The following is a 115,343-nucleotide window of genomic DNA, read 5'->3' on the forward strand; positions in this document are numbered from 1 at the left end:
AGGCTGACGAGAACGGCCGGCACGACGCCGAACAGCATTCGGAAGAAGGTCACTTCGTTAGCGGGATAGTCGAGCGCTACCGCTTTGCCCAGTGCATCGACGACCGCAAAACAAAACATCGAGATCAGAACCAGTGCGATTGTTTGATACTGGGCGGTGCGATCGGGGACTGAGACGTTGACGGGCATATCATTTCGGCAGCGGGTGGTCCAATTCAAGAAAGAAAATTTTCAACCCTTTGGTGTTGCTTGTCGAAGGACCCCCGGGGGCGCCCGAAAATTGACGGCAATCCATCAGGCCCTGCCGATTGGCGATTATCGGTTGACATCCGTCATGCTCACCGCGCAAGAGCGGGATCGATCTCGTTGGATGCCAAGCCGAAGGCCGCCATTCTGGCCCGATGGTCCGGCGAGCCCAAATATGAACGTAGTTGCGTGTTTACTGCATTGAGCAACGCGTTGTTTTGCTGGTTAAACGAGAATGCTCCGAGCGGGAGCCTCTGTTGCTTGCCATCCGCCTCCGGCTCGTGCGGCACGGCCTCAAGCGCTGAGTCTCCCATCCGATCCGCAACAATGCGATTGCCCAGCGCCGTGCTCGCATATGCGTCGATCGCGCCGGAGAGAACCGCATCAATCGCATCACCTTGTTGCGCGAAGATGGCTATCTGGTTCTCGTTTACGCCTGCCTTTTTTGCTGCGTCGTGCTGAACTTGTCCGGCAATGATGCCAAGGCGGACGTCGGAGCGTTTGGCGAGTGACGCGTAGTTGCTGAGACCCTTCGGATTTCCGGCTCGAACCAGAAAGCCGTCGCCGATCCCCCATACGGGTACGCTGAACGCGACCGATCTGGCGCGTTCAGGCGTAGTGAAGAGCGGAACGTTCATATCCCAGCGACCGGTTGCAACGCCGGGCAGCAGTTCACTGAATGTCGTCAGGCGATGCTCGATCTGGGTGACGCCAATCGCCCGAAGAACTACACCGGCCAATTCAATGTCGGCGCCCGATGCAGTTCCTCCGGGTTCCGTCCATCCAAATGGGGGTTCGTCGATGTATGCAATCGTTACCTTCATCGCCATGTCTCGCGGAATGGGGAGGCGGCCACCGCATCTGGTGCCGATTGGCCATGATTCTACCCATACGCACGGATGTCCGTTCCTGGCTGAATCTGCCGCCCTCCGGCAATGCATCCGGTGACTCAGTCTTGCGGCGAACGCATCGACACGTCGCCGATGCGCACTTCTCTCAACCCTTCTCGCAACGCCGTAACATTGTCCGCGCCGTTCAGTCGCTCGAACTCCCGTTGCGCTTCCTGCCAGAGCGGTGATGCTCTTTCGTGCAGGCGCCGTCCCTCCTCGGTGAGTTCGACGAGGCGGCTTCGGCCGTCGGTGGGCGAGGGCTTGATCGTGACGAAGCCGTCGCGCTCCAGGAAGCCGACCATTTTCCCCATCGCCGTTCGTTCGATGTCGAGCCGTTCGGCAAGGGCGTTGACCGGGGTACTTCCCACTTCGTGCAGGGCGGCCAGCGTCAGGAACTGCGTGATGCGCAGACCCGAGGGCTCGAGATGGCTATCGTAGAGTCGGGAGATCTGCCTGCTCGCCTTCCTGACGGCGAAGCAGTTGCATTGATCGATTCCGAGCGGCTGGTTGACGGGCAACATCTGTTGCACTCCTGATTTCGGTTAATTGCGCGAACGCTACGCACGCTTCGCGCGAAGGCAGGGTGGATTCTATCGATGAAAGCCGGGAGCGACAGCGCTGGCGTACGATCTGCGCACCCCGTGGCTCGCCGCCGAATCCGGCCCGTGTCGACTGCGATGTTCAAAACCCCGCCGGCGGCGTGATGTAGCCGGGTATCTCCGCCGCGAGCGTGCTCTTCAGCACCGCTGTCCCCTCGTCGGCCATGACCTCGCTCTTGCCGGCGGCGAGCGCGTCGTAGGTCCGTCGCACGACGTCCTCGGGACGGGCTTTGGGCACGTCGATGCCGCTGGTCAGATCGGTATCCACGAACCCGACGTGCAGGCCGAGAACCTGGATGCCACGCTCGCGCAGGTGAAAGCGAAGCTGGTTCGTGTAGCTCCAGGCGGCGGCTTTCGACGCGGCATACGGTGTCAGATAGGGGCGCGGGAGCCACACGATGTCGGAAAGCACGTTGATGATCGCGGCATGCGGCCGCGCCGCCAGGATCGGCTCGAAGGCCTGCGTGACGCGCACCACGCCGTAGTAGTTGGTATCGAACAAGCGGGCGGACTGCGCTTGCACGTCGGCCGCCAAAGGCCCGTCGATCAGGGCGGCAATGCCCGCGTTATTGATCAGCAGAGTCGTGTCGGCCGCCAGTTGGGCCGCCTCGGCGATCGACGCCGGATCCGTGACGTCGATCCTGACCGGCACGATGCCCGGCTCGTCGAAGCCGCTCGTGTTGCGCATGCCCGCGTACACTTTCGCGGCCCCGCGCCGAAGCGCCTCGCGTGCAAAAGCGAGGCCCAGGCCGCGATTGGCACCGGTGACGAAGACGGTGGCGTTCTTGATATCCATGACAAGCTCCTTTTTCAAAAGCCGCGTGCCGGGGGAGTGCCGATGCCATCCACGAGCGCGCGGGTGCCCGGTTCAAAGAAAGACGTGTTCCGGCAACTGCTTCGAAAGCGACTCCCGCAGATGGGCCGCGAGAGTCAGTACGGCGCCAAGCGGGCTCATCCGCACGCTGACTCGCGGCACCGAGCCGTCGGCGTTGCGATCGACGACCACGACCGCGCTCAACGTCTCGTCGCTCGCCAGAACGGCCTCGTATTCGAGAAATAGCCGCGAGCCGACGGCTTGAACGAACGTTGGCGTCTGCGAGACGTAAAAGGTCCCGACGGCGTCGACGGCGAGCCGGATTTCGTCGCGCCCGATTACGGGGGCGCGCAACACCGAGCTGACCAGCTCGGCGTCGGCCGTCAGATCATCGAGAAACGGGTGATGACCTGGTTGGATGGATGACATTTTCAAACCTCCCGATTCGTTTCAAGGACGTGTTCACACGAATGCGGCCCGATATTTCGCGACGAACTGCTGGACCGACAGCGGCGGCTTTCCGGTGATCTGCTCGACGGCCTCGTTGGTGCCCGAGAAGATGCCGTCGCGGTAGTTCTGCGCGACTTCGACCAGATGCTGCGTGAGGAACGGCGGAAACTTGTAAAGGGTTTCCATCTTGATTCGGAATTCCTCGATGGAAGTCGGCGCGTATTCGATCCGGGTGCCGAGAATCTCGCTCATCGCGGCTGCGATCTCGACGTGGTCCATCTCGACGGGGCCGTGGAGCGTGTAGGTCTTGCCCTCGTGGCCTGCGGGGTTGGCGAGGAGGTGGGCGATCACGCGTCCCTGATCGTCGCTGGCGATGGGCGCATGTCGGCCGTTGCCGAACGGGAATTCGATCTTCTTCGTGGCCCATATCTCCCGCGCAAAGTGCGGATAGACGAGCCAATCGGCAAAGAAGGTCGGACGCAAATGCGTCGTCGCGACACCCGACCAGTCGAAGACCTGCTCGGAGACCCAGTGATCCTGTGCCGCGTGGCTCATCGACTCCCGGCGCGCGGAAATCTGCGACATGTTGACGATCGCCGTGAGGCCCGCTTCCTTTGCTGCCTGCGCGAAATACGCCGCGGCCCCGATGATTCCCGGCGCGATCGGATGAAGGAAATACGCCGACCGGATGCCTTCCATCGCTGCCCGAATGTCGTCGATGTCGGTGAAGTCCCCGACCGCGACATCGACCCCGCGCTGCCTCAGGGCTGCCGCCCGATCGTCGTCCGTGCGCACATAGGCGCGCACGCGCTTGCCCATCTCGAGCAGTTCGTCAATGGCAATACCGCCGGTGCGTCCGGTTGCACCGCTCACAAGAATCTCAGGCTCGTTCATCGCTACGCTCCGTTCGAAAATGAGAGCATATGCTCTCTTGAGGTGAAGGGTAGGAGCATATGCTCTCATCGTCAAGTTTTTTTGTTGGTGCCCCGGATAACATCCCGCCCGGTTCGGCAGGCGGCATGGCGGGCGAGCATCGGCAGGATGCCGCGTATGTGTCATGCAATCGAAAGCACCGGACGCGTCGATGTCGTCCCTGCTTACCTCGATGGCGGGGTGTCCGGTGTCTGCTCACCTTGGGAAGAGACAGGGCCGTGCGAATCGACGAAGCGATTTTCAGCGGCGTGGCGCGGGCGCTGGAAATCATCGCCAACAATTCATCGATCGACGATGCGACTGCATGGGCGGGTTTCGACTTGGGAAGCTTCTCCGCTATCCGGCGACGTCAGCCTCCACTCAGCTGTGCAGAGGAAAATCGCCGTCACTGTACATTTCGTTCCGTCATTACATAAAACACACTTCCCATCGAGACCGGGGCCGGGAATGCCGAAACGATCTTCGTCCCGCCATACGCAGTCAAGAAAATCGCTGCCGGAAAGTAGCCCTGCTCGAGGCATCACGGCGGCGATAAGTAACCGGACGCCCATCCCATGAACACACCCGCTGACCCGCTGCCGTCGTCGCTTGGTGCTGCCACTTTCATTCCATTTCTCGGCGCGAGCATCGCGCTTGCCGCCGCATACGGTGCGAGCTTCCTGCTTGCCGAGCATTTGCGTCATTGCGGGCTCGATGCGTCAATGGCAGGGGCAGTCATCTCGACCGGCATCCTGACCATGATCGTCAGTTCCCTGCTCGCCGGATGGATCGCACAGCGAATCGGGCTGATGCGGACGATCGTTGCCGCTGCCGTCGTGATGTCCGTTGCCATGCTCGCGTTCAGCCTGGCCGCGATCGATCCGGCGATCGCGTTTATCGGTGGCTTGCTGCTCGGCATGGGATGGTCGGCGTTCTACATCCTCGCGCCGCTTCAGATCATTCATCATCTGAGGCCCGACGCGCGAATCAAATACCTGACCTTGCTGTCGGGCGGTCAAATGGTTGGACTCGGTCTTGCGTCGCCGGTCGGTCATTTCGTCGCCAGCCGAGCCGGGTCGTATTCCATCGTCTATGGCAGCCTGGCGTGCATCTGCCTGATTGCCGCCGCCGCATTCTCCGCGGTCGGAAAACGGGCGGCACACACGCTGACTCCGCAGCTGGCCGCAACCGGCCTGACGCCTGCACGGATCGCCGAGATCCTGCGCAACGTGACGCGGCTGCCGATCATCATGATTGCGCTGGCCGCTTGCGTCTTTTCCGCGTTGTCGAATTTTCAGTCGGCCTATGCGGAATCGCGACACCTGTCGCCGGACCTGTTTTTCGTGACCTTCACGCTGACGACCGTTGCGTGCCGTTTCACGCTGGCGCAAACGATCAGCCGGTTGCCCGTTCGAAAGCTCGCCTGCGCGCTGTTCAGCGCGACGCTGTTGGCGCTGCTACTGTTCGTTTCCAATCCGGGCAGCGAAATGCTGTACGTGATCGGCTCGGTCATCTTTGCAATCGGCTACGGGCTCAGCTATTCCACGCTGAACGGCATGGCCGTCAATCTGGCCGGCGAAAGGGGGTTGTCCGCATCGGCGAGTTCCCAGGTCTTCACGATTGCCTACTTCATCGGCTTGTTCGGGTTTCCATACATCGCGGGCGTATTGGTCACGCGCGGCGGCGTGAATCTGATGATCGACGCGACCATCGCCGTTGTCGTCGTCAACCTGCTGATGCTCACGCACGCCAGCCTGCGAACCGGCAACGCGCAGATCGCGGCGCGCTGACGGGCGCAAGCGTCAGGTCGGCACGAAGATAGAAATCGAAGCCATCGCGTGCAGGCCTTGAATGCCGCCAGCGGCGTGGCAAAGGCTGGACGACAATAAGCATTCCCCGGCGTCTTTAAACGCGCTTCCTTCATCGGAAGGTCAATGAAAAGGTCGAGCAATGCAACTTCAAACCGGTAACCTGTTCAGCGTCGAAGGGCAACGTGGCGGCGACGAGCGAATCGATCTCCTCGTCACGGGGCAGCGCCTGAATGTCGAACGGATCGTATCGATGGGACACGCGAGCGCGGATGGATTCTGGTATGACGACTCGCGCGCGGAATGGGTCGTATTGCTGTCGGGCGCGGCCGTGCTCGAATTCGAAGAGGGTCCGGCGCGGCACGAGATGCGCCCGGGCGACTACGTGCTGATCGAGCCGCATTGCCGCCATCGCGTTGCGTGGACGCATGAAGAAACGCAAACCGTGTGGCTTGCGATTTATTACGAATGATGAGGAAAGAATGGGCGTGCGACGCGTCGAATGAGACAAATCGGCATTAACCCGGAGCGGTCTTTGAATCCCGCCGGTGTCAATGCCCGACTTGCCGGACAGCGCGCTGAACCGCGCGCCGGTACGCGTCGAAAATCTTATTCCTGAATCAGGAATCGATTGCGGTTCTTCGCATCCTTGATCCATGCCGGCGCACGACCGCGTCCCGACCAGGTTGCGCCGGTCTTCGGATCGCGATACTTCGCCTGCACGGGTGCCGCTGCCTGCTTGGCCGGCCGACCACGACGCGTGCCGAAAATGTCCTTTTCGGTAATGCCGTATTCCGCGACCTTGGCGCGGATGTCGTCGACGATCGCCTGGAATTCCGCGACGCGTGCCGCTTCGGCTTTCTCGGCCAAAGCATCCATTTGGGCTTTCAGTTCCTTGTAAGTTGCCATATATCGCTCATCAGGTTGTGTACTCACATGATAGCGGTTTCAATCGGAAATGATGAAGAAAATCTCGCCGACTACGAATTACGGTGTCGATATGGCATGCAGGACTGCTTCGAACACCTGAAAAGTGGGTCAATTTTGTCATTTTTTGCAAATCGGCTCCCTCGGGACAAGAATCGGCGACTCAATTATTCTTTGTCTTTTTTATGAAGGATTGGGGAATTCACTGATGAACAGAGACGATAAGCTGAAACAGATCGCGGCCGATTTCGGATTCGATCCGGACGAGGAAATCAGGATCGGCGGAAAGTACACGCCCATTCTGGTCGATGGAACGACGGCCTATCTGTCCGGTCAGATTCCGCGAATCGGGGAAACCGTGCACTTCGTCGGCGTCGTCGGCGAATCCGTTTCGCTGGAGGACGGCCGCCGTGCGGCCGGCATATCGACGCTGCGCGCGCTGTCGCTGATTCGCAAGCATTGCGGCACGCTCGATGCGGTCGCGACGGTGCCGCGCATGACGGTCTATGTGCGGAGCGCGCCCGGCTTCACGATGCAAAGCGAAGTGGCCGACGGTGCCTCCGACGTTTTGTACGCAGTGCTCGGCGATGCCGGCGTCCATACGCGTTCGTCGGTCGGCGTGCTGCAGTTGCCCAAAGGCGCGGCAGTGGAAGCCGATTTCATTTTCGGGCTGAACCGCAACGACGCCGCGCGCTGATGCCGCATCGGCTCGGCGATGGGGCGACCGTGCGCGTCAGCGTGGCGTCGTCCGCGAGCGTGCGGCGTCGGGTGTCATGCCGGTCCATTCATTGAATGCGCGGAAGAACGAGTTCGGATCCTGGTAGCCGAGCAGGAACGCGATCTGGCTGTAGGGAAGGTCCGAGCGATCGAGGTAGTGCCACGCGAGCTTTTCGCGGACCTCGGCCAGGATGGTCTTGAAGTTCGCGCCGTCGTCACCGAGACGGCGCTGCAGCGTGCGCTTGCTGATGGCGAGCGTTCGTGCAACGTCGTCCGTGGTGGCGAGGCCGCCCGGGATCAATTCCAGCAGCGCCGCGCGCACGCGCTCGACGATGCCCGCGCCGGCCGACAACGCGTCGAGGCGGCGGCGCAGATCGGGTTCGAAGATCTGCCACATCGCATGGTTGGCCGTCACGAACGGACGTCGCGCATCCTGCAGCGCCACGCTGACGCAGGGCGTATCGCCATACTGCGGCGTCACGCCGAAGAACCGCGCATAGCCGGGATGCGGCTCGACCTCGCGCGGCAGCGTGACGGCGCGGGCAGGCACGTCGGTGCGGGTCGCGAGCCGTGCCAACTTCACGAAGAAGCCGAGTTCGGCCGTGAGCAGCATGCCGGGTGGCGGCTCCTCGCGTTCCAGGAAGTCGACGGCCAGGGTCAGCACGTCGGCCTCGTGGGCCACGCGCAAGCGCACCGGGCCGATCAGCGGCTTGAACTGGCTGATGCGCCGAATCGCAATTTCCAGGTTCGGGCTGCACAGCGCGGCAAACAGCGGCGGATCGAACGCCTCGACCGAGACGAGATCGAGGATGCGCAGCGCGACGGCCGGCACGTTTGCCATCTCTTCCGTCGCGCGCCACAAGCGGAAGTATTCGCGGGTCGTGAGCCCGCCTTCCGGCCGCGTGAACAGGTCGGCGGGCAGTTGCGCGCGCCGCAGCAGTTCGTCGACGCGCAGGCCCAGGTCGACCATCACGACCTGCCAGCCAGGTGAGATCGCGAAGCGGTTCATCGCCGCAATTGCCCGGTTTCGACGAGCTGCTGAAAGAAGTCGTTCATCGACTCGGCGAGCGGGCGATAGCGGATGCCGAGTTCGTTGCGGCTGCGGCTGTTGTCGCCGCGCCAGGGAAGCCCGACGTTGCGCGCGATCATGCGGCGCGTCACGGCTTTGTTCGCGAGCGGGCCGACCAGCCACACGAGCCATTTCGGCAGGATGCGCCGCGGAATCGGGTAGTCGGCACCGTATCGCTCGAGCAGCGTGGCGGCCATCGCCGGCAGGTTGGTATCGTGACCCGACACGATGTAGCGGCCGTTGGCGCTTGGCAGAAACGCGGCACGGAGGTGGGCGTCGGCCACGTCGCGCACGTCGACCGCGCCCAGGCCGAGATTCGGCACGCCCATTTTCATCGTGCCGTTGCCCATCTGCCGTACGATCTCGAAGCTTTCCGACGTGGCATGCGGATTGATGCCGGGGCCGATCACGAGCGTCGGGTTGATCGTCACGAGATCCCAGCGTTGTTGCGCGCGGGCGATTTTCCACGCTTCGCGTTCTGCGACAGTCTTCGAATACGAATACGGCTGATGGGCGAGCGACGAGCTGGTGTTCCAGATCGCCTCGGTGAACACGCCGTTCGGCGTCGCGGCGAGATCGGCATTGTCGCCGTAGATCGCCGCGCAGCTGCTGGTCAGCACGACGCGCCGCACCGACGGTGTGCGGTTGGCCGTCTCGAGCACGTTGCGCGTGCCGAGCAGCGCCGGATCGACGAGTTCCTTCTGCGGGTCGCGAACCGTGACCGTGAACGGCGACGCGGTGTGGAACACGATGCCGCAACCGGCCATCGCGTCCGCGTACGAGCCGGGGTCGAGCAGGTCGGCGCGGAAAAAGCGGATCGTGCCGGGCTTGCCGGCCGCGATGCGCTGGAGGTGCTTCAGCTTGTCCGGGCTGTCGGGGTCGCGGACGGCCGCGTGGACCGTCAGGCCGGCCTCGAGAAGACGTTGCACGAGCCAGCCCGCGACGTATCCGGTTGCGCCGGTCACCATGACAGGGAGGTCGGTATCGATATTCATGGGCGTGGGTTCCGTTGCAGAGGTGATGCGCCATGATGCCGTCTTTTACGCGCCAGTTCACTCGCAAAGCGCGCCAATCGACATGCAAGGAGCGACAGGCGGCGCGACGGCGGCTGCGCGTGCCGATGCTCGCGCCAATGCCCGGTTTTCCTGTCGAATGGATGACGACCGGGATGACGTCGCGCGCTGGAACATCACGAAGCGGGATGGCGCGTCCGGCCGACCGGACGGTCTGGAACTGCCGGAGCCGCTGGACTGACTGGCGCGCCAGGATGCACTGCGTGCCCGCAGCGGATGCCAGGCCGGCGATCCGGCGCAATTGTGCCGGCTTGCGGTTGCGTGGGTGCGCCTGAACCCCGATCCGCTCGAACTCGCGCCGCCGCCGTATCGGCGGTAGGCCGTCCAGCCCCGTCGTTTCCGGAAACCAGCCCTTTCCCGATATCCGCCGATATCCCCACTTTTGGGGATGCCGGCGCGGGCCGGTGCGCCTACGATGGGCAGCAGGATACGGGGGATCGCGTGTAACGAACACAAACGAACGGGCCTGCCATTCAATGTCGATTGCCGCGACCGTCCGCGCAGTTGACCGACACAGTCGCTGCGTACGATGACGCACGGCGTGAACGGTGCGTCGTTGGCACCGCGACACGATGGCGTGTTGATGATGGAAGGCCTGGTGTCGTATTTCGGGGAATCTCAATCAATATGCTGGCAAGAGACTATGTGGAACGAGAGCTCTCTCACATCCAGAGAATGGTGGCTCTCCTGGACAGCGACACGGTCGCTGACGACGTATCGATGTCGGGTGCTGGGCGCGTCAGGCATCCGAGTTACTGGCGAAGGCGCATCGAGGAACTGATGTCGGCGCCCGATGTGCCGCATCATGTCAGGAAGCTCAGCAATGCCGTGCTCGCGAAGATCGACGAACTGGAATCGCGTCTCGCGACGATGAAGTAAGTACACCGTCCGATCTTGCGTCGACGCGCATTCCGTTGCGTCGTCGATCGTTCCTGTCTTGCCCGCCGCTCACTCACCTGAGCGCCATCACGTCAAGCAGCGCCGCGCGAAACGCGGCCATCTCTGCCGTCGTGCCGATCGACACGCGAAGGTACTCGGGCGGCCCGGATTCGCGAATCAGGACACCGTGGCGCAGGAGCCCGCTCCAGATCCGGTGGCGATCCTCGAACTTGCCGAACATCACGAAGTTGGCGTCGGAATCGGCCACCGCGAGGCCCAGGCCGCGCAGCCAGCAAACGGTTGCGTCGCGCTCGACCTTGATCGCGTCGACCTGCGACAGCATCTCGTCACGTGCGACCAGCGCCGCGCAGGCCGCCGCCTGCGTAAAGGCGGACAGGTGATACGGCAGGCGAACCAGCTTCAGTGCGTCCACGATCGCGGGCGCGCATGCGCAATACCCGACACGGCCGCCCGCGAACTTGAACGCCTTGCTCAACGTGCGCGTCACGATCAGCCGCGGATGGTCGGGCAGCAGCGTCGCCGCGCTGCGGACGCCGTGACGCCGGAACTCCGCATAGGCTTCGTCGACGACGACCACGCCCGGCGCGAGGTCGAGGATCGCGCGGATGTTGTCGAGCGGCAGCGCGGTTCCCGTCGGGTTGTTCGGTGACGTCAGCAGGATCACGCTCGGCCGGTGCGCGCGGATGCTGTCGAGCGCCTGGTCCAGGTCCAGCGCGAAATCGTCGGTGCGCGGCAACGTATGCAGGCGCGTGAAGGTCGTCCGGCAGTATTCGTCATACATCGGATACGCGGGCGTGAAGGCCAGCGCCGAGCGCCCCGGGCCGCCGAACGCCTGCAGGATCTGCTGGATCACTTCGTTCGAACCGTTGGCTGCCCAGACGCTCGTCGCGTCGACCGGCACGCCGGTGTCGTGTGTCAGGTAGGCGGCCAGATGCGATCGCAGTTCGGCGAAGTCGCGGTCGGGATAGCGGTTCGCGTCGCGCGCGGCATCGGCCACCGCGGTCGCGATGCGCTCGACGAGCGCCGGCGACGGCGGATACGGATTCTCGTTGACGTTCAGGCGGACCGGCACGTCGAGCTGCGGCGCTCCGTACGCGTGCTGCAACTTCAAGTCTTCCCGGAGCGGCAAATCCGACAGGGCAATTTCTTTCCACGGCTGTTGCATTGAAAACACTCCGTACGTGATCGATGGGGCGGCGCGGCAGGCTTGTTCAGGCGGCGGAAAACAAAAAAGGCGCCGGAGGCGCCTTGGTCGTCGTCTTGATCGGGGCCAGCCCGATGCAATGACTAGATGCGAAACGAACCACGGCGCAATGGAGGGCGGCCGTGGTGATGGTGCAGCGAGGGCGTGGCGTTTCGGATCGTCATGCGCCGCATCATGGCATACCCTGATCGGGACGAAAAGCGGGCCGCGCGCCGGTGCGTGCCGAAGGCGATTGCGCTTTCGTGTCGGAAATGGCCCATACGTCAGACGAGAAACGGTAATAAACGTAGTATTTCGAACCAAACGCACATGCATTATTTGAACGATCTCGTTCATTGAGTAAGATGGGCTGAGGACGTTCGACAGAAACGCACGGCGCGGGGTAGCCAGATGCCACTGAACGGATTGATTCCATCGGCGTGGGTCGACGACATCTACGCTGCGGCACTGGGCGATCAACGATGGGAAGCGGTGCTGGACGGGCTGCGATCGTCGGTCGGCGTGCGCATGGTCACGCTGCTGTCATTCGACGAAGCGGCGCGGGTGCCGGCGATCGAGCGGGCGGCGGGCGACGACGAATCATGGGTCGCCGCGTGCTACGGCACCTACAACACCGAGTTCTACCGGTACGATCCGGTCGTGCCGGTCGCCGGCAACTGGCCGGCGGGCCGCTGGTTCGAGGACGTCAAGCACCTGTCCGCGCGCGAGCGCGCACACGGCGTGTTCTATCAGGAATTCCTGCGCCCGTTCGGGCTCGGCAGCATCTCGGGCCTGTACATCCATCGCGGCGAGGGCACCGGCGCGTTCCTCAGCGTGCAGGGCGGCCCCGACTCGCAAGGCCTTTCCGGCGATCAGCGCCACACCATCGAAATCATGGGCACGCATATCAGCCGCGCGCTGCGGATCCAGGCGCGCATCGGCGAGCTCGAGGCGCGCGTGGCCGCGGCGGAATCGGCGCTCGATGCGATTCCGGTGCCGGTATTTCTGCTCGGCGCGCAACGCGAGCTGCGCTACACCAATCGCGCGGCCGATCAACTGATCGCGGCGGAGCCGGCGCTGCGGGTCGTGAACGGGCGTTTTGCGCCGGAAGGCTGCGTCGACGATGCGCAATGGCGGCACGCGTTCGCGCGCGGCGGGCTGTTGTTGCGGCGTGCGACGGGCGAACCGCTGTCGCTCGCGCTGATGCCGGTGCCCGAACAGTCGCGCCTCGTGCGCGAACGGCCCGGCGTCACGGCCTTGATGACGGCTGCCGACCTGCGCTCGCCAGCGGCGCGCGCGCAGCGGCTGCGCGTGTTCTACGGCCTGTCGTCGGCCGAAGCCGATCTCGCCGTGCTGCTGTGCTGCGACGGGCACTCGCCGCAGGAATGCGCGGCACTGCGCGGCGTGTCGATCGGCACGATCCGCACGCAGATCAAGGCGATCTACGCGAAGACCGACGTCACGCGCGCGACGCAGCTGACGTCGCTGGTCATGCAGACGTAACGGCGCGGCAAGCACCCGCGCCCGGACGAATTCCCTCTCGACCGTTGCCGGAACCGACGCATGTGCGTTGCGTCGACGATTCCGGATTGTGGTCAGTCATCCTATGACAAAATCAAGCGACACGAAAGCCGGCCGTTCGGCTTAGCCGAAGATGGCTGCGCGATCGGCCAAACCGGATAGAGCTGTGCGTACGGAAAACGTTTCGCTAAGAATCGCATAAAAAGAGAACGAGATTCCCTGATACTCGCCTAAAACCCATTATGGAGGCGGTTATAGGGGTATGCACCAAGTGAGTTAAACGATTAACCGCCGTACATTCGGTCGACACGTCATACGACGTATGACTCTGCGATTCAGGAAAGGGCTTCGCCGACGCACGCGCCTGCCCACGGATCGCCGCACAACAACGATCGACCATCAAGGAGACTCACCATGAAGCACCGATTCACCGGCTCCCGTACCGCCCTGGCCGTCGCGCTGATGGCCGGCCTTGCGATGTCCGCGCAGGCGCGCGTGTTTCGCTCGGCGGACGTGCACGGCGACAATTTCCCGACCAACATGGCCGTGAAGTTCATGGGCGACGAACTGTCGAAGCAGACGGGCGGCAAGGATTCGATCAAGGTGTTCGGCAACAGCGCGCTGGGCTCCGAGAAGGACACCGTCGACCAGGTGCGGATCGGCGCGATCGACATGGCGCGCGTGAACGGTGCGTCGTTCAACGAGATCGTGCCGGAATCGCTGATCCCGTCGTTCCCGTTCCTGTTCCGCGACGTCGACCATTTCCGCAAGGCGATGTACGGCCCGGCCGGGCAGAAGATCCTCGATGCGTTTACCGCGAAGGGGATGATCGCGCTGACGTTCTACGAGAGCGGCGCGCGCTCGATCTATGCGAAGCGCCCGGTGCGCTCGCCCGCCGACATGAAGGGGCTGAAGGTGCGCGTGCAGCCGTCCGACCTGATGGTCGACGAGATCAAGGCGATGGGCGGCACGCCGACGCCGATGCCGTTCGCGGAGGTGTACACGGGCCTGAAGACGGGCCTCGTCGACGCGGCGGAAAACAACCTGCCGTCGTACGAGGAAACCAAGCACTACGAAGTGGCGCCCGATTACTCGGAGACGCAGCACGCGATGACGCCGGAAGTGCTCGTGTTCTCGAAGAAGATCTGGGACACGCTGTCGCCGCAGGAGCAGGCCGCCATCAGGAAGGCGGCGGCTGATTCGGTGCCGTACTACCAGAAGCTGTGGACCGCACGCGAGGCATCCGCGCAGCAACTGGTGACGAAGGGCGGCGCGAAGATCCTGCCGGCCGCGCAGATCGACCGCGCGGCGTTCGTGAAGGCGATGCAGCCGCTGTGGACGAAGTATGAAAAGACGCCGCAGATGAAGCAGATCGTCGACGAGATCGAGGCCACCAAGTGACGCGTCGCACTTCCCTGAACAGCGCGGCCGCCGCGGGTTCGTCGGCCGCCGCCCCGGACGGCGTGATGCCAGCGCAGCCGCACGCCGCGCCGTTCCTGCGCTGCGTGAACGACGTGCTGTTCCGCGTGCTGGCCGTGACCGCATCGGCGTGTCTCGCGGTGCTCACGGCGCTGGTGTTCTATGCGGTCGTGATGCGCTACGTGTTCGAGAACGCGCCGGATTTCGTCGAGCCGATCGCGCTGCTGCTCGTGATCGTGATCGCGATGTTCGGCGCGGCGATGAAGGTGCGCGACGGCGGCCATATCGGCCTCGACTCGCTCGTGCGCCGGCTGCCGCCGAAATCGCGCACCGTGGTCATCGCGATCCAGCACCTGAGCCTGATCGCCTTCGCGGTCATGATCATGGCCGGCTGCGGCAGCATGGCCGCCGAGACGATGGGCGACCGCATCCCGATCATCGGGCTGCCCGAAGGCGTGCGCTACTTGATCACGATGCCCGCGGCGGTCGCGATCATCCTCTTCTCGCTCGAGCACCTGCTCGCGCTTCGTCGTTCTTCGTCGGGACAATAACGCCATGGAACTCGCGATCCTGTCCGTCAGTTTTCTGATTTTTCTCGTACTCGGCGTACCCGTGTCGTTCGCGCTCGGGATAGCCTGCGTGCTGACCTACATGGTCGAAGGCCTGCCGATCGCGACCGCGATGCAGGCGATGATCTCGGGGATGAACGCGTTCTCGTTCCTCGCGGTGCCGTTCTTCATCTTCTCCGGCGAACTGATGCTGCACGGCGGCATCGCGGACCGGATCCTGCGTTTCGCGCAGGCGACCGTCGGCCACTTCCGCGGCGGCCTCGGGATGGCGAACGTCGTCGCCTGTACGCTGTTCGGCGGCGTGTCGGGTTCGCCGACGGCCGATACGTCGGCGATGGGCGGCGTGGTGATTCCGCTGATGAAGCGCGAAGGCTACAGCGCCGCGTACGCGGTCAACGTGACGACGCATGCGTCGCTCGCCGGCGCACTGATGCCGACGTCGACCAACATGATCATCTACGCGTTCGCCGCGCAGGGCATCACCGGGATGCTGCACGGCCAGCCGGTGAGCGGCGTGTCGATCGGCGACCTGCTGTTCTCGGGCCTCTTGCCGGTGTTGTGGGTGATGGGCTTCGTGCTCGCCGCCGCATACTGGCAGGCCGTGCGTCACGGCTATCCGCGCCGCGAAGACGGTTCGTCCGCGCTGCCTGCGTTCCCCGGCTGGTATGCGGTGCTGCGCAGCTTCGTCGGCGCGGTGCCCGGGCTGATGGTGATCGCGATCATCCTCGTGTGCGTCGCGAAGGGGATCGCCACCGCGACCGAAGCCGCCGCGATTGCCGTCGTGTACTCGCTCGTGCTCACCGCGGTCGTCTACCGGACGCTGACGGCCGAAAAGCTGCGCCGCGCGCTGTCGCATGCGGCGCGCACGACGGGCGTCGTGCTGCTGCTGATCGCCGTGTCCAACATGCTGCGCTTCCAGATGTCGTACCTGGAAATTCCGGATGCGATCGAAGGGCTGCTGAAGCAGTCGACCGCCGCGCCGTGGCTGATGCTGCTGTACATCAACATCATCCAGGTGTTCCTCGGCACGTTCGTCGACATGGCCGCGCACATCCTGATCACGACGCCGCTGTTCCTGCCGATCGCGATGGCGTGCGGCGTCGGGCCGGTGCAGTTCGGGATCATGCTGCTGCTGAACTGCTCGCTCGGCCTCGTGCATCCGCCGATCGGATCGGTGCAGTTCGTCGGCTGCGCGATCGGCAACGTGTCGATCGGCGAGACCACGAAGATGGCGTGGCCGTACTACCTCGCGATCTTCAGCGCGATCAACATCGTCACGTACCTGCCGTTCTTCTCGACCTGGCTGCCGAGCCTGATCAGCGGGCACGCGGTATTCTGATCGCAAGTGTCGCCCGGCCCGGCGTCAAGCTCGCTCAACCCGCCTTCGGCAATGCCGCCGGCGCGGCGCCGGCCATGCTCTCCGCGACCCGCCGGCCGGTCGCGATCATCGGCCGCTCGACGCAGCGATACAGCAGCTCCGTCGCACCGGCGACGAGCAGCGCCATCAGCAGCGTGTACTGCGGCCACAGTCGTGCCGTGATCGCGATGTCGTGGGCGCGCGTGTACCGGAACATCAGCTCGTTCGTCAGGAAGAACATCGGCAGATGCACGAGATACAGCGAGTAGGAGCGCCGGCCGATGCAGTCGAATGCCCATTGCAGCGGCTGCGGGAACGACACGACGCCGCCTTCGCATGCGGCCAGGAACACGAGCGCGGCCGACAGCATGCAGACCACCGGCACCGCGACGACGTTGTCGAATCCGATCGCGGTGATCGAGCCCAGCACCAGCGCGAGCAGGAGCACCACCGCGCCGCCGAGGTAACCGCTTCCGCGGGCGTTCACGCGGATCGCGGCGAACCACGGCCGGGTGGTCGCGAGATACAGCAGGCAGCCATAGAGCATGCCGTCGCAGCGGGTCTGCGTATAGAAGAACACCTTGAGCGGATCGGCCAGCAGGTACGGACGAATCGCGACCGAGATGACCACGAGCGTGAGCGTGAGCCACAGTACGCGCTGCCGGGTCGTGCGCGTCAGCATCAGGAATACCGGGAACACGAGATAGAACTGCTCCTCGACCGACAGGCTCCAGTACTGCGCGAGCGGCACACCCGGCGCGATCTTGTGATCGGGCAGCCAGAAGTTGAACGTGTACGTGAAGATGGAGAGCGCCGCCTGCAGGTTGTAGACGGTGTCGGCGAAGTAGCCGCCGGCGTTCAGGAACGCGCCGCAGACGATCACGATCAGGATCACGCACCATGCGACCGGCAGGATCCGGAACGCACGGCGGACGTAGAACGCCTTCACGTGCGCCGCGAGCGCGCCCGGGTCGCCGCGCAGCGCATCGAATTCGCTCACGATCGTGCGCGAAATGATGTAGCCGGAGATCACGAAGAACAGATCGACGCCGGCCCACGCGTTGCCCAGCAGGTCCAGCGGCGTCGCGGGCCCGGCGAAGTGCATCGTGAAGGTCCACGGATAGAACACCTGGCGCCAATGCACGTAGCAGGTCAGCAGCACGGCGATCGCCCTCAGGCGATCCAGCTCCAGGTTGCGCGGTGCCCGCTGCACGATGTGCGCGAGCGCCGGATTGTCCGGCAATGCCTTCATGGTTTCCTCCGTCCGGAAGGGCGGCGTCGGGACACGGAATACGGCCCGGCATGCCGGGCCGCGCGTTCACAGCTTGGTGCCACCGTCCACCTGCACGATGTCGCCGGTGATCCAGCGCGCGCCGTCCGAGGCCAGGAATGCGATCACGTCGGCGATGTCCTCGGGCCGCGCGACCCGCTGCAGCGCCTGGAGCGCGAGGACCTGTTCGCGGCCCGCATCGCTGCGAACGAACGCCGACATGTCGGTGTCGACGACGCCGGGCGCCACGCCGTTCACACGGATGCCGCGGCTGCCGAGCGCCTGTGCGAAGTGCTTGACGAGCGTGTCGATCGCGCCCTTGGTCGCCGCGTATGCGGAGATCTCGCCCACCGGCGAACGCGCGCCGAGCGATGACAGCAGGACGATGCTCGCGCCGTCGCCCATCACCGGCAGCAACTGCTGGGTGAGGAAGTACGGCGCGCGCACGTTGATGGCGAACAGCCGGTCGAAATCGTCGACCGGCATCGTGTCGATCGGTGCACTCATCGCGATGCCCGCGTTCGCGACCAGAATATCGAGCCGGCCGTCGAGGGCCTCGCGCGTCGCGGCGGCCAGCGCGTGCGGGCCGTGTGCCGTCCCGAGATCGGCTGCGAGCGAATCGGCGGTCCCGCCGGCGGCACGGATTTCGGCCACCACGGCTTCCGCCTCCGCCGCCGCGGTCGAGTAATGCACGAGCACGTACGCGCCCTGGCGCGCGAGCGCGAGCGCCGTCGCGCGCCCGATGCCGCGCGATGCGCCGGTGACGAGCGCGGTCTTGTTGCCCAGATGGGATTTCATCGGCGATTCCTTCATCAATGAACAGGAAAAGAGGGAGGCGTATCGCGTAACAGCCACGCGGTACGCCACGTCCGGCGCAGGCTCAGCAGGCTGCGGCAGATACCGCCATGCCGCTGGCCCGTGCTTCGGCGAGAAGCTGGTTCGCGGCCAGTTGCGCGACGGTCAATACGGATGGCTGAATGTTGACCGCGGGCACTTCGGGGATCACCGACGCGTCCACGACGCGCAGGTTCTGGATGCCCCACACGCGGAAACGCGCATCGACCACGCTCGTCGCCGGGTCGCGGCCGGCGGCGCAACTGCCGACGAAATGCAGGCCGGGCGCGGCGTTCTGGCGAATGAACGCGAGCTTGTCCGCGCGCGTCGCGAGCGGCGCGCCCGACTGCAGTCCGCCGTTGTAAGGCGCGAGCGCGCGCGCCGCGCCGAGTTCCAGCGCGCGATCGAGCGCCGCGATCATCGTGTCGCGGTCGACCGCGTCGGCCAGGTAATTCGGATCGAGCGCGAGCGGCTGGCGCGGATCGGCGCTGACGAGCCGGGCGGTGCCCCGGCTGCGCGGTTTCGCGAGGAACGGGATCAGCGTGTAGCCTTCTCCCGCAGCCAGCGGGCCGCCGAACGGGTACTGCATGCCGGCCACCTGGATGGTCGGCGCGCTGGCCGCCGTGCCGCCGTAGTACGCCATCGTCGAGACGCCGTTCGACACCTGCGGTGCAATCGCCGTGCGCGCCTTGTACGTGACGCTCAGCAGCAGGTGGTCGTGGAAGTTGCGGCCGACGGCCGGCATGTCCTGCCGCACCTGGATATTGAGCGGCGCGAGCTGGTCGAGCGGCCCGAGGCCGGACAGCATCAGCAGTTGCGGCGACGCGGCGGTCCCGGCCGACACGATGGTCTCGCGGGTCGCGTGGATCGTCAGCGCGGACGAGCCGAGCCGCACCTCGACGCCCCGGCAGACCGTCCCTTGCAGGACCAGCTTCGAGACCACGACGTTCGACAGGATTTTCAGGTTCGGCCGGCTCAGCGCAGGCGCCAGGAAGGCCTGCGCGGGCCCGACGCGCCGCCCGTCGGCGGTCGCGTTCACGTCGGTCACGCCGGTGCCGTCGAGCCGCCGCCCGGCGTTCAGCTCGATTTGCCCGAGGCCCGTCGAGACGCCGGCCGCGAGATACGCGGCGGTGAGCGGATGCTGGTCGGCATACCGGCCGACCGTGATGCGGCCGCCGGCCGCACCGCAGGTATGCGATGCCTGCGTCACCTGCAGGTACGCACGGTTCAGCTCGGCCGGGTTCCATTCGGGCCCGACGAGCTGCTGCCACGCGCGATAGTCGCGCGGGTCGCCGCGCAGCCAGATCATCGCGTTGATGCTGCCCGAGCCGCCCCAGGTCCTGCCGGCCGGCGACGCCTGCGAGCGGCCGTCCAGTTGCGTCTGCGGCACGCTCGTGCGCGCCCAGTCGGTATCGCTGCCCAGATTGCGCAGCCAGTCGGCGACGAGCGCGACCTTCGACTGGCCGAGCTGGTTGCTGCCTGCCTCGATCAGCAGGACCGACGCCCCCGACGCGGACAGCCGGTCGGCCAGCAGGCTCCCGGCCGACCCAGCGCCGACGATCACGTAGTCGTAGCTGTCGCGCAGTGCCCCGGCCTGGCCGGCTTCGGCCGTGTCGATGAAGCGGCTGAATTGGCCGACGCCGGCCGCGCCCGCGCCCAGCGCCGCCAGTTTGCCGAGAAAGGCGCGCCGGCTTCGCGGCCGGCCATGGTCCAGATCGTTCGGTTGCGGATACTGCTCAGCCTCGTGACTCATGATGGTCCCGGCAATGGGTGAAAGGAATGGAAGGAGCGGGCGGCGCCGGCGCGCCGCCCGGTGAGCGAACGCTCAGGTGCGCGTGATCGACACGCCGCCTTCGACGAGCAGCGTCGTGCCCGTGACGAAGCTGGACAGGTCAGACGCGAGGTACAGCGCCGACTTCGCGATCTCTTCCGGATGGGCCATCCGCTTCAGCGCGTGAATGCTCTCGACGAACGCCTTCTGCTCCGGCGTGCTGGCCGCTTCGCGGCCCATCTCGGTGTCGGTCCCGCCCGGCATCAGCACGTTGACGCGCACGCCCGACGGGCCGTATTCGGCGGCGAGCGTCTTGGCCAGGCCGACGAGCCCGGCCTTGCTGGCGGCATACGCGGCCATCCCCGGAAAGCCGACCGTGTGACCGACGAACGACGACGTGAAGATCAGCGAGCCGCGCTTGCGCGCGAGCATGGCGGGAAGTTGATACTTCGCGCCGAGGAATGCGCTCGTCAGGTTGGTTTCGAGCGTGTCGCGCCAGCCTTCCGGCGTGATGTCGGTGACGCTGCCGAGCGCGCCCATCGTCGCCGCGTTGTTGAACGCCACGTCGAGCCCGCCGAACCGGCCGACGGCCAGCTCGACAGCTTCCTTCGCGCAGCGCTCGTCCTTCACGTCGCCGGCCAGCGCGATCGCCTTGCCGCCGAAGCTCGCGATTTCGTCGACCAGTGCATTGAGCTGTGCCGCACGGCGCGCCACCAGGACGACGCTCGCGCCTTCCTTCGCAAACAGCTTCGCGGCCTCGCGGCCGATACCCGAGCTGGCGCCGGTCACGATGGCGGTCTTGTCAGCGAGAAGATTCATGTTCTTTACCTTGATAAGCATGACGAATTGACAAGCCGTGCCGGGAAGCCCGGCGCGGCACTTTCCACTTACGAACCTTCGGCCGATTTGAACAGCTTGATCAGGCCCGGCAGGTTCTTGCCGAATGGAGCGGCACCTTCCTCGACTTTCTCGGCGTAGCTCCAGAAATCGGTGCTGAACATCATTCCGTACTCGCGCGCTTCGCTCACGGCCTTCAGCTGCACGATCGGATTGTTCAGTGCGCCCTTCACGCCGGGCAGGATCGGCTTCGCGATCGACGTGAAGTAATCGAGCAGCGATTCGCCCGGTACGTCGGGCGTCCACACCAGCTGCACGACGACGGTCTTGTCCGTTACGTTCAGGAAGCCGTGGATGTGATTGCGCGGACCGAACACGAGGCTGCCCTTCTTCATGGGAATCATCCGGATCGTGTCGCGCCCTGAGACGTCGGGCGGTTGATCCAGATCCCGGTATTTCTTCGTGCCCATCAGCATCACGATGCCGCCTTCCGGCGCGTAGAACCACTCGTCGGTCAGCGTATGCAGGTGCAGCGGCGGCCCCGATCCCGGCGGAATCTCGACCTTCGCCATCAGATACCGCTGGCCCGTGGTTGCGCCGGTGCGGACGAACTTGATCGACGCGCCCTCCGGCTCGCCGTTGACGACCAGCGGCTCGGGGTCGTCGTCGACCAGCGCGAACGCGGCCGCGTTGTCCTGTGCGTCGTCCGCCCAGTCCGATTCGACGTCGTGCTCCGCCCGGTGCTGCGGCAAGCCGGCGTGATCGGCCGGCTCGGTCGACGTTTGCGTTTCCTCCAGCATGTCACTCATGGTCGCTCCTCAGTTGAACTGCCGTGTTGAATCAGCGCGCTGCATCGGCTACCGGATGGCGGGTCGCGTGATCCGCGCCCGGCGCCCGCTGCAGGTTGCCGGCCGGTGAATCCGTCGTGCGCCCGGTCACGCGGTCGAGCAGCGCGCCTGCGTCACGCGGTACGACATCGCCGCGCCACGCGACATGCTGGTCGGGCCGGACCAGCACCAGGCGGCGCTCGTACAACGCCGGTGCCGCGTCCGACTCGATCTCGACGATCGACAGCGGAATGGCCCGCACGCGTGCTGCCTCGGCGAGCCGCTCGGCATCGTCGCCAGGGGAGGGCGGCTCGGCCGCGCTCCGCACCTGCAACAACGTGAACCCGACGCCCAGCCGGTCGAAGACCGACCGGCGCACGCCGTCCGCGCCGGTCAGCCACAGATGCGGCAGGCGGCCGCCCGGCACGCTGCTCGGCCGGTAGATCAGCGGGTCGTCTTCCGGCGCCGCGCCGTCGGGCCAGACGATCGCCGAGCCGTCGTAGCGTGCGCCCAGCTCGACGCCGATCGCGTCGAACTGCGCGCGAAATGCCTGCAGTGCGTCGCCGAGCCGGGCGCGCGCCGCGTCGCCGCACGCGCCCGGCGTCTCGACGTCCACCGGCACCTGCACCTCGCCCACGCGCTGCGTCAGACGGCGCGCGGCCGCCGTGTTGCGCAGCGCGATCGGCCGGCGTTCGGCTTCATAGCTCGCGAGCAATGAAGCGCCGGCCCAGCCCTGCACCGCGCCGGCCAGCTTCCACGCGAGGTTCGCCGCATCGTCGATGCCGGTGTTCATGCCGAAGCCGCCGGTCGGCGAGAACAGGTGAATGGCGTCGCCGCACAGGAACACGCGGCCGGCCGAATAACGCTCGGCCACCAGCGCGACACCGCCTTGCCAGGACGCGTGGGCGAGCACGTCCACGTCGACCGGCCGGCCCACGCCTTCGCGGATCCGGCCGATGACCGTCGCGTCGTCCGGCAGCGCCTCCCTGTCGTCCGCTTTCGACATCAGCAGGAACTCGTCCGCACCGTCGAGGCTGATCAGCAGCATCCGCGAGCCGGGTGCCATCACGTTGTACATCCACGACTCGCGCCCCTTCAGCAACTCGCCGTGCAGCGCGGGAATCCGCACGTGGCTCGAGATCATCCGGCCGCTGAGGAAGCCGTCGCTCGCGCCGCCCGGGCCGAGATAGCGGATGCCGAGCGCACGCCGCACGAAGCTCTGCCCGCCGTCGCAGCCGACCAGGTAAGCGGCCCGCCACTGCTCGGCCGTCGCTGGGTCGTCCACGGCCTGGGCGTCGAGCGTGACGCCTGTTTCATCCTGTTCGAACCCGGTCACGCACCAGCCGAACCGCACATCGATGTTGGGCCGCGTGCGCGCATGGGCGAGCAGGAACCGCTCCACGTACATCTGGTTCGTGCGCAGCAGCGGTTCGGGTACCTGATCGATATCGTCGGCGGCGCGTGCCGCCCGCATCCGCTGGCACTCGGAACCCATGGCGAGCCGCGCCAGCTCCCAGTCGGCGAGCCGCGTGAAATACGCGATGTCGCGCGGATGAGTGGACGGCAAGCCCTGCGCGCGCACCGCATCCGAGATGCCCAGGCGGCGGTAGTGCTCCATCGTTCGCGCGTTGTGCGTGCTGCCTTTCGGATGCCAGCGGCTGTCCGGCTCGCGGTTGAACACGATCGACGCAACGCCGTGACGATCGAGGAACAGCGCGAGCAGCAGCCCCACCGGGCCGCCGCCCACGATGGCCACTGGCCGCTCGTGCGCCGTGCCGGACCGGCGGCCCGCATCGGAGGCTACGTTCGACATGCGGGCTCCGGCGTCACGCCGCGCCGGCCGCGGACAACTGCCGGCCTGGCAACAGCCGCAGGATGTCGTAGCGGTGCGCGCCGGCGCCTTCGCCAAAGGCGGACGCCACGATCGTCGACGAGTAGTCGTGTTCGGCGAGCAGTTCCGTCAGCGCCCGTTCGTCGCCGAGACTGCTGAAGCCGATCAGCAGTTCGCCGCCGGGCATCAGGTGCTGTGTCGCTTCGCGCAGGAACCGGCGGTGCGCGAGGTAGCCCGCGTCGCAGAACGCCTGCAGGATCGGCTGCTCGAACACGTAGTCCTCCGGAACGAAGACGAAGTTCGAATTCCAGAAGATCTGGTCGAATCGCTCGCCGGGCTGCAGGACGTCGAACAGGTCGCCGTGCCGCGTCGACACTTGCTCCGCCACGCCGTGCAGCAGCACGTTGGCCCGCGTGTTGAGCACGGCCGCCTCGCTGATGTCCGCCGCGACGACCCGCGCGCAGCCGGCGAGGGCGGCCGTCACCGCCGTCACGCCCGCGCCACACCCGATCTCGAGGAAACTGCCGCCGCGGCGGTACGGCAGGTGCCGGGTGAAGATGCCGGTCGACTGGAAATGCGTCGGCGGAAACACCCCCGCATGCACGTCGAAGCTGCGGCCTTCGCATTCATAGCGGACGATGCCGTCCGCCTCGGCGGCGGCCAGCCTGCGCCGCACCGATGCGAACGCGTCGGATTGATAGTCTTGTTCGTTCATGACTCGCGTTGTCTCCGGTTCAAACGCGCGCGGCAGATCCGCGCGCCACATACAGGACGTCGCGCGCGCCGGGGGCATCGTCGGCTGCACGACGCAGCAATGCTCCCGCCGAATCGCGCAACAGTCGCTTCAGCACCTTGCCGGTCGCGCCCACCGGCAGGAACGCCAGGCTGCGCACGATCGCCACGGCCACGCCGCGCTCCGGCAGCACGGCCCCGCATTCGGCGAGCAGCGCCTCGAGCACGCCTTCCGCGACGGCCGCCGGATCGGCGACGTGCCGGTCGGGCAGCACCAGTGCCAGCAGTGCCGGATCGTCGGCCGTGTCGCCGTCCACGCCGACCACGGCCACGTCGCACACGCCCGGCACCTGCTGGGCCACTTCCTCCAGCTGCAGCGTGTAGAGCCGGCCCGCGGGCGTTTCGACCACGTCGACTTCACGGTCGATCTGATAGAAGATGCCGTCCTCGCAGTACGCGACGTCGCCCGTCAGGAAATAGCCGCCTTGCCATGCGCCGGCCGTGCGTGCCGGCTGCTGCCAGTAGCCGGACGTGATCGTCGGCGCGCGCACCGCGAGCAGGCCGCGCTGCCCCGGCGCGACTTCGTGGCCCGTCACCGGATCGAGGATCTTCGCGACAGCGATATCCACCGGCCGGCCGATCGCGCGCTGCGGTGCCAGCTCGGCCGCGGTCGATTCGCAGCGGAACAGCGCCATGCCCAGTTCGGAACTGCCGAACGCGTCGATGAAGCGCGATTCCGGCGCACCGGCCAGCAGCCGGCGCGTATGGCTCTGGTGCGCCGCGTCGCCCATGCTGAACCAGCGCCGCACCGAATCGAATTCGCGCTCGCCGACGCCGCCCTCGACCAACTGCATGTAGCTCTTCGGGAACGCGACGACCGTGGTCGGGCGAAACGCGCGGATCGCCGCTCGCACCGCGTCGCCTTCCTGCGTGCCCATCACATAGGTCGGAATGGCGTGCAGCACCGCGGTTTCGAGATGGCTGATCGCCGCCGAATGCGACTGGGGCAGCGCCGTCAGCAGGCGTTCGTCCGGGCCCTCGGCAAAGCGCCCGATGCGGGCGCGCTTGCCCATGAAGAACTGCCGGTGCTCGAAGCGCACCGCTTTCGGGATCCCGGTCGTGCCCGACGTATGGCTCAGCATCACCAGCGTCGAATCCTCCGGCGCCACCGGCCACCCGACCGGCATGCGCGCGTCGGGCCGCAGCACCGCGCGCGATACGTCCACCAGCCGGTCGGGATGCGACGCGCCCCAGTGCCGCACGAACGCGCTCGCCGCCAGCGTATGCGTATCCGCCACCAGCCGGTCGAATCCGTTCTCGCTCATGTACGCCGCGCCCACTTCGGCCGGCATCGCGGGGTTGATCAGCGCGATCGCGGCGCCGAGGCTCGTCAGCGCCAGGTAATGGAGAAACGGCGCGATGCCGTCTTCCACGCACACGGCCACCACATCGCCGCGGCCCACGCCCTGGCCCAGGTACCAGTCCGCCAGCGCCGCGCGATACTGCTGCAGCGTCGCGAGGCTGAAGGCCCGCACCGGCGTGCCGTCGACGCCGGTCACCGGCTTGTCCAGCTGGAGGAATTCGACGTCCTTCGCCGGGTTCAGCGCGAGGCACAGATCGATGAAATTGCCGCTGCCGAGCGAGGCATCCGCACGCAGTGCAGCCAGCCCGGCCTCCGGCAGTCGCGCCTCCGCCTCCGGCGCGTCGTTGCCCGGATACGCGAGCAGGTCGCTCAGCATCGCCATCCGGCGCCGCACCATCTCCTCGCCGACCGCGATCACGCGCGCCCGCCGGTACGGCTTCTCGGCCAGCATCCGGTCGATGATCTCGCGCATCACGATCGCGTGCTGCTCGTCTTCCTCGACATGGATCTTGAAGAACCGCGTTGCCTGCTCCGGCGCATCGCGATGACGCATGGCGGCCAGGATCGGACCGTAGACGATCGGCACGATCGCCTCGGCGCCGAGGCACAACGCGGCCAGGCCGTCCAGCGGATCGGCGCCGCGGCAGTAATGGAACATGACGTCGATCAGCGCGCGCGTGCTCGACAGCATCGGCAGGCTGCGCGGCAACGCCGACATCGCCTCCATCGACTGCAGATACAGTTCCGCGTGCGAGACCTGGTCCGTTCCGTCGCCGTGCAGCTCCTCGGTCAGGTTGTGCGACAGCGCCTTGAATTCTCCGGGCTCGGCCAGTCCGCCCATCATCGAGCACAGGTAACGTGTAAAGTACTGCGAATAATATTGGTGCTGAATGAGAAAGCCGCGCAGCTGCGCATCGCTGACCGTACCGTCGCGGCAGGCCGCGAGAAACGGGTTCGCGTTCAATTCCTCGAGCAGCCCGGCCGGAAACATGTCCGACCAAAGCTGCGACAGCTGCATGTGTCCGGGCAAGACGTGTCCCGCCACCGGTTGATGGTTCATTGCATTCATCGAATGGGTTCTCCACGGCCGCGCCCCCATGGCGCGGCGAACGGCATCACACGAGGTCGAGTTCGACCAGCTGCTCGGTCCGGCCTTTCACGCTGTCCGCCAACCTTCGGAGCAGGGCCCGCGGCCGCGCGTGCTGGAACACGTTGCGGCCGACGCAGAGGCCGGTCGCGCCATGCCGGATCGCAGCCTGCGACATCGCCACCAGTACCTCTTCGTCGGCCTTTTCGCCGCCCGCGAAGAAGATCCGGATGTCGCGCCCATGAACGGAAGCCAGCTGCTCGACTTCGTCCACCGACGCGTACGCGAGCTTCACGGCGTCCGAACCCAGCTCGGTCACCACCCGCACGAGATGGTGCAGGCGTGCCAGACGTTCCGCGGCGTTGGGCGTCTGCACCTTGTCGTACAGCATCGTCAGCAGCGGCAGCCCGGCGGCGTGCGCGGCGTCCGTCACCGCGCCGAGCATCGCGAAGTTGTGCGCGAAATTGCCGGCCGTGAAGTTCACCTGAATCGACACCGCGTCCGCGCCGAGCCGCAACGCCGTATCGATGTCGGCCACCATGACCTTCGTGTCCGCATCGGACGACAGGCTCGCCATGCCGTTCAGGTGCACGATCACGCCCGTCGCCGGGTGCAGGCACTGCCGCACGATCAGGCGCTCGATCAGCCCCTTGTGACCGAGCACCGCGCTGAGGTCGGGGCTCCCGACCCAGCTTTCCAGTGCCTCCGTCGCCTGGATGCCGGCGATCGGGCCGAGCGTCAGCCCGTGATCGACCGGCACGATCAGCCCGCGCTGCGAATCCGGGAACAGGATCCGGCGCTCTCTCAGTTTTCTACCGACGTAGCCCATCGACGTCTCCTACTTTTCGATGATCGTCTCGTTGATCTTGATGCCCACGTGACGCCCCGGCTCCGTCACGTAGCCCAGTACCTTGTCGCCCGGCTTCAGCTCGGAAATGTTGAGCGGCTTGGCCGCGTCGGAGAACACGCGCACGTGCCAGTCGTCCTGCATCAGGATGTTGACGCGCTCCTTGCCGGGGAACTCCACTTCGATCAGTCGCAGCGGACGCTGCTCGATCTTCATCCGGCCCACCGCCGCGCGCCGCACGCGGCCTTTCGCGTTCACGATCATCACCGGCGAGCCGGCCTTGAGCTCGCTCATGTAGTCGGTGCGGTTGCCGGTATTGAAGACATAGGAGTGCACGGCCCCGGCGTTGACGCGGAACGGGCGCAGCTCCATGTACGGCAGGAAGAACACTTCCGGGCAGGCCAGCAGGCCGCCCTGCGACGTGCTGCCGATCAGCATCCCTTCGTCCGGCGCGAACAGCGTCGACGTGTCGATGCAGGCGCGGTAGCCCATGCCCACCGGGCGGCTCTCGATCACCGTGCCGGTCTGGATCTGCAGGTTCTCGTGTTCCGCGTCCGACATCTGGTCGAGGAACGACGACATCACCCCGTGGTCGCGCGGCGAGAAGATCACGCCTTCCGCGCCGTACTCCATCACGCCGTACGACACGATCGCGTCGTCGACGTTGGTCGGCTCGTTGATCTCCTTCATCAGGATCGTGCCCGTCGACTGCAGCGACGCGATCACCAGCTCCAGCGGAATGTTGGTCGGGTCGCGGAAGCGGATCCACAGATAGTCGAACGCGAGCCCGTCGTTGATGGCGCCGAGCAGGCTCTCGCGATCGTCCACATAGCTCGTGTAGCAGGTCGTGATGCCGTCCGAGCCGAGCTGCCGCAGCGCTGCGAGATCCCGGCACGCGACGGTGCGCCGGCGCTTGCCGTCACTCTTGAACTCGGCGTACAGCGGCCCTTCTCGGAACGCCTTGACATCGGCTGCATTGCCCAGGCGCAGCACGACCTGCATCCGGTCCGGAATCGCCGGCAGCAGGTTGGCCGCGTTGTCCGGGTAGACCACCACACCGCTGTATAGCGAATTGACGACCCGCACGAACATGCTGTCGTCCGGATGCGGCCTGGCCAGTTGCGCCGTGTCGTACCACACCAGTTGCCCGTCCAGCGCCGTGCGTTTCGACTGGCCGCTCGCCGACACGTTGGTCAGCTTCACCGACGTCCGCCTGGCGACCGTCTCCTGGCTCTCGAACGGGGCCGGTGCTGCCGTCGCCGGCTCCTTCGGCGCAGGCGTTTCCTTGATCTTTGCTGTCACACTCGCGTTGCTCATGCACATCCTCTTCAGGTGGATAAACAAAGGACATGGCGCGCCTGTACGCGCCATGCAGCGGACTGTCGACGCTCAAGCCCGAATCGGCTCGCGACGCATCCCCGACGGTGATACACGGTCAATCTTGATATCTGAAATCAGTATTTCTTTCGGGGGCTCCTGTTTCAGGAAGTGACGCAGCGCAGTGATTGCCGCGGCCATGCGTTCGGGAGTAAAACCAATCGGTTCACCTGGATAGCAGATGTAACTTTTACAGCAACTGAAAAATACGTACCCGTAATTCGGAATATTCGACGAATCAAAAGATTCAACCACCCAGCGGATTTGCGGTGATTCATTCATCATTGACTCGCCAGAAAACGTATTCAATCGATACGGCGACCGAAGATTGTCCATTCGCAGTCGTCAATCCGGAGTGAACCGGATGATTCAACTGCAAGCGATTCCGCGGTGATTAATTCCGCGGCAATGCCCATCCTGGCGCGGCGCCAGCGCCGCCCAGACAGGCCTGCCTTTCTCGTCTCACCATGCCGGCTCTCCCCGGCAGGTCGTCGTCATTCGTCAAATCCTGCATGCACACATCGCTTCACGTAATGAAACAATGAATATTACCGGTTACTATTCGCGTGATAATCCGATTGATTCATGAAACCGGTTTTAATCAGGCGCTCCATCGGCATTGCATAATGAAAATGCACCATTCGCATCGGTTGGTGACATTTTCAGGTTATCTGATCCGGCAAATTATTTACATTTCTTAAGCTTCGGTGGCATCGCGTCGCTAGTGTAAAGGCAAGTTGCCTCGTAGTTGAATATCAGAGCAAAAAAAATATCCGAATAAGAGAGCAAGAATGGTATTGACGCAAGGCCGGATTATCTGTTTTTGAAAATCGCCGGTTTCGGGCGCCGCAAACCGTGCGCGGACGGGGGCCGGCCCGCGGCGAAACTCGAAGACAAAAGCGTCGAAGTGCGGGGGCGTGGGAACGGAATGCAGGGGGGCGCGCAGGCGACGTGGGGTAAAACACCCTGGATATAACGCATTCCTAAACGAATTGGGAAGGCGCCCCGGACGGGGCGTCACTCGACGCTTGGCTCGCTCGCGTCATCACGCATATCTTGCTGGCCGCGATGAGGCGTGTGGCCGGCAAGCAGCAGGCACTGTTCAAGACGCCGGAACAGGGCACCACGACGCTGCGTTGCGCGACCAGCCCGATGCTGGACGGGATGCATGGCGTGTATTGCGAGGACGTCGACGTTGACGTCGCGCAAGCGGCGCCGGCCGATCGCCAGCCGCGGGACGGCGTGTTGCCGTGGGCGACCGATGCCGCGGCGGCCGAGCGGCCGTGGGCACTGGGCGAGCCGCTTACGGATAGTCGCTGAAGCGCGACGTCGGCGGGGGCGGCGCCGGCGATCGCGCCATGCGGGCCGGCCGTGGCGTCAATTTTCGGTCGACGCTGTTGCGACCGGCGCCGCTTCGGGATGCTGGAGCGCGAAAAGCTGGCGGTTGCGTGCGATCTCCGCGTGCGATGGCGGATAGTCGTTCCGGTTCGACGGCAGCAGGCCGTCGGCTTCGGCGTCGATCAGCTGCTGGCGCACTTCCGCGCGCGTGATCGGCGCCTGCGTGGACTGGGCGAAGGCCTGCGTGCCGAACGGCAGGCTCAAGGTGGCAACGACGAAAGCGGCGACGAGTTTCATGGCGGACTCCTGGTTGATTGAACGAACGGGCAAGTGGGGTAGGCCCACATGTCCCATTCTGGTTTCCGCAGCCGTCACCACACTGACCCGCCGATTACAGTCTCGTAATCAGGCCGCCTCGCGCGGGCGCCGAGCGGCTGGCCCGGCCCGTTTCCCGGTAACATCGGCGCATGTCATCACCGAATGCGGCGGAACCGATCATGCACATCCTGATAGTCGAAGACGAACCGAAGACGGGCGCGTACCTGAAGAAGGGGCTCGAGGAATCCGGCTTCAGCGTCGACCTCGCGAAGGACGGCGGCGAAGGGCTGACGCTCGCGCAGGAGGAAAACTACGACGTGATCGTGCTCGACGTGATGCTGCCCGTGCTCGACGGCTGGAGCGTGCTGAAGCGGCTGCGCGATACGCATGAGACGCCCGTGCTGTTCCTGACCGCGCGCGACGACGTGCAGGATCGCGTGCACGGGCTCGAACTCGGCGCAGACGACTACCTCGTGAAGCCGTTCGCGTTCGTCGAGCTGCTCGCGCGAATCCGCACGCTCGCGCGCCGCGGGCCGCCGCGCGAAACGGAGCGCATCGTCGTGGGCGACCTGGAGATCGACGTCGTGCGCCGCCGCGTGAAGCGCGGCACCGTGCGGATCGACCTGACGCCGCGCGAATTCTCGCTGCTTCAGCTGCTCGCGCGCCGGCAGGGCGAGGTGCTGAGCCGCACGCAGATCGCGTCGTACGTGTGGGACATGAATTTCGACAGCGATACCAATGTCGTCGAAGTCGCGATCCGGCGGCTGCGCGCGAAGATCGACGACGATTTCGCGGTCAAGCTGATTCATACGGTGCGCGGCGTCGGCTACGTGCTCGAATTGAAGGACGGCGCATGACGCTCGGCCGCTCGCTCGGCGCGACGCTCGCGCTCGCGTTCGGCGCGACCACTTTCGCCGCCTTTGCGCTCGTCGGCACGTATGTGTATACCGGCCTTGAACGGCAGGTCAGCACGCAGGACGACCTCGACATCGTGCTCGCCGCGCGGCACACGCGCCGGCTGGCGGGCGAGCTCGATTCGCTCGACGCGGTGCGCGCGCACGCGGACCGGCTGACGAGCCAGGTGCTCGGCAACGAAGCACTGTCGATGGCCGTCGTCGACGCGCAGGGCAAGGTGCTCGCACGCAAGAACGTCGAGCGGACCGGCGTCGAGGATCCGCCGGATGCCGCATCGGCTACGGCGTCGCCCGCGCTACCGGATGTCGACCTGTTGCCGCCGCACGCTGTGGCCGTGCCGGCGAGCGAACGGATCACGGCCGATCGGATCGCGACGTGGACCGCCGACGGCGGCACGCCCGTGCGCGGCGTCGTCACCGAGGGCGAGTTGCGCGACCACGCGAAGATCCGGATCGCGGTCGCGCGCAACATGAGCGATCGCACCGCCTTGCTCGACGGCTACCGCGACAGGCTGAAGATCGCCGGCGGCGTCGGTGCGCTGTTCGCGATGCTGCTCAGCTACTGGCTGATCCGCCGGTCGCTCGCGCCGCTGCGCGAGATCGTCGCGAACACGGGCCGCATTACGGTCGACAAGCTCGATACGCGGCTCGACGCGTCGCGCGCGCCGCGCGAGCTGACGGCGCTCGTCGACGCGCAGAACGCGATGCTCGGCCGCCTGCAGCAGGCGTTCGGGCACCTGTCGCAATTCAGCGCGGATCTGGCGCACGACCTGCGCACGCCGCTGAACAACATGCGCGGTGCGACCGAGGTGGCGCTCGCGCGGCCGCGCTCCGTCGACGAATACCAGGCACTGCTCGAATCGAATCTCGAGGAATACGACCGTCTCGCGCGGATGATCGAGAACGTGCTGTTTCTCGCGCGCGCCGAGCACCCGGGTTTCGTCACGCGGCAGCGCGCGTTCGACGTGCATGACGAGCTGGAGCGCATCGCCGGCTATTTCGAAGGGCTGGCCGACGAAGCCGGGTCGACGCTGCGGGTCGACGGGCACGGCCAGCTGACCGCCGATCTCGAGCTATTTCGCCGCGCGGTCAGCAACCTGCTTGCCAACGCGCTGCGCTACACGCCGGCAGGCGGCGTCATCGCACTGACAGTCGACGAAACGGCGGACGCGGTACGCGTCGTCGTCGCGAACCCGGGCGAGCCGATCGATCCTGCATTGCTGCCGCGGATCTTCGACCGCTTCGTCCGCGGCGATCCCGCGCGCAGCGGCGGCGTGCCGGGCGGCACGGCCGGGCTCGGCCTCGCGATCGTGCGCTCGGTCATGGAACTCCACGGCGGCACCGCCCGTGTCGAAAGCGACGCGGCCGGTACGCGCTTCATCCTCACGTTCATCAGGACGCCGGCGGTGTAGCGGTTGCGTCCGCGTGCGTGGATTGATCCCAGCCGCCGCCGAGCGCCGTCAGCAACCCGACCGCCGCCTCCATCCGGCGGGCGGCGATCTGGTCGGCGAGGCGCCGGTTCGTCAGCGCGATCGTCTGCGCGGTCACGACATCGAGGTAGCTGACCGCGCCCGCGTTGAAGCGATTGGTTGTCAGCCGCAGCGACAGGTCGGCTGCATCGGTGGCGCGCTGCTGGCTGCCGGCTTCCGACGCGAGCGCAGCGAGCGTCGACAACTGGTCCTCGACCTGCTGGAACGCGACCAGCACCGTTTGCCGGTAGTCGGCGACCGCGCCGTCGTATTGCGCATGTGCACCACGCAGCGACGCGCTGCGGCGGCCGCCGTCGAACAACGTGCCGACCAGTTGCGGGCCGATCGACCAGAACAGGCTCGGCGCGGTGAGCCATGGCGCGAAGAACGCGCTTTCGAGCCCCGCGCTCGCCGACAGCACGAGATTGGGAAAGAACGCGGCGCGCGCTTCACCGATCCGCGCGTTCGCGGCCGCGACGCGGCGCTCGGCCGCCGCGATGTCGGGCCGCCGTTCGAGCAGTTGCGACGGCACGCCGGCCGGGATCGTCGGCACGTCGAACGCCTGCACGCGCGGCGCCAGCGTGAAGGTCGACGCGCTTTCGCCGACGAGCGTCGCGAGCGCATGCCGGAGCTGCGCGCGCGACGCGTCGATGTCGGTGTCCTGCGTCTGCGTCGCTTCGAGCTGCGTCTCGGCCTGCGCGACGGCCGATGCGTCGATCGCGCCGGCCGCGAGCTGCTGTTTCAGCAGCTTCAATGCATCTGCGTACGCGTGCACGGTGTCGTCGAGCAGCTGCTTCTGCGTATCGAGCGAGCGCAGCGCGAAATAGTCGGTCGCGAGCTCGGCCGTCACCGACAGCTTCACGGCCTGCAGGTCGGCCGCGCTCGCGTCGGCGTTCGCCTGCGCGCCCGTCACGGCATCGCGCACGCGGCCGAACAGGTCGGGCTCCCAGCTGGCGGCCACGCCGGCCTGGTAGTCGGGCGTCGTCTTGCCGGCGAGCGATGAACCGAGCTTGTTCTGCGACACGCGCGAGCGGCTCTGCGCGACGCCGGCCGTGACGGTCGGCAGGAACCCGGCATGCTGGTAGTCGACCATCGCGCGTGCCTGCTGGAGATCGGCGACGGCTTTCTTCACGGTCTGGTTCGAGATGTCGACCCGTGCTTCGAGCGCGTTTAGCGTGGCGTCGCCGAAGACGGTCCACCATGGGCCACGCGATGCGGCATCGGCGGGCGCCGCAACGTTCCAGCCGGAGCGCGATGTGGGGGCACCCGATGCCGGTATGCCCGCTGCCGGTACGCCCGCATAATGCGCGGGCACCGCGACGGCGGGCGGCGAGTAGGCGGGCAGCGTCGAGCACGCGGCCAGCGCGGCGGCGACGCCGAGCGCGACGATGCGGCGGGCGAACGGAAGCGGACGGGGGAAGCGCATGGCAGGTATCTCGTGAGGGTTCGTGCGTGTGTGGATCAACCGCGGGCAGGCGTCGAGGCCGACGCCGGCGTGGCGACCGCGGCAGGCGCTGAGGCTGCTGCGGGGCGCGCGGCCGGAGCAGCCCCGCGTGCAATCGAGATAATTTTCACGGCCTCGCCGGCGGCGATCGAATCGCCCGGGTTGTCGATCACGCGGTCGCCCGCTGCGAGCCCCGACACGATCTCGACGCGCGTGCCGAAATCGCGCCCGATCTGCACGGTCTTCAGTGCGGTGGTGCCGTTCGCGGCGACGGTCGCGACCGTCACGCCGTTCGGCCGGAACAGCAGCGCGCTGACGGGCAACTCGAACGCCGGCGCCGCGCTCGGCACGAGCAGGTGCGCCTGCGCATACGCGCCGGGCATCAGCGCGCCGTCGCCGTTGTCGACGTCGATCTCGACGCGCAGCGTGCGCGTGACGGGATCGATCGCGCCCGCGCTGCGTGCGACGCGCGCGGCGAAGCGCCGGCCCGGATATTGCTGCGTGGTGAGGAACACCGACGTGCCGGTTGTCACGCCTGCCGCACTGTCCTGCGGCACGTCGACGAACACGCGCAGCGTGCCGGTCTGTTCGAGATGGAACAGCTCGCCGGACAGCCCGGGGCTGCCCGGCGTGCCGCCGGCGGTGACGAGCGTGCCGACGTCGACGTTGCGCGCGGTGATCACGCCGTCGAACGGTGCGGCGACCGATTCGTACGACACCAGCTCGGTCAGGTGCGCGACGTTCGCCTGCGCGGACGCCAGCATCGCGCGTTTCGCGTTCATGTCGGCGACCTTCGTGTCGGTGTCCTGCTGCGATACCGATTGTGTCTTCAGCATGTCCTGCCAGCGCTGCGCGGTCGATTTCGCGTAGTCGTAGTTCGCCTGCGCGGTGGCCGCGTCGGCGCGCGCCTGCCGCAACTGCGCGTCGAGGTCGGGCGCCGTGATTTGCGCGAGCGTCTGCCCGGCCTTCACATGCGCACCGATGTCGGCGCTCCAGTGCGCGATATAGCCGCTGGTGCGCGCATAGATCGACGCCTCCGCGTACGGCATCACGGCGCCCGGCAGCGTCAAGGTCTGGTCGGCAGGCGCGGTACCCGGCAGGATCACCGATACCGGCAGCGCCTGCTGTGCGGCCACCTGCACGCGCTGTGCGGCACGCGCGTCGATGCGCGGCACGATGCCGATGGCCAGCAGCGCGGCCGCCGCCGCGATCGCGACGAGCGGCACGGCCAGCTTGCGGCGTCGTCGGGGCGGTGCGGCGGCGGGCGTCGCGTCGCGTGCGATGGGCGGCACGGGAGCCGCTTCGGCGGCTGGCGGCGGGGCGAGGGGTTCGGTCGTGTCGTTCATGATCGGGTCGAGGTCGGGCGAGTCGAAGGGAGTCGGGAGGGTGCTGCGCTCAGGGCAACGTCGGCGTGTCCTGCGCGCGGCGCGCGGCGGCCGCGTCGCGGCGCCGGTCGAGCCATGCATGGACGAAGCCGAACACGACGGGCACGAACAGCAGCGTCGACAGCGTGCCGAACGCGAGGCCGCCGATCACCGCGCGGCCGAGCGGCGCATTCTGCTCGCCGCCGTCGCCGAGGCCGAGCGCCATCGGCAGCATGCCGATCAGCATCGCGAGCGCGGTCATCACGACCGGGCGGAAGCGGCCGAACCCGGCATCGAGCGCGGCCTGCCACGGTGGCGCACCGCCCGCGATCAGCTCGCGCGCCGCGTTGACGACGAGAATGCTGTTCGCGGTCGCGATGCCGATGCACAGGATCGTGCCGGTCAGCGCGGGCACCGACAGTGTCGTGCGCGTGACGAACAGCATCCACGCGATGCCGGCGAGCGACGCCGGCAGGCCACCGACGATCACGAGCGGGTCGAGCCACGACTGGAAGTTCACGACCATCAGCAGGTAGACGAGCGCGATCGCGAGCGCGAGGCCGCCGAGCAGGCCGGCAAACGATTCGTGCATCGCCTGCACCTGGCCGCGCAGCACGATCGACGAGCCGGGCGGCAACTGCGCGCGCGCATCGTCGACGAGCTTCGTCACGTCGGCCGTCACGCCGCCGAGATCGCGCCCCTGCACCGACGCGAAGATGTCGAGCACCGGCTGGACGTTGTAGTGCGATACGACGGCCTGCTGCGTCGCGCGCGAGAAGCTGCCGAGCGCGCCGAGCAGGTTCTGCGCGGGCGCACCGGCTGCCGGGCCGCCGGCCGGCGTCTGCGGCGAACGTGCGGTGCCGGCCGGCAGCGGCACGTTCGCGAGCGCCTGCAGCGAATCGACCGCGTACTGCGGCGTCTGCACCAGCAGCGGATAGCTGACGCCGTTGCGCGGGTCGAGCCAGAAGTTCGGCGTGGTCTGCGAACTGCCCGACAACGCGATCAACAGGTTCTGCGCGACGTCGCGTTGCTGGAGGCCCGCCTGGATCGCCTTGGTGCGGTCCACGTTCACGTTGATCGCCGGCTCGTCGCCGGGCTGCTGGATGCGTGCGTCGACGAGGCCGCGCACGCCGCGCAGTTTCGCGAGCAGCGCGTTGGCCACCGCGCGGTTCTGGTCGAGCTTGTTGCCGACGATCTGGATGTCGATCGGCGCGGGCAGCCCGAAGTTGAGGATCTGGCTGACGATGTCGGCCGGCAGGAACGCGAACGTCACGCCGGGGAACGACTGCGCGAGCAGGTTGCGCAGCTTCGCGACGTATGCGGCCGTCGGCGCATGGTTCGGCTTCAGCGTGATCATCACGTCCGCATCCTCGGTGCCGATCGGGTCGGACGAGTCGTACGTGAGGTTGATCCCGCTCACCGGCACGCCGATGTTGTCGAGCACGCCGGCGATGTCGCTTGCCGGAATCACGTCGTGGATGCGCGCCTCCACTTCGTCGGTCAGGCGCGCGGTTTCCTCGATCCGCGTGCCGGTCGGCGCGCGCAGGTGCAGGCGGATCTCGCCGGTATCGACCGCGGGGAAGAAGTCCTGGCCGGCGAACGCGAACAGCGCGGTCGATGCGGCGCACGCGAGCAGGAACGCCGCCGCGAACCGGCGCCGGCGCGCGATCGCCGCGGCAAGCAGCGCGCGATAGCGCAGCCGCACGGCTTCGAAGCGATGCTCGAATGCGGCCTGGAACCGTGCGATCGATGCGAACACGCCGCGCGGCGGCCGGCCCTGGCCTTTCGCCCGCATCAGCACCATTGCAAGCGTCGGCACCAGCGTGCGCGAGAAGAAATACGACGCGACCATCGCGAAGATCACCGCTTCGGCCATCGGCACGAACAGGTAGCGCGCGACGCCCGTCAGCATGAACATCGGCACGAACACGATGCAGATCGACAGCGTCGACACGAAGGTCGGCGCCGCGATCTCGCCCGAGCCGGTCAGGATCGCGTCCTCCAGCGGCGCGCCGCGCTCGAGATGGTGCGTGATGTTCTCGATCGCGACGGTCGCGTCGTCGACGAGAATGCCGACCGCGAGCGCGAGCCCGCCGAGCGTCATGATGTTGATGGTCTGGCCGAGCACCGACAGCGCGAGCAGCGACGTGAGCACCGCGAGCGGGATCGTGATCGCGATGATCAGCGTCGCGCGCCAGCTGCCGAGGAACAGCAGGATCATCAGCGCGGTCAGGCACGCGGCGATCAGCGCCTCGCGCACGACACCCTGGATCGCCGCTTTCACGAACACCGACTGATCGCCGAGCGCCGCGATGTGCAGCGCCTTCGGCAGGCCGGCCGCGATCTTCGGCAGCATCGCCTTGACCTGGTCGATGATCGTCAGCGTCGACGCGCTGCCGGTCTTCTCGACGGTCAGCAGCGCCGCGCGCTTGCCGTTGGCGCGCACGATGTTGGTCTGCGGCGCATAGCCGTCGCGAACGTGCGCGACGTCGCGCACATAGACGACGCTGCCGCCGATCGTCTTCACCGGCAGGTTGTTCAGCGCGGCGACCGTCTGCGTGCTGCCGTTCATCTGCACGTTGTATTCGCGCGTGCCGATCTTCGCGGTGCCGCCCGGCAGGATCAGGTTCTGCGCGTTGATCGCGTTCACGACGTCGATCGGCGCGAGCCCCTTCGCCTGCAGCGCGCGCGTGTCGAGATCGACGACGATCTGGCGGATCTTGCCGCCGAACGGCAGCGGCACGGCCGCACCCTGGACGGTGGCGAGCTGCGTGCGGATGAAGCTGTTGCCGAGGTCGTACAGCTGCTGCTCGGCAAGCGTGTCGCTCGACAGCCCGAGTTGCAGGATCGGCACCGTCGACGCGTTGTACGTGATGATGTTCGGCGGCAGCGTGCCGGGCGGCAGGATCCGCAGGATCGACGCCGAGTTGCTCGCCGCTTCCGCGATCGCGCGATTGATGTCCGCGCCGGGATGGAAGAAGATCTTCACCACCGACACGCCGTTCAGCGACTGCGATTCGATGTGCTCGATGTCGTCGACGTCGGACGTCAGCGCGCGCTCGTAGTTCGACGTGATCCGCTTGGCCATGTCCTCGGCCGAGAAGCCGTTGTACGACCACACGATGCTGACGACGGGGATGTCGATGTTCGGAAAGATGTCGGTCGGCGTGCGCAGGATCGCGAGCGGTCCCGCGATGAAGATCAGCAGCGCGAGCACGACGAACGTATAAGGCCTGCGCAACGCCAGCCGGACGATCCACATGATGTTTTCCTCGAAGCAGGGCAGGGACGCCGCATGCGATGCGACGAGGCTGCAGTCTGCCGGCGCGGCGTTGACCCGGCCCTGACTCGAAGATTACGAAGCTGTTATCTGCGCGCGAGGCGGCAGATTTCAGGATTGTCATCCGGGCGTCAGCGCCGTGCCGGGCGCGATGACCAGAATGAATGCGTCAGGCGGCGAATCGCATCCGCGGTTCCGCCGGCGGCGCATCGACGATGCGTCTTCATCGAACCGTTCTGGGGAGTTTCATCATGAATCGCAGACTGATCGCAGCGACCGCGCTGCTCGCCCTCGCCATCGGCACGCCGGTTGCCGCTTTCGCCCAGTCGACGTCGGGCCCGACCCGCGCCGACGTGATTGCCGATCTCGTCCAGGCGCAGCGCGACGGCACCGTGCCGACGTCGAACTGGGACTATCCGCCGAGCACGCAGACGATTGCACGCAATCGCGAGCTCTATGCGATCGCGCACGGCGAGACGGGTACGGCGACCGCGTCGGTATCCGTACCTGCCGCCAGCGCGCAGTAAGCGGGAGCCGGGCGATGAAAAGCCTTTCCCGGCTGGCGATCGCCGCGCTGCTCGCGGCGGCGGTCGCGCCCGCGTTTGCACGCGGGCAGCCGCAATTGCCCAATGACGACGGCAGCCGCGCCAGCGTGCTGCAGGAGCTGAACCCGACGCTTGCGAACGGCGACGCCCGGACGCACACGGCCGGCGTCGCGCCGAAGCAGGGCCGCGAAACCGACAGGCAGGCGGCGACTTGCCGGAGCTGAGTGTGGTCGAGTGCGGTCGCGGCCGGGGTCGCCGGTGCGAACCGCCGCGGAGCGATCGCTTTCCCTCAGCCCGCCGAAACCCGACGCGGCCGGCGCATTCCCGCATGCGCCGGCCTTTGCGCGTTTAGGTGTTTATACGTATGCCGATTACGATATCGCCCCAATCCAATATTTCATTGGAAGGTTATCGGGCTTGTTCTTAGACTGATGCGGGGCAGGCAGACCGGGCCGGCCGCACGCGCCGGCCGGCGCAGCCCCGATCCGCGCCAGCGCCACGCAGAAACAGAACAGCGCCGCGGCACACAACGACATCATCGGAGACGGACCATGACATTCATCAGGAAGCTGGCGGCCGGCGCGATCGTCGCCGCGGCGACGGTGCTGGCAGGCGGCGCGCACGCGCAGCAAAAGCCGATCACGCTCGGGTTTTCGCAGGTCGGCGCGGAAAGCGCGTGGCGCACCGCGAACACCGTCTCGGTGAAGGGCGCGGCAAAGGACGCCGGCATCAATCTGAAGTTCTCCGATGCACAGCAGAAGCAGGAGAACCAGATCCGCGCGATCCGCTCGTTCATCGCGCAGAAGGTCGACGTGATCGCATTCTCGCCGGTCGTCGAATCGGGCTGGGAGCCGGTGCTGACCGAAGCGAAGGCCGCGCACATTCCGGTGATCCTGACCGACCGCGGCGTCGACGTGAAGGACCCGTCGCTGTACGTGACGATGATCGGCTCCGACTTCCTCGAGGAAGGACGGCGCGCTGGCCACTGGCTCGAAGAGCGCTACAAGAATGACGCAGGCCCGATCAACATCGTCGAGCTGCAGGGCACGGTCGGTTCCGCGCCGGCCAATGATCGCCGCGCAGGCCTGCTCGAAGTGATCAAGAACAATCCGAAATTCAAGGTGATCGCGTCGCAGAGCGGCGACTTCACGCTCGCCGGCGGCAAGCAGGTGATGGAAGCGTTCGCGAAGACCTACGGCAAGCAGATCAACGTCGTCTACGCGCACAACGACGACATGGCGCTCGGCGCGATCCAGGCGATGGAGGAAGCCGGGATCAAGCCCGGCAAGGACGTGAGCGTCGTGTCGTTCGACGCGACGAAGGGCGGCTTCCAGGCGATGGTCGCCGGCAAGATCAACGTCGATGTCGAATGCAGCCCGCTGCTCGGCCCGCAGCTGATGAGCGCGGTGAAGGATGTCGTCGCCGGCAAGCAGTTGCCCAAGCGCATCGTGACCAACGAGACGGTGTTCCCGATGAACGTCGCGGCGCAGGTGCTGCCGACCCGGAAGTACTGACCTGTCCGCACGGGCGGCGGCCGGGCGGCGGCCGTCCGGCGACGCTTCGAGGGAGGATGCATGGAGAGTCCGCCGGTGGTCGAGATGATCGGCATCGACAAGTCGTTTCCGGGCGTGAGCGCGCTGCAGCGCGTGAACTTCCGGCTGTTTCCGGGTGAGATCCACGCGCTGATGGGCCAGAACGGCGCGGGCAAGTCGACGCTGATCAACGTGCTCACCGGCGTGCATGCGCACGACGCGGGCGAGATTCGCGTCGGCGGCGCGCCGGTGAATTTCGCCGCGCCGCGCGAGGCCGAGGCGGCCGGTATCCAGACGCTCTACCAGGAAGTGAACCTGTGCGCGAACCTGTCGGTCGCCGAGAACATCTTCGCGGGCCGGCAGCCGATGCGGCGCGGCGCGATCGACTGGAACGCGATCCATGCGCGCTCGCGCGCGGCGCTGGCCGAACTCGACCTGTCGCTCGACGTCACGCGCTCGCTCGATGCTTATCCGATCGCGATCCAGCAGATGGTCGCGATCGCGCGTGCGGTGTCCGTCGACGCGCGCGTGCTGATTCTCGACGAGCCGACCTCGAGCCTTGACGACGGCGAGGTCGCACGGCTGTTCGACGTGCTGCGCCGGCTGAAGGCGTCGGGCATCGCGATCCTGTTCGTCACCCACTTTCTCGAGCAGACCTACGCGGTGTCCGACCGGATCACCGTGATGCGCAACGGCGAGCGAGAGGGCGAATACCTCGCGCGCGACCTGCCGGTCGATGCGCTGGTCGCGAAGATGACCGGCCGCGAGCGCATGTCCGACACGCTGCAGGCCGGCGCCGCGGCGGTCGAGCATGACACCGCGACCACTGCGCCGTTCCTGTCGATGCAGCAGGTCGGCCGGCGCGGAATGATGAGCGCGCTGGATCTCGACGTGCGCCCCGGCGAGATCGTCGGGCTGGCCGGGCTGCTCGGCTCGGGCCGCACCGAAACCGCGCAACTGGCGTTCGCCGCGGCGCGCCCCGATAGCGGCGCGATCGAGATCGATGGCGCGCGCACGCGGCTCGCGTCGCCGCACGATGCGGTGCGGCACGGCATCGCGTATTGCCCGGAGGACCGCAAGAAGGAGGGCATCGTCGCGGCACTGTCGATCCGCGAGAACATCATCCTCGCGCTGCAGGCGCGACGCGGCTGGTGGCGGCTGATCGGGCGCGCACGCCAGCGCGAGATCGCCGAGACGTACATCGCGCGGCTCGGCATCAAGGCGCGCGACGCGGAGCAGCCGATCGGGCTGCTGTCGGGCGGCAACCAGCAGAAGGTGCTGCTCGCGCGCTGGCTCGCGACGGACCCGAAGCTGCTGATTCTCGACGAGCCGACACGCGGCATCGACGTCGCCGCGAAGTTCGACATCATGGAGCGCGTGCTGGCGCTGTGCGCGCAGGGGCTCGCGATCCTGTTCATCTCGTCGGAGATCGGCGAGGTCGTGCGCGTGAGCCACCGGATCGCGGTGCTGCGCGACCGGCGCAAGGTCGCGGAACTGACGGGCGCCGATGCGTCCGAGGAGCAGGTTTACCGGTTGATCGCGGGAGGCCAGTCATGACGCGCTTGCGCACGCTGTTTCGTCATCCGCTTGCGTGGCCGGTGCTGACGCTCGCGCTGCTGTTCGCGCTGGATGTCGCGCATCGTCCGGGTTTCCTGTCGATCGCGCTGCTCGACGGCCACCTGTTCGGCGCGCCGATCGACATCCTGAACCGCGCGGCGCCGCTCGTGATCGTGTCGCTCGGGATGACGCTCGTGATCGCGACGCGCGGGATCGACATCTCGGTCGGCGCGATCGTCGCGATCGCCGGCGCGGCGGCCGCGATCGTGCTCGAGGCGGACCCGTCGCGGGTCGGCATGGCGCTGGCCGCCGCGCTCGGTGTCGGGCTGCTGGCCGGCGCCTGGAACGGGCTGCTCGTCGCGTTCGTCGGGATGCAGCCGATCATCGCGACGCTGATCCTGATGGTGGCCGGGCGCGGTGTCGCGCAACTGCTGACGGGCGGCCAGATCATCCCGATCGGCGCGCCTGGCTACCTCGTGCTCGGCGGCGGCTATCTCGCGACCGTACCGTGCGCCGTGTGGAGCGCGATCGCGACGATCGCCGCGCTCGCGCTGCTGGTGAACCGCACGGCGCTCGGGCTGTTCATCCGCGCGATCGGCGTGAACCCGGTCGCGACGCGGCTCGTCGGGCTGCGCTCGGGCGCGGTCGTGTTCGGCGTGTATCTGTGTTCGGGCGTGATGTCGGCGCTGGCCGGCATCCTCGCGAGCTCGAACGTGCGCAGCGCCGACGGCAACAACGCGGGGCTGCTGCTCGAACTCGACGCGATCCTCGCGGTGACGCTCGGCGGCACGTCGCTGCTCGGCGGCCGCTTCAGCCTCGCCGGTTCGGTGCTCGGTGCGCTGATCATCCAGACGCTCACCTACACGACCTATTCGATCGGCGTGCCGCCGGAGGCGACGCTCGTCGTCAAGGCGGTCGTCGTGATCGTCGTGACGCTGATCCAGTCGGACGCGGCGCGCGCGCTGGTCGTCCGCCATGCGTCGCGACTGCTGCCTGCCGCGCGCTCGCGCGCCACCCCCGGAGCGACCCCGCGATGACCCGATTCCCTGGCTGGCTCACCGACCCGCGTACGCTGCCGATCGTCGTGACGATCGTGCTGTTCGCCGCGCTGTTCGGCTTCGGGTCCGTGATGTACACGGGCTTCTTCTCGATGCAGGTGCTGACCGGGCTGCTCGTCGACAACGCATTCCTGCTGATCGTCGCGATCGGGATGACGTTCGTGATCGTGTCGGGCGGCATCGACCTGTCGGTCGGCTCGGTCGTGGCGCTGACGACGATCTTCTGCGCGGTCGGCGCCGAGCGGCTGCACTGGCCCGTGTGGGTGATCGTGCCGCTCGTGCTCGCGTTCGGCGCGCTGTACGGCGCGGCGATGGGCGCGCTGATCCATTATTTCCGGCTGCAGCCGTTCATCGTCACGCTGGCGGGGATGTTTCTCGCGCGTGGCGCGTGCTTCCTGATCACGACGCAGTCGATCACGATCAACGATCCGGCGTTCCATGCGATCGCGGGCATCAGCGTTCCGGTCGGCGGCGGGACGTTGAGCGCGGGCGCGCTGATCGCGCTCGCGACGCTGGCCGTCGCGATCTACGTCGCGCATTTCACGCGGTTCGGCCGCAACGTGTATGCGATCGGCGGCAACGAGCGCTCGGCGCTGCTGATGGGGCTGCCGGTCGCGCGCACGAAGGTCGGCGTCTACGCGCTGAGCGGGCTGTGCTCGGCGCTCGGCGGCGTGGTGTTCACGCTGTACGTGCTGTCGGGTTACGGGTTGCAGGCGCAGGGGATGGAACTCGACGCGATCGCCGCGACCGTGATCGGCGGCACGCTGCTGACGGGCGGCGTCGGCTACGTGGTCGGCTCGGTGTTCGGCGTCGGCATCCTCGGCACGATCCAGGTGCTGATCACGTTCGACGGCACGTTGAGCTCGTGGTGGACACGGATCGTGATCGGCGCGCTGCTGTGCGTGTTCTGCGTGCTGCAGCGGGTGATCGAGCGGCACGCGACGCGGCGCCGCACCGGCGGCACCGGGCTCGGCGCGCAGCGGCCGACGCAGGCTGCCGCGCCCGCGCGGCCGGCGCCGCCCAAGGAGGACATCGGGCTGGTATCGACGATGCGGCGATCGTAGTGCGACCGACTACCCTGGCGCGAGGAGAACGAGATGAAGCGCGATGACATGACAGCGGGTGTGGCCGATGCGCTGGCCGTCGAGCATGGCCGTCGGCCGCTGCTCGATCTCGGCGACGCGCGCGACTGCCGGATCGTGGCCGATGCGCTGCGCGTGTTGCTGCGCGAGCGCTCGGAAGCGCTGGCGTTCGCGATGCGCGTGGCCGACGAGCATGGCCGCCCGCGCCCGGATGCCGGCGAATTCGGGCTGACCGACATCATTCGTCTCGCGCGTGTCGTCGAGCGGGCCGATCGTCGGCGCTAGCGAATTTCGGTTGAAAGGCGAGTACGTCGCTGCGCCGTCAGGCCGGGCCGGCCGCGCCCGTCGCGGTATCGATCGACGCATCGGCGACGCGTGCGCGCTTCAGCGAACCGGCCAGTTTCTCGATCGCGTGCAGGTCGAGCGCATCGAGCTGTTCGCGCACGTGCTGCACGAACACGGCGTAATCCGGCACGTCGGCAACCGGACCGAGCCAGTCCTCGATATCGGTGAGCCGCCCGTCGCGGGCGAGCAGGATCAGTTCGTCGAGCGCATCGTCGGGCGGGCCGTCCATCGCGGGCGCGACGCGTTCCGGTTCGGCCTCGTCGTCCGGATGAAACCGCCGGACGAGTTCCGACACCGGCACGAGCGCATGTCCGACGGCCGGCGCGACGACCGGGAACGAGAACGCGGTGCCGACACCCGGCTGGCTCGCGACGGCCAGTTCGCCGCCCATCGCGCCGACGATGCGCTGCGCGATGAACAGGCCGAGCCCGGTTCCGCCGTTGACGGCCTGCACCTGCTGGTACGCACGGAAGATGTCGCGGGTGCCGCTGATGTCGATCCCGATGCCCGTATCGGCGACCTCGAACAGCAGGCGCCACGCATCGCCTTCGCGCGCCGCGTGCACCGACAGCGTGACCGTGCCGTCGCGCGTGAATTTCGACGCGTTCGACAGCAGGTTCAGCAGCACCTGCTGCAGCCGCATCCCGTCGATCGACACCGTGCGCGGCAGCGCCGTGGCCGGCCGGTATACGAACCGGTTGTCCTGCTGCGCGCACAGCGCGAGTGCGTAGTGGCCGATATCGTCGAGCAGGCCGGGCAGGTCGGTCGTGTCCGGCGTCACGCCGAGCGGCTGCAGCTCGGCTTTCGTGAACGCGAGCAGTTCGTCGATCAGCGCGAGCTGGTAGCGGATGCTGCGGTCGATCGAGCGGATCAGCCGCGCCTGGCTGCGTGTCGCGCTTTGCAGCAGCAGCTTCGCATAGCCGTTGATCGTCGACAGCGGCGCGCGCAGGTCGTGGCTGACATAGCCGAGCGTCTCGACCTTCTGCTGCATGTGGGTCGTTACCTGTTGCAGCGCGTCGTTGAGCGCGACCGTGCGTCTCGCGACTTCGTCGCGCAGGCGATCCTGTTCGGTGAGCTGCCAGTGTTCGAGCCGCTTCCTCGCCTCGGTGCGCTGGCGGCCCACATGGTGGATCCACGCGGCGAGCACCAGCAGGTGCGTGGCGAGCCCGATGATCGCGATGACGGGGTTCGGAAATATATCGGACTTGAGCCAGGACAGCACCGGCGGCAGCGCGTTCGTGCCGTCGAGCACGCGGATCAGCATGTTGACGGTGGCGAACGCGACGGCAATCAGCATCACGCGGCCGGTCGGCGTCCGGCGGATCGCGAGCATCAGCGCGAGGCTGATGTTGACGATTCCCAGCACCGCGTTCAGCCGCAGGCAGAACCACGTGAAGGTCAGCAGGTCGCCGCCTGCGGCGCCGGCCATGCCGACGCATTCGAGCGCGAGGAAGGCCATGTAGACCGCGCGCATCGGCAGCCTGGCCTGCTCGCGCCGCGCGACCATCAGGATGAAGACGATGAAGCAGGCGATCGCCACGTACGCGGAGATCACCTCGCCGCGCGCCGACCACTCGCGTAGTGCGGGCGGCAAGGCCATGGCCGTATAGCCGCGGTAAGCCGCCTCGAACAGCGTCGTGCCCAGCGCCAGCGCGGCCAGGACATGGAACACGCCGCTGCGCGAAAAGAACCCGATCAGCAGCGCGCACCATACGAGTGCAAGCAGGCCGCCGAAGAAACCGAAGTCCCACATCGTCGCGCGCCGCTCCAGCGCATCCCATGCCGCGCGCGTGAACGCGGCCGGCGCGAGCCGCATTTCCTTGCGCGACGTGACGCGGATCAGCACGGGAACGCTTGCGCCGGCGGGCAGCGTGACGTCGAGTACCGCGTAGCGCGACGGCGGCCGGGCCGCGTCGGCGCCGGTGTCGGCGGCCGGGAAGCGGCTTTCGGGCGTCCACCGGCCGTCGTGGCCGACATAGAAGTCGGCATGGTCGATGCGCGCGTCGCGAATCACCAGCACCAGCGGACGGGCGGCGTTGCCGCGGTTGGTCAGCGTCGCACGGACCCACCATGCCGACCGCGAGAATTCGACGTTGAACGTCGACGGGCCTGCCGCAGGCGCGCGCTGACCGGCCCCGGCGAGCCGTGCGGCGACCTGTTCGGCGGTCATCGTCGCGCTGGCGTCCTCGAACACCGACACTGCGTCCAGTTGCGCGGGGTTCGGCGCCGCCGCCGCGCGGGCCGTTGCGCAGGTGACGGCCAGTGCGATCAGAAGCAGCAGCACCGCGCGCCATCCGGCTGCCCACGCCGCGTCGCGCCTAGGCATCGTGACGGTGCCCGCCGGGCGTGAGCGGCGCGTGGACCTGACGCTGGCGCCGCCAGTCGGACGGCGTGATGCCGAAGCGCTCGCGGAACGCTGTCGCGAAGTTGCCGGGCGTGGAGAAACCGATCTCCTCGGCGATGTCGCCGATCCCCATCGATGTTTCGGCGAGGAAGTGCATCGCGGCGCGCAGGCGCGTATCGCGCAGGTACTCGAACACGGTCTGGCCGAGATGATCGCGGAAGATGCGGGACAGGCGCTTTTCGTGCGTGCCGACCTGCCGCGCGAGATCCTCGAGCGCGGGCGGATGGCGCAGGTCGCGCAGCAGCACGTCGCTGGCCGCACGCACGAGGGCCGCGTCGGGGTTGTCGGGCAGTTCGGGCAGACGGGCGAACGGCTGGCTGCGGCGCGCCCGCTTCAGGTGATTGCGGATCCGCGCAATCACTTCGGCCGGTTCGAACGGCTTGACGATGTAGTCGATCGCGCCGGTTTCGAGCCCCGCGATGCGGTCCTCGAGATCGCCCGCGGCCGTCAGGATGATGACCGGGATCGATTGCGTGGACGGTGTCGACGCCAGCAGCCGGCACGCGGCGAAGCCGTCCATGCGCGGCATGCGGACGTCCATCAGGATCAGGTCGGGCGCGATCGCCTGCGCGCGATGGTAGGCCTGCAGCCCGTCGAACGCGACGCTGATCCGGCAGCGCGCGGCACGCAGGATTTCGGTCAGGAGCCGCAGGTCGTTCGGGCGATCATCGACGATAAGAATATGTGCGTCACCGAGATCCGGCGTGGTACGAGGCGGCGCCGAACTGGACGAGCGGGATGACATGGTTGCGGATGCGATGGAAGGGTGGCCTGTCAGGTTGAAAGCGTCGCTATCTGCGCGATTGTTGCGAAAAATTATATGTCGACAACACGGCTGATAGTGAGGATTCCGTGCCGCTCGTGGGGGCTTGTGCGGCAGGAGCGGCGCGTGTGCGGCAGGCGGCTCCGGCCGGAAACGCGAAAATGGAAAAATATGCCGAACTCATTGTGGAAATGTCGGTCTTTATTTCCGCATTTATAATCATTTAATCGGAATGGCCCGGATGATGAATTTATTCTTGGGGTGTCGAATGCCTGATTCACATTCCGTGTAAATGGCATTCGCAGATTCGCGGTCGGCACGATCGATATCGAGGTGATGGTCGGTCAGAATTCCTCTCATTCATCAATGGTATTTCGATCGGAAATGTATGAATGTGAATGTCGTCCGCTCCAGAAAAGTATTTTTCCGCTCGGGAAAAGGTTTGTTTGGACGAATGCCAGCACACTAGCCTTGGAGCGGCTGGAATCGGTTCTGCGGAGGTGAGCGGTTCCGGGCTGATTGATAGCCGCTGCTGCATCCCGATGCTCGCTACATTCAATGTGACATTGAATGATGGCATTCTCAAAATATGAACATGCGGCAGCGGGTGAATGACTGGCACGAGGGTAATGCAAACTTCATAATTCGTCGAATACGTTGATATATAAGATAAGCCGACGCATTGCGAGGATTGCTCGGGTGTGAAGCACCGGACGAGAAAAAATCGTCAAGAAAATTCGATCGATTAATTCGGTGCAGGGGTCGTTCGGCGTGTCGGCGCTCTTCCGGAAATCCGGAAAGCGTTTGACGGCCGGACGGAAAGGGTAAGTGGCTTCGCGTTGGCAGCCTGGCGGTTCGATCCATCCGGGGGCAGTCGCGTGCGGTGCGCTATCGAATCAGGCGGGCATGAAAACCATGAAATCAACAGGCGTGGCAGATCACAGCACCGGTTCGCCCGAACCGGAGTCGGCTGTCGGCGACCGCATTCCGGCGGCGCACGCTTCCATCCCGGGGACCATACGGCGTCATCCGCCTCCCGAATGACGTGACGGATGACGGGTTGCCGGCCAGCACCCGTCCATCCCGCGTCTGAACGACGCATTTCCGTGAAATACGATGTCGCCCCTGGCACGGGGCGCCGGTGCCCGCACGCGCGCTTTCGCGGTGTGGCTGGCATCGTGCGGCCGTCTGGCCGGCGACGTCGGCTTCCTTGATTCGATCACCGGCGAGCGCCGTTGCACGTCGCGTCGGCAGGCGCGCGCAAACGGCGACCGCGTGTTCACGCGCTGTTCCGTGAGAGTCGTACAGCACCATTCCGTTATTTAGTTAGATATCCGAAGTGGTAGAGGGGCGGCGCAAGGCAACCCGTCGTCGGCGGCCAACGCGCGCGCTGTTGCGTCATCCAGCACATGAGAACCGAGGGAATACAAGATGAACAAGTCGTTCAAGTCGATCTGGAACGAAGCACTGGGGGCCTGGGTTGCGGCTTCGGAACTCGATCGGGCACGCGGCAAGCGTGTCGCGTCGTCGCGCCGCGCATCGGAGCATGCAGCGAGCGCGGGCGGGTCGGCGCTCGCGGGCATGCCGGCGCCACGGCGGTTGACCACGCTGATGGCGGCCACGTATCTCGCGTTGTTCCATGTGGGCGCACATGCGCAGTACGCGCCGGACGGCGGTACCGCGAACGGCGGCGTGACGTCGATCTCGATCGGCGTCGGTTCGACTGCCGCGCAGCAGAATTCCACCGCGCTGGGCAATCTCTCGACGGCACAGGGCGTGTCGGCCACGGCGCTGGGCCCGGGCGCGCATGCGATGGGCGACGCGTCGACGGCCATCGGCATCAACGCGCAGGCGACCGGCGTCAACAGCGCGTCGCTCGGCGTGCAGGCAATCGGTTCGGGCGACTACTCGGTTGCCATCGGCAACCTGTCGAGCGCGACGCAGAGCGGTGCGGTAGCGATGGGCAGCGGCGCGGCGGCGACCGGTGTTTCCGCCGTCGGGTTGGGCAACAACGCGCTGGCGTCCGGCCAGTACGCGGCGGCGGTGGGGCTCGGTGCGAGTGCGGCAGGCGCGCAGAGCGTCTCGCTCGGCTATGCGTCGCATGCCACGAACACGGGCTCCGTCGCGCTCGGCAACCAGTCGACCAGTTCGGGCGCGGCAGGCGTGGCCGTCGGCAGCGGCGCGCTGACGACCGGTAATTCAGGCGTTGCGATGGGCGTGAACAGCGGCGCGAAGGGCACGGCGTCGATTGCGATCGGCTGGGGCGGCACCGCGGGCGTACCAGGCTCGGGCACGCAGTCGCTCGGCCAGAGTTCGATCGCGATGGGCTCGAACACGACGGCCGGCGCGGACAACGCGATGGCATTCGGCGTGAACGCCAATGCGTCGGGCGTCAGTTCGGTCGCGATGGGTGTGCAGTCGACCGCGACGCAGCAGTTCGCGGTTGCGCTTGGCAATCTCTCGCTCGCGACGGGCACGTCGGCAACCGCACTGGGCGCCGGCGCGACCGCGGCGGGCGTCGGGGCGACCTCGGTCGGCATCAACAGCGTGGCGGCGGCGGACTGGACCGTCGCGATCGGCGCGAGCAACTCGGTCGCAGCCACTGCCGGCGCAGGCTCGATCGCGGGTGGCAACAACTCGAAGGTGCTGGGCGGCACGGGCGCCGTCGCGCTCGGCCTGGGGCAGACGGTGAGCGGCAACGGCGCGGTCGCGATCGGCGATCCGAGCACCGCGATCGGCACCGGCGCGGTCACGATGGGCTCGAACAACACCGCGAACGGCAACGGCGCGGTGGCGATCGGCAATACCAACAACGCGCAGGGCACGGGTTCGCTCGCGCTCGGCAATACGTCGACGGCGGCGGCGGCGGGGGCTGTCGCGTTCGGCGCGTCGGCCGTGGCCAACAACGCAAACGATGTCGCGCTCGGCTCGGGATCGACCACGGCCGCGCCGAATCCGACGGCCAGCGCGGTGATCGGCGGCGTCACGTACAACTTCAACGGTACGACGCCGACCAGCGTCGTCAGCGTCGGCGCAGCGGGCACCGAGCGCCAGATCACCAACGTCGCGGCCGGGCGCATCAGTTCGGCGAGTACGGACGCGATCAACGGCTCGCAGCTTGCCGCGACGAACACGGCGCTCGATTCGCTGTCGACGTCGACGGCGTCGAGCATCACGTCGCTGTCGACCGGGGTTTCGTCGTTGTCAACCGGTCTGAGTTCGACCAATAGTGCGGTGACGTCGCTGTCGACTTCGACGTCGACGGGCATCAGTTCGTTGTCGACCGGCTTGAGCTCGACCAATAGCGCGGTGACGTCGTTGTCCACATCGACGTCGACCGGCATCAGTTCGCTGTCGACCGGCTTGAGTTCGACCAACAGCGCGGTGACGTCGCTGTCGACCTCCACGTCGACGGGCATCAGTTCGCTGTCGACCGGCTTGAGCTCGACCAACAGCGCGGTGACGTCGCTGTCCACGTCCACGTCGACGGGCATCAGCTCGCTGTCGACCGGTCTGAGTTCGACCAATAGCGCGGTGACTTCGTTGTCGACGTCGACGTCGACCGGATTGTCGTCGGCGAACAGCGCGATCACGTCGCTGTCCACGTCGACGTCGACGGGCATCACCTCGTTGTCGACCGGTCTGAGTTCGACCAATAGCGCGGTGACTTCGTTGTCGACGTCGACGTCGACCGGATTGTCGTCGGCGAACAGCGCGATCACGTCATTGTCCACGTCGACGTCCACCGGCCTGAGTTCTACGAACAGCTCGGTCGCGTCGCTGTCGACCTCGACGTCGACGGGCATCAGCTCGTTGTCGACCGGCTTGAGTTCGACCAACAGTTCGGTGACGTCGTTGTCCACCTCGACGTCGACGGTCGTCGGTTCGCTGTCCACCGGCCTGAGCTCGACCAACAGTTCGGTGACGTCGTTGTCCACCTCGACGTCGACCGTCGTCGGCTCGTTGTCGACCGGCCTGAGTTCGACCAACAGCGCGGTGACGTCGCTGTCGACGTCAACCTCGACGGGCATCAGTTCGTTGTCGACAGGCCTGAGTTCGACCAACAGCACGGTGACGTCGCTGTCGACGTCGACCTCGACGGGCATCAGCTCGTTGTCGACCGGCCTGAGTTCGACGAACAGCAACCTGACGTCGCTGTCCACGTCGACATCGACCGTCGTCGGCTCGTTGTCGACCGGCCTGAGCTCGACTAACAGCAACCTGACGTCGCTGTCCACGTCGACATCGACCGTCGTCGGTTCGCTGTCCACCGGCTTGAGCTCGACCAACAGCTCGATCACTTCGCTGTCGACGTCGACCTCGACGGTCGTCGGCTCGCTGTCCACCGGCCTGAGTTCGACGAACAGCAACCTGACTTCGCTGTCGACCGCCACGTCGACCGGGATCGGTTCACTGTCGACGGGCCTGAGCTCGATCGCAAACAACAACACGAACCTCGGCAACAGCACGGCCGGCGCGATCGGCGGCGGGGCCACCTACGATCCGACCACCGGCACGATCTCGGCGCCGTCGTACGTGACGTACAACAGCGACGGGTCGACGACGATCAACAACAACGTCGGCTCGGCGATCGACAACATCAACGCGCACGGCATCAAGTATTTCCATGCGAACTCGACCGCGCCGGACAGCCAGGCGGTGGGCGTCGACAGCGTCGCGATCGGCCCGAACGCGATCTCGAAGGTCGATGGCAGCATCGCGCTCGGCTCGGGTTCGGTGGCCGACCGCGCGGTGGTGCCGTCGTCGGGCGTCATCCGCAACGGCACCGCGTCGATCCCGTTCAACACGACGGACCAGACGCTGCTCGGCGCGGTATCGGTGGGCGATGCAACGAACAAGACGTATCGCCAGATCACCAACGTCGCCGACGGCACCGGCCAGCAGGATGCGGTGACGGTGCGGCAGTTGACCGGCGCGCTGCAGTCGTTCGCGGTCACGGGCCAGAAGTACTTCCACGCGAATTCGACCGCGGGGGATTCGCTCGCGGTCGGCGCGGAATCGGTGGCGGTGGGACCGACGACGGTCGTCAACGGCGACAACGGCGTGGGGATCGGCAACGGCGCGATCGTCGACCAGACGGCACCGGGCGGGATCGCGATCGGGCAGGCAGCGAGTTCCGCGCAGGCCGACGCGATCGCACTCGGCAGCGGCGCGACGGCGACCGGTGCGCAGTCGGTCGCGCAGGGCGCCAACGCGGTGGCGGTCAGTGTGGGCGGCGTCGCGCTCGGTTCGGGGGCGCGCAGCAATGCGACCGACGCACTTGCACTCGGCGCCGGCGCATCGGCGACGTTCGCGAACAGCGTGGCGCTCGGCGCCGGTTCGTTGACCACGGTCGGCGCGCTGACGAACTATGTCGCTTACGGCCTGAGCAGTCCGCAATCGTCGGCCGGTGAAGTGAACATCGGCAACCGGCAGATCACCGGCCTCGCGGCCGGCAAGAGCGGCACGGACGCGGTGAACGTGTCGCAGCTCGATTCGGTCGCGAACCAGTTGACGACGCTGATCGACCAGCGCACGACCAACCTCGGCGGGCAGTACACGACGAACCCGACCGGCGCGAACGTGCCGCCGGGATCGACCGGCGCGAATTCGTCGGCGGGCGGTTCGGGGGCCGTGGCATCGGGTTCGAACAGCACGGCGGTCGGCAACAATGCGCTCGCATCGGGTAACGGCTCTTCCGCGATCGGTGTGGGCGCGACGGCAGCGGGCAACAATTCGACCGCGATCGGTACGGGCAGCAACGACGGCGGGCGCTCGAACGTCGTCGCGGTCGGCTCGGCGGATTCGGCGCGCCAGGTCGTGAACGTCGCGGCCGGCACGCAGGGCACCGATGCCGTGAACGTGAACCAGCTGAATGCGGTATCGAACCAGTTCACGCAGTCGCTGAACACGGTCAACAACCAGCTCACGCAGATGCAGCAGCAGATCCAGCAGACCGATTCGATGGCCCGCGAGGGGATCGCCGCGACCGCCGCGATGGCGTCGATCCCGCACATGGACCGCGATTCGAACTTCGCGATGGGGGTCGGCACGGCGACGTTCCAGGGCCAGAAGGCCATGGCGGTCGGCGTGCAGGCGCGCGTCACGGAGAACCTGAAGGCGACGCTGAACGGCGGTTTCGCCGGCAGCCAGCGCGTGGTCGGCGCGGGCATGCTGTATCAGTGGAAGTGATCGCGCGCAGCGGTTCGTTTCGGCACACGTTGCCGGAGCGGACCGCGCCGAACGCAAACGCATGCGCGTGCGGCCGCGCCGCACGCTGCGCCCATCGCATTCTCGGAGTAATCAAGTGAAAAACATCCATCTTGCACTGCTGGCGTCCGTCGTTTCCCTCGCGGCCTGTTCGAGTGCGTCGGGGCCGACGTACAACGCATACGAGCTGCAGTCGCGAAACGGCGTCCGCACGTTCCAGGTCGACTGCCACGGCATCCTGTCGACCGCGAAGACCTGCATGAAGGTCGCGACGCGCATGTGCGGCAACGAGCCCGTGCGCCTGGTCGACACCACCACGCCGTACCGCGACGGCGCCGATCCGCATTCGATCGTGTTCCAGTGCGGTGCGGCGCCCGCGCCGGCCGCCGCGGCCGTAGCACCCGCACCCGCACCCGCACCGGTCGAGAAGGTGAGCCTGAACGGAGATGCGTATTTCGCGACCGACTCGGCCGTGCTGACGACGGAGGCCACCACCGCGCTCGATACGCTGCTGAACCAGCAGGCTGACCGGCATTTCACCCGCGTGGAGGTGGACGGTTATACCGACGCGACGGGCTCGAACGCGCACAACCAGGCACTGTCGAAGCGCCGGGCGGACGCCGTCGCGGGGTATCTGCGCGAGCATGGGCTGCAGGCGGATTCGTTTGCCGCGACCGGTCACGGGGAAGCCAATCCGGCGGCATCGAACGATACCGCCGAAGGGCGAGCACGCAATCGTCGCGTGGAAATCTCGCTGCGGAAGTAGGACGTTTCGGCCAGGTTGCCGCAAGCGTGGCCGTCGAAGTCGGGCGGCTCCCTTGCGGCAATGACGCTCGACGCAGACAACCGCGGCGGGAACGGCCCGTCGCTGCGTGCGCATGCGGTGTCCGTCGCATGCGCGCCGCCGCACGGCGATTCACGTGCCGCGATCGGTCACGGGGAAGGCAACTCGGCAGCGTTCCGCACCGCGACGCAGCGGGGCTTCAGCCGCCGCATCCGGTCGCGCCGCGGCATGCCGGCAACAGCTGAATCCGACACGCCGGACCCGTACGATCGTCAGGCTTCCTGATCTCGTGCGGTCGATGCTTCTTGCGACCGCGCTGCCGCGTTGGTGGGCATGACCACCGCCGTGCCTTCCACGACCACGTGCCCGTTCACGTGGCAGCAGGTTTCCAGCACGACCCGACGCCGGCTCGCGAGTATCTCCTTGACTGTCACGGTCGCGCAAACCGTTTCACCGAGCTTGACCGGGCGGCGGAACTGCAGGTCCTGCGACAGATAGATCGAGCCGGGCCCCGGCAGATGCGTTGCGATCGCCGCCGAGATCACCGACGCGGACAGCATGCCGTGCGCGATGCGACCGCCGAAGCGCGTTTGCTGTGCATAGGTTTCGTCGAGGTGCACGGGATTCCGGTCGCCGGACGCGCTTGCAAACAGGAGCACGTCGTGCTCGGACAGGGTTTTCGAGAAACATGCGTTCATGCCGGGCATCAGGTCCTCGAGGTCGTATCCGCCTTCGTCGTTCATCGTTTGCTCCTGTGTCGTTCGTGCAGCATGGTGTGGGTGGAGGGTTCGAGCGTCGTCATCCCGATGCCTCCACGTTGTCGCGCTCGCGCGCCGCATGCGGATCTGTCGATGCAAACGATCGGCTTGCCACAGCCAGCGCCCATTGCACGGCGAGCACGCCGGCATGAGGCAGTGCGCCGACGATGGCGTCGACGATCTCGTGCTGCGACGTGCCCGACAAGCGCGCGTCGACGATATGCGTGGCGAGCGCGTCGGCATCTGCATTTCGGGCAAGGCAGGTCAGGCACGCGATCGCCGTCAGGTGCCGTGCCTTCACGTGTTCGACCGATTCGACGCGTGACGCAGCGTCGGCCATCCGATCGAGACAACCTGCGATCGCCGCCGGCATCTCGGGCCGGCCGGCCGACGCTTCCGGCATACACAGATCGCACTCCGGCGCATTCCGTCCGGTCGATGCGTCCGCTTGTCCGACCGTTGCGCCGCCCTGTGTCGCGGCGAACTCGTCGAATACGTCGAGCGCAATGCGCGACACGGGCAGGATGAGCGGCCAGCCGATATAGCCGGTGAGTTGAATCAGCACTTCAGTCAGTTCGCTGCGCGTCCAGCCGGCATGCAGACACGCGTTCAAGTGGGATCGAACCTCGTCGTGACGATTTTCGCGAGCGATGACGATGGCGAGTGTGGAGAGCTTGCGCTCCTTCTGCGTCAGCGCGTCGAATGGCCGTTGCCGCCGCTCGAGCATGTGTGCGGTTGCCGATTCGTATCGTCCGAGACGATCGACGTCGCGACCGATATCGATGTCACGCTCGCGTAATAACGCCACGAGATGACGGATGCCGGCCGTGGCCACCGGCACGCCTGCATAGTAGAGCGTATCGAAGACCGTTTCGAGCACCGCTTGCGGTGCCCAGCCGGTATTCAGCATGCCGCCCGCATGGTATTTCAGCGCCGAATCGGCATTGCCCATCGTTGCGAGAACCGCGACCGTCACGAGTTCCCGATATTTCAGCGAGAGATTGGGCCGGGCAATGATGTCGGCATACGCGCCCTCGACGAGCAAGCGTTTGAAATCGGGGTCGAGGCGGTCGAGCGCCGCGCTGAGGCTGTTGAAACCTTCGTCGCCGATCGCGTGGATGACGGACATGCCAAGTTCATGCCGAGTGATCGTATTCGCACGCATAGTGAGCCCGTGGATTGGACGCGAAATGGAGTGACGTGAGCGATGATATTCGTCCGGCCGAAAATCAAATTTGAACTTTTTTCACTTTTCATCGGTACGTGCTTTTCGCCATCTAGAATCATTTCCGTTGCAAGCCGGAAATTACATTTTCCATCTGAAAAACGGTATTGCCGGACAGCGGCAACGATGCATGCATCTCAGTGCAACCGGGAGAGCACAGTGAAAAAGCTTCTTGAAAAGGTTGCCCTCGTGACCGGGGGGAGTTCCGGGATTGGACGGACGACGGCATTGCTGTTTGCCGGCGAAGGTGCGCGGGTTGCCATCGCATCGCGCCGTATCGACGAAGGTCTGGCGGTGGTCGAGGAAATCCACAAGGCCGGCGGCGAAGCGCTGTTCGTGAGGACCGATGTGTCCAGGGCCGAAGACTGCGCCCGCATGGTCGAGGAGACCATGCGTGAATTCGGCCGGCTCGATGTCGCCTTCAATAACGCCGGCGTGGAGGCATTCGGCAAAACCGTAGCCGATACCGACGTGGAGAGCTGGGACCATGTCGTCGATATCAACCTGAAGGGCATGTTCCTTTCGATGAAGTACGAAATTCCGGCAATGCTGAAAACGGGCGGCGGTTCCATCGTCAATATGTCGTCCACTTACGGCCTCGTCGCATCGGCATTCGGCGGCTGCGGATATCACGCGTCGAAGGCGGGCATCATCGGGCTGACGAAAGCGGCTGCGCTCGAATATGCGAAGCAGAATATCCGCGTCAATGCGATTTGCCCTGCGTTCGTTGCAACCGCGATGGTGGAAAAGTTTCTCGACGAGACCCGCATGACCGATCAGATCAAGCGTTTTCATCCGATCGGTCGCTTGGGGACGGAAACGGAAATTGCGGAGGCTGTCACGTTCCTCGCATGCGACGCCTCCTCTTTCATGACCGGTACCGCGTTGTCGGTGGACGGCGGAATGGCCGCGGCGTGATGCGGATGGCGTCGTCACGGGCGCCCTAGCACGAGTGCACTGTTTATCGAATCAACTCTTACAGGAATATTGATATGGATACCAAAATACTTGACTTGGTTGTCGAGGCGAGAAGCAACCAGCCGGAGTTGTTCGAGATCGGTGAGCCGATTCCGTTGGGTGTGGTGCCGAAGCGAATGCACGCGTGGACGATTCGCCGCGAGAACCATGGGGAGCCGCAGCGGGCATTCACAAACGAGATCGTCGACGTGCCGTCACTCGGCCCCGACGACGTTCTGGTCCTCGTGATGGCAGCCGGCGTCAACTACAACGGCGTGTGGGCCGCCCTCGGTCAGCCGTTCTCGGTGCTGGACCTGCATGACGATCCCTATCACATCACGGGCTCGGACGCCGCGGGCATCGTCTGGGCCGTCGGGTCGAACGTGAAGAAGTGGAGAGTCGGCGACGAGGTGGTCGCGCACTGTTCGCAGGTCGACGGCGACGACGAGGAATGCAACGGCGGCGATCCGATGTTGTCGCCGTCGCAACGGATCTGGGGTTACGAAACGTCTCATGGCTCGTTCGCGCAGTTCGCGCGCGTCCAGTCGACTCAACTGATGCCGCGCCCGAAACACCTCACATGGGCTGCCAGCGCCTGCTATACGCTCACGCTCGCTACCGCGTATCGGATGCTGTTCGGCCACAAGCCGCACGTGCTTTCGGCGGGGCAATCGGTACTCGTATGGGGGGCGGCGGGCGGGCTCGGAACGATGGCGATCCAGCTCGCGGCGCTGGTTGGGGCGCGCCCCGTCGCCGTGGTCTCCGACGATTCGAAGATCGAGTTCGTCAAGCGTCTCGGCGCGGTGGGCGCGATCAATCGCTCGAATTTTTCGTGCTGGGGCGCGCCACCGCCGGTCGATGCGCAGACCGCGTACGCGGCCTATGTCGATGCGGTCAAGAAGTTCGGAAAAGCGATCTGGGACGCGCTCGGCGAGAAGCGCGACGTCGACATGGTGTTCGAACATCCGGGCCGGAATACGTTCGCACCGTCCTGCTATGTCGTGAAGCGCGGAGGCATGGTCGTGTTCTGCGCGGCGACGAGCGGCTACGACCTGACCTGCGATGCGCGCTACGTGTGGATGCGACAGAAGCGCATCCAGGGCAGTCACTTCGCGAGCCTCAAGGAAGCCGCACAGGCGAACCGTCTCGTGATGAGCGGCAAGATCGATCCGTGCCTGTCGGAAGTGTTTCCGTGGAGCCGCTTGCCGGAGGCGCACGCGAAGATTCGCGCGAACCGGCACCTGCCGGGCAACATGGCCGTGCTCGTCCAGGCGAGCAGCAGCGACGATCTCGCCGCGGCAACGCGCCACTAGACCCGATGAACGCCTCTGGCCGAGAAAATGCGATGGACCAATCGAACCCACATCCGCAACGCGTCGCCGTCATCGGCATGTCATGCCGCTTCCCCGGCGGGGCATCCAGTGCATCGAGCTATTGGGCACTGCTGAATTCAGGGCAGACGGCCATTTGCGAAACACCGCGCGAACGCTTCGATATCGACGCGTTTTATTCGCCGGATACGGACGAGCCCGGCACCACGTATTCACGCGTGGCCGGCTATGTCGACGATCCGTTCCGCTTCGATCGCAAGCTGTTCCGTACTTCGGCGGCCGAGGCCATGGAGATGGATCCGCAACAGCGCTGGATGCTCGAGCTGACCTGGGGCGCGCTCGAGAACGCAGGCGTCGCACCCGGCGGGCTGCGCGGCACGAACGTCGGGGTATTCATGACGATCGGCGAGGCGGACTATGGCCGGCGCACGGTCTGGTCCGGCGATCCCGCCCGCATCACCACCTATTCGAAGCTCGGCAACCTGCGCGCGATGGCGCCCGGGCGAGTCGCGCACATACTGGGATTGAACGGACCGGCGATCTTCGTCGATACGACCTGTTCGTCTTCGCTGGTCGCGATCCATCTTGCCGCGCAGAGCCTGCAGGCCGGCGAGTGCGACGTGGCGATCGCAGGCGGGGTGAACCTGATCCTGGGGCCGGAGGAAACGATCGGCATTGCGCGGCTCCAGGCGATGTCCCCCTCCGGCCGGTGCCGTCCCTTCGACGCGAACGCCGACGGCTACATTCGTGGCGAAGGCGGCGGCGTGATCGTGATGAAGCGGCTTGCCGACGCGCTATCGCATGGCGACCGTGTCGATGCGGTGCTGGCCGGTTCGGCAGTGAACAGCGACGGCGCGAGCAACGGCCTGACCGCGCCCAACGGTGCGGCTCAGGAAGCCGTCATTCGCCGGGCGATGACGCGCGCGGGCGTTCGTCCGGAAGCGGTCGCCTACGTGGAAGCGCATGGGACGGGCACGGCGCTCGGCGATCCGATCGAGCTTTCCGCGTTGCGCAACGTCTATGCTCGCGCCGTCGTGCGCGACAAGCCGATCCTCGTCGGCTCGGTGAAGTCCCAGCTGGGGCATCTGGAGGGAGCCGCGGGCATGGCCGGCTTCATCAAGGCGATGCTGATCCTGCGGCACCGCCATGTACCCGCGCAGGTGAACTTCGAGACACCGAACCCGCGTTTTCACTGGGAAGGTTCGCAGCTCGAGATTCCGCGCGAGGGAGCGCCGCTCGCCGAGGGCGATACGGTCGTCGGCGTGAGCGGTTTCGGCATCACCGGGACCAATGTCCACCTGATTCTGGTCGCGCCGGAGCGCGTAGCAGACCTCGGCGCTCCGATTGCCCGCGAACGCGTGCTGACGCTTTCCGGGCGTTCGCCCGACGCACGCCGGCGTGTCGCGTCGGCATGGCGGGCCTGGCTCGCGGACATGTCCGCACCACTGCGCGATGCGTGTCACACGTCGAACGTACGACGCGATCATTTCGACCATCGCGTTGCGCTGGTCGGCACGACGAAAGCGGACTTCGTTGCCGCGCTCGACGACTTTCTCGCGGAGAATCCGTCCGGGGGATGGCACGCCGGCGAACACCCGCGCAAGCCCCGCCTCGCGTTTCTGGTGCCAGGCCAGGGAGCCTGGCAGCCAGGCGTCGGAGGGAACCTCTACAACGGCAACGGATTGTTCCGCAAACATGCGGACGTGTGCCTGCGCGCGCTCGACGGCGAGACGGCGCGCGACGTGCTCGATGCGATTCTCGGCCACAGCGCGCAACCGGTGCGCCATCATCCGGGGCAACTTGCCCATTTCGTCGTGTGCTACGCGCTGGCGCGGACATGGATGGAGCTGGGCGTACAGCCCGACCTGCTGATCGGGCATTCGCTCGGCGAGCACGTGGCCGCGGTGATCGGCGGCGTGATGTCGCTTGGCGATGGCCTCAAGGCAGTGGAGGCGCGTGGTCGCCTGTTCGATACCGAGACGCCGCGCGGCGCGATGCTCGCCGTCGCCGTCAGCGTCGACGAATTCGCGGGGCGGTTCGCGTTCGGTACGGATCTGTTCGTCGCCGGCATCAACGGGCCGGGGCAGACGGTCGTGAGCGGCACGCCGGAAGCGGTCGGGCGGGTGCATGACGCGATGGTCGCCGCGGGCAAGCGGGTGTCGCTGCTCAAGACCTACGGTACGCCGGGCCATTCGCCGATGTTGCGTTCGATGCGCGAAGCGTTCCGGCGAGCGCTCGAACCGCTGACGTTTGCGCCGCCGTCGATTCCGATCGTCTCCACGCTCACGGGCGACATCGCGACCGACGCGATCGCCGGCGTCGAGCACTGGCTCGATCTTGTCGAGCAACCGGTGCGTTTTCACGACGCGCTGCTGGCCGCGTCGGACGGCAGGACGATCTTCGTCGAAGTGGGCCCCGGCGCGGCACTGGCCAAGCTCGCACGCGCCGCGGCGGGGGGCGACTGGCACTGTGCGATCGCGTCGCTCGCGGACGGTCCGGAGGGAGACGAGGAAGCCGAGGCGACCGGCTTCGCGCATGGCTGCGCACGCCTTTACAGCGAAGGGCAGAAGATCGCATGGAGCAAGCTGTACGGCAAGGCGCCGCGACCGGCCGATGCGCCGGGTTACTCGTTCGATCCGGAGCGCTTCGAGCTGCCGTTCCCGGACCTTGCGGAGGCCGCGCGCGGCGCGGTGCGACGACAAGGCGGCAACGCGTCGAACGACGGGACCGGGGTGCCGGGACCGGGAGCGGCGGATCGCGTCGAGGCCGCACCGGCGGATGCCGCGCAGACGCTCGCGATGCTGCGTGCGGTCGCGGCGACGGTCGCACCGGATACCGTCGTGCTCGACGACGGTCTTTCGCTCGTCAGCCAGGGCTTCGACTCGCTTGCATTGACGGAACTGCGCGTTCGCCTGCATCAACAGCTCGGCACGATGCCGCCGATCTCCATGCTTGTGCGCGGGGCATCGCTCCGGACGCTGGCGACGTGGTTCGGCACGACGAACGGCGCCATGCCGGCGCGCGAAGCGGTGTCGAACGACATGCGGAAATCCGCCGGGACGGACGATGACCGCGAGCTGGTCGTGACGCTGCGCGACGGGGCCGGGCCGCTCGTCGCGCTCGTCCACCCGGTCGGCGGAAACGTGCTCTGTTATCAGGAACTGGCTTCGTCATGGCCCGGCGATCCGACGGTCGTCGCGATCCGCCATCCGTACGCGGACCAGGGCCACGCACCCGAGTATCTTTCGATCGCGCAACTGGCGTCGCGCTATCGCGCGGCCTTGCTCGCAATACACGGCAGACAGCCCGATCTGCTCGGCGGCTGGTCGTTCGGCGGGATCGTCGCGCATGAAATGGCCGCGCAATGGGAGGCGGAGGGCGAAACTGCGCCGCCGCTGATGATCGTCGACAGCCCGCTCCACGACGGCGAATTCACCCTGCGGTTGCGTGCACTGGCCGATGATCTCGCGTCCGGCGACGGCAGGCAAACGGTCGATCGATGGCTCGCCGATCCGCGTTTCGACGCCATGCTCGACCAGGACTTCTACCTCGCCGACGTGCGGCGCCGTGCCCACCCCGCGACGTTCGACCATATCGCGCGTCTGCACGCCGCGAGCGCGGCGGCGCTCGCCTGTCATCAACCCCGACAGGTGCATACGCGCATCGGATACGCGCTTGCCGCACGCGACAAGCGGGGAGTGTCGAGCACCCAGGTGGAACAGCATCTGGGCCGCCTCGCGCGCGGCGGCGTGGCGGTGGGTGTGTTCGATGACGATCACAACTCCATCGTGCGCGAGCCTTCCGTGCAGCGTCTGGCTCGCTTTCTCGGTGGAGGCTGCGCCGACAACGAACCGCGTGTGCATGCGACGCCCGCATAGGCACTGCGTTTCGGTTTCCCGGGCGCGGCGTTGCCGCCGTGCCTTCATCGTTCTCAATCCGACTTCAAGGAATCGATACCATGAGCGATCAAATTCAAGCCGCGGCCGTCAACGGGTCGAACGTGACTGCCGAAGCCATTCTTGCGTGGATTCAAGAGTGGACCGAAGCAAACAATCTTCAGGTGCCGACCGATCTCGAGCAGACCTTCGCCGACGCCGGATTCGATTCGATGCATTCCGTCGAACTCGCGTTCTTCCTCGAAGAGCGGCTCGGAATCAAGATCGACGATACGGTCCTTTACGACTATCCGACCTTCAATTCGCTGGCGGCGCATCTCGTCTCGCTGCAACGGAAGGACACGATCCCGGCCGCGGAGCCGGGTGAAGACGCGAACGTTGGAAGCTGGTAATACGTGTACGCCGGCAGCGAGCGTTCAGGCGGCCGGCGCCTCATCGACTTCAATCGGAGTACGGAAGATGGTGCAAATCAATCGCGCGGACGCATGGACGTCGCGCGTCGTCGGCTGCGGTTCCGCGTTGCCCGAGCACCGCATGACGAATGATGACATCGCGCGCATGGTCGACACCACGGACGAGTGGATCACGCAGCGCACGGGCATCCGTGAGCGCAGAATCGCGGCGCACGGCGAGAACACGTCCGATCTCGCGATCGGCGCCGCCAGGGCCGCACTGAATCGCGCCGGCATCGACGCAGCCGAGGTCGATCTCATCGTGCTCGCGACCTGCACGCCCGATCGCACGATGCCCGCGACGGCCGTCCGTGTTCAGGAAGCGCTCGGCGTGCGGCGCGGTGCTGCGTTCGACGTGCAGGCAGTCTGTTCGGGCTTCGTCTTCGCGCTGTCGGTCGCCGACAACATGATCCGTCTGGGCCAGGCCCGCACCGCGCTGGTGATCGGGGCGGAAACGATGTCACGTATCGTGGACTGGCAGGACCGCAATAGCTGTGTGCTGTTCGGCGACGGTGCGGGTGCGCTGGTGTTGCGCGGCGAACGCAACGAAGGCGACAAGCCGCGCGGCGTGCTCTCCACGCATCTGCATTCGGACGGACGGTACTGGGACAAGATTCACACGGACGGCGGGGTGTCATCGACGCAGAGCGCCGGCAAGATGCATCTCGAGGGTCGCGATGTATTTCTGCATGCCGTCGTCAACCTCGCCGACGCGTCGCAGGAAGCGCTCGCGGCACACGGCCTGACCCAGGACGACCTCGACTGGATCGTCCCGCATCAGGCAAACCAGCGGATCGTGCTAACGCTCGGCGGAAAACTGAACCTCCCGATGGAGAAGGTCGTCCTCACCGTCAGCAAGCACGGCAACACATCGGCAGCGTCGATTCCGCTCGCGCTCTGCGAAGCCGTATCCGACGGGCGCATCAAGGAGAACGATCTCGTTCTGACGCCTGCAATGGGCTCGGGATTCACGTGGGGCGCGGCGTTGATCCGGTGGTAGTCGACGCGCACCGTATCGGCGTGCGCGTCGGTACGGTGCGACGTGGGCGCGGATCGCGGCTGTCTCGGGTACGCCGAACCGGCGTTGTCCTGATATGTGGGAATCCTGCGGATTTGCTCGAGAAAGTGACAAAAGTTCACTTTGCGTCCTCGGAACGCCGTCTTATGCTGGCTGCATGTCGCAAGCAGCGGCTCGAAAGAACCGCCTGATCGGAGCGTAAACGGTGCCCCGCGTTCTGAAGGCGTCGTTGCATGTCGCATCGTTCGCCGTGTTGCGGCACCCGGTGCTCCGACGATGGGGCGAGATCGGCCTGCAGGCGCGTGGATGCTAGGAGAAACGGATCCGGCGATGATGCTCGGCAATGAAAGCGTCGACATCGGTTTCGTGAAGCGGCTCGCCGAGGTAGAAACCCTGGCCGTCGACGTCCGGCAGTGTGCTTGCCCATTCGAACTGTTCGGCGGTTTCGATGCCCGTCATTACAACGTGTTTGCCATGACTTTTCGCAAGCTGCACAAGGGTTTCGACAATCCGCATGGACTCGCCGTTTTGCAGCACCTCGCGAATCAGCGATCGATCGAACTTGACGATATCCACCGGCAACTGCTGCAGGAGCGTCAGCGAGTTGAAGCCGGCTCCGAAGTCATCCAGTGCGATGCGCACGCCGATCGCCTGCGCCGCATGGATGGCTTCCACCAGCCAATCGAGCCGGGCGGGGGGGACGACGTCGGTCAGTTCGATTTCGACACGGCCTGGCTCGAGCCCAAGCGACGCCAGCCGTGCGGAAAGTTGCGCGGGAAAATCCGCGTGCCCGAGCTCGGACGGCGACAAATTGATCGCGAGCGACAACTCGCCGTACCCCGCCGCCTTCCACTGCGCCAGCCTGCACGCCGCGCGCCGGGTGAGCAGGTCCGTGAATCCGGTGGCAAGGCATGAATCCTCGATCATGCTGATGAACGACGCGGGTTCCAGGACCCCACGCTCCGGATGATGCCAGCGCATCAGGTATTCGAAGCCCGCCAGGCGAACCCCGTGGAGTGCAAATTTGGGTTGGAGGAGGAAAAAGAACTCGTCCTGACGAAGTCCTCGCGCGGCATCGTCGAGTGGATCAGTTGACGCGAATGGGTGACTCATGAAGTAGGGTAGGCCGATTGAAATATGGGGAAGATGTTTTCGGTTGATTCATTCTATGGAGTGAGTTGAAAATTTTCAACTTGTGAAAAACGAACAAATGTAAATTCAGTTACCAATAGTCGTATCGTTGGCTTGGTTTTTATTGAATTATAATTGTGAGTGCAAATATCTTTTTGCATTGATGCTTGTGTTTGATTAATTGATATTGATTGTGATGGCGTGTTGGTTTTTTGGGATTCGGATTGGCGCAATTTTTACCGGTATTGCGCTTGAATATACCGAAATTCAGTAGTTCGTGCTGGCTGATGAGGGTGGGGTAGAGCTTTCATTGAATGTAAATTTAATTGTAATTAAATATTAAATTTAATTGAGAAAATAAATAACGTATAATAATTGCATGTTAATTGCGAAATGTATTGGGCCGAGTCAGAATGGCAGGGCGTGTCGGCGAGGCTCGTGCAGGGTGGAGAGCGGTGGATAAGTCGTAATGCACGTTCGGTTTGCATCGTTTGTCAATGCTTTTTGAAATGAGTTCTTGGCGTTGGATAGGGTTATTTCAAACGTCGATCAATGCAATATCGATGGGGCGTCATCTAATCGACATGTTCGGAAGATTTTTGGGGCCGGGGCGGCGCCGTTCATGTGATGAGGGAAAACGGGCGACCGGGCATGCGTCCTCGCCACGCTCGATGGAATGGATGCGCCTGACGTCTGCGCTTGTTCTGGTATGCGTGGTGCTGACAGCGACGTCCGCGTTGCATCACATCGACCGGGCGTGGTTCGGGTTCGTGTCGCAGTCCGTCCAACACGGAGCCATCAAGCCGCTCGCGGTGATCATGGTCGACGATCGTACGACCGGGCGCCTGGGCGACTGGCCGTTCAGCGTGGAAACACGGGAGCGGATGATGGAGCGGCTCGCCGGAAGCGGCGTCGCGGTCGTCAGTTTCGACCTGACCGGCCTGCGGGACGTCGCACGCATTCGCGCCGGCCATTCGGCCATCGGTGGGACGGCAAGCCGCGACGCCGGACGGACGCAGGCGCGGGCGGCCGGCAACGCCTGCGTGCGCGACACTGCGTTTCACGCGGGCGGACCTTGCGCACTCTACTCGTACGTCAATGTGCTGGACGGCAAGGTGCCGTCGAGCCGTCTGCGCGGCAGCGTGGTCCTGATTCGCGCGGCGATCGAGAACCCGGACAGCGGGGCGATCGTGTCGCCGGACGCTACCTTGCCGATCGGCGAAGTCGTCGCGGCAGCCGGCGCATCGGATGCGCCGGCGCGCCAGATCGGTCTCACGTGGGTGCTGCTCTTCAACGAGACCGTTGTTTGCTTGACGTGCCTGTTGCTCTTCCGGTTCGGTCCTCGCACAGGCCTGGCTGCGTCGCTCGGGGTTGCCGGTGCGATTGCGGGGATCTCGTTCGTCATGTTCGTTTTCGGAGGCGAGGCGTTGCCGCCCGCCACCGGCATGCTGATGTGCGGACTTGCCTGCTTGCTGTGGTTTTGGCGATGCGTCGAAGTGTTGTCGCGCTTCATTGGCCGCCTGGCGGACCGGATGGCTGCAGAACCGTCGCTGCATGTGGAGCCGGCGGAGGCCGTGCGGTCCATGGACCCGGTTCGCCGGCAACTTGACAGGACTGCGAATCTTGAGGTGCGGGTGCGTCGTTATCGTGCGCTGATCGATGCATGGGTCGACAGTCTTCCGGAGGCAACGCTGATTGCGTCGGCTGCCGGGGTCGTCCTGCTGGCGAACGAGCGAATCGCCGCATGGTGCGCGGATCTCGACGAGCATTCGGTTTCCGGCGGGCCGCCGGTGGGACGGCTGGTCTCGGACGTGCTGTTTCAGATCACCGCGTCGCATCGGGCGAGTGAATTTGTCGCGCAGGCAATGGCGTCGCTGGATGACTGGCCCGATGGCGATGCGCTGTCGGCGCAGACGAAATCCCAGCTCGATCAGGGGATCGAGATTGCCAATGCCCGATGGGGCCGCTCGCTGCTGATCAAGTGCGCGCCGATCCGCCCGTCCGTTTACGGCGAGAATGCGCTGGTCTTTCATGTCGCGGACGTCTCGTCCGTGCGGATGGCCGAACGGCAGCGCGACATGGCCTTGCGATTCCTGTCGCATGACATGCGGTCTCCGCAGGCCTCGATTCTCGCGCTCGTTTCCCAGATACAGCGGGATCCGTCGCGGTACACGCCACAACGTTTCTCGGAACTGGTCTCGCAGTATGCGACGCGCGCGCTCAGCCTGTCCGACGATTTCCTCTTTCTTGCCAGGGCCGAGAATCTGCCGCCGAAGCTGACCGCCGTGGATCCCGCACTGGTGCTTGGCGATGCCGTCGACGATCTGCTGCCGCAGGCGAGCGCGAAATCCACGACCGTCAACCTGATGGCGGAGCCCGGGCTCAGTACGATCGCCGATGTGCAGCTGCTGCGGCGGGCATTCGTCAATCTGATCGGCAACGCGATCAAGTTCGGTCGGGAAGCGTCTACGGTCGACGTGGAACTGTCGGCAACGGATCGACACGTGAAGATCGCCGTGACGGATTATGGCGCCGGCATATCCGAGCGCGACCAGGAAAAGCTGTTTCGCGAGTTCACGCAACTGGACGGAAAAGCGACGATGTCCGGGCATGGACTGGGTCTGGCGTTCGTCAAGACCGTCGTCGATTCGCTTGGCGGCAAACTGCAGGTCCGGTCGACGCTCGGGGAGGGCACGACCTTCCTCATGTTTCTGTCGAAGCATGATCACGACGCCGCGCTGGGGCGTTGATCCCGGTGCGGGTACTGGAGGAGCTGCGTAAACCACAAGGCGGGGCAGGCGCTCTCCGCGGCAACGGCGTGCGACGACGCGGCTGCTGCGCATCGCGTAGGGCGCCGGCAGAGGTCCATCGGCCGCTAGGCGGCGGAAACGACCTGGATCCGGCGCGCTTCAGGCGCGCCGGTCTGTTTCGCGGGCATGGCAAGGTCGAATTCCAGGATCGTGTTTCTGGAGGGCAGCCGTGAGAGAACTGACGGATCCTGGAGACTGCTGCCGCGAAAGTAGGCCGGACTCGTTTCGGCCGCCGCGAGCAGCGGCGTATCGGGCAACGTTGCCCAGAACGCGATGAAACCGTATCCGTCATCCGGCTCGAACCGGTTGCACACGCCGCGCACGCGCGAGCCGACCTGGCCCCAGGCGGACAAGCCGGCGGCCGCATCGCGAACCGGAAGCAGGCCGGGGACCAGATAGCCGCTGATGAACTGGTCGGCGGTATCGCGCAACTCGAACGGCACGTTGTCGAAACCGAGGACTTCGACCCGGCAGCCTTTCTTCTGAAGTGCTCGCACGACTTCGACGAAATCGCCGTCGCAGGTTGCGACGAGCACGGTGTCCAGCCGGTCCGATTCGGATAGCGCGTCAACGGCCATGCCGAGATCCGAATTGGATTTGACGGTCTCGGTGCCGTCCTCGTCTGCAACGTGCCTGAGCGGCTTGACCGTGACGCGGAACCCCTTGTCGCGGAGCGCCGCCTGATATCCCTTGATCCGCGCATCGTAGTCGGCGGAGCGCGCGGCGCGGCGTTCGTCGACGCTCAGATACGCATGCAGCCGCTGAATCGTGGCGTCGGCCCGGCCTGCGAGCGCGCGCAGCACCTCGTATCGCATCTGGTGGCCGCCATTTGCGTCGATGCTGCTTCCATCCACATACACGCCGACCCTTCTCATTGTCGTCATCCGGATTGCTGGTGGGTTGTCGCTCGGGTAACTGAATCAAGCGCCGTCGAACCGTGCCGCTCGTCTACGCTGCAGCAGTACGGCGCTTTGCGGGCGTGCGGCCGTTACGGCGGGCGGCCGGATGTCGCGCGCAACGCGGGGGGAAGCGCAATGCGCGGCCCGCTGCCCGCAAGCGCGTCCTGTCGGTCAATGGCGGCGCCCGTCACGCGGGCGAAGTGTGATTGGCGCCACCGGCGTCGCCGTCCGTCAATCGCGCCCGCTTACGGTGATCGAGACCCGCCGATCGGGTTGCAGACACGCGATCACGGCGCTGCTTCGGCCTGGCGGGCAATGCGTGACAGGCTCGCGCGACCCCACGCCGTCTGCCTGAATGACGTTGCCGTCCAGGCCATGCGAGATCAGATAGCTGCGAACCGTTTGCGCGCGTGCGCGCGACAGCGGTTCGTTGATCTCGCTGGTGCCGATACGGTCGGTATGACCGACGACGGCGATTCGCGTGATCGCCTGGTGACGCTTGATTCGTTCGATTGCATCGTCGAGCTGCGCCCTGCCGGCGGGCTGCATCGATTCGACGCTCGATTTGCCGAACGCGAACAGCGCGTCGCTCTGCAACGTGAATTGCTCGAGCGTCGAGGCCGGCGGCTGTGCCGCAGCTGCCGGCGCGGCCGATTTCGGCCGCACGAAGTCCGCGCATGCGGGATCGCGCCAGTAGGTGTCGCTCACCTTCATGTGCGCGTCGTATCGCACCTGGTACTGACACGCGACGACTTCGTTGCCGCGGCGGAAGTCGAACAGGTAGTTCCAGACACGACTCCCGACGAACCACTCGTTGAAGTGAGGGGGGCCGAGAAGATCGAACATCTGGTCCTTGTTCAGGCCGGGCCCGACGTTACGCAGGTTGTCCACGTTCACGAACGTGCCGCCTTTCGGGCTGGCGGATTGCGGATCCGGAAAGCGGGGCGGTCCGTCGACGGCACAGCCTTCCAGTGATGCAACGGAAAACAAGGCGACAGACAACGCAAGTACCCATTGGATTTTCATGATCAGTCTCTCATCGTATAAGGAGCCGCGTATCCGGCGCGGCGGCAACGATCGCTCGTTGCGGGCCGCTGCCGCATATCGCTGCAGGACATCGGTTTTCCCGCGATCACCACTGATAACCCGCGCCGATCACGGCGCCGTAGTCGTTGCGGGTGTTGGTCGTGACGGCGGCCTTATAGATCCAGTGATTGTTTTCGGAGATCGTCGAGATGCCGATTGCCTGGCCCGACTGGCTGCGATAGACGCTGCCGGCGATCGCGACCATGCTCTTGCCCGGTCCGGACGGCTGCGGCAGCCCCGCGACGGCCATCGCACTGGCGGTGCCGCCGTCCGCGTCGCGTCGCAGGCTTTGAATCTTCGCGTCGGTATACGCATTCGCGTTTCCGACGGCGGCATTCAGCTGCTGGACATTCACGCCATCGGTCGGCGCGGTGCCGGCCGCGACGTTTGTGAGCTGCCGCGTCGAATTCGCCGTGCCGATCGAGACGACGTTGTTTCGGCCACCGTCGTTGCTTCCCGAGCCGATCGCTACGGAGCTGTTGCCGGAGGACGTCGCGCCCGCGCCGATCGTCGTCGAGCCGGTGCCGGACGCGGTCGAGCCGTTGCCGACCGCCGTGCTGTTCGAGCCGGACGCGACGGCGCCGTTGCCGCCGGCCGACGAGTTCGAACCCGTCGACGCAGGCGGGGTCGACGATCCCGGTGTCGAGGGGAAGCCGCCGGTCCCGCCGTTGGTATTGCTGATGTTCTGGATCAGGGTCGTCAGGTTCTGGTTGACGGCTTCGAGCTGGCTGACGTTGACTGCGTCGGTGCCGGCCGAGCCGGCGGCGAGGCCGGTGATCTTGCGGTTGCCGATGTTGATTTCGCCGGCCGACGATTGCGGGCTGCTCAAGCCGTAAGCAATGTAGTTCGACTGCGCACCGACCGTCGTGACGGATCCTGCGCCGAGCGCGATGCTGTTCGCGAAGTTCGCGCTGGCGCCCGAGCCCAGCGCGATGGCGTCGGCTGCGCTGCTGTTTGCCCCCGAGCCGATCGCGATACCGCCCGACGTGCCGGCGACGGCGTTGGCGCCCTGTGCGATCGATTGCGGCCCTGTTGCGTTCGCGCCGCTGCCGAGCGCGATGGCGTCGGCCTGCCCGGAATTCGCGGCCTGGCCGATGGCCACGCCGCCGGGCGCCGTTTGCTGCACGATCGCACCGTTGCCGATCCCGACGCCGTTATCTCCGTTGACGACCGTCGTGGGTCCCACCGCGATCGACTCGGCGCCTACGGCGAGCGAATCGGCTGCGGTCGAGTTGGCGTGGAAGTACATCGTCGGCGTCACGGAGAACGATTGCAGCGCGCCGGTCAACTGCCGGACCGTTACCGCATCGTGCGCATCGGTCCCGTCGGCCACGTTGACCAGTTGCCGGTAGGTATTGCCCGATGCGCTGCCGAACGACACGGCGCCCAGCAGGGTCGCGTCGGACGTATTGAACGGCACCGTGTGGCTGCCGGCCGGAATCGTGCCGCTGCCTGCCGCGATGGCGCGATCCGACACGGAGCCCGAGCCGATCGCGACACCGCCGTTGATCGAAACGGCCGTCTGCGCGCCGAGTGCTACGCCGTTCGCCGCGCTCGCCTGCGCACCGGTGCCCGCTGCAAGGCTGCTGGCTGCGCTCGCCACTGCCTGAGGGCCGACGGCAATGCTGTCCGTGCCGGTCGCCTGACTGTCGGCCAGCGTCGAATTGGCGTGGAAGTACTTGATTCCGGCACCGTTGCTGATGTTCGAGATGGCCGTCGTGTTGGACGTCACCTGCTGATTGGTGGCGAACAGCTGCGAACCGTTGACTGCGTCGGTGCTGGTACCGCTCAACTGGCCGGCGGCGACGTTCTGGATCTGTCGTTCCGCGCCCGCCGAGCCGACGCTCACGACGCCTGCGGGCGTCGCGCCCGCGAAGTTGTAGGTCACGCCGCCGATGACGGCGTTCGACGTCGGCGTGGCCGCGGTCGTTGTCGCGTTCGCGCCGAGTGCGACCGAATTCGCGAGCGTCGCTTGCGCGTTGCCGCCGATTGCCACCGAATCGGCACCGCTCGCCGTCGAGTCGGGATCGGTGGAATTCGCGTGGAAGTACTTGATGCCGGCGCCGTTGTTGATGTTCGAGATGGCGGTGGTATTCGACGTGACCTGCTGGTTGGTGGCGAACAGCTGCGAGCCGTTGACTGCGTCCGTGCTGGTGCCGCTCAACTGGCCGGCGGCAACATTCTGGATCTGTCGTTCCGCGCCCGCCGAGCCGACGCTCACGACACCCGCAGGCGCGGCGCCCGCGAAGTTGTACGTTACACCGCCGATCACGGCGCTGGCGGTCGGGGTGGCCGCGGTGGTCGTTGCATTCGCACCGAGCGCGACCGAGTTCGGCTGTGTCGCCTGGGCGTTGCCGCCGATCGCCACGGCATCGGTGCCGGTCGCCGACGAGTCGGGAGCCGTCGAGTTCGCGTGGAAGTACTTGATGCCGGCGCCGTTGTTGATGTTCGAGATGGCCGTCGTGTTCGCCGTCACCTGCTGGTTGGTGGCGAACAACTGCGAACCGTTGACCGCGTCGGTGCTGGTGCCGCTCAACTGGCCGGCCGCGACGTTCTGGATCTGTCGTTCCGCGCCCGGCGCGCCGACGCTCACGACGCCTGCGGGTGCGGCGCCTGCGAAGTTGTAGGTCACGCCGCCGATGACGGCGCTGGCGGTCGGGGTCGCGGCGACGGTCGCCGCATTCGAACCGAGCGCGACCGAATTCGGCTGCGTCGCTTGCGCGTTGCCGCCGATTGCCACCGAATCGGCACCGCTCGCCGTCGAGTCGGGATCGGTGGAATTCGCGTGGAAATACTTGATGCCTGCGCCGTTGTTGATGTTCGAGATGGCGGTGGTATTCGACGTGACCTGCTGATTGGTGGCGAACAACTGCGAGCCGTTGACCGCGTCGGTGCTGGTGCCGCTCAACTGGCCGGCCGCGACGTTCTGGATCTGTCGTTCCGCGCCCGGCGCGCCGACGCTCACGACGCCTGCGGGTGCGGCGCCTGCGAAGTTGTAGGTCACGCCGCCGATGACGGCATTCGACGTCGGCGTGGCCGCGGTGGTCGCCGCATTCGCGCCCAGCGCGACGCTGTTGGCCACGCTTGCCGTCGCGCCCGATCCGAGCGCGACGCCGCCTGTTGCAGCGGCCTGGACGTTGGCCGAATCGCCGATCGCGATCGCTCCCGCGACATTGGCCTGCGACGTGTTGCCGAGCGCAACCGAGCCCTGTCCGGTCGCGACGTTCGTGTTGCCCAGCGCGATCGCGCCGTTGCCGTTCGCGGTGTTGTTGGCGCCCATCGCGACTGCGCCGTTACCGGTGGCCGTATTCGGATCGCCGATCGCCACCGCGCCGTTGCCGCTCGCGGTCTGCCCTTCGCCGAGTGCGACGGCGCCGGTGCCGCCCGTCACTTGCGAGTTGTGGCCGCCGGCGATGGAGCCGGTGCCTGCGGCCGCGGCGACGGTGTTGGTGTCGCCGATCGCGACGGTCGATGCGGCAAGCGCCTGGGACGTCGAGCCGATCGCGACGCCAGCGACGCTGGCGGCTTTCGCATTGATGCCGACGGCCACCGTGTTGTCGGCGCTGGCGGTCGAACCTGAGCCAAGTGCAACGGCAGAGACGCCGGCAGCGGTGGCCAGGTTGCCGACGGCAATGCCGGACAGCGTGGATGCCGTGGCGGTATCGCCGATGGCGATCGAACTCGTTCCGCTGGCCGTTGCCTGATTGCCGGATGCCTGGGAATGGAGGCCGCTGGCGAGCGCGTTGTTGCCGAGCGCAACCGCCTGATCGCCGGTTGCCTGCGTGCCGGAGCCGGGGACGCCGGCCGTGCCGCCGGGGCCGATTGCGATCGAGCTCGTACCGGACACGCCGCTGTTGACGCCGATCGCGATGCCGGACGCGCCGCTGACCGACGCACCCGAGCCGAGCGCCATGCCGGCGGCGGCGGTGTTCGTCGTGATCGATTTGAAGCCCACGGCGATCGAATAATCGCCTGCTGCAGTCGACAGCGTCGTGAACGCGGTCGAATGATCGCCCGATGCGGTGCTTCCGGCGCCGAGTGCCGTCGCGGAATTGTTGGATGCAACCGACGCGTTTCCGAGCGAAATCGATGAAATGCCGGAAGCGGCCGCGTTCAATCCGGCGGCTACGGCGTTGTCGGCGCTCGCACGGGCGCCCGGACCCAATGCCGTGCTGCCGACGCCGGACGCCGTGGCGAAATCGCCCAGTGCGTTCGCGTTTTCCGCAGTGGCGGCGGCCGACGTGCCGAGGGCGGAGGCGTTCGTGCCGGTCGCTACCGACGCATGCCCGATGACGGTTGCGCCAATACCGCTTGCCGTGGCGCTGCCGCCGATGGCGGTCGCGCTGCTGGCGGACGCCGTCGAGGCCTGCCCGAATGCGCTTGCGCCTGTGTCGCTCGCAATGGCGGTGGCACCGATCGCCGTCGCGTTGAACCCGCTCGCACCGGTATTCGAGCCGATTGCGATCGAGTTGCCCGATCCAGTGGCTGCGGCTCGTACCCCGAGCGCTACGCCACCGCTGGACGTCGCGATCGTCGCGGCACCAATCGCAGTCGCGGCGTTCCCGTTTGCCTGCGAGTTTTCCCCGACGGCCACTGCATTGCCGCCGCCGGCACCGGCTGCGAAACCGAGTGCCATCGATCCCTGCCCGGCGGCATTGGCTGAGCACCCGGCAGCAATCGCGTTGGTGGTTGCGGCAGCCGCGCCGCAGTTGAAGCCGTTCAACGTGGCGGCCCCTTGTGCCTGTGCATACCCTAACGTAGGCGTGCCTATGGCGAAGAGGCCGATCGAAGCGGCGACGATCGCCCGCCGGGACGGTTGCTGTATGCGTTCGATCGACAGGGCAGCCGATGCACGATGCTTGGCGGTGAATTCACGCTCAACGGCTTTGCCGCGTCGGTCGACGGTGCCCGACGCCCCCGGTTTCCCTTTTCCGCCGGCCCCGTCGACTTCCGATACCGCGACCAGCGCACCGCGCGTCTTGCTCCATATGATCTTGTGCATTCTGTTCATGTTGATGCTCCATGTGAAATGATCACGTTCTGTTGGAGTAAATTATGTAGTGATGCTAATTTTATGGTTGAAGTAAAAACAACTTCATAATCGATCAGTGATTCGATCCGAAATTGATCGTCAAGGATTGAGGTGGTGGAGTTTATTTTTCGTATGGAAGAGTTGATTTTGAAGGGGCGTGAAATGGCCGCGCGTCTTACGGAAGCGGGTATCACCCCATCGGCTCCGGGATGACGGGCGTGTGCGAATGTCACCCTTGTCCTCGGCGACGCAGGCCGATCCGGGTGAGCGATGTCCTGTGCAACGGCAGGCACTTTTGACGACCATGGATCGTCTCGGGAGGTTCGACATCTCGGCATCTCGATAGGAACAAATCACGACCGGCGATGGGGCGCCGTTACTTTATAAACCCGCTGCTATGCCTGATTGCTTTTCAGATGGGAGTGCCGTCATGGCGCTCATCTTTAAAAAATCAAAATCCATTGTTTCGACGAAAATTTGGTAATTTATTTTCGGATTTAATGAATTCAATTTGATGGGTATTGCGATGGATAGATGTTAGGAGAGGATTTGAAAATCAAAAAGTGAACATTTGTCACCCTTGCGAAAACTGTGGAACGACGATGACACCGGTCCGTTGCGGTGGATTGAAACACCCATCTATCGCGAACGAACCGACCTAGATCGGCAGGGGGGGCGGCGAGCGCACGCCGATTGAACGGGCAGCCAAATCGACATCGACATCGGATTTCCGGATAGAAACAGAGGAGACCGTAATTTCTAAAGGACGGATGCGACTGGAGGCGACGGCGTCTTCGCACCGGGCGTGCCCGGATTTTCCGGGCAGGAGCAGATGCCTGGCCCCGTAGGGGGCGATGCCTCGTGCCGTCGACGCGCCCTACGACATGCGACGCATGCTCAAGCCCGGTCTTCGACCAGCATGCCGGCGTCGCACGGCATGTCGACCGATGCCTTGATCTGATCCAGTCGGTAACCCAGCGTATAGATGGCCGACAGACGCAAGCCGTTCTCGACGCCGAGCTTCAATTTTTGCCGGATGCGATAGATATGCGTATCGAGCGAACGCGACTCCGTCCCGAGTTCGCGTCCCCAGGCTGTCGTTGCCAGCAACTCGCGGGACATGATCTTGCCGAGATTGTGAAACAGGCACGCGACGAGCTGAAATTCCTTCGTCGTCAATTCGATCGTGGTGTCACGAAGCCGAACGGCACGCTCCACCGGATCCAGCACGTATTGGCCTGCCCGGATCGGCTCGTCGCGCTTCACGTTCCGCGCGACCCGGCGCAACAACGCGTTGACTCGTGCGGCGAGTTCGTCGGCGCGGAACGGCTTGCTCAGATAATCGTCGGCGCCGGCCTCCAGCGCCCTGACGACATCGAGTTCGTCGACACGGCTGGTAAGGAACAGCACGCCGTATTCGACATCGGCGCGCGTGCGAATCCAGTTCAGGACTTCGATTCCCGTCACGCTGGGCAAGTGCCAGTCGAGCACGACTGCGTCGACCGATTCGGATCGCAGAAACCGCAACGCCTGTTCGCCATCGACGACGACCTTGATCGTATGGCGGAACGGCGCCAGTGCGTTTTGCACTTCCTCGACCTGAACGGGATCATCCTCCACAACCAATATGCGCATTCATGCACCCCAATTATCCTGGTTCCTCGACCGGCACCCGCAAACCTGCTTTTTGCGTGCGGGCAAACGTTTGCGTTTTGATTTATGGAACAAACGGTTAAGCAATATAAAGCAACGATAATGCACGCGATTGTGACATTTTGTGAATTCGTCGTATGAAATACAGCGCAGGTAAAAAGGGATGCAACAAGATGTCTCAAGGGAATTTTTACCTGCCGGCGTGATGCGTCGAAATGGAGCCGAAGACGACCAGCGAGGAGGGGCGCGAAGGGGTGCTTTGCCGGGAAGGTGGCGGCAGATACCTGCGAGGCGTCATGAATGACGATGGCGCGCGACGACGATCTACGCGGATCTCGTTGCGCGCACGCAGGCGGACGATCCGCGCGTTGTCGTCACGTTCCCGGTCGAACTGCCAGATGCAGTTCGATTCGGATAACCGCGTTGCCAATACGCGGTGGGACAAGCCGGGGTGCGAGGCGTTCGGCGGGAAGGGGGCGGCGAGCAAGGCAGGCTGATGCTGCATGACCGGCCTTCGGGCCGGGTTGAGGCGCCGATGACGTGGGTCCGTCGGCGCCCGCAGCGTCAGTGTCTGAGCACGCAAACGGCCACGATTTCGTATCCGGGATCGGCATGCACGTGCGCCGCCTTTTCCGCTTCTTCATACGAACGAAACGACGTGGCGTCTTCAACCGCCGGCGCCATGCCGATATCGCCATCCTCGGCGGTGCAGAGGAACTGCTCGCCGGTCTTCACGACGTAGACGGACAACATGATTCCCTCCATCGTTTGCAAGGGGGGAATTCCAGTCTAGCAGGCCGGAAAAGGGGCTCAGGCGGTTTGCAGCGTCCTGTCCGCGAGGTTGTTGCCGGAGGCCGCGCATTGGCCCGGCGCGCGACAGGAGCGGAAAGCCGTGCACAATACGCGCATGCAAACCCCAGACCTTGAACACCTCGTCACCGTCACCATGCCCTTCGGCAAGTACAAGGGCCGGCTCCTGGCCGACCTGCCCGGGCCTTACCTCAACTGGCTGGCCCGCGAAGGGTTCCCGCGTGGAGAAATCGGCCGGCAGCTGGCGCTGATGCACGAAATCGATCACAACGGCCTGAGGGACTTGCTGGCGCCGTTGCGCAAGCGCGGATAGCGTCAATCAGGGGCGAATGGCCCTGCGTGCACCTACCACGTCGCCGATGCTGACCTAGAATGGAGAGAGCAGTTCACGGCAAAAAGGGGTGCCAACATGAGACGCCTTTATTTCCTCGTACCCGATACGCAGATGGCGAAGGCGATCGTCGATGACTTGCTGCGCGCGCGAATCACCTGGCGTCATATCCATGTCCTCGCCAATCACAGCGTCACACTCGATCAGTTACCCGAAGCATCCTTGCTGCAGAGCAGCGATGTCGTGCACGCACTGGAGCGCGGCGTCGCGTTCGGCGGCGCGACGGGCGCGCTGATCGGCCTCGTCGCGTTGGTGTTTCCCCCTGCGGAACTCGTGATCGCGGGCGGCGCTGTTGTCGCATTGACGGTAGTGGGGGCGGGCTTCGGCGCGTGGACGGCCGCGATGATCGGCATTGCCGAGCCGAACGCGCGACTCGAGCGATTTCGTGAAGCGATCAAGGACGGCCAGATCCTGATCATGGCCGATGTGCCGGCATTGCGAGAGCAGGAAATCGAGCAGATGGTCGCCCAGCATTTTCCGCAGGCGGACCTGGAGGGGGGCGAGTCCACGACACCGATCTTTCCCTGATATGCGAATACCGGCATGCACGATGCCCGATCGCGTCGACGCGTATCGCCGGGCGCATTGTCGCGTTGCCGTGACCAAGGCCTGCGTGACGCGCTGATGCCGAACCGGCGCAACGTGTCCGCCGCCTTTATGCCCTGATGAAGCGCGCAACGGACGTGCATCCGACCCGACGCGCGCGGCGCCTTCCGAACTTGGGCGCAGAGGTAGAACCGTCTGCAAGGAGGTCGTATGGAACTGCACATGCAATCACACCATTGGGAGCGGCGCACCCCCGACTGGCTTTGCGCTGCCGTGGCTGGTCTTGCGGGCGGCGCGCTTGTGATCGCGCTGGAATTCTTCTGGTCGACGCTGGTGATCGGTGAAAGCCCGTGGCAACCGACCCACAAGATCGCGGCGATGGTGATGGGCCGCAGCGCGCTCGGTCAGATGTCGCAATTCAACCTGGAGATCGTCGCGATGGCGCTGCTGCTGCACTACGTGCTCGGCGCGATCATGGGGATGATGCTCGCCGCGATCATGGCGCCGTTCCGCTTCGATTCGAGCGTGGGCATGGAGGCTGTCATCGGGCTGGCGTTCGGGATCGTCGCGTACGGGTGGAACTTCCATGTGATGACAGCCGTGTTCCCGTGGTTCATCTCGGAACGCGGTTCCGGACCCTTGCTGGCCAACCTGCTGTTCGGCGTGGTGGCCGCGGTCACTTACGGCATGCTGGAGCGGCGGCGCGAGCGGAACGCCGCGGACTGACGCGGCGCGAGTGTTCCGGTGCGCCGACCCTGAAGAACGGGCGCCCGTTTCGCATGGCATCGTCGCACGCGACACAGCCATGCGACACCGTCGTTCGTGCGGTTCGTACAAGGGCGTGTGCAGCCCATGCACTGCCTTGCACGATACGGGGGAGCGATCTACCTTTTATTTAGGGCCGCTAACAACGCCGGGAGAATCGGTCCTGGCGCACTGCCGGTGAAAACAATTCGAAGGACGGCAGGGCGGCACGACGACGCCGGAGCACGCGATTGCGGCTGGCTCCGGCGAGTGACATGCAGCGAGGCGGCCTGTGGCGCTTGCGATTGCCCTGATCCTGATCGTCATGCTGGCGGTGGGGTTTCACTTTGCCAGTCCCTGGTGGATCACGCCGATTGCATCGAACTGGGTGCGCATGGACGACATGCTGACGATCACGCTCGTCATTACCGGCGTGTTGTTCATCGCAATCAACCTGTTCATCGCGATCGCACTGGTGCGCTACCGCCATCGCAGCGGGCATCGCGCGGCCTACGAGCCGCACAACCGGCGGCTCGAATGGTGGCTGATCGGCCTGACCGCTGTCGGCGTGGCGGCGTTGCTGGCGCCCGGTCTCTTCGTCTACGCGGACTATGTCCGGCCGCCGCGCAACGTGCTGCAGATGGAGGTGCTCGGCCAGCAATGGCAATGGCGCTTCCGCTTCGCCGGGCCCGGCGGCAAGCTGGGCACGACGGACGTGCGCTTCATCGGCAACGACAACCCGTTCGGGCTGAACCCGGCCGATCCCAACGGCCGCGACAACTACCTGATCGAGACGCCCGAGGTGCACCTGCCGCTCAACCGGCCGATCCAGGTCCTGACGCGATCGCGCGACGTGCTGCACGACTTCTATGTCCCGCCGTTCCGGGCGCGCATGAACATGGTGCCCGGCATGGTGACCACCTTCTGGTTCACGCCGACCAAGGCAGGGCGCTACGACATCCTGTGCGCGCAGCTCTGCGGCATCGGGCACTCGAACATGCGTGGCGTGGTGGTGGTGGAAGACGAAGCGTCGTTCGCGCGCTGGCTGGTGCAGCAGGCCACGTTCGCGCAGCGGCAGCAGGCGCGGGTGCAGGCAGCACCGGCCGCCGCCGGCGGCAGCGCGCAGGCGCTTGCCGACCTCGGCAAGACGCTCGCGGCGGCCAAGGGCTGCGTCGCGTGCCATACCGTGGACGGCAGCCCGCGCGTGGGCCCGACCTGGAAGGGCCTGTACGGCAAGACCGAGACGATGGCCGACGGCAGCACCGCGAAGGTGGACGAAGCCTATCTGCGCGCGTTCATCCGCGACCCGACGGCCCGCGTCGTGAAGGGCTTCTCGCCGATCATGCCGCACTTCGACCTGAGCGACCAGGAGCTGGCCGCGCTGGTGGCCTATATCAAGGCGCAAGGCGGGCCGCCCGCCAACACCGCGGCCCAGCCCTGATGGAGCAGACGTCATGTCCTACGCACATAGCGACCACCTCCCGCACAGCTTCTGGACGCGCTATGTCTGGAGCCAGGACCACAAGGTCATCGCGGTGCAGTATGCGCTGACGGCCATCGCCATCGGGCTGGTCGGCCTCGTGTTGTCGGACCTGATGCGGCTGCAGCTCGGGTTTCCGGGCAAGTTCGACTTCATCGACGCCAACCACTACTACCAGTTCGTCACCATGCACGGGATGATCATGGTGATCTACCTGCTGACGGCGCTGTTCCTGGGCGGCTTCGGCAACTACCTGATTCCGCTGATGCTCGGCGCGCGCGACATGGTGTTCCCGTTTCTCAACATGTTGAGCTACTGGGTCTACCTGCTGGCCGTGCTGGTGCTGCTCGCGAGCTTCTTCGTGCCGGGCGGGCCGACCGGCGCGGGCTGGACGCTGTATCCGCCGCAGGCGATCCTGCCCGGCACGCCGGGCGTCGAGTGGGGCATCGTGCTGATGCTCGTGTCGCTGGCGATCTTCATCGTCGCGGCGACCATGGGCGGCCTGAACTACGTGACCACCACGCTGCAGGCACGTACGCGCGGCATGACGCTGATGCGCATGCCGCTCACGGTATGGGGCATCTTCATCGCGACCATCATGGCGCTGCTGGCGTTCCCGGCGCTGTTCGTGTCGGCGGTGATGATGCTGCTCGACCGGACGCTCGGCACCAGTTTCTTCATACCGGCCGTGGTGTCGATGGGGCAGACGCTCAGGCACGCCGGCGGCAGCCCGCTGCTGTTCCAGCACCTGTTCTGGTTCTTCGGGCATCCGGAGGTCTACATCGTCGCGTTGCCGGCCTTCGGCATCGCGTCTGACCTGATCAGCACGCACGCGCGCAAGAGCATCTTCGGCTACCGGATGATGGTGTGGGCGATCGTGATCATCGGCGCGTTGAGCTTCGTGGTCTGGGCGCACCACATGTTCATCGCCGGCATGAATCCGTATTTCGGCTTCTTCTTCGCGACCACGACGCTGATCATCGCGGTGCCGACCGCCCTCAAGGTCTACAACTGGGTGCTGACGCTGTGGCGCGGCGACATCCACCTGACCGTGCCGATGCTGTTCGCCATCGGCTTCATCAGCACGTTCGTGCTGGGCGGGCTGACCGGGCTCTACCTCGGCAACGTGAGCGTCGACATTCCGCTGTCGAACACGTACTTCGTGGTCGCGCACTTCCATATGGTGATGGCCGTGTCGCCGATCCTGGTCGTGTTCGGCGGCCTCTACCACTGGTACCCGAAGGTGACGGGCCGCATGCTCGACGACACGCTCGGGCGCGCGCACTTCTGGATCACCTTCGTCGGGACCTACGCGATCTACTTCCCGATGCACTATCTCGGCATCCTGGGCATGCCGCGACGGTATTACGCGTATCAGGGCTACAGCTTCATCCCGCATTCCGCGCAGACGCTCAACACCTTCATCACCATCGTTGCGCTGATCGTCGCGGCGGCGCAGCTGCTGTTCCTGTTCAACCTGGCGTGGAGCCTCGTGCGCGGCAAGCGAGCCGACGGCAATCCGTGGCGCGCCACCACGCTGGAGTGGCAGACGCCGCAAACGCCGCCCGCGCACGGTAACTGGGGCGCCGCGCTGCCCGTGGTTTACCGCGGGGCATACGAATACAGCCCGCCGGGGCAGGGGGAAGACTTCGTCCCGCAAAATCTGCCGCCCGCGGCGTCGCCCGAACCGGCCCATCCGACGCTTCAACCCGGCGAGGCGCGCGAATGACCACGCTGCCGCGCCCCCTCGTTCCCGATGCGCGACCTGGCGTGCCGAATGCGGGCCGTGTCGGCCTGATCGTCTTCATGGCGGTCGCCACGACGTTGTTTTCGCTGCTGCTGCTCGCCTATGCGATGCGCATGCGCGAACCCGACTGGCAGCCGGTTCCGCATCCGGCGCTGCTGGGGTGGAATACCGTGGCGCTGGCACTGGCGAGCGTCGCCATGCAGCGTGCCCGGCAACCTGCTCCGCATCGCATCGCGTGGCTCGTGTGCGGCGGCGTGCTGGCGGCCGTATTCGTGGCCGGGCAACTGACCGTCTGGCGCATGCTGTCGGCGGCCGGGCAGACCGTCATCGTCAGTCCGTCCGACAGCTTCCTGTATCTGCTGACCGGCCTGCACGGGCTGCATGTGCTGGGCGGGCTGGCGGCATGGGTCATGACGCTCTCGATGCTCCGGCACGCGGACCCGTTCCGGGTCCAGCGCGCCGTCGCGCTATGCGCCCTCTACTGGCATTTCCTGCTGGCCGTCTGGCTCGTGCTGCTGGCGGCGATGTGGTGGCTGACCCCGGCGATCGTCGCCGCCCTCTGCGGGCCGTTGTATGGAGCCGCGCCATGACCTCGCCCCCGCTCCCCACCGAATCCGCGCCGCCGCCGCCGGATGATGCCGGGCCTGACGGCTGGCGCGGCATCGTCACCGACTGGTCGGCCGACCGCGAAGCCTTCAAGGTGCCGTGGGGCAAGGCGATGATGTGGATCTTCCTGCTGTCGGATACCTTCGTCTTCAGCAGCTTCCTGATCGGCTACATGACGGTGCGCATGTCGACCACGGCGCCGTGGCCCGACACGTCGAAGGTGTTCGGACTCACGGTGGGCGGCCTGGATGTGCCGTTGCTGCTGATCGCCATCATGACGTTCATCCTGATCACGAGCAGCGGCACCATGGCGATGGCCGTCAACTTCGGCTACCGGCGCAACGCGAGGCGCGCCGGCGCGCTGCTGCTCGCGACCGCGCTGCTGGGCGCGGCCTTCGTGTCGATGCAGGCCCTCGAATGGACCAAGCTGATCGTCCACGAAGGCATCCGGCCGTGGGGCAACCCGCTGGGCGCCGCGCAGTTCGGCGCGTGCTTCTTCGCCATCACCGGGTTTCACGGCTTTCACGTGACCTGCGGCGTGATCTACCTGCTGCTGGTCGCGCGCAAGATCCTGCAGCCGGGGTTCACCGAGCACGGCAACTTCCAGATCGTCGAGATCGCCGGCCTGTACTGGCACTTCGTCGACCTGGTGTGGGTGTTCATCTTCGCGCTGTTCTATTTGTGGTGAGGCAGGCCATGGACCATCCCGATTCCGCCGGTCGCCCCGGCGCCGCGCACGGCCAGCAGCATCCGATCGGCCTCTACGTGAAGATCTGGGGCCTGCTGTTCCTGCTGAGCACGATGTCCTACCTGGTCGATTACTTCCGCGTGCAGGGCCTGCTGCGCTGGGTGCTGATCGTCGTGCTCATGATCGCCAAGGCCGGGCTGATCGTGTCGATCTTCATGCACATGATGTGGGAGCGGCTGGCGCTGGTGTACGCGATCCTGATTCCGCCGCTGTGCCTGCTGGTGCTCATGGTGCTGATGGCTGCCGAAGCGCATCACACGTTCGGCATGCGGGAACTCTTCTTCCGCTGATTCCCCTGGCGGCCTTGCGCCGGCCGCCTGCCCATGACGTCCGCAGGGTCGTCATGGAAAACTGTATGAATATACAGTATAGTACCCGTCGAACTCGAGCCGCACAGGTGCAACCCTTGCGGCACGTGCGCCGCGCCTGCGGGTATCCGCCGCAGCGTTCCGGCACCGTGAATTCCGGCTAACTCATTCAGACGGGCAGGCAAATTGTCATCCAGCAATCTGATCCGCATTCGCGGAGCACGTCAGCACAACCTCAAGAATCTCGATCTCGACCTGCGCACCGGCGAAATGACGGTCGTCACCGGCCCGTCGGGCTCCGGCAAGTCGAGTCTCGTGTTCGACACGCTGTACGCGGAAGGGCAGCGGCGCTATGTCGAAACCTTCAGCGCATACGCGCGCCAGTTCCTCGACCGGATGGACCGCCCGCAGGTCGAGCGCGTCGACGGCGTGCCGCCCGCGATCGCCATCGACCAGACCAACCCGGTGCGCAGTTCGCGCTCGACGGTCGGCACGATGACCGAGCTGAACGACCACCTGAAGCTGCTGTACGCGCGCGCGGCCGAGCTGTTCGACCGCCAGACCGCGCGTCAGGTGCGGCACGACACGCCGGAAACGATCTACGCGGATCTCGTCGCACGTACGCAGGCCGACGATCCGCGCGTCGTCGTCACGTTTCCGGTCGAGTTGCCGGAAGCGGTGTCCGACGAGGAAATCGCGCAGTGGCTGTCCGCGAGCGGGTACACGCGCGTGCAGGCGCAGCGCGAAGTCGCGTTGCCCACCGGGCCGCGCAAGGTGCTCGACGTGGTGGCCGACCGCTTCCGCGTGCAGCAGGCCGACAAGGTGCGCGTGGTCGAGGCGATCGAGGCGTCGCTGAAGCGCGGCGGCGGCCGCGTGAACGTATACGTGCTGGCGCCGGAGGCGGAAAACGCGATCGCCGAGCCGTTGATCTGGCGCTTCTCCACCGGGCTCCACGATCCCGACAGCGACCTGCGCTACGCGGAGCCGCAGGCGGCACTGTTCTCGTTCAACTCGGCGTACGGCGCGTGCGAAACCTGCCGCGGCTTCGGCCGCGTGATCGGCGTCGATCTCGGCCTCGTGATTCCGGACGCGCGCAAGACGCTGCGCGGCGGCGCGATCAAGCCGATGCAGACGCCCGCATGGAAAGAGTGCCAGGACGACCTGATGCGCTACGCGGCGAAGGCCGGCATCCGGCGCGACGTGGCGTGGTCCGAGCTGACCGACGCCGAGCGCGACTGGGTCGTCAACGGCTCGCCGGACTGGAACGGCAAGTGGCAGAGCCAGTGGTACGGCGTGAAGCGCTTCTTCGGCTACCTCGAATCGAAGGCGTACAAGATGCACATTCGCGTGCTGCTGTCGAAATACCGCAGCTACACGCCGTGTGACGTGTGCGGCGGCGCGCGCCTGAAGACGGAATCGCTGCAATGGCGGCTCGGCTCGAAAGAGAACGCCGACGGCGTGCTCGCGCCGGCCGAGCGCTTCATGCCGCGCGGCGTCGACTGGAACCGCGCGCAGCTCGAAGCGCTGCCGGGCCTGACCGTGCACGACCTGATGCTGCTGCCGATCGAGCGCATCCGCCGCTTCTTCGACGGCATCAGCCTGCCGAGCGCACTGCTCGACGATGCGCTGAAACTGCTGCTTGCCGAAGTGCGCACGCGCCTGAAGTACCTGTGCGACGTGGGGCTCGGCTACCTGACGCTCGACCGGCAGAGCCGCACGCTGTCGGGCGGCGAGGTACAGCGGATCAACCTGACGACGGCGCTCGGCACGTCGCTGACCAAAACCCTGTTCGTCCTCGACGAACCGAGCATCGGGCTCCATCCGCGCGACCTCACGCGGATCGTCGAGGCGATGCAGCGGCTGCGCGACGCGGGCAATACGCTGGTCGTCGTCGAGCACGATCCATCGGTGATGCTCGCGGCCGACCGGCTGATCGACATGGGGCCCGGCCCGGGCGAGCGCGGCGGCACGATCGTCTACGACGGCACGCCGTCCGACATCCGTTCGGCGCAAACGCTGACGGGCGAGTACCTGGGCGGCCGCAAGCATGTCGCGCATGCGTCGAACTGGGCGCGCCGCGTCGTCGACGCGAATACGCCGCGCATCGTGCTCGAAGGCGCGACTGAACACAATCTGCGCGACGTGACGGTCGAGATTCCGCTGCAGCGGCTCGTGTGCGTGACGGGCGTGTCGGGTTCCGGCAAATCGACGCTGCTGCAGGACGTGCTCTATCCGGCGATGGCGCGGCACCACGGCAAGGCGACCGAGTCGCCGGGCGCGTACCGCAGCCTCACGGGCGCCGACCAGGTCGGCGACGTCGTGTTCGTCGACCAGTCGCCGATCGGCAAGACCACGCGGTCGAACCCGGCGAGCTACGTCGGCGCGTTCGACGAGATCCGCAAGCTGTTCGCGAAGGCGCCGCTCGCGCTGCAGCGCGGCTACGGCGCCGGCACGTTCAGCTTCAACTCGGGCGACGGCCGTTGCCCGACTTGCGGCGGCTCGGGCTTCGAGCACATCGAGATGCAGTTCCTGAGCGACGTGTACCTGCGCTGCCCGGACTGCGACGGCAGCCGCTACCGCGCCGAGATCCTCGAAGTGCGCATCGAGCGCGACGGCCGCGCGCTGAACATCGCCGACGTGCTCGACCTGACCGTCAGCGAAGCGGCCGCATTCTTCGCGACCGACGCCGAGGTGCTGCGCGTGCTGCAGCCGATCGTCGACGTCGGCCTCGAATACGTGAAGCTCGGCCAGCCGGTGCCGACGCTGTCGGGCGGCGAGGCGCAGCGCCTGAAGCTTGCCGGCTTCCTCGCCGAATCCGCGGCGGCGGCCAACGGGCGCCGGGTCGCGACGGAAGAGGCGCGCATCGCACGCGCGAAGCTGTTCATGTTCGACGAGCCGACCACCGGGCTGCACTTCGACGACATCGCGAAGCTGATGCAGGCGTTCGGCAAGCTGCTCGCGGCCGGCCATTCGCTGATCGTGATCGAGCACAACCTCGACGTGATCCGCGCGGCCGACTGGCTGATCGATCTCGGCCCGGAAGGCGGCGACGGCGGCGGCCTCGTGCTGTGCGCGGGCACGCCCGACGACGTGAAGGCCTGCGCCGAATCGCACACGGGCGTGGCGCTGCTGCAGTACGACCGCGCGATGGATGCCGAAGCGGCGCTCGCTGACGAAGGCGTGCCGCTGCAGGCCGTGCTGAACGCCGCGCGCGAGCGCCGTGCGATCGAGGGCGAGGACGTCGTGCGAATCGTCAACGCGCGCGAGCACAACCTGAAGGCGCTCGACGTCGATATCCCGCACGGCAAGTTCAACGTGATCACCGGCGTGTCGGGGTCCGGCAAGTCGACGCTCGCGTTCGACATCCTGTTCCACGAAGGCCAGCGCCGCTACCTCGAATCGTTGAACGCATATGCGCGCTCGATCGTGCAGCCGGCCGGCCGCCCCGAGGTCGACGCGGTGTACGGCATTCCGCCGACCGTCGCGATCGAGCAGCGGCTGTCGCGCGGCGGGCGCAAGAGTACGGTCGCGACCACGTCCGAGGTGTGGCATTTCCTGCGGCTGCTGTATGTGAAGCTCGGCCTGCAGCATTGCATCCACGACGGCACGCCGGTCACGTCGCAGTCGGTCGAATCGATCGCCGCGCAGCTGCTGCGCGACCATCGCGGCGAACACGTCGGGCTGCTCGCGCCGCTCGTCGTGAACCGCAAGGGCGTGTACACGGATCTCGCGAAGTGGGCGAAGGCGCGCGGCAGCACGCATCTGCGAGTCGACGGCGAGTTCGTGCCGGTCGATCCGTGGCCGAAGCTCGACCGCTTCCGCGAGCATACGATCGAGCTGCCGGTCGCCGATCTCGTCGTGTCGCCGGACAACGAGGCCGAGTTGCGGCGCAGGCTCGACGAGACGCTCGAGCTCGGCAAGGGCGTGATGCACCTGCTCGCGCCGCTCGACGGGCTGCACGATGCGATGCAGGGCGATCGGTCGACCGCGCGCGTCGGCACGGTCAAGGTGCTGTCGGTCAAGCGTGCGTGCCCGGTGTGCGGCACGAGCTATCCGGAGCTGGACCCGCGGATGTTCTCGTACAACAGCAAGCACGGGTGGTGCACGACCTGCGTCGGCACCGGCGTCACGCTCACGCGCGAACAGCGCGCCGCGTACGACGACACGGTGCTTGCCGAGGACGGCCGCGGCCGCGAGCAGACGCTGCCGTCGGACGAGCAGGAACCGGAAGGCGTCGGCAACGAACCGTGCCCGGATTGCCACGGCACGCGGCTGAACCCGTCCGCACGCGCGGTCACGTTCGACGCGCATCCGATCGTCGAGGTCGCGCAGTGGACGGTGTCGGACACGCGCCGCTGGATCGACGCGCTCGAACTCACCGGGCGCGATGCGCAGATCGCACGCGACATCGTCAGCGAGATCGGCAGCCGCCTCGCGTTTCTCGAGGAAGTCGGGCTCGGCTACCTGAGCCTCGACCGCGCGGCGCCGAGCCTGTCGGGCGGCGAAGCGCAGCGCATCCGGCTTGCCGCGCAGCTCGGCAGCAATCTGCAGGGCGTGTGCTACGTGCTCGACGAGCCGACGATCGGCCTGCATCCGCGCGACAACCAGATCCTGCTGGACGCGCTGCGCAAGCTCGGCGACAAGGGCAACACGCTCGTCGTCGTCGAGCATGACGAGGACACGATCCGCCGTGCCGATCACATCATCGACGTCGGCCCGGGCGCCGGCAAGCGCGGCGGCACGCTGGTTGCCGAGGGTGGGGTCGCCGATCTGGCCGCCCAGCCGGATTCGGTGACGGGGCGCCTCCTCGCGCAGCCGATGCTGCACCCGCTGCAGCCGCGCCGCAGCGTGCGCCTGCCGAGCAAGAAGGGTGGTGAGGCGGTGCCGGAAGCGTGGCTGACCGTGCACGGCGCACGGCTGCACAACCTGCGCGACGTAACCGTCGGCATTCCGCTCGCGCGGCTCGTCGCGGTGACGGGCGTCAGCGGCTCGGGCAAGTCGACGCTCGCGCGCGACGTGCTGATGACCAACCTGCTGGATGCGGTCGGCCGCTCGGTGCTGTCGTCGCCGGCCACGCGGCGCGCGCGCAAGGCCGCGCAGCAGGACGTGCCGGCGGCCAACCGCCGTTCGAGCGTGCTCGCGCGCAGCGCGCCGCGGCCGTCGTTGAACGTCACGCATGCGTGGCAGGGCTGCGAGTCGCTGAGCGGCTGGGAGCAGATCGATCGCGTGCTCGAAGTCGACCAGACGCCGATCGGCAAGACGCCGCGTTCGTGTCCGGCCACCTATATCGGCGTATGGGACACGATCCGCAAGCTGTTCGCGGATACGCTGGAAGCGCGCGCACGCGGCTACACGGCGTCGCGGTTCTCGTTCAATACCGGCGACGGGCGCTGCCCCGCGTGCGAAGGGCAAGGCGTGCGCACGATCGGCATGAGCTTCCTGCCCGACGTGAAGGTGCCGTGCGACGTGTGCCACGGGCAGCGCTTCAACCCGGAGACGCTCGCCGTCACGTGGCGCGGCCGGAACATCGGCGACGTGCTGACGATGGAGATCGACGAGGCCGTGGAATTCTTCGCGCCGATCTCGAACATCGCGCATCCGCTGCAGTTGATGAAGGATGTCGGGCTCGGCTACCTGACGCTCGGCCAACCGTCGCCGACGTTGTCCGGCGGCGAGGCGCAGCGCATCAAGCTCGTCACCGAGCTGACGAAGGTGCGCGACGACATCACGCGGCGCGGGCAGAAGGCGCCGCACACGCTGTACGTGCTCGACGAACCGACGGTCGGCCTGCACATGGCGGACGTCGCGAAGCTGATCCGCGTGCTGCACCGGCTCGTCGATGCGGGGCATAGCGTCGTCGTGATCGAGCACGATCTCGACGTGATCGCGGAAGCCGACTGGATCATCGATCTCGGTCCGGAAGGCGGCGTGGGCGGCGGCACGATCGTCGCGGCGGCGCCGCCCGAAGCGCTCGTGAAGGTAAGCGCGAGCCACACGGGGCAGGCGCTGAAGCCGGTGCTGGCGCGTACGGGTTCGGATGAGGGTGAAGCCGAGCGCGAGGGACAAGCGCGCGTCGGTTGAGCGCGCGGTTTCGTCCCGTCAACGGCCGCGGTGTCTGGCGAGACACCGCGGCTGTTTTATTTCGTCTAGCAGTGTTCGGTCAGGCGGCCGGTGCGACGGACGCGCCCGTGATGCCGTGCCGACGCAGCGAATCGGCGACGAAGCCGGACGCCTTCATTTCCTCGACGAATGCGTTCAGCTCCGCTGCGGCTGCCTCGCCGCGGCTCTTCGGCACGCCCATCGCTTGCCGGATCACCATGAAGCGTTCGTCGAGCAGGCGCAGGCCGGTCGTCTTCGCGGCGTCGGCTTCGAGTTGCTGCTTCACGCCGGCGGCGACTTCCAGCGACTGCTCGAGAAACGTCGGCACGACGGCCGGCGACGTCGGCGCGCGCACGATCTGTGCGGATTTCAGCTCACGCGTAAGGAACAGGTCGTACGCGCTGCCCTTGCCGACGGCCACGCGGTTGTGCGGCTGATCGACGTCGTCGTTGGTGCGGATCGGCGAAGCGTCTGGCACGAGATAGAAGCCTTCGATCAGCACATACGGGGCGGTGAACGCGACAGTTTCGCCGCGCAGCGGATCGATTGCGAAGAAGCCGAAATCGGCGCGCTCCTCGGTCAGCGCCTGCACCGATTTGCCGGCGGCGTCGAATACGACGAGCTCCAGTTCGGCCGACAGGCGCTCGGCGAACGCGCGCGCGAGGTCGATCGAGACGCCGAACGGTTCGCCGGTCGCCGGATCGCGATTCGCGAGGATCGGGTTGCCGAGGTTGATCGACGCGCGGAGCTTGCCGGTGGGCGTGAAGGCGGAGACAACGGACGGGGCGACGGGCATGACGGGCTCTCGTTGGGGACGTGGGCGGGCGGATGCGATTGCGTACCGCCCCGCAGCTTATCACCGGGTTCGGGCCGGTGTGCCGCGGACGAGGCGGCGCATGCATCAATCCGGCATCCCGTCATGATCGCCGAGCGGCCTGTCGACCCAGCGGTCCGCGCGGGTCATACGCTTCGTCGCCGAACTCACGGATCGGCATCGCTCCGTGGTTCCTGCGTTCCGAAGTAGAACACAATTGTGTAGCGATCTCTACAAGCTTGCAGTACTTGTGACGGCAAACTATGCTGCCGTCATGAACGCCGCCTTCACTTCCTGGCTCCTGTTGATTGTCAGTCTGCCGACCTCCGGCGCGACGGCACGGATGCGCATCTGGCGTGCCGTCAAGGCACTCGGCTGTGGCGCATTGCGCGACGGCGCCTATCTGTTGCCGACGCATGCCGACCAGGCGGCGCAGTTGCGCGATCTGGCCGACGAGGCGCGTAACGGCGACGGGCAAGCGTGGTTGTTGCAGGTCCGTTCGGAAAATCCGTCCGACGAGGACGCGTACCGGGCGCTGTTCGATCGCACCGAGGAATACGTCGACTGGCTTGCCGAGCTTTCGGAGGACCGCAAGACGCTGCCCGAGCTCGCCGCAGCCGATCTCAATCGCCTGCAACGTCGCCACGCTCGCACGTATGAGGCCATTCGCAGCATCGATTTCTTTCCCGGCGAAACCTCGCTGCGCGCAAGTGCGCAATGGCGGGATTTCACCGCCGCCATCGAAGCGCTTCGATCTCCCGGCGAGCCGCGTGCCGCCCAGGGCGGCATTCCACGCCGCGACACGGCTCGATATCAAGGCAGGTTGTGGGCGACGCGGCGTCACCTGTGGGTCGATCGAGTCGCCAGCGCGTGGCTGATCCAGCGCTTCATCGATCCGCATGCACGCTTTGTCTGGCTGGACAACATCGCGGAATGTCCCGCCGACGCCGTCGGCTTCGATTTCGACGGCGCCTCGTTCACGCATGTGGGCGATCGCGTTTCATTCGAGGTCCTGATCGCCAGCTTCGGGCTGGACGACGACGAGGGACTCGTCCGGTTGGGTGCGATGGTGCATGCGCTGGACGTGGGCGGGTCGACCGTGCCGGAAGCCGGTGGATTCGAAGCCATTCTGGCCGGTGCCCGCAAGCGCCTTGTCGGCGACGACGCCTTGCTGGCGGAGATCGCGACTGTACTCGATTCGCTGTACGCCCATTTTCGCGGCAACCGGAAATCGTAACCCTGCTGCTCGACCCTCCTATGAACCTGCATCGTGACCGCCCTGCCTATACGCTGTGGCAACTGATCATGTACTTCGCCTGGCTCGGCATGACGGGCTTCGGCGGCCCGGTTGCGCTCGCGGGCTACATGCATCGAGACCTCGTCGACACACGCAAATGGATCGCCGATGCGGACTACAAGGAAGGCCTCGCGCTCGCGCAGCTCGCTCCCGGCCCGCTGGCAGCGCAACTGGCGATATATCTCGGCTATGTGCACTATCGCATTCTCGGCGCGACGATGGTCGGGATCGCGTTCGTGCTGCCGTCGTTTCTGATGGTTGTGCTGCTTGGCTACGCGTACACGCGATTCGGCGGCCTGACGTGGATGCAATCGGTGTTCTACGGTGTCGGCGCGGCGGTGATCGGCATCATCGCGATCAGCGCACGCAAGCTGACCGCCAAGAGCATCGGTCGGGACAAGCTGCTTTGGGCGATCTATCTGGGGCTGGTTGCCGTGACGGTGATCACCGAATCGGAAGTGGCGTGGCTGTTTCTCGCAGCCGGCCTGCTCGTCTGGTTCACGCGCTCGCCGCCCAGGTGGCTTCGCCAGCGGCGCGTCGATGCGATCGTCGCGTTGCCGGTATCCGCTACCGGCGCATGGCTGGGGGGCGTCGACTGGCCGCAGCTTGCGCAACTTGCCGCCTTCTTTGCCAAGGCCGGCGCCTTCGTGTTCGGCTCGGGACTGGCCATCGTACCGTTCCTCTATGGGGGTGTGGTCACGGAGCACCAGTGGCTCAACGAGAAACAGTTCGTCGACGCCGTTGCGGTCGCGATGATCACGCCGGGGCCGGTCGTCATCACGGTGGGTTTCATCGGCTATCTGGTGGCGGGCCTGCCGGGCGCATGCGTGGCGGCAGCCGGCACGTTCCTGCCGTGCTACCTGTTCACGGTGTTGCCGGCTCCGTACTTCAAGAAGTACGGCAAGCTGCCGGCCATTCTGGCGTTCGTCGACGGCGTAACGGCCGCAGCCGTGGGCGCCATTACGGGTTCGGTGATTGTCCTGGCCAGACGGTCGATCGTCGATGTGCCCACCGCATTGATGGCACTTGCGACGATCGTGCTGCTGGTCAAGTTCAAGAAGCTGTCGGAACCGGTAGTCGTGGCCGGCGCCGCCGTGATTGGCTTGATCGTGTATCCGCTGTTGCATCACTGACCGTGGAGGCTGTCATGCAACGGATGATGCGACGAGCTGCCGGAATCGACAGGGGGCCGAGTCTGCTGGCAGCCCGAAGCGCAAGGTCTATGGATGGAAAGTTTCGCCGCGGTTCAGCATGTCGATGAATTCGCCGATCTTGCGCGCCCGTGTCTCCGGCTTCTTGGCATTCTGGATCCGAAACAGAATGGCATAGCGGTTACGGCTGTTCAGCGTTGCAAAAAACTGCTTGGCCTTCGGATGCGCGTCCAAGGCCGCCTGCAGATCGTCCGGCACGGTCGAGTTGGCGGGCGACGTATACGCAGCCTTCCAGCGGCCGTCTTTCCTGGCCTTCTCGATTTCAGCCATGCCGGGTGGCCGCATTCTGCCTGCGGCGATCAGCGCTTCAGCCCTGTCCGTGTTGAGCTTGGACCAGATGCTTTTTGCGGAGCGAGGGGTGAAGCGTTGTAACCAGAATGTCTCGCTCTCGGCCCGCTTTTGACCATCGATCCAGCCGTGGCAGAGTGCGCTTTCCAGCGCCTGTTCGTAGGTGACGGTTCGTTGCCCGGCGCCTTTTCTCGCCAGACGCAGCCATGCTCCGGCCGAAGTGCTGCCGTTCTGCGTCAACCAGCTTTCCCATTCGGCCTGACTGGTAAACGTTAGCGCGCATTCGGTCATGTCGCTGTCCTGAATGGTTGGGCACTGAGTGCGGGGAAGGCGCCCGCAGTCTAACAGTGTTTATGCGGACATCAAGGTCCGTGCTGCGACTCGTGGCGAAATCGAAGGTGGGTCGTCAATGCGCGTGGAGTGTGTTGCCTCGTCACGGCCGGTTGCCCCATCCGGACCGGCGGTTGCCCGCCACGAGCACTCGTTCCCGCTCGTTGCCGTTGGGGCGTCGGCTGAACCCGGCGACTGTCCATTCGACCCGGCTGGATTTCCGAACACCGAAGTTCGTCAGTCAAACCTGATCAAGTCCTTGAAGATCAGGTGTCCCCAGCTTTTTCCGCGCGCGTGCACGAGCCATCCGCCTTCCGAAAGCCTGCCAAGCCGGATCGGCGCGAAACCGAGTTTTTCCGCGAGCGCACCCACCTCCGCGGCGGCATCGTCATCGTCACTCGCCAGAAACACGACTCTCCTGCCGCCGTGGACGGCCGGGTCCTGGTCAAGGACGGCAGCGGCCAGATGGTTGAAGCCTTTCACGAGCCTGGCTCCGGTGAACGCCTTCGCGACGACGGCCGACGACGGCAGACCGCCCAGCTCGTCGAGCGGGGCCTGCGTGTTCATCGCGTCGATGACGGTCTTCCCCGTCCAGTCGGCCAGCGCCTTCGCGACAGCCGGGTGTGACTCGAAACGAACCGCCAGAAAGATGATGTCCGCCTTGACCGCTTCCGCCAGGGTCGTGGGAATGACCGTCGGTCCGATCGCTGCTGCATCCGACGCAAAGCTTGCCGGGGCGCGCGTGGTTGCAACGGCGACATCGATGCCCTTGCGGGCGAACGCCTTGGCAAGCGCTTGACCGATCTTGCCGAAGCCGATGATTGCGTAACTCATGTGTTCCTCCTTCGTTTCCCGGTGCGCTCAGAGCTTGTAGCCGCCGCTCGCCTCGATCGTCTGGCCGGTCACCCAATGACCGTCATCGGAAGCCAGAAACGCCACCACGGCGGCGATTTCCGCAGGCTCGCCGAAGCGCCCCAGCGCGATCTGGGCCTCGGCCGCCTTGACGAGTTCGGGATTCTCACGAAGGGCGGCGTTCGCATCCGTTCGCGTGAATCCCGGCGCTACCGCGTTCGCGGTGATGCCGCGCGGCCCCAGCTCGATGGCGAGCGTATGGGTCAGCGTGTTGATGGCCGCTTTCGCCATCGAGTAGACGGGCGCCGCCGTGACGGGCTTCGTCGCGGCAGCGGAAGAAATGTTGACGATGCGCCCGCCATCGGCGAGGCGATCCAGCGCGGCCTGGATGATGAAGAAGGGCGCGCGGGCGTAGACCGCCATCAGCGTGTCCCAACTTTCCGGCGTCGCGTCCTTGAAGCCAAGCCAGCCGGAATTGCCGGCGTTGTTGACCAGAATGTCGAGGGTTTTGCTGCCGTTGCGCCGGGTGAACTCGTCGTCGAGTCGTTCGAACAAGGCCGGGACGCTCGCCGGGTCGACGAGATCCGCATGGATCGCAAACGCGGCGCCGCCCGCTTTCTCGATGGCCGCGATCGCCTCGTCCGCGCCGGATTTGCTGGCGTTGTAGGTCAGTGCGACTGTCGCGCCGTCCCTGGCGAGACGTTCGGCGATGGCGCGTCCGATGCCGCGTGATGCGCCGGTCACGAGTGCGGTCTTGCCCTTTAGCGATTGGGTCATGGGGTACTTCTCCTCAGAGTTGTGCCAAGCCGCCGTCAACGGCGACCTCGCTGGCGGTCATGAAGCTGCTGTCCGGCGACGCAAGAAAGGCGGCCACGGCCCCGATCTCTGCCGGATCGGCCATACGCTGGAGCGGCGTCATCGCACCGTAGGCCTTCTGGCCCTCTTCGCCCAGCGCTTCCTTGGCCAGTTCGGTCGCCGTCGCCCCGGGCGACAGCACGTTCACGCGGATGCCGGTGCCCTTGAGGTCCTCCGCCCACGTCCGGGCGAGGTTGCGCACGGCGGCCTTGCTCGCGCTGTAGGCCGTGAATCCGGGGGCTCCCGTGGTACCGGCGCTCGACCCGGTCAGGATGATCGAACCGCCCGGGCCCATCAGCGGCAGCGCCTTCTGGACCGTCAGGATCGTCCCCTTCACATTGGTGTCGAAGGTGTCGTCGATGTGCTCGACGGTGATCTGGCCGAGAGGAAGCGGGCTTCCCGTGCCGGCGTTGGCGAAGACGATGTCGAGGGTTCCGCGCTCCGCCTTCACCGCCGCGTAGAGCCGGTCGAGATCGGCCGGTTCGGAGACCGAGCCCTTCACCGCGCGGGCATTGGGCCCAAGGTCGGCCACCGCGGCGTCGAGCGCCGCCTGGCGGCGGCCGAAAAGGAAGACGAAAGCGCCTTCCTCGATGAAGCGTTTTGCGGCGGCGCGGCCGATGCCGGTTGCGCCGCCCGTGATTACAGCGGTCTTTCCATTCAGTCTGTGCATGTCGTGCATCCTTCGAAACAAGAGCGGAAAACCCGATTCTGGGACGCTTGATTCATGAAGACAATTGACCGAATATCTATAGATACAATCTACTTTTTAGATATATATGCTGGACAACGTCACCATCAATCAGCTTCGGGCATTCGTCGCCGTGTGTGACGAGGGGAGCTTTTCGGGGGCTGCACGCCAGTTGCGGCGTGCACAGTCGGCGATCAGTCACGCGATCAGCGCGCTCGAGAGTGCCTTCGATGTAGTGCTGTTCGAGCGCAACACGCGCAAGGCGACGCTTACGGCCGCGGGCCGCAGCCTCCTGCCCGATGCGCGCGGCGTGATCTCGCGCACCGAGGAAATGAAGATGCGTGCGGTGGCGATTGCTGAAACCGGCGTCCCACAGGTGTCGATCGCCGTGGACACCTATTTTCCGCGTGCGCACCTGATTGCATGCCTGCGTACGCTGCAGGCGGACTTTCCAACGGTCGCAATCAATCTGCGCATGACAACCATGCAGGGCGGCGAGCGTCTGGTTCTCCAGGGCACGTGCGCATTGGCGGTGACGATCACGGACGTGCCCGAGCTGAGCCCCGGCACCGTGGAACGGCATCATTTACTTGATGCACAAATGGTGACCGTATGCGGGCCATTGCATCCACTGGCTGCAATGGCGAAGCCGATTCCGCGCGAGGAATTCGGCCGGCACATCCAGCTCGTCGTCACCGACAATCAGCCCGATGCGGAAAAGACGCAGCAAGGGGTCGCCAGCGAACGCCAGTGGTGGGTGAATGATCTCGGCGCGAAGCACGACTTGCTCAGGGGGAGCCTGTGCTGGGGACATATGCCGCGCCATATGGTCGAGGAAGACCTCGCGAAGGGAACACTCGTCGAGCTACAACGGCGCGCATGGCACATGCGCCCCCTTACGTTCATGATCTCGCAGCGGCGCGGGTACGCGTTTTCCGGATGCGAGACACGGCTGGTCGAGCTTCTCGGCAATTGTCCTTCGCAAAGGGTGCGCAGAGCGAAGTCGACGTGACGTGCGGCCGCTTTCGAAGGCGGCAGGTTCGCCAGAGTGCTTACAATCAGAAGAGTGACGATGCCGATTCCGCAACAAGCGCTTCGCCACGCCTCACGTCGGCGACCTCGATGTCGGTGGCGCCTCGATTACCGTGCAGCAACAGGAGAACCCGATGATCAAAGTCAGTGTCATGTATCCCTACGCCGCAGGCGCGCGATTCGATCATGTCTACTATCGCGAGAGACATATGCCGATGGTGAAACAGCGGCTCGGCGCTGCGTGTCTGTACTACACGGTGGACAAGGGTATCGCAGGCGGTGCGCCGGGCACCGATCCTGTTTACGTGGCCAAGTGCGACTTCATCTGCACTTCCGTCGAAGCTTTCGAGGCAGCCCGCGACCCGCACGCGCAGGAGATCATGGCCGACATCGCCAATTACACGGATATACGCCCCGTGCTGCAAATCAGTGAGGTGGTCGTGGAGCGTGCGGAAGACTGACCAAGGTTTGCATATCGCCGCGCGCCGCATCCGCGTGTGGCGTATCTGAGCGGCCAGTGGCGCCAAGGTGCAAGGGCGACGAGCACCGCTCGGCTGCTGAGCCTCGTCAGACAAGACGCAGGTACTGCTGCAGGTATCGCCGTGGGTTGCGTGCTCATGTAACCGTGAAAAGTTGCTTTGGCGGCCAGATTACCAGTGAGCCCACATGGGGCATCTGTTTAACGGTGATGCGTAAATATTCCTAGGTAATTCGGTACAACCAAAACGAGCGCTGAACATGCCGCAATGCCCCACATGCAGTACAGATACACCTTACCACCGCGGCTCTTGATTACGTGGCGCGCGGCATTGCTATTGCGACTGATCCGGCTAAGTAAAATGCCGCAACCGGCCGTAAGGAGACCAACGATTAGAATCGGCGCAAACCTAAACAAAATAATCGATACCAGCAGACAGAGCGCAAGAAAAACATGGAGAACGAGTAGGCTGGTTACGATCTTGGTTTGATCTGCCGCAATTTTTTCCATCTTGCACCTCCTGTTGGAAGGCTTCGAAAGCGGTGATGGTGTGTGCACGACGGGGCGAAGAATGTCGCGGATGCGCCTATCATGTGTCTCGTCCATTCATCATCGGATATGGGATGCAGTATTGCAACTGGATGCGGACGGCGAGTGCATAGACAACGAAAAGCCCGCTGGGAGCGGGCTTTTCTGGGCGCAACGACTTTGCTGTAGCAGTGGCCGAATGCCGCCGTCATTCCATCTCCTGACTGATGGGGTGGCGTAGGTCTTGGCGTAGCTCTGCGTATCTAGCCTTGTCAGATAACGCGCCGATACTGCTGCATCATCGGCGTGATATTGGCAGAAGTGTTGGCGTGCGTTCACGTGACCGCCTATCCCGCGTCCTGCCGCAGACCGAAGCGAACACTCCCCACTCTCGTGCATACCCTCAAGCAGAAACCGCACGCTACGACGCTTCACGCGCCGCCAAATGCTCGAGCAAATGCGCAACAAAGCGGGTGAGCTTCGGTAGCGGGCGCCGGTCGTGCCGATACACGACATGTACGGGATGCGGCTTCGGTGAATAGTCGTGCAGCACCTGCACCAACGCGCCGCTCGCCAGATCGTGGCTCACGAGGACTTCGGGTTGCAGCAGCAATCCTGCACCTGCGATCGCGGCCATCCGCAGGCCGTTGCCGTCATTGCATGTGAACACCGATTCCGCCGAAAAGTGCGGGCTGTCGTCGTTCCCGAGCTTCCAGCCGTTGCGGCGGTTCCACACCGTGTGAGACAGGCAATGATGCGCGCCCAGATCCTGCGGCGTCTCCGGCCGTCCGTACTGGGCGAGATAGCCCGGAGACGCACAGATCACCATGCGATACAGCGTCAACGGTTTTGCAACGAGATCGGCGTCGCCCAGGTCGCCAATGCGGATCGCCAGATCAAAACCCTCGTCGATCAGGTCGACGTTACGATTGCTCAATTCCAGCTCGACACGCACGTGCGGATACATCTGCCGGAACGTCGCGGCCAGCGGTGCGACGACGCAGGCGCCAAAGGTGATCGGCGCGTTGATTCGCAACGTCCCGGACGGTGACGCGCGCAGCCGTTCGACCGACGTTTCGGCAATACGCATGTGTTCGAGCGCACGCTTGGCGTCTTCGTAAAACCCGCGGCCGGCATCGGTCAGGCTCTGGCGCCGGGTGGTGCGCTCCAGCAGGCGCGCACCGAGCCGCTCCTCCAGTTCGCGCACATATTTGCCAACCATGACCGCCGAGATTTCCAGCCGCTGCGCGGCCTCGGTGAAGTTGCCGCCTTCCACGACGGCAACGAAGGTTTCCATGGCACGCAGTCGGTCCATATTGCGAACTGGAGGTTAGTAGTGTCGGAAATTAGAGCACATTTATGGGCTCGTCGGTTCGGTGAAGAATGGCGGCGTCTCAACCTGAACGCGAAAAGGAGTGTTCGATGAAGATCGTCGTAATCGGTGCCGGCGGGGACGTCGGCCGTGCCGCGGCAGATGAGTTGGCGCGTGACGGCAGGCACGAAATCATTCGTGTCGGCCGCACCCGTGGTGACCGTCTGGCCGACATTACCCGCGACGACAGCGTGGGGTCGCTGTTCGAGCAGATCGGGCGCGTCGACGCCATCGTCGTCGCTGCAGGCAACGTCATTCTGGCGCCCATCGAAAAGATGACGGCGGCCGAGTTCCATCAAGGTCTGCAGGACAAGCTGCTCGGGCAGGTACGCGTCGCGCTGGTTGGCCAGCATTACCTGAGCGACCGCGGCTCGATCACGCTGACGTCCGGCATCGCGGTCGATGATCCGATTGCGCAGGGCACCCATGCCGCCGCGTCGAATGCCGCGATCGAAGGGTTCGTGCGTGCCGCGGCGTGCGATCTTCCGCGCGGTCTGCGCATCAATGCCGTGAGCCCGACCGTGCTGATGGAGTCCATGGACCGGTTCGGGCCGTTCTTTCCCGGCTACGAGGGCGTGCCGGCGGCACGCGTGGCAATGGCCTATCGACGCAGTGTGAAGGGCGTACACAGCGGCCGCATCTATCGGGTCGGGCATTGAAGTAACACGCCCGCCGGCACGCGTCGAGCCAGTCCATCGGAAACCGATGCGCATGCGTCACGGCGCTCGGGTATGCTGCGTCACTGTTGGCTAGCGCGGCGAACACATCAAGCACGGCGCTGCAGGGTGCGGTCGATACCGCATTTGCAACGCCCCGTTCGCCGCCCGACGCCCCTTCCATTTCCAGAAAAAGGACCCCCCATGGCAGAACTGGACAACGCACTTTACGAGCAGATCGGCGCGCTGAGCGAGGCGGGCGACGCGTTGGCGGAAGACGAGGATTTCGAAGGCGCACTCGCGAAATACTGGGAAGCATTCGACCTGCTTCCCGAGCCCAAGACCAACTGGGAGGCCGGCACCTGGCTCATGGCCGCGATCGGCGACGCGAATTTCTTTCAGGAAGACTACGCGGCCGGCCGCGACAATCTCGGCCACGCGATGCATTTCCCCAATGCGGTCGGCAACCCGTTCCTGCATCTGAGGCTCGGCCAGTGCCAGTTCGAACTCGGCAATCTCGACCGCGCGGCGGACGAATTGATGCGCGCCTACATGGGCGGCGGGCCGGAGCTGTTCGAAGACGAGGACGGCAAGTACCTGCGATTCCTGGCCACGCGAGCCGACGGGATCGAGGCGCCCTGACGGGCAGGCGTTTCGTCCGTATCACTCCAATCCCGATCAATGAACCTGACCTTCGTCCCGACCGCGCAAGCCGACGCTGAAACCCTGGTCGCGATCCGCATCGCCGCGATGCGCGACAGCCTCGAACGCATCGGCCGTTTCGATCCGCAGCGTGCGCGCGATCGTTTTCTTGCGTCGTTCGACCCGGCGCTCTGCCGTTTCATCGAAGCCGATGGCGCACGCGCGGGCTTTTACGTGGTCCGGCCGAACGCAGATCACTGGCTGCTCGATCACCTGTACATCGTGCCCGGGCATCAGGGCAAGGGGATCGGCGCGGCCGTGCTGCGCGAGATCTTCGCGCGGGCCGATGCGCAACGCATCACGGTGCGCGTCGGCGCGTTGCGCGGCAGCGCGTCCAACCGTTTCTACGAACGCCACGGCTTCGTGCGGACCGACGAAGCGGAATGGGACATCTACTACGTGCGCGAACCGGATTCGACCATGGCGTAGCGCCCGTTCATTGAAATCGGCACGCACGTATTAGCGTTTTCACCAATATAGGAAAACGCGGGGCCGGCCGATGTTGCAGAGAGGATGTGAATAATTGAACCGAGGCCAATTATGACGACATCTGCAACGAACGACGTGAATGGCGTGCCACCCGAAATTCCCGACGCACCCGCGGCATCCGGCGATGCGGACCGCGCACCGTCGATCCTGCTGGTCGACGACGAGCCGAATGTGTTGTCGGCGCTCAGGCGCGTATTGCGGCCCACCGGTTACGAGATTCTGACCGCCGGCAGCGGCGAGGCCGCACTCGGGATCCTGGCGTCGACGGAGGTCGACCTGATCGTGTCCGACATGCGGATGCCGCACATGAGCGGCGCGGAATTTCTGGCGCGCGCACGGGCGCTGTATCCGGACACGATGCGCATCCTGCTGACCGGCTATGCGGAGATCGCGTCGGTCGTGCAGGCCGTCAACGAAGGCGGCGTGTACCGCTACCTGAACAAGCCGTGGGACGATCACGACCTGCTGCTGACCATCGAGCAGGCGCTGGAGCAGCGCCGTTTGCGCCGCGAAGCGGCCCGGCTGGCTGCGCTGACGGAAGCGCAGAACGACGCGCTGCGGCTGTTCAACACGGAACTCGAAACGCAGGTGCATGCGCGCACCGAGGAACTCGGCCAGACCGTGATGTTCCTGGAGGCCGCGCAACGCGACCTGAAACGCGGCTTCACGGCGATGGTGCAGGTTTGCGCGAGCATGATCGAGCTGCGTTGCGGGGCCGCCAGCGGGCACTCGATGCGGGTCGGCGAGATCGCGCGACGGCTCGCGCTGGCGTCAGAAATGAGCGAGCTGCACGCGCAGGATGTCTATTTCGCGGGGCTGTTGCACGGCATCGGCAAGCTGTCGCTGCCGGATGAATTGCTGCACAAGCCGCTCACGCGGATGACGACGGACGAGCAGCGGCTGTTCCACGAACATCCGCTGCGTGCGCAGATGGTGCTGACGCCTGTCGCGCAATTGCACAAGGTCGCGTCGATCGTGCTGCACCAGTACGAGCGTTTCAACGGGCGCGGCACGCCGGACGGGCTGATCGGCGACGCGATCCCGCCAGGCTCGCGGATCGTTGCGATCGCACGCGATTTCGAAGGGCTGCGCCACGGCGAGATCGGTGCGCCGCATTCGATCGAACAGGCGATCGACGTGTTGCGCTCGCAGGCCGGCGTGCGCTACGACCCGCAACTGGTCGAGCGCTTCACCGAGCTGATGCGCGATCCCGCGAGTCTCGGCATCGCGGCGTCCGTCACCGAGGTCCGGTCGGCGCAACTGCGCGAAGGGATGCGGCTCGCCGACGATCTGCGCACGCATCGCGGCGTGCTGCTGATGACGAAGGGCAGTGTGATGTCGGCACACCAGATCGAACTGGTGCGGCGCTTCGAGACGCGGGAAGGGACACCGTTCGACATCCTCGTGCTGGCCGGCCCGGCGACGTCGGCGCAGGCGCCCGGCGCAGGCGTGCCGCCGGCCTGACGGCCGCGGTGCGCGTCGATCGCGTACCGCGCCGATGCCTTCACCCTGCCACGGGCGCCCGATCATGCATGGCACCTACAACGTCTCCCTCGTCCTGCTGTCGCTCGCGATCGCGACGCTCGCCTCCTATACGACGCTCGACCTCGCGGCCTTCATTTCGCTGCTCGACGACCCGAAGCTGAAGCGGGCGTGGCTGGGCGGCGGCGCGGCGGCAATGGGCACCGGCATCTGGTCGATGCATTTCGTCGGGATGCTCGCATTCTCGCTGCCGATCCCGCTCGGCTATGCGTGGCAGGGCACCGGCATCTCGCTGGCGATCGCCGTGCTGGTATCGTATTTCGCGCTCAATGTCGTCACGCGCGCGCGGCTGGGCTGGCGGCGGCTATGCGCGGGCGGCGTGCTGATGGGCGGCGGGATCGCCGGCATGCATTACACGGGCATGGCCGCAATGCACATGCAGCCGGCCATTCGTTACGATGCCGTGCTGTTTGCCGCATCGATCGGCATCGCGGTGATCGCATCGACGGCCGCGCTATGGATTGCGCAGGCGCTCCGCGCGCAGCAGGCACGCCATGCGACCGCGCAACGCGTCGGCGCGGCCCTCATCATGGGGATTGCCATCACCGGAATGCATTACACGGCGATGGCGGCCGCCCATTTCGCGCCGGATGCGCGATGTGGCGCCGCACGAGGCGTCGACGCACCGTGGCTCGCGACGACGGTTGCGCTGTTTACGATGGCGACGCTGGTCGTCACGCTGATGCTGTGCCGTTTCGATGCGCGGACCACGTTCCTGCGCGGAATGACCGACACGCTCGAACGGCTCGTGCGGTTGCGAACCGACGAGCTCGAACGCGCGCTGCGCCGCTACGAGCAGACGACGCAGATGCTGCAACGCACGCGCGAAAACATGGCGGCCGAGATCGACGAACGCAAGGCCGCGCACGTGCTGCTCGAACAGGAAAAGGACGAACAGCGGCGCCTGCTGCATGCGCTCGCGGAAACGCACGAGCAGTTGCTGCAGTCGGAAAAGCTCGCGTCGATCGGCCAGCTCGCGGCCGGCGTCGCGCACGAGATCAACAATCCGATCGGCTTCGTCAGCGCGAACCTCAATACGTTGAAGACGTGGGTGCGCAGCCTGCTCGACGTGGTCGCCGCACATGAAGCCGCGCTGCCGCTGCACGACCCGGCCGCACGCGACGCGTTGACGGCCGTGCGCCGCGCGGCGGATCTCGACTACGTCCGCGACGAGATCGTGACGCTGATCGACGAATCGATCGACGGCGCGCTGCGCGTGCGGCGCATCGTGCAGGACCTGCGCGATTTCTCGCGTCCGGCCAGCGACGAATGGCGCATCGTCGATCTGCATGCGGGCCTCGATAGCACGCTCAACGTCGTCCACAACGAACTCAAGTACAAGGCCGACGTCGTGCGCGACTACGGCGATGTCCCGCAAGTCGAATGCCTGCCGTCGCAACTGAACCAGGTGTTCATGAACCTGCTGGTCAACGCGGCGCAGGCGATTCCCGAACATGGCGTGATCACGATCCGCACGTCGAGCGACGGCGACCAGGTGTCGATCGCGATCAGCGATACCGGCGCGGGCATGACGCCCGACGTCGTCCGGCGGATCTTCGATCCGTTCTTCACGACGAAACCGGTCGGGCAGGGCACGGGGCTCGGGCTGTCGGTGTCGCACGGCATCGTCGAGCGCCATCGCGGTGCGATCGACGTGACCAGCGAGCCGGGGCGCGGTACCACCTTCCGCGTGCGGCTGCCGGTCCGGCAGGCGGGCGACCGCGCGAGCGCGGCCGAACTCGCGCAACGTGCATGACACCATGATGGCAGCCGCTCGCGCGAAACCGGCACGGGTGCCGCACGTCATCACGTTCGCTTGCGGCGCTGACGGCGAAAGAAATGCCAGAACATGGCGGAGGCGTCCGGCCCGGTGGCGGAATGGAACGGCTCGCGCGGGTCTCCGCCGCTCCATGCATGCTGCAGCCGGCTGACGAGGCAGACCCTGACGACGAGCCGGCCGCCCTTGAGATAGTCGGTGAAGCCCGAATCGCCGCGCGCGTAGGTGCGTTGCTCGCCGACGCGTATCGCGCCGTGTTCGTCGACGAGCCGGTTGAGCCGCGCGAACGCGACGCCGAGTTGCGTCGCGTTCCGGTCGGTCACGACCGTATCCAGTTCGCCATGCATGACGAGGGCCGGCATGCCGGGATAGGCCGCGATGTCGGCGCAGGCATCGATCGCGCGTACCGGATCGTCGCGCAGGCCGCGACGCATCAGGCTCATGGCGGCCATCGTCGACAGCGGCGGCGCGATGGCCGGCCCGGAGTGCAGGCCGACGGCCGCGAAGCGGTCGGGAAACCGGATCGCCAGTGCCGCGGCGAGCCCGGCGCCGGCGGACATGCCGGCGACGTAGATCCGGTCGCGGTCGAAGCCGTGCTGCTGCACGACGGCGTCGACCAGCGAAGCGACCGCCGCGGCTTCGGACTGGGTTGCGTCGCCATGCCAGTGCCAGCAGCGGTGCGGGTGGGTTGTCTTGGCCTGCTCGGGAAACAGCACGGCAAACCCCGACCGTTCCGCGAGTTCGCACATTCGTGTACCCGCGGCAAACGACTCGGCGGTCTGCTTGCAGCCGTGCAGCATGACGACGGCCGGCATGCCCGCCGTCGTCACCGGTGCGGCGGGAAGATACAGCGCGTACGCAAGATGGTTGACGAGCCGGCCGGCACTCGGGCCGGCGGAGTGAAACGCGCGGCGCCACGTGCCGGGCATCGTGTTCGACGGCGCGCGGGCGGCATGCACCGTGCCGGTGCGTCGGGCGGCACGGGCAGGGGCGGCGCCACGGGTCGCCGGCTTGCCCGCCCGCTTGGCCGCCGGCCGCGGTTGGGTGGCCGGTTTCTTCGGGCGGGCACCAGTCGCAACGGAAAACAGTTCGAGCGGCCGCAACCAGATGCTGGACTTCTTTTTCCTGGGCATGAGCAGTGTCGTGCGGGCGGCCGTGGCAGGACGGTACGGCCGAATCCACCGTCGGGTGAAAGTCGTAAGATGCCGAGCAAGATTCGTGCTGCCCGACACACGCGCATCGGAACCGTTGGCCTCGATCGAATGCGGTGGAAGGCTGCATCCTGCGGGCAGCCGCGATTCGCGTTGGCCGCCAACGAGGCTAGTCGCCCGATGTGACGCGCCTGCGAATCGACGTGCGCTGCGTCCTAGCGCCGATCCAGCAGCGTATCGCTCAATACGCTGAACGCCGCGCCCGGCAGCTCGTTCAGGTGTTCGACCACGCTGCTGACCGGATAGAACGACTCGACCGAATCGTCGAGAATCCCGACGCCGATCAGCTCGACGCGTTGCGCGCGCAGCGCATCGACGCGGGCACTCAGGTCGGTGCGCAGGATCGCCGGGTTGCCGTCGCCGGTGGCCGGATAGCCGTCCGACAGCACCATCAGGATCCGCCGGCGCGCACGTTTCGACAGGAGCCGCCCGGCGGCCCAGCTCAAGGCCTCGCCATCGGGATTCTCGTGTCCGCATTCGATGCACGCGAGGCCGCTCGGGTTGTCGGAATCGAACCGCTTGTAGACGCGCAGATCGAGCCGTTCGACGAACCGGTTGTAGCCGAACGTGCGGCGGCCTTCGTCGATCCAGCGCTGGTAGTGCGCACGCATCGCGGCATCCTCGACCGAGCTGTAGCCGAGCACTTCGCAGGCGAAGCCGAGTTGCATCAGCGCGTCGCACAGTGCGGCCGCGCAGAGTCTGGCGAGTTCGATTTTCCTGCCGGCCATCGAGCCGCTGCAGTCGATCAGCAGGCTGACGGCCGCGTCGCGTCCCGGTGCCGCGCGCGGGGTGCGGAACGGCGTGCGATAGCCCGGTGTGGTCGCCAGGCGGACGAGTGACGTCCGGTCGAGCTCGCCGCGCTCCTGTTCGCGCTTCCAGTGCGTCTGCTCGTCCACTTTCAACGCACGTTCGAGCCGGCGCTTGAGCGGTTCGGTCTGCGCGCGGGCCGCACCGCGCAGACGATGCCAGCCGGCCGCGTCACCCTGGCCGGTGAAGTCCGTCACCGTGTCGAACGCGGTCGTCAGCGGGACGGAAAGCAACGGTCGGTTCTCCGCGGACAGGCGAATCGTGCCGGGCGATGCGTCGCCCGGCGTGGGGGTGTCCGTTGATGACGCCGTGTCCGCGATCGCACCGGCGGCGGAATCGGCTGAAACCGGTGCGCGTGCGTCGTCCTCCGACGCGCCGGGTTCGTCCGATTCGAATTCGGCGGCGATGGCCGTGCCGTCGATCGTGTCGTCCGGATCGGCAGTAAACATCATGTTGTTCGCGCCGGCCGATGCCAGCATGCGCACGCGTTCGACGATCCGTTGCGCGGCGCGGATGCTGTCGGCCGTCGACGTCGACGCGCGCGCTTCGCCGACGAGATCGTCGGACGCGGCGAGCGTGGCGTCGAGCGACGGAACGCGCTCCATCGACGAAGGCGGTTCGTCCCACAGCGCGCGTTCGATACGCCACAGCAGCTTGTCGCGCCACGCCATGCGCGGCCAGCGGCGCAGCGTGTCGGCGGCCGACACCGCGCGCATCCGGCGCAGGAACGTGTTCGCGCCGGGATAGATCGCGACGAGGCAACCGGACGCGCGGCGGTCGTCGATCGCTTGCGCAATGGCCCGCACACCGGGCGATGCGAGCGCGGCAACGTCATCGATCGCGCCAAAACGCAACCTTGCCGCATGGAGATCGACGAAGCCGGTGATCGCATCGTCGTCGATCTCGCCGGCGAGCAGCGTATCGGGCAACACCAGCACGTCGCGCTGCACGGCCGGCCCGTGGCGCGCGAACCGCACGTCGATGCCGTGCCGTTGCGTGAGCGTGCGGGCCAGCCGTGTCAGGTGCTGCGACCGCGCGTCGTCGTCCCGGTCCATCGCGTCACGCCTCGACGTCGATGTAGTGGCGGATGATGCTGCGGATCAGGTCGGCGTCTTCCGTGCTGACCTTCGCGTAGAGGGTCGGGCCGGCGGCCGATTCGGGGTCGCCGGTGCGCAGCATCAGCTCGGCCCAGTCGAGCAGGCGGCGCGTCGAGAACGCGCTGGCCAGATCCTCGCGGACGAACGCGGCGCGGCAGTCGGCGGCGATCGCCGCGAGCGTGTCGGCCATTGCCGCCGACATCGCCGCACCGAAGGTCCGCTGCAGCACACGCGCCTCGTCGGCCGGCGGCAGATAGTCGAGGTGGTACACGCGCCAGCGATCGAGGAATGCCTCGTTCATCACGTTGGCGCCCTGGTACAGGTGGCGGAACCGGCCCATCGCGCCCACCGCGTTGGCGGTCGCGAACAGCCGGAACGACGGATGCGGGACGACGATCTCGTTGCCCTTCTCCTTCAGCAGCAGGCGGCCGCCCGGTTCGAGCACGGCGGTCAGCACCGCGAGGATCGCCGGTTCCGCGAAGTCGATCTCGTCGACGATGAGCCACACCCCTTCGCGCATCGCGGTCGGCAGCACGCCGTCGACCCAGATCGTCTCGCCGCCCTTGACGGTCCAAAAGCCGACGAAGTCGCCGACCGTCGTCTGCCCGTTCATGTTCGAGCGCAGCACGCCGTGGCCCGCATGCGCGGCGGCCTGCTCGACGAGGCTCGTCTTTCCCGTGCCCGTGTGACCGATCAGCAGGATGCGGCGGTTCTCGACGATGTCTTCGAGCACGTTCGTCGTGCGGGCGGTGAACAGGTAGGCCGGATTCGGCGGCGGCACGAGCGGCCCGCCCGGGCCGCGCGGCATCGGCACGCCGCCCACGTGCAAGGTGTGCGGTGTGTCGACGTCCGCCGCCGGTCGCGACGCGTGCGCGCGCCGCAGGTCCTGCATGAACCCGGCGCGATGGGCCGGCGCTGCGCGGTCGCCGGCTTCGCGCCGGACGAAGCCTTCCTGCAGCCACTTGTGCAGCTTCGCGTCGAGGTTGTCCGCATCGACGACCGTGTCGACCGACGTGCTGCCGTCGGGCCGGTGATGCTGGATCCGGTACATGTGCGCCCGTTCGGAACGGCTGACGACCCATTGTCCGGCGGACGGGTCGGCCAGTTGCCGGTAGACGCCGAGCACCGACGGGCCGGAGGAGGAGGGAGCAGCGGGTGCGTTCATGGCGGCAGACGAGATGGGCGGCTGGCACTTCATGTCATCGATGCATCGCGTCGATTGTATAGTTTTGCCGCGATGGACGACATGGGTGCATCGCGGGCCGCCATGCCTTGATCAAACGGGTCGAATTTCAGTACCGTAGCAGGCTGGATCGCCTGGCCTTCATCGCCCGTCCGCGGGCAGCCCGGCGTTGCCATCAATCGTGCGCCGGTCGTCGAATCCGGCAAAGGAGCGTGGAGCGTGACGGTGACAGGAACCGACGAACCGGTGATACGCCAAGCAGGCGCGCTGGACGTGCCCGCGGTACTGGCGATCTTTGACGAGGTGATCGCCTGGTTCGCCACCATCGGCAACGAGGGGCAATGGGGCCGCGAGCCTTGGTCGACGTCGCCGAAGCGGATTGCGCTCGTGACCGACGCCTGTGCGCTGCCCGAAGCGTGGGTGGCGGAAGGGCCGGGCGGCCGCATCCTGGGCGCATTGATCCTGGGCGAGGCCATGCCCTACGTGCCTGCCGCGACCGAGCCGGAAATCTACGTGAGAGTGCTGGTTGCGTCGCGCGACGCGCAGGCGCGCGGTGTCGGCCGGCGCCTGATGGCCTTCGCGGACGATCGCGCCCGGGCAGCCGGAGTGACACGCTTGCGCGTGGATTGCTACGGTGGCGGGACAGGGGCGCTGGTGCGTTTCTACGAGTCCTGCGGGTATGAGCGCATTTCAACCTTCGACGTGGACGGTTGGCCGGGGCAATTGCTGGGGCGCCGTGTGTGACGGCGCGCATCATGCTTCGGTTATTTCGATACCGAATCCATCCTTTCTCGATATGTAGGCCTTATGACAACAACCCGACGCCTGCTTTTGATTTGCCTTGCGCTCGTGATTCCCGGTGCCCATGCCGAACGGCTCAGGACGGACCTCCACGAATCTGTTTCGACGATCGACGTGACCGTCAGGGATTTTTACGGGACGGAGCAAACGGGCAGGGTTGCGATCACGCAATTCCTTCCGGATGGCGAAGGGCCGTTTCCGATCCTGATTCTCAATCATGGCCGCAGCCCCACGGATCGCGGTACGCCGCCGCGCTTTCGTTTCACCCGGCAAGTCGCCTTTTTCGTGAAACGGGGCTTCGCCGTATTCGAGCCGACGCGCATCGGCTACGGTCAGTTCGGCACGCAGTTCGACCCGGAATACAGCGGCAAATGCCGTCAGAAGGACTACGCACCGATGATCGCGGCGGCGCGTACGGAAGAGCTTGCCGTACTGGACTACTCGAGGCGGCAGCCCCATGTCGACCCGCATCGGATCGTCATCGTCGGGCAATCGGTTGGCGGCTTCGTCACGACGGCCATGGCGGCCGACAATCCGGACGGCGTGGTCGGGGCGATCAATTTCGCCGGCGGGTCCGGCGGCGATCCGGTCGAGCATCCCGGCGTGCCCTGTCAGGGCGAACGCCTGGAAGCCATGTATTCGCGTTTCGGAGAAACGGCGCGTGTCCCGATGCTGTGGATCTATACCGAAAACGATCAGTACTTCGCACCGACATACAGCAGCGCCTGGCACGATGCATTCGTTCGCGCGGGCGGCCATGCCGATTATCGGCTGCTTGCGCCATTCGAGAATAACGGGCACATGCTGTTCGCACGCGGTACCGACGTATGGGAGCCCGTGGTATCCGAGGTTCTCGAGCGTTGGGGGTTTCCCGTTCGTTGACCATTCGGAGCGGGGGATTGAACGTACCCGTCATACGGGGCCGACAACGCTGAATTCGACATCTTTCGAGCAAAGCCGATGACACATGACAAGTCTCATGAACCGCCTGGGTGCCCGCGGCTGTCGATCGATCGCGTCGGGCGGTTGCACGGCTCGATCAGGGCATTGATAGGGAGTCAACTGATACTTGCGGCGGTTTTCATGCTTGGCAGCCGCGCGATATGTGCGGGCGAGCTGGTTTCAGTAAAGAGCCGCAATGTCACGCAAAACGTCTACCTCAATTCCACATCGGCTTCACCCGCGTGGATTGTCGTGCTGTTCGCGGGCAGTGATGGCGTCGTTGCGGTTGCAGACAATGGGCCGACCCGCGAACAGGGAAATTTCCTGGTGCGAACGGCATCGTACTGGATGAACGCAGGCGATGCCGCGGTCGTTTTCGACGCGCCGTCTGACCAGGCGGACGGGATGGATGACGAATTCCGGTTAAGCGAGGCAGCGAGCCAGGACGTTGATGCCGTCGTGACGGAATTGAAAAGACGCTATCCGTCTTCCAGGGTTGCGCTTGTTGGCACCAGCCGCGGAACGATTACGGTGGGTAACGTGTTGTTGAGGAATCCGGAGCTTGCGGATGCTTACGTGCTCACGTCGCCGATTTCGGTAGCAGTTCGCGGCAAGCCGGGATTGTCAGGTGTTTCGTGGCCTCGGAACAAGGCGCGCGTATTGGTGCTGTCGAATGAGCATGACGGTTGCGTCGCTTCGCCGTTTGGGGCCGCCAAGCGCATGGCGGCGGACAACAACTTTGATTTCATTGCCGTATCGAGTGCCTTGGGTGGAGGTAACAGGCACGCCGAATGTGGCGGGCAGTCTCCGCATGGGTACCTTGGAGTCGAATCGAAAGCACTCGGTGCGATCAGCGAATGGCTCGACGGGCGCAAAACGGCATCGCCGTCAGAGTGACGGTGTGGTGGGGGGGATTCGTCCGCGATCGGGCGCCTCGTGCGACTGGGATCAGTCGTTCTTGCTCAGCCCGCCTTGTTCGATGAGCCACGCTTTGAGCGCTCCGACGCCCGGGGTTTCGGCGCCTGTTCGTGTGAGAACGTAATACTTTCCGGACTCGCAAAGCATCTGCGGAAATGGCGCGAACAGCCGTCCCGACGAAAGCTGTTTTCGGGCGAACAGTAGCGGCATCACGACGGCGCCAATCCCGTCTTCGGCCGCCTGCAGCGCGGCAAATGTGTGGTCAAGCGTCATGCGCTTCGACGGCGCGGTGGCCGCGAGCCCGAAATGCTGCGTCCATGTCGGCCAGAGATCTTCCCGCGCGCGAATATGAATCGTCGGTCCACCCAGCATTGTCTCGGGTGTGGTCAACCCATGTTTGCTCGCAAACTCGGGACTGCACAGCGGTATTGACCATTCCGTCATGAACGCGGTGGCAGCGAGCCCCGCGAAGTGGCGCGTGTCGCGTCGAATGGCGAGGTCGAACGGAGCGGCAACGTCGACAGGGCCCACGCTCGTGGTCGATTCGATACGGATGTCGGGCCGTTGCTCGTGGTACTCCGCAAGACGCGGCGTGAGCCAGTACATCGACAGCGTAGGTACGCAGTCGAGCCTCACCAACGCGTGCTGCGCTTCTCGCCCCAGTGCTTCCCCCGCTTCGGAAAGTTCGCCGAAGATCCGGCTGACGACTGCCACGTAGCGTTGGCCGGCGGCGGTCAAGGCCACCTTGCGGTGATGCCGCGTGAAGAGCTGGACGCCGAGATGCGCCTCCAGCAATTTCACCTGGCGGCTGACGGCGCCGGTGGTGACACAAAGCTCCTGAGCGGCCAGCGTAAAGCTCGCCGAGCGTGCGGCGGCCTCGAAGGCACGCAATGCGGTAAGCGGGGGCAATCTCATTGGTTGAGTATAAATCAACCAAATCACGAAAAATCATCGTTTGTCACGGCGAGCGTGCACTTCGAGAATGCGGCTTTGAATCCCTTTAGCCAGCGATCGATCCGCCATGAGCCACAGCGCTGAAACGATATTCCTGCGGGACGCCGGTCTCTCCGATATGGAGCAGATTGCGCGCATATATGCCCACTATGTCTCGCACACGACCATCACGTTCGAGACAGAACCGCCGTCTGCCGATGAAATGGCACGGCGCTACCGCGATATCCGGGCAGCCGGCGCGCCGTATCTGGTTGCAGTCGAAGGCGAGACGATCCTGGGCTATGCCTACGCGGGGCCATTCAAAGCACGCGCGGCCTACCGCCATACGCTGGAACATTCGATCTACCTGGATCGCGACGCTACAGGCCGGGGGCTCGGCCGGATGCTGCTGGAAAAGCTTGTCGAGACGTGCACGTCGCTTGGTTTCGCCGAGATGATCGCGACCGTCGCGGGAGACGACAACCCTGCATCGTCGGCCTTGCACGCACGTTGCGGCTTTGTACCCGTGGGCACACTGAAGCGAGTCGGGTTCAAACATGATCGCTGGCTGGACGTCACGCTCCTGCAGCGTTCGCTTCGGCGCGAGCCATGAACCGGCTTGCCGTGCTCTGTGCCGGCCGGGCGGGTACGTGCATGGGCACGATGGTGTTCGCCGGTGCGCAGCCCCTGCTGCGCGAAACCTGGCAGATGAGCGCGTCGCAAGCCGGAACTGTCCAGACAGTGTTCAACCTGTCCAATGCACTCGCGCTGCTTGTCGCTGCTTGGTGCGCCGACGTCTACGGCGCAAAGCGTGTTTATCTCGCGTGCACGTGGGCCGGCGCGGCAGCGCTCGCAGCCTTTGCATGGTTCGCCAGATCACCTGAAAGCGCGCTGATCGCCATCGTGTTTGTCGGACTGACGCAAGGCGGCTCGTATGCCCCGGCGCTGATGCTGGCGGCCGAACTCGGCTCACCGGCTGCGCGGGGGCGAGCGATGGGTCAGATGCTCGCGGCAGGCTCGTTGGGCTATCTGGTTTCCATCGCTCTGGCGCTTTGGGCCACGCAGACCTTCGGTGTCGCGACCGGTTTTGCGCTATGCGGGGCGGGTGTGTTCGCGGGCGCGCTGTTAGGGCACGTCAGCTTGTCAGGCTCATCGTTCGGGCCGTATAGAGGTCACG

Annotated in this window: 96 protein-coding genes and 2 pseudogenes (2 of these 98 cut by a window edge); 51 read left to right on the plus strand and 47 right to left on the minus strand. The window is 65.9% G+C overall.

Annotation, left to right across the window (positions count from 1 at the left end):
• The 6 genes and pseudogenes from AC5LXX_RS31750 to AC5LXX_RS31775 all read right to left on the minus strand — a co-directional run.
• Positions 1-188, minus strand: a pseudogene (locus AC5LXX_RS31750) (DMT family transporter) (it extends 711 nt beyond the left edge of the window).
• Positions 189-337: 149 nt separating this feature from the next.
• The gene (locus AC5LXX_RS31755) at positions 338-1,069 is read right to left on the minus strand and encodes a transporter substrate-binding domain-containing protein (RefSeq protein ID WP_493414080.1); all 732 of its coding nucleotides are present in this window, start codon (positions 1,067-1,069) and stop codon (positions 338-340) included.
• Positions 1,070-1,194: 125 nt separating this feature from the next.
• Positions 1,195-1,656: a MarR family winged helix-turn-helix transcriptional regulator gene (locus AC5LXX_RS31760; protein ID WP_493414081.1), complete on the minus strand. Its 462-nt coding sequence runs from the start codon at positions 1,654-1,656 to the stop codon at positions 1,195-1,197.
• A gap of 160 nt (positions 1,657-1,816) precedes the next feature.
• A complete protein-coding gene (locus tag AC5LXX_RS31765) occupies positions 1,817-2,530 on the minus strand; it encodes an SDR family oxidoreductase (protein WP_493414082.1) in 714 nt (237 codons plus the stop codon).
• 72 nt (positions 2,531-2,602) lie between these two features.
• Complete coding sequence (locus tag AC5LXX_RS31770; protein ID WP_493414083.1) at positions 2,603-2,977, minus strand: hypothetical protein; 375 nt, start codon at positions 2,975-2,977, stop codon at positions 2,603-2,605.
• A gap of 33 nt (positions 2,978-3,010) precedes the next feature.
• On the minus strand, positions 3,011-3,892 hold the full coding sequence (locus tag AC5LXX_RS31775; RefSeq protein ID WP_493414084.1) for an NmrA family NAD(P)-binding protein: 882 nt from the start codon (positions 3,890-3,892) through the stop codon (positions 3,011-3,013).
• Between the two features lie 257 nt (positions 3,893-4,149).
• Here AC5LXX_RS31775 and AC5LXX_RS31780 point away from each other — a divergent pair, with 257 nt between their 5' ends.
• From AC5LXX_RS31780 to AC5LXX_RS31790, 3 genes and pseudogenes are all read left to right on the plus strand, one after another.
• A complete protein-coding gene (locus tag AC5LXX_RS31780) occupies positions 4,150-4,347 on the plus strand; it encodes a hypothetical protein (RefSeq protein ID WP_493414085.1) in 198 nt (65 codons plus the stop codon).
• 138 nt (positions 4,348-4,485) lie between these two features.
• Positions 4,486-5,535 (plus strand): annotated as a pseudogene (locus AC5LXX_RS31785) (MFS transporter); the annotation flags it as partial.
• A 325-nt stretch (positions 5,536-5,860) separates the two neighbouring features.
• Positions 5,861-6,190, plus strand: a complete 330-nt coding sequence (locus tag AC5LXX_RS31790) for a cupin domain-containing protein (protein ID WP_124448589.1) — start codon at positions 5,861-5,863, stop codon at positions 6,188-6,190.
• Between the two features lie 137 nt (positions 6,191-6,327).
• Here AC5LXX_RS31790 and AC5LXX_RS31795 read toward each other — a convergent pair whose 3' ends face one another.
• Positions 6,328-6,627 (minus strand): H-NS histone family protein, encoded by a 300-nt coding sequence (locus AC5LXX_RS31795; protein WP_124448856.1) that lies wholly within the window; start codon positions 6,625-6,627, stop codon positions 6,328-6,330.
• Positions 6,628-6,853: 226 nt separating this feature from the next.
• On the opposite strand from AC5LXX_RS31795, the gene AC5LXX_RS31800 reads away from it, so the two are divergent.
• Entirely contained in the window at positions 6,854-7,342 is a 489-nt protein-coding gene (locus AC5LXX_RS31800) for a RidA family protein (protein WP_493414318.1), read from the plus strand.
• Positions 7,343-7,378: 36 nt separating this feature from the next.
• Here the strand turns inward: AC5LXX_RS31800 and AC5LXX_RS31805 are convergent, their stop codons facing one another.
• Both AC5LXX_RS31805 and AC5LXX_RS31810 read right to left on the minus strand, forming a co-directional pair.
• Entirely contained in the window at positions 7,379-8,371 is a 993-nt protein-coding gene (locus tag AC5LXX_RS31805; RefSeq protein ID WP_493414086.1) for an AraC family transcriptional regulator, read from the minus strand.
• The gene (locus AC5LXX_RS31810; RefSeq protein ID WP_493414087.1) at positions 8,368-9,426 is read right to left on the minus strand and encodes an NAD-dependent epimerase/dehydratase family protein; all 1,059 of its coding nucleotides are present in this window, start codon (positions 9,424-9,426) and stop codon (positions 8,368-8,370) included. The genes AC5LXX_RS31805 and AC5LXX_RS31810 overlap by 4 nt, the downstream gene beginning before the upstream one ends.
• Here AC5LXX_RS31810 and AC5LXX_RS31815 point away from each other — a divergent pair.
• On the plus strand, positions 9,425-9,685 hold the full coding sequence (locus AC5LXX_RS31815; RefSeq protein WP_493414088.1) for a hypothetical protein: 261 nt from the start codon (positions 9,425-9,427) through the stop codon (positions 9,683-9,685). The two genes, AC5LXX_RS31810 and AC5LXX_RS31815, sit on opposite strands and share 2 nt — an antisense overlap.
• Before the next feature lie 446 nt (positions 9,686-10,131).
• Positions 10,132-10,383: a hypothetical protein gene (locus AC5LXX_RS31820; protein ID WP_124448581.1), complete on the plus strand. Its 252-nt coding sequence runs from the start codon at positions 10,132-10,134 to the stop codon at positions 10,381-10,383.
• A 73-nt stretch (positions 10,384-10,456) separates the two neighbouring features.
• On the opposite strand, the gene AC5LXX_RS31825 is transcribed toward AC5LXX_RS31820, so the two are convergent.
• Positions 10,457-11,569, minus strand: a complete 1,113-nt coding sequence (locus tag AC5LXX_RS31825; protein ID WP_493414089.1) for a histidinol-phosphate transaminase — start codon at positions 11,567-11,569, stop codon at positions 10,457-10,459.
• A 429-nt stretch (positions 11,570-11,998) separates the two neighbouring features.
• Here AC5LXX_RS31825 and AC5LXX_RS31830 point away from each other — a divergent pair, with 429 nt between their 5' ends.
• The 4 genes from AC5LXX_RS31830 (at position 11,999) to AC5LXX_RS31845 (ending at position 16,435) form a co-directional block, all read left to right on the plus strand.
• Entirely contained in the window at positions 11,999-13,090 is a 1,092-nt protein-coding gene (locus AC5LXX_RS31830; RefSeq protein WP_493414090.1) for a helix-turn-helix transcriptional regulator, read from the plus strand.
• A 432-nt stretch (positions 13,091-13,522) separates the two neighbouring features.
• Positions 13,523-14,509 carry a TRAP transporter substrate-binding protein gene (locus tag AC5LXX_RS31835; RefSeq protein WP_493406106.1) on the plus strand — a complete coding sequence of 329 codons (987 nt, stop codon included), beginning with the start codon at positions 13,523-13,525 and terminating at the stop codon, positions 14,507-14,509.
• Positions 14,506-15,078 carry a TRAP transporter small permease gene (locus tag AC5LXX_RS31840; RefSeq protein ID WP_493414091.1) on the plus strand — a complete coding sequence of 191 codons (573 nt, stop codon included), beginning with the start codon at positions 14,506-14,508 and terminating at the stop codon, positions 15,076-15,078. The genes AC5LXX_RS31835 and AC5LXX_RS31840 overlap by 4 nt, the downstream gene beginning before the upstream one ends.
• Positions 15,079-15,082: 4 nt before the next feature.
• The gene (locus AC5LXX_RS31845) at positions 15,083-16,435 is read left to right on the plus strand and encodes a TRAP transporter large permease (protein WP_059241306.1); all 1,353 of its coding nucleotides are present in this window, start codon (positions 15,083-15,085) and stop codon (positions 16,433-16,435) included.
• A 34-nt stretch (positions 16,436-16,469) separates the two neighbouring features.
• Here AC5LXX_RS31845 and AC5LXX_RS31850 read toward each other — a convergent pair whose 3' ends face one another.
• The 11 genes from AC5LXX_RS31850 to AC5LXX_RS31900 form a co-directional block, all read right to left on the minus strand.
• Positions 16,470-17,705, minus strand: a complete 1,236-nt coding sequence (locus AC5LXX_RS31850) for an acyltransferase family protein (protein WP_493414092.1) — start codon at positions 17,703-17,705, stop codon at positions 16,470-16,472.
• 66 nt (positions 17,706-17,771) lie between these two features.
• Positions 17,772-18,521, minus strand: coding sequence for an SDR family NAD(P)-dependent oxidoreductase (locus tag AC5LXX_RS31855; protein WP_493414093.1), 750 nt, complete (start codon positions 18,519-18,521; stop codon positions 17,772-17,774).
• Positions 18,522-18,603: 82 nt separating this feature from the next.
• A complete protein-coding gene (locus tag AC5LXX_RS31860; protein WP_493414094.1) occupies positions 18,604-20,310 on the minus strand; it encodes a GMC family oxidoreductase in 1,707 nt (568 codons plus the stop codon).
• Positions 20,311-20,382: 72 nt separating this feature from the next.
• Positions 20,383-21,147: an SDR family oxidoreductase gene (locus tag AC5LXX_RS31865; protein WP_493414095.1), complete on the minus strand. Its 765-nt coding sequence runs from the start codon at positions 21,145-21,147 to the stop codon at positions 20,383-20,385.
• Between the two features lie 68 nt (positions 21,148-21,215).
• Positions 21,216-21,974: a cupin domain-containing protein gene (locus AC5LXX_RS31870; RefSeq protein ID WP_124448560.1), complete on the minus strand. Its 759-nt coding sequence runs from the start codon at positions 21,972-21,974 to the stop codon at positions 21,216-21,218.
• 31 nt (positions 21,975-22,005) lie between these two features.
• Entirely contained in the window at positions 22,006-23,805 is a 1,800-nt protein-coding gene (locus AC5LXX_RS31875; protein WP_493414096.1) for an FAD-dependent monooxygenase, read from the minus strand.
• 13 nt (positions 23,806-23,818) lie between these two features.
• Complete coding sequence (locus tag AC5LXX_RS31880) at positions 23,819-24,538, minus strand: methyltransferase (RefSeq protein ID WP_493414097.1); 720 nt, start codon at positions 24,536-24,538, stop codon at positions 23,819-23,821.
• Positions 24,539-24,557: 19 nt separating this feature from the next.
• Complete coding sequence (locus AC5LXX_RS31885; RefSeq protein WP_493414098.1) at positions 24,558-26,978, minus strand: AMP-binding protein; 2,421 nt, start codon at positions 26,976-26,978, stop codon at positions 24,558-24,560.
• Positions 26,979-27,033: 55 nt separating this feature from the next.
• Entirely contained in the window at positions 27,034-27,834 is an 801-nt protein-coding gene (locus tag AC5LXX_RS31890) for a class I fructose-bisphosphate aldolase (RefSeq protein WP_493414099.1), read from the minus strand.
• A gap of 9 nt (positions 27,835-27,843) precedes the next feature.
• A complete protein-coding gene (locus AC5LXX_RS31895; protein WP_493414100.1) occupies positions 27,844-29,169 on the minus strand; it encodes a 3-dehydroquinate synthase II domain-containing protein in 1,326 nt (441 codons plus the stop codon).
• Positions 29,170-29,241: 72 nt separating this feature from the next.
• Positions 29,242-29,565 (minus strand): hypothetical protein, encoded by a 324-nt coding sequence (locus AC5LXX_RS31900; protein WP_493414101.1) that lies wholly within the window; start codon positions 29,563-29,565, stop codon positions 29,242-29,244.
• 732 nt (positions 29,566-30,297) lie between these two features.
• Between AC5LXX_RS31900 and AC5LXX_RS31905 the strand changes: the two genes are divergently transcribed.
• Positions 30,298-30,549, plus strand: a complete 252-nt coding sequence (locus tag AC5LXX_RS31905; RefSeq protein WP_493414102.1) for a hypothetical protein — start codon at positions 30,298-30,300, stop codon at positions 30,547-30,549.
• A 57-nt stretch (positions 30,550-30,606) separates the two neighbouring features.
• On the opposite strand, the gene AC5LXX_RS31910 is transcribed toward AC5LXX_RS31905, so the two are convergent.
• On the minus strand, positions 30,607-30,864 hold the full coding sequence (locus AC5LXX_RS31910) for a DUF4148 domain-containing protein (RefSeq protein WP_493414103.1): 258 nt from the start codon (positions 30,862-30,864) through the stop codon (positions 30,607-30,609).
• Positions 30,865-31,064: 200 nt separating this feature from the next.
• Between AC5LXX_RS31910 and AC5LXX_RS31915 the strand changes: the two genes are divergently transcribed.
• Both AC5LXX_RS31915 and AC5LXX_RS31920 read left to right on the plus strand, forming a co-directional pair.
• Complete coding sequence (locus tag AC5LXX_RS31915) at positions 31,065-31,742, plus strand: heavy metal response regulator transcription factor (RefSeq protein WP_493414104.1); 678 nt, start codon at positions 31,065-31,067, stop codon at positions 31,740-31,742.
• Positions 31,739-33,211, plus strand: a complete 1,473-nt coding sequence (locus AC5LXX_RS31920; RefSeq protein WP_493414105.1) for a heavy metal sensor histidine kinase — start codon at positions 31,739-31,741, stop codon at positions 33,209-33,211. Before AC5LXX_RS31915 ends, AC5LXX_RS31920 begins: the two co-directional genes overlap by 4 nt.
• Here AC5LXX_RS31920 and AC5LXX_RS31925 read toward each other — a convergent pair.
• The 3 genes from AC5LXX_RS31925 to AC5LXX_RS31935 are packed head-to-tail and all read right to left on the minus strand — an operon-like array spanning position 33,192 to position 39,338.
• Positions 33,192-34,694, minus strand: coding sequence for an efflux transporter outer membrane subunit (locus tag AC5LXX_RS31925; RefSeq protein WP_493414106.1), 1,503 nt, complete (start codon positions 34,692-34,694; stop codon positions 33,192-33,194). The genes AC5LXX_RS31920 and AC5LXX_RS31925 overlap by 20 nt on opposite strands.
• Positions 34,695-34,729: 35 nt before the next feature.
• The gene (locus tag AC5LXX_RS31930) at positions 34,730-36,058 is read right to left on the minus strand and encodes an efflux RND transporter periplasmic adaptor subunit (RefSeq protein ID WP_493414107.1); all 1,329 of its coding nucleotides are present in this window, start codon (positions 36,056-36,058) and stop codon (positions 34,730-34,732) included.
• Positions 36,059-36,107: 49 nt separating this feature from the next.
• Entirely contained in the window at positions 36,108-39,338 is a 3,231-nt protein-coding gene (locus AC5LXX_RS31935) for an efflux RND transporter permease subunit (protein WP_493414108.1), read from the minus strand.
• A 269-nt stretch (positions 39,339-39,607) separates the two neighbouring features.
• Between AC5LXX_RS31935 and AC5LXX_RS31940 the strand changes: the two genes are divergently transcribed.
• The 7 genes from AC5LXX_RS31940 (at position 39,608) to AC5LXX_RS31970 (ending at position 45,415) form a co-directional block, all read left to right on the plus strand.
• Positions 39,608-39,883 (plus strand): DUF4148 domain-containing protein, encoded by a 276-nt coding sequence (locus tag AC5LXX_RS31940; protein ID WP_493414109.1) that lies wholly within the window; start codon positions 39,608-39,610, stop codon positions 39,881-39,883.
• A gap of 14 nt (positions 39,884-39,897) precedes the next feature.
• The gene (locus AC5LXX_RS31945) at positions 39,898-40,125 is read left to right on the plus strand and encodes a hypothetical protein (protein WP_493414110.1); all 228 of its coding nucleotides are present in this window, start codon (positions 39,898-39,900) and stop codon (positions 40,123-40,125) included.
• Between the two features lie 327 nt (positions 40,126-40,452).
• Positions 40,453-41,415 (plus strand): ABC transporter substrate-binding protein, encoded by a 963-nt coding sequence (locus AC5LXX_RS31950; RefSeq protein ID WP_011549177.1) that lies wholly within the window; start codon positions 40,453-40,455, stop codon positions 41,413-41,415.
• Positions 41,416-41,475: 60 nt separating this feature from the next.
• Positions 41,476-42,990: a sugar ABC transporter ATP-binding protein gene (locus AC5LXX_RS31955; protein WP_493414111.1), complete on the plus strand. Its 1,515-nt coding sequence runs from the start codon at positions 41,476-41,478 to the stop codon at positions 42,988-42,990.
• Entirely contained in the window at positions 42,987-44,027 is a 1,041-nt protein-coding gene (locus AC5LXX_RS31960) for an ABC transporter permease (RefSeq protein ID WP_493414112.1), read from the plus strand. Before AC5LXX_RS31955 ends, AC5LXX_RS31960 begins: the two co-directional genes overlap by 4 nt.
• Positions 44,024-45,112: a galactofuranose ABC transporter, permease protein YjfF gene (gene yjfF / locus AC5LXX_RS31965; RefSeq protein WP_493414113.1), complete on the plus strand. Its 1,089-nt coding sequence runs from the start codon at positions 44,024-44,026 to the stop codon at positions 45,110-45,112. The genes AC5LXX_RS31960 and yjfF overlap by 4 nt, the downstream gene beginning before the upstream one ends.
• Positions 45,113-45,145: 33 nt before the next feature.
• Positions 45,146-45,415, plus strand: coding sequence for a hypothetical protein (locus AC5LXX_RS31970; RefSeq protein ID WP_493414114.1), 270 nt, complete (start codon positions 45,146-45,148; stop codon positions 45,413-45,415).
• Positions 45,416-45,452: 37 nt separating this feature from the next.
• Here AC5LXX_RS31970 and AC5LXX_RS31975 read toward each other — a convergent pair whose 3' ends face one another.
• Both AC5LXX_RS31975 and AC5LXX_RS31980 read right to left on the minus strand, forming a co-directional pair.
• A complete protein-coding gene (locus AC5LXX_RS31975; protein ID WP_493414115.1) occupies positions 45,453-47,801 on the minus strand; it encodes a sensor histidine kinase in 2,349 nt (782 codons plus the stop codon).
• The gene (locus AC5LXX_RS31980; RefSeq protein ID WP_124448518.1) at positions 47,794-48,624 is read right to left on the minus strand and encodes a response regulator transcription factor; all 831 of its coding nucleotides are present in this window, start codon (positions 48,622-48,624) and stop codon (positions 47,794-47,796) included. Before AC5LXX_RS31980 ends, AC5LXX_RS31975 begins: the two co-directional genes overlap by 8 nt.
• 1,449 nt (positions 48,625-50,073) lie before the next feature.
• On the opposite strand from AC5LXX_RS31980, the gene AC5LXX_RS31985 reads away from it, so the two are divergent.
• Positions 50,074-54,834, plus strand: a complete 4,761-nt coding sequence (locus AC5LXX_RS31985) for a YadA-like family protein (protein WP_493414116.1) — start codon at positions 50,074-50,076, stop codon at positions 54,832-54,834.
• A 115-nt stretch (positions 54,835-54,949) separates the two neighbouring features.
• Entirely contained in the window at positions 54,950-55,618 is a 669-nt protein-coding gene (locus tag AC5LXX_RS31990) for an OmpA family protein (RefSeq protein ID WP_493414117.1), read from the plus strand.
• Between the two features lie 290 nt (positions 55,619-55,908).
• Here the strand turns inward: AC5LXX_RS31990 and AC5LXX_RS31995 are convergent, their stop codons facing one another.
• Together AC5LXX_RS31995 and AC5LXX_RS32000 are read right to left on the minus strand one after the other, a co-directional pair.
• Entirely contained in the window at positions 55,909-56,379 is a 471-nt protein-coding gene (locus AC5LXX_RS31995; protein WP_124448513.1) for a MaoC family dehydratase, read from the minus strand.
• 55 nt (positions 56,380-56,434) lie between these two features.
• Entirely contained in the window at positions 56,435-57,523 is a 1,089-nt protein-coding gene (locus tag AC5LXX_RS32000) for a carboxymuconolactone decarboxylase family protein (protein WP_493414118.1), read from the minus strand.
• Between the two features lie 255 nt (positions 57,524-57,778).
• On the opposite strand from AC5LXX_RS32000, the gene AC5LXX_RS32005 reads away from it, so the two are divergent.
• The 5 genes from AC5LXX_RS32005 (at position 57,779) to AC5LXX_RS32025 (ending at position 65,255) form a co-directional block, all read left to right on the plus strand.
• Positions 57,779-58,537, plus strand: coding sequence for an SDR family NAD(P)-dependent oxidoreductase (locus AC5LXX_RS32005; RefSeq protein ID WP_493414119.1), 759 nt, complete (start codon positions 57,779-57,781; stop codon positions 58,535-58,537).
• Between the two features lie 74 nt (positions 58,538-58,611).
• Positions 58,612-59,889 (plus strand): crotonyl-CoA carboxylase/reductase, encoded by a 1,278-nt coding sequence (ccrA, locus tag AC5LXX_RS32010; RefSeq protein ID WP_493414120.1) that lies wholly within the window; start codon positions 58,612-58,614, stop codon positions 59,887-59,889.
• Between the two features lie 77 nt (positions 59,890-59,966).
• Entirely contained in the window at positions 59,967-63,785 is a 3,819-nt protein-coding gene (locus tag AC5LXX_RS32015; RefSeq protein ID WP_493406618.1) for a type I polyketide synthase, read from the plus strand.
• Positions 63,786-63,865: 80 nt separating this feature from the next.
• On the plus strand, positions 63,866-64,195 hold the full coding sequence (locus AC5LXX_RS32020; RefSeq protein ID WP_124448504.1) for an acyl carrier protein: 330 nt from the start codon (positions 63,866-63,868) through the stop codon (positions 64,193-64,195).
• A 67-nt stretch (positions 64,196-64,262) separates the two neighbouring features.
• Positions 64,263-65,255: a beta-ketoacyl-ACP synthase III gene (locus tag AC5LXX_RS32025; RefSeq protein WP_124448502.1), complete on the plus strand. Its 993-nt coding sequence runs from the start codon at positions 64,263-64,265 to the stop codon at positions 65,253-65,255.
• A 327-nt stretch (positions 65,256-65,582) separates the two neighbouring features.
• Here AC5LXX_RS32025 and AC5LXX_RS32030 read toward each other — a convergent pair whose 3' ends face one another.
• The gene (locus AC5LXX_RS32030; protein WP_493414121.1) at positions 65,583-66,386 is read right to left on the minus strand and encodes an EAL domain-containing protein; all 804 of its coding nucleotides are present in this window, start codon (positions 66,384-66,386) and stop codon (positions 65,583-65,585) included.
• Positions 66,387-67,075: 689 nt separating this feature from the next.
• Here AC5LXX_RS32030 and AC5LXX_RS32035 point away from each other — a divergent pair.
• Positions 67,076-69,154 (plus strand): sensor histidine kinase, encoded by a 2,079-nt coding sequence (locus tag AC5LXX_RS32035; protein ID WP_493414122.1) that lies wholly within the window; start codon positions 67,076-67,078, stop codon positions 69,152-69,154.
• Positions 69,155-69,279: 125 nt separating this feature from the next.
• On the opposite strand, the gene AC5LXX_RS32040 is transcribed toward AC5LXX_RS32035, so the two are convergent.
• The 6 genes from AC5LXX_RS32040 to AC5LXX_RS32065 all read right to left on the minus strand — a co-directional run bounded on the left by AC5LXX_RS32040 (position 69,280) and on the right by AC5LXX_RS32065 (position 78,637).
• Positions 69,280-70,089 (minus strand): LabA-like NYN domain-containing protein, encoded by an 810-nt coding sequence (locus AC5LXX_RS32040; RefSeq protein WP_185658112.1) that lies wholly within the window; start codon positions 70,087-70,089, stop codon positions 69,280-69,282.
• A gap of 255 nt (positions 70,090-70,344) precedes the next feature.
• Complete coding sequence (locus AC5LXX_RS32045) at positions 70,345-71,139, minus strand: OmpA family protein (protein WP_415859484.1); 795 nt, start codon at positions 71,137-71,139, stop codon at positions 70,345-70,347.
• Positions 71,140-71,245: 106 nt separating this feature from the next.
• Positions 71,246-76,210 carry a YadA-like family protein gene (locus AC5LXX_RS32050; RefSeq protein ID WP_493414123.1) on the minus strand — a complete coding sequence of 1,655 codons (4,965 nt, stop codon included), beginning with the start codon at positions 76,208-76,210 and terminating at the stop codon, positions 71,246-71,248.
• A 918-nt stretch (positions 76,211-77,128) separates the two neighbouring features.
• Positions 77,129-77,866 carry a response regulator transcription factor gene (locus AC5LXX_RS32055; protein ID WP_124448494.1) on the minus strand — a complete coding sequence of 246 codons (738 nt, stop codon included), beginning with the start codon at positions 77,864-77,866 and terminating at the stop codon, positions 77,129-77,131.
• Positions 77,867-78,074: 208 nt separating this feature from the next.
• Complete coding sequence (locus AC5LXX_RS32060) at positions 78,075-78,389, minus strand: hypothetical protein (RefSeq protein WP_185658111.1); 315 nt, start codon at positions 78,387-78,389, stop codon at positions 78,075-78,077.
• A gap of 59 nt (positions 78,390-78,448) precedes the next feature.
• The gene (locus tag AC5LXX_RS32065; RefSeq protein ID WP_034192021.1) at positions 78,449-78,637 is read right to left on the minus strand and encodes a hypothetical protein; all 189 of its coding nucleotides are present in this window, start codon (positions 78,635-78,637) and stop codon (positions 78,449-78,451) included.
• Between the two features lie 154 nt (positions 78,638-78,791).
• Between AC5LXX_RS32065 and AC5LXX_RS32070 the strand changes: the two genes are divergently transcribed.
• The 9 genes from AC5LXX_RS32070 to uvrA all read left to right on the plus strand — a co-directional run bounded on the left by AC5LXX_RS32070 (position 78,792) and on the right by uvrA (position 91,345).
• Positions 78,792-79,007, plus strand: a complete 216-nt coding sequence (locus AC5LXX_RS32070) for a DUF3820 family protein (RefSeq protein WP_124448490.1) — start codon at positions 78,792-78,794, stop codon at positions 79,005-79,007.
• Positions 79,008-79,103: 96 nt separating this feature from the next.
• Positions 79,104-79,613 carry a DUF1269 domain-containing protein gene (locus AC5LXX_RS32075; protein ID WP_493414124.1) on the plus strand — a complete coding sequence of 170 codons (510 nt, stop codon included), beginning with the start codon at positions 79,104-79,106 and terminating at the stop codon, positions 79,611-79,613.
• A 228-nt stretch (positions 79,614-79,841) separates the two neighbouring features.
• Positions 79,842-80,357: a hypothetical protein gene (locus AC5LXX_RS32080; protein WP_493414125.1), complete on the plus strand. Its 516-nt coding sequence runs from the start codon at positions 79,842-79,844 to the stop codon at positions 80,355-80,357.
• Between the two features lie 310 nt (positions 80,358-80,667).
• Entirely contained in the window at positions 80,668-81,816 is a 1,149-nt protein-coding gene (locus AC5LXX_RS32085; RefSeq protein ID WP_493414126.1) for a cytochrome c oxidase subunit II, read from the plus strand.
• Positions 81,817-81,829: 13 nt separating this feature from the next.
• A complete protein-coding gene (ctaD, locus tag AC5LXX_RS32090; RefSeq protein WP_493414127.1) occupies positions 81,830-83,584 on the plus strand; it encodes a cytochrome c oxidase subunit I in 1,755 nt (584 codons plus the stop codon).
• Positions 83,581-84,192, plus strand: coding sequence for a cytochrome c oxidase subunit 3 (locus AC5LXX_RS32095; protein ID WP_493414128.1), 612 nt, complete (start codon positions 83,581-83,583; stop codon positions 84,190-84,192). The genes ctaD and AC5LXX_RS32095 overlap by 4 nt, the downstream gene beginning before the upstream one ends.
• On the plus strand, positions 84,189-84,896 hold the full coding sequence (locus AC5LXX_RS32100) for a heme-copper oxidase subunit III family protein (RefSeq protein ID WP_493414129.1): 708 nt from the start codon (positions 84,189-84,191) through the stop codon (positions 84,894-84,896). Before AC5LXX_RS32095 ends, AC5LXX_RS32100 begins: the two co-directional genes overlap by 4 nt.
• A gap of 8 nt (positions 84,897-84,904) precedes the next feature.
• Positions 84,905-85,246, plus strand: coding sequence for a cytochrome C oxidase subunit IV family protein (locus tag AC5LXX_RS32105; RefSeq protein WP_493414130.1), 342 nt, complete (start codon positions 84,905-84,907; stop codon positions 85,244-85,246).
• Between the two features lie 204 nt (positions 85,247-85,450).
• Positions 85,451-91,345: an excinuclease ABC subunit UvrA gene (gene uvrA / locus AC5LXX_RS32110; RefSeq protein ID WP_493414131.1), complete on the plus strand. Its 5,895-nt coding sequence runs from the start codon at positions 85,451-85,453 to the stop codon at positions 91,343-91,345.
• Between the two features lie 79 nt (positions 91,346-91,424).
• Here the strand turns inward: uvrA and AC5LXX_RS32115 are convergent, their stop codons facing one another.
• The gene (locus tag AC5LXX_RS32115; RefSeq protein ID WP_493414132.1) at positions 91,425-92,159 is read right to left on the minus strand and encodes an ABC transporter substrate-binding protein; all 735 of its coding nucleotides are present in this window, start codon (positions 92,157-92,159) and stop codon (positions 91,425-91,427) included.
• 292 nt (positions 92,160-92,451) lie between these two features.
• On the opposite strand from AC5LXX_RS32115, the gene AC5LXX_RS32120 reads away from it, so the two are divergent.
• Positions 92,452-93,414 carry a chromate resistance protein ChrB domain-containing protein gene (locus AC5LXX_RS32120; protein WP_493414133.1) on the plus strand — a complete coding sequence of 321 codons (963 nt, stop codon included), beginning with the start codon at positions 92,452-92,454 and terminating at the stop codon, positions 93,412-93,414.
• Positions 93,415-93,434: 20 nt separating this feature from the next.
• The gene (locus tag AC5LXX_RS32125; protein WP_493414134.1) at positions 93,435-94,607 is read left to right on the plus strand and encodes a chromate transporter; all 1,173 of its coding nucleotides are present in this window, start codon (positions 93,435-93,437) and stop codon (positions 94,605-94,607) included.
• 87 nt (positions 94,608-94,694) lie between these two features.
• Here the strand turns inward: AC5LXX_RS32125 and AC5LXX_RS32130 are convergent, their stop codons facing one another.
• The 4 genes from AC5LXX_RS32130 to AC5LXX_RS32145 form a co-directional block, all read right to left on the minus strand.
• Positions 94,695-95,264: a YdeI/OmpD-associated family protein gene (locus tag AC5LXX_RS32130; protein ID WP_493414135.1), complete on the minus strand. Its 570-nt coding sequence runs from the start codon at positions 95,262-95,264 to the stop codon at positions 94,695-94,697.
• Between the two features lie 276 nt (positions 95,265-95,540).
• On the minus strand, positions 95,541-96,137 hold the full coding sequence (locus AC5LXX_RS32135; RefSeq protein ID WP_493414136.1) for an NADPH-dependent F420 reductase: 597 nt from the start codon (positions 96,135-96,137) through the stop codon (positions 95,541-95,543).
• A gap of 27 nt (positions 96,138-96,164) precedes the next feature.
• Positions 96,165-96,932, minus strand: coding sequence for an SDR family NAD(P)-dependent oxidoreductase (locus tag AC5LXX_RS32140; protein ID WP_493414137.1), 768 nt, complete (start codon positions 96,930-96,932; stop codon positions 96,165-96,167).
• A 13-nt stretch (positions 96,933-96,945) separates the two neighbouring features.
• Positions 96,946-97,680 (minus strand): SDR family NAD(P)-dependent oxidoreductase, encoded by a 735-nt coding sequence (locus AC5LXX_RS32145; RefSeq protein ID WP_493414138.1) that lies wholly within the window; start codon positions 97,678-97,680, stop codon positions 96,946-96,948.
• Positions 97,681-97,786: 106 nt separating this feature from the next.
• Here AC5LXX_RS32145 and AC5LXX_RS32150 point away from each other — a divergent pair, with 106 nt between their 5' ends.
• On the plus strand, positions 97,787-98,710 hold the full coding sequence (locus tag AC5LXX_RS32150; RefSeq protein ID WP_322081056.1) for a LysR family transcriptional regulator: 924 nt from the start codon (positions 97,787-97,789) through the stop codon (positions 98,708-98,710).
• Positions 98,711-98,864: 154 nt separating this feature from the next.
• Entirely contained in the window at positions 98,865-99,191 is a 327-nt protein-coding gene (locus tag AC5LXX_RS32155) for an EthD family reductase (protein WP_493414139.1), read from the plus strand.
• Positions 99,192-99,409: 218 nt separating this feature from the next.
• On the opposite strand, the gene AC5LXX_RS32160 is transcribed toward AC5LXX_RS32155, so the two are convergent.
• Both AC5LXX_RS32160 and AC5LXX_RS32165 read right to left on the minus strand, forming a co-directional pair.
• Positions 99,410-99,718 carry a hypothetical protein gene (locus AC5LXX_RS32160; protein ID WP_493414140.1) on the minus strand — a complete coding sequence of 103 codons (309 nt, stop codon included), beginning with the start codon at positions 99,716-99,718 and terminating at the stop codon, positions 99,410-99,412.
• 439 nt (positions 99,719-100,157) lie between these two features.
• A complete protein-coding gene (locus tag AC5LXX_RS32165; protein ID WP_493414141.1) occupies positions 100,158-101,051 on the minus strand; it encodes a LysR family transcriptional regulator in 894 nt (297 codons plus the stop codon).
• Between the two features lie 107 nt (positions 101,052-101,158).
• Between AC5LXX_RS32165 and AC5LXX_RS32170 the strand changes: the two genes are divergently transcribed.
• The 5 genes from AC5LXX_RS32170 to AC5LXX_RS32190 all read left to right on the plus strand — a co-directional run bounded on the left by AC5LXX_RS32170 (position 101,159) and on the right by AC5LXX_RS32190 (position 106,253).
• On the plus strand, positions 101,159-101,767 hold the full coding sequence (locus AC5LXX_RS32170; RefSeq protein ID WP_493414142.1) for a short chain dehydrogenase: 609 nt from the start codon (positions 101,159-101,161) through the stop codon (positions 101,765-101,767).
• 201 nt (positions 101,768-101,968) lie between these two features.
• Complete coding sequence (locus AC5LXX_RS32175; protein ID WP_493414143.1) at positions 101,969-102,406, plus strand: tetratricopeptide repeat protein; 438 nt, start codon at positions 101,969-101,971, stop codon at positions 102,404-102,406.
• A gap of 39 nt (positions 102,407-102,445) precedes the next feature.
• Positions 102,446-102,895 (plus strand): GNAT family N-acetyltransferase, encoded by a 450-nt coding sequence (locus AC5LXX_RS32180; RefSeq protein WP_493414144.1) that lies wholly within the window; start codon positions 102,446-102,448, stop codon positions 102,893-102,895.
• 111 nt (positions 102,896-103,006) lie between these two features.
• Positions 103,007-104,419 (plus strand): response regulator c-di-GMP phosphodiesterase, NosR family, encoded by a 1,413-nt coding sequence (gene nosR, locus AC5LXX_RS32185; RefSeq protein WP_493414145.1) that lies wholly within the window; start codon positions 103,007-103,009, stop codon positions 104,417-104,419.
• A 64-nt stretch (positions 104,420-104,483) separates the two neighbouring features.
• Positions 104,484-106,253 carry a histidine kinase gene (locus tag AC5LXX_RS32190; protein ID WP_493414146.1) on the plus strand — a complete coding sequence of 590 codons (1,770 nt, stop codon included), beginning with the start codon at positions 104,484-104,486 and terminating at the stop codon, positions 106,251-106,253.
• A 50-nt stretch (positions 106,254-106,303) separates the two neighbouring features.
• On the opposite strand, the gene AC5LXX_RS32195 is transcribed toward AC5LXX_RS32190, so the two are convergent.
• The 3 genes from AC5LXX_RS32195 to AC5LXX_RS32205 form a co-directional block, all read right to left on the minus strand.
• Complete coding sequence (locus AC5LXX_RS32195; protein ID WP_493414147.1) at positions 106,304-107,407, minus strand: extracellular catalytic domain type 1 short-chain-length polyhydroxyalkanoate depolymerase; 1,104 nt, start codon at positions 107,405-107,407, stop codon at positions 106,304-106,306.
• A gap of 233 nt (positions 107,408-107,640) precedes the next feature.
• The gene (locus AC5LXX_RS32200) at positions 107,641-109,347 is read right to left on the minus strand and encodes a cobaltochelatase CobT-related protein (RefSeq protein ID WP_493414148.1); all 1,707 of its coding nucleotides are present in this window, start codon (positions 109,345-109,347) and stop codon (positions 107,641-107,643) included.
• A gap of 4 nt (positions 109,348-109,351) precedes the next feature.
• Positions 109,352-110,554, minus strand: coding sequence for an AAA family ATPase (locus AC5LXX_RS32205; RefSeq protein WP_493414149.1), 1,203 nt, complete (start codon positions 110,552-110,554; stop codon positions 109,352-109,354).
• Positions 110,555-110,791: 237 nt separating this feature from the next.
• Here AC5LXX_RS32205 and AC5LXX_RS32210 point away from each other — a divergent pair, with 237 nt between their 5' ends.
• From AC5LXX_RS32210 to AC5LXX_RS32220, 3 genes are all read left to right on the plus strand, one after another.
• On the plus strand, positions 110,792-111,316 hold the full coding sequence (locus AC5LXX_RS32210) for a GNAT family N-acetyltransferase (protein WP_493414150.1): 525 nt from the start codon (positions 110,792-110,794) through the stop codon (positions 111,314-111,316).
• Positions 111,317-111,379: 63 nt separating this feature from the next.
• The gene (locus tag AC5LXX_RS32215) at positions 111,380-112,255 is read left to right on the plus strand and encodes an alpha/beta hydrolase family protein (protein ID WP_493414151.1); all 876 of its coding nucleotides are present in this window, start codon (positions 111,380-111,382) and stop codon (positions 112,253-112,255) included.
• Between the two features lie 78 nt (positions 112,256-112,333).
• The gene (locus AC5LXX_RS32220) at positions 112,334-113,212 is read left to right on the plus strand and encodes an alpha/beta hydrolase (RefSeq protein WP_493414152.1); all 879 of its coding nucleotides are present in this window, start codon (positions 112,334-112,336) and stop codon (positions 113,210-113,212) included.
• 51 nt (positions 113,213-113,263) lie between these two features.
• Here AC5LXX_RS32220 and AC5LXX_RS32225 read toward each other — a convergent pair whose 3' ends face one another.
• On the minus strand, positions 113,264-114,175 hold the full coding sequence (locus AC5LXX_RS32225) for a LysR substrate-binding domain-containing protein (protein WP_493414153.1): 912 nt from the start codon (positions 114,173-114,175) through the stop codon (positions 113,264-113,266).
• A 79-nt stretch (positions 114,176-114,254) separates the two neighbouring features.
• Between AC5LXX_RS32225 and AC5LXX_RS32230 the strand changes: the two genes are divergently transcribed.
• Positions 114,255-114,779 (plus strand): GNAT family N-acetyltransferase, encoded by a 525-nt coding sequence (locus tag AC5LXX_RS32230; protein ID WP_493414154.1) that lies wholly within the window; start codon positions 114,255-114,257, stop codon positions 114,777-114,779.
• Positions 114,776-115,343, plus strand: partial view of an MFS transporter gene (locus AC5LXX_RS32235; RefSeq protein ID WP_493414155.1) — the 5' portion only. Its footprint extends 665 nt past the window's final position; only the first 568 of its 1,233 coding nucleotides appear in the window; it begins with the start codon at positions 114,776-114,778; the stop codon falls past the right edge of the window. The genes AC5LXX_RS32230 and AC5LXX_RS32235 overlap by 4 nt, the downstream gene beginning before the upstream one ends.

Source organism: Burkholderia torrens (assembly GCF_984668525.1).

What these genes read in the sequence shown, in the direction of transcription:
- AC5LXX_RS31850 (WP_493414092.1), bottom strand. Translation starts at nt 17,705, where the DNA reads ATGAAGGCATTGCCGGACAATCCGGCGCTCGCGCACATCGTGCAGCGG.
- AC5LXX_RS31945 (WP_493414110.1), top strand. Translation starts at nt 39,898, where the DNA reads ATGAAAAGCCTTTCCCGGCTGGCGATCGCCGCGCTGCTCGCGGCGGCG.
- AC5LXX_RS31950 (WP_011549177.1), top strand. Translation starts at nt 40,453, where the DNA reads ATGACATTCATCAGGAAGCTGGCGGCCGGCGCGATCGTCGCCGCGGCG.
- AC5LXX_RS31875 (WP_493414096.1), bottom strand. Translation starts at nt 23,805, where the DNA reads ATGTCGAACGTAGCCTCCGATGCGGGCCGCCGGTCCGGCACGGCGCAC.
- AC5LXX_RS31820 (WP_124448581.1), top strand. Translation starts at nt 10,132, where the DNA reads ATGCTGGCAAGAGACTATGTGGAACGAGAGCTCTCTCACATCCAGAGA.
- AC5LXX_RS31755 (WP_493414080.1), bottom strand. Translation starts at nt 1,069, where the DNA reads ATGAAGGTAACGATTGCATACATCGACGAACCCCCATTTGGATGGACG.
- AC5LXX_RS32020 (WP_124448504.1), top strand. Translation starts at nt 63,866, where the DNA reads ATGAGCGATCAAATTCAAGCCGCGGCCGTCAACGGGTCGAACGTGACT.
- AC5LXX_RS32130 (WP_493414135.1), bottom strand. Translation starts at nt 95,264, where the DNA reads ATGACCGAATGCGCGCTAACGTTTACCAGTCAGGCCGAATGGGAAAGC.
- AC5LXX_RS32230 (WP_493414154.1), top strand. Translation starts at nt 114,255, where the DNA reads ATGAGCCACAGCGCTGAAACGATATTCCTGCGGGACGCCGGTCTCTCC.
- AC5LXX_RS32170 (WP_493414142.1), top strand. Translation starts at nt 101,159, where the DNA reads ATGAAGATCGTCGTAATCGGTGCCGGCGGGGACGTCGGCCGTGCCGCG.
- AC5LXX_RS32165 (WP_493414141.1), bottom strand. Translation starts at nt 101,051, where the DNA reads ATGGACCGACTGCGTGCCATGGAAACCTTCGTTGCCGTCGTGGAAGGC.
- AC5LXX_RS32150 (WP_322081056.1), top strand. Translation starts at nt 97,787, where the DNA reads ATGCTGGACAACGTCACCATCAATCAGCTTCGGGCATTCGTCGCCGTG.
- AC5LXX_RS32190 (WP_493414146.1), top strand. Translation starts at nt 104,484, where the DNA reads ATGCATGGCACCTACAACGTCTCCCTCGTCCTGCTGTCGCTCGCGATC.
- AC5LXX_RS31855 (WP_493414093.1), bottom strand. Translation starts at nt 18,521, where the DNA reads ATGAAATCCCATCTGGGCAACAAGACCGCGCTCGTCACCGGCGCATCG.
- AC5LXX_RS32140 (WP_493414137.1), bottom strand. Translation starts at nt 96,932, where the DNA reads ATGACCCAATCGCTAAAGGGCAAGACCGCACTCGTGACCGGCGCATCA.
- AC5LXX_RS31835 (WP_493406106.1), top strand. Translation starts at nt 13,523, where the DNA reads ATGAAGCACCGATTCACCGGCTCCCGTACCGCCCTGGCCGTCGCGCTG.
- AC5LXX_RS31880 (WP_493414097.1), bottom strand. Translation starts at nt 24,538, where the DNA reads ATGAACGAACAAGACTATCAATCCGACGCGTTCGCATCGGTGCGGCGC.
- AC5LXX_RS31960 (WP_493414112.1), top strand. Translation starts at nt 42,987, where the DNA reads ATGACGCGCTTGCGCACGCTGTTTCGTCATCCGCTTGCGTGGCCGGTG.
- AC5LXX_RS31905 (WP_493414102.1), top strand. Translation starts at nt 30,298, where the DNA reads ATGAGGCGTGTGGCCGGCAAGCAGCAGGCACTGTTCAAGACGCCGGAA.
- AC5LXX_RS31900 (WP_493414101.1), bottom strand. Translation starts at nt 29,565, where the DNA reads ATGGACAATCTTCGGTCGCCGTATCGATTGAATACGTTTTCTGGCGAG.
- AC5LXX_RS32035 (WP_493414122.1), top strand. Translation starts at nt 67,076, where the DNA reads ATGGAATGGATGCGCCTGACGTCTGCGCTTGTTCTGGTATGCGTGGTG.
- AC5LXX_RS32195 (WP_493414147.1), bottom strand. Translation starts at nt 107,407, where the DNA reads ATGCCCAGGAAAAAGAAGTCCAGCATCTGGTTGCGGCCGCTCGAACTG.
- AC5LXX_RS31770 (WP_493414083.1), bottom strand. Translation starts at nt 2,977, where the DNA reads ATGTCATCCATCCAACCAGGTCATCACCCGTTTCTCGATGATCTGACG.
- AC5LXX_RS32080 (WP_493414125.1), top strand. Translation starts at nt 79,842, where the DNA reads ATGGAACTGCACATGCAATCACACCATTGGGAGCGGCGCACCCCCGAC.
- AC5LXX_RS32060 (WP_185658111.1), bottom strand. Translation starts at nt 78,389, where the DNA reads ATGCAGCATCAGCCTGCCTTGCTCGCCGCCCCCTTCCCGCCGAACGCC.
- AC5LXX_RS31800 (WP_493414318.1), top strand. Translation starts at nt 6,854, where the DNA reads ATGAACAGAGACGATAAGCTGAAACAGATCGCGGCCGATTTCGGATTC.
- AC5LXX_RS31890 (WP_493414099.1), bottom strand. Translation starts at nt 27,834, where the DNA reads ATGGGCTACGTCGGTAGAAAACTGAGAGAGCGCCGGATCCTGTTCCCG.
- AC5LXX_RS32135 (WP_493414136.1), bottom strand. Translation starts at nt 96,137, where the DNA reads ATGAGTTACGCAATCATCGGCTTCGGCAAGATCGGTCAAGCGCTTGCC.
- AC5LXX_RS32175 (WP_493414143.1), top strand. Translation starts at nt 101,969, where the DNA reads ATGGCAGAACTGGACAACGCACTTTACGAGCAGATCGGCGCGCTGAGC.
- AC5LXX_RS31760 (WP_493414081.1), bottom strand. Translation starts at nt 1,656, where the DNA reads ATGTTGCCCGTCAACCAGCCGCTCGGAATCGATCAATGCAACTGCTTC.
- nosR (WP_493414145.1), top strand. Translation starts at nt 103,007, where the DNA reads ATGACGACATCTGCAACGAACGACGTGAATGGCGTGCCACCCGAAATT.
- AC5LXX_RS31870 (WP_124448560.1), bottom strand. Translation starts at nt 21,974, where the DNA reads ATGAGTGACATGCTGGAGGAAACGCAAACGTCGACCGAGCCGGCCGAT.
- AC5LXX_RS32200 (WP_493414148.1), bottom strand. Translation starts at nt 109,347, where the DNA reads ATGGACCGGGACGACGACGCGCGGTCGCAGCACCTGACACGGCTGGCC.
- AC5LXX_RS31915 (WP_493414104.1), top strand. Translation starts at nt 31,065, where the DNA reads ATGCACATCCTGATAGTCGAAGACGAACCGAAGACGGGCGCGTACCTG.
- AC5LXX_RS32055 (WP_124448494.1), bottom strand. Translation starts at nt 77,866, where the DNA reads ATGCGCATATTGGTTGTGGAGGATGATCCCGTTCAGGTCGAGGAAGTG.
- AC5LXX_RS32160 (WP_493414140.1), bottom strand. Translation starts at nt 99,718, where the DNA reads ATGGAAAAAATTGCGGCAGATCAAACCAAGATCGTAACCAGCCTACTC.
- AC5LXX_RS31930 (WP_493414107.1), bottom strand. Translation starts at nt 36,058, where the DNA reads ATGAACGACACGACCGAACCCCTCGCCCCGCCGCCAGCCGCCGAAGCG.
- AC5LXX_RS31925 (WP_493414106.1), bottom strand. Translation starts at nt 34,694, where the DNA reads ATGCGCTTCCCCCGTCCGCTTCCGTTCGCCCGCCGCATCGTCGCGCTC.
- AC5LXX_RS32015 (WP_493406618.1), top strand. Translation starts at nt 59,967, where the DNA reads ATGTCATGCCGCTTCCCCGGCGGGGCATCCAGTGCATCGAGCTATTGG.
- AC5LXX_RS32120 (WP_493414133.1), top strand. Translation starts at nt 92,452, where the DNA reads ATGAACGCCGCCTTCACTTCCTGGCTCCTGTTGATTGTCAGTCTGCCG.
- AC5LXX_RS31865 (WP_493414095.1), bottom strand. Translation starts at nt 21,147, where the DNA reads ATGAATCTTCTCGCTGACAAGACCGCCATCGTGACCGGCGCCAGCTCG.
- AC5LXX_RS32075 (WP_493414124.1), top strand. Translation starts at nt 79,104, where the DNA reads ATGAGACGCCTTTATTTCCTCGTACCCGATACGCAGATGGCGAAGGCG.
- AC5LXX_RS31790 (WP_124448589.1), top strand. Translation starts at nt 5,861, where the DNA reads ATGCAACTTCAAACCGGTAACCTGTTCAGCGTCGAAGGGCAACGTGGC.
- AC5LXX_RS31795 (WP_124448856.1), bottom strand. Translation starts at nt 6,627, where the DNA reads ATGGCAACTTACAAGGAACTGAAAGCCCAAATGGATGCTTTGGCCGAG.
- AC5LXX_RS32095 (WP_493414128.1), top strand. Translation starts at nt 83,581, where the DNA reads ATGACCACGCTGCCGCGCCCCCTCGTTCCCGATGCGCGACCTGGCGTG.
- AC5LXX_RS32220 (WP_493414152.1), top strand. Translation starts at nt 112,334, where the DNA reads ATGACACATGACAAGTCTCATGAACCGCCTGGGTGCCCGCGGCTGTCG.
- AC5LXX_RS32180 (WP_493414144.1), top strand. Translation starts at nt 102,446, where the DNA reads ATGAACCTGACCTTCGTCCCGACCGCGCAAGCCGACGCTGAAACCCTG.
- AC5LXX_RS32070 (WP_124448490.1), top strand. Translation starts at nt 78,792, where the DNA reads ATGCAAACCCCAGACCTTGAACACCTCGTCACCGTCACCATGCCCTTC.
- AC5LXX_RS32000 (WP_493414118.1), bottom strand. Translation starts at nt 57,523, where the DNA reads ATGTCCGTCATCCACGCGATCGGCGACGAAGGTTTCAACAGCCTCAGC.
- AC5LXX_RS32040 (WP_185658112.1), bottom strand. Translation starts at nt 70,089, where the DNA reads ATGAGAAGGGTCGGCGTGTATGTGGATGGAAGCAGCATCGACGCAAAT.
- AC5LXX_RS32100 (WP_493414129.1), top strand. Translation starts at nt 84,189, where the DNA reads ATGACCTCGCCCCCGCTCCCCACCGAATCCGCGCCGCCGCCGCCGGAT.
- AC5LXX_RS32065 (WP_034192021.1), bottom strand. Translation starts at nt 78,637, where the DNA reads ATGTTGTCCGTCTACGTCGTGAAGACCGGCGAGCAGTTCCTCTGCACC.
- AC5LXX_RS31885 (WP_493414098.1), bottom strand. Translation starts at nt 26,978, where the DNA reads ATGAACCATCAACCGGTGGCGGGACACGTCTTGCCCGGACACATGCAG.
- AC5LXX_RS32105 (WP_493414130.1), top strand. Translation starts at nt 84,905, where the DNA reads ATGGACCATCCCGATTCCGCCGGTCGCCCCGGCGCCGCGCACGGCCAG.
- AC5LXX_RS31805 (WP_493414086.1), bottom strand. Translation starts at nt 8,371, where the DNA reads ATGAACCGCTTCGCGATCTCACCTGGCTGGCAGGTCGTGATGGTCGAC.
- ccrA (WP_493414120.1), top strand. Translation starts at nt 58,612, where the DNA reads ATGGATACCAAAATACTTGACTTGGTTGTCGAGGCGAGAAGCAACCAG.
- AC5LXX_RS31980 (WP_124448518.1), bottom strand. Translation starts at nt 48,624, where the DNA reads ATGTCATCCCGCTCGTCCAGTTCGGCGCCGCCTCGTACCACGCCGGAT.
- AC5LXX_RS31810 (WP_493414087.1), bottom strand. Translation starts at nt 9,426, where the DNA reads ATGAATATCGATACCGACCTCCCTGTCATGGTGACCGGCGCAACCGGA.
- yjfF (WP_493414113.1), top strand. Translation starts at nt 44,024, where the DNA reads ATGACCCGATTCCCTGGCTGGCTCACCGACCCGCGTACGCTGCCGATC.
- AC5LXX_RS31970 (WP_493414114.1), top strand. Translation starts at nt 45,146, where the DNA reads ATGAAGCGCGATGACATGACAGCGGGTGTGGCCGATGCGCTGGCCGTC.
- AC5LXX_RS31765 (WP_493414082.1), bottom strand. Translation starts at nt 2,530, where the DNA reads ATGGATATCAAGAACGCCACCGTCTTCGTCACCGGTGCCAATCGCGGC.
- AC5LXX_RS32145 (WP_493414138.1), bottom strand. Translation starts at nt 97,680, where the DNA reads ATGCACAGACTGAATGGAAAGACCGCTGTAATCACGGGCGGCGCAACC.
- AC5LXX_RS31815 (WP_493414088.1), top strand. Translation starts at nt 9,425, where the DNA reads ATGGGCGTGGGTTCCGTTGCAGAGGTGATGCGCCATGATGCCGTCTTT.
- AC5LXX_RS31845 (WP_059241306.1), top strand. Translation starts at nt 15,083, where the DNA reads ATGGAACTCGCGATCCTGTCCGTCAGTTTTCTGATTTTTCTCGTACTC.
- AC5LXX_RS32215 (WP_493414151.1), top strand. Translation starts at nt 111,380, where the DNA reads ATGACAACAACCCGACGCCTGCTTTTGATTTGCCTTGCGCTCGTGATT.
- AC5LXX_RS32025 (WP_124448502.1), top strand. Translation starts at nt 64,263, where the DNA reads ATGGTGCAAATCAATCGCGCGGACGCATGGACGTCGCGCGTCGTCGGC.
- ctaD (WP_493414127.1), top strand. Translation starts at nt 81,830, where the DNA reads ATGTCCTACGCACATAGCGACCACCTCCCGCACAGCTTCTGGACGCGC.
- AC5LXX_RS31910 (WP_493414103.1), bottom strand. Translation starts at nt 30,864, where the DNA reads ATGAAACTCGTCGCCGCTTTCGTCGTTGCCACCTTGAGCCTGCCGTTC.
- AC5LXX_RS31985 (WP_493414116.1), top strand. Translation starts at nt 50,074, where the DNA reads ATGAACAAGTCGTTCAAGTCGATCTGGAACGAAGCACTGGGGGCCTGG.
- AC5LXX_RS31975 (WP_493414115.1), bottom strand. Translation starts at nt 47,801, where the DNA reads ATGCCTAGGCGCGACGCGGCGTGGGCAGCCGGATGGCGCGCGGTGCTG.
- AC5LXX_RS31830 (WP_493414090.1), top strand. Translation starts at nt 11,999, where the DNA reads ATGCCACTGAACGGATTGATTCCATCGGCGTGGGTCGACGACATCTAC.
- AC5LXX_RS31935 (WP_493414108.1), bottom strand. Translation starts at nt 39,338, where the DNA reads ATGTGGATCGTCCGGCTGGCGTTGCGCAGGCCTTATACGTTCGTCGTG.
- AC5LXX_RS32125 (WP_493414134.1), top strand. Translation starts at nt 93,435, where the DNA reads ATGAACCTGCATCGTGACCGCCCTGCCTATACGCTGTGGCAACTGATC.
- AC5LXX_RS31860 (WP_493414094.1), bottom strand. Translation starts at nt 20,310, where the DNA reads ATGAGTCACGAGGCTGAGCAGTATCCGCAACCGAACGATCTGGACCAT.
- AC5LXX_RS31920 (WP_493414105.1), top strand. Translation starts at nt 31,739, where the DNA reads ATGACGCTCGGCCGCTCGCTCGGCGCGACGCTCGCGCTCGCGTTCGGC.
- AC5LXX_RS31940 (WP_493414109.1), top strand. Translation starts at nt 39,608, where the DNA reads ATGAATCGCAGACTGATCGCAGCGACCGCGCTGCTCGCCCTCGCCATC.
- AC5LXX_RS31775 (WP_493414084.1), bottom strand. Translation starts at nt 3,892, where the DNA reads ATGAACGAGCCTGAGATTCTTGTGAGCGGTGCAACCGGACGCACCGGC.
- AC5LXX_RS31955 (WP_493414111.1), top strand. Translation starts at nt 41,476, where the DNA reads ATGGAGAGTCCGCCGGTGGTCGAGATGATCGGCATCGACAAGTCGTTT.
- AC5LXX_RS32050 (WP_493414123.1), bottom strand. Translation starts at nt 76,210, where the DNA reads ATGAACAGAATGCACAAGATCATATGGAGCAAGACGCGCGGTGCGCTG.
- AC5LXX_RS31995 (WP_124448513.1), bottom strand. Translation starts at nt 56,379, where the DNA reads ATGAACGACGAAGGCGGATACGACCTCGAGGACCTGATGCCCGGCATG.
- AC5LXX_RS32205 (WP_493414149.1), bottom strand. Translation starts at nt 110,554, where the DNA reads ATGAACGCACCCGCTGCTCCCTCCTCCTCCGGCCCGTCGGTGCTCGGC.
- AC5LXX_RS32030 (WP_493414121.1), bottom strand. Translation starts at nt 66,386, where the DNA reads ATGAGTCACCCATTCGCGTCAACTGATCCACTCGACGATGCCGCGCGA.
- AC5LXX_RS32115 (WP_493414132.1), bottom strand. Translation starts at nt 92,159, where the DNA reads ATGCCCGTCGCCCCGTCCGTTGTCTCCGCCTTCACGCCCACCGGCAAG.
- AC5LXX_RS32045 (WP_415859484.1), bottom strand. Translation starts at nt 71,139, where the DNA reads ATGAAAATCCAATGGGTACTTGCGTTGTCTGTCGCCTTGTTTTCCGTT.
- AC5LXX_RS31825 (WP_493414089.1), bottom strand. Translation starts at nt 11,569, where the DNA reads ATGCAACAGCCGTGGAAAGAAATTGCCCTGTCGGATTTGCCGCTCCGG.
- AC5LXX_RS32155 (WP_493414139.1), top strand. Translation starts at nt 98,865, where the DNA reads ATGATCAAAGTCAGTGTCATGTATCCCTACGCCGCAGGCGCGCGATTC.
- AC5LXX_RS31895 (WP_493414100.1), bottom strand. Translation starts at nt 29,169, where the DNA reads ATGAGCAACGCGAGTGTGACAGCAAAGATCAAGGAAACGCCTGCGCCG.